Raw genomic sequence first — 84,695 nt, 5'->3', positions numbered from 1 at the left:
CGGCGCGGCCGCCCCGCGGCGCACACGCGCCGACGGCCCGGACGCTTCCGCGCGGGTGACCGAAGGCGCCGCCCCGGCGCCCTCCACCGCCGACGTCACCATGCCCCTGCGTCCGGTGGAGGACCCGGACGCCACCACCGTGCTGCCGGCCTTCCCGGGTACCGCGGCGCCCCCGGCCCCGCCGGCGCCCGCGACGACCGAACTCAGCGTCACCGATCTGCGGTTCTTCGACGGCGCGCCGCAGGACGGCCGTCCCGGAGCGGATGGGCCCGACGGCGGGCCACGTCGCCGGCGCCGTACCGTCTTACTCGCCGCGGCCGCCGGCGCCTGCGTCGCCGTCGTGACGGCCGCCGGATACGCGACCGGGCTGTTCTCCTACGAGGCGCCCTCGCGGGACACCGCGCTGCCGGAGGGCACCCGGGCGGGTGTGCCGGACGCGCCGTCGAGCAGCGCGGCGTCCACGCCGCCGGCGGGGAGCGCTCCTGCGACAACGCCGGCCCCCGCGGCGCCGCCGCCGTCACCGACGGCCACCCGCAGTCCGTCCGCTTCCCCGTCACCCTCCGCGCCGAGCGCCTCGCCGAGCCCGTCGCGGTCCGCGACCCCTTCGGCGCCGCAGCCGTCCGCCACGGCGACCGGCCCCGGGCAGGCTCCGCCGGACAACTCCCGCCAGAACGGCGGCCCCACCACGCTGCGGCTCGGCGACACCGGGCCGGAGGTCTCCGAACTCCAGCTTCGTCTGCGCCAGTTGCTCCTCTTCAACGAGGACGCCGACGGCACCTTCGACGACCGGGTCGAGGAGGCCGTCCGCACCTATCAGTGGTCACGCGGCATCCAGGGCGCCGACCAAGGGGTCTACGACCAGGAGACCAGAGCCAAGCTGGAGTCGGAGACCAAGGAGCCGTAGGCCGCCCGGAAGTCGTACCGTGACGCCGTGACGACTCAGGTGATCGTTCTCAACGGTGGTTCGAGTTCGGGCAAATCGGGGATCGCGCGGTGTCTGCAGGAGGTTCTGCCGGGTGCCTGGCTGGCCTTCGGCGTCGACTCGTTCGTCGAGGCCCTGCCCGCGAAGATGCGGGGCTCCGCGGGGGGCATCACATTCACCCCGGACGGCGGCGTGGACGTGGGGCCGGAGTTCCGCGCCCTGGACGCGGCCTGGACCAGGGGCGTCGCCGCCATGGTCCGCGCCGGTGCCAACGTCGTCCTGGACGACGTCTTCCTCGGCGGACCGGCGTCCCGGCGGCGCTGGGAGACGGTCCTGGACGGCCTCGACGTGCTGTGGGTCGGTGTCAGGTGCGACAGCGCGGTCGCCGCCGGGCGTGAGATCGCCCGGGGTGACCGCGTCCGGGGCATGGCCGCGTCACAGGCCCGCCTGGTGCACGAGGGTGTGCGCTACGACCTGGAGGTGGACACGACCCACACCGAGGCCCTGGAGTGCGCGCGGATCATCGCCGCCCGCGTCGGCCGGGGCTGACCGGCCGGCGGAGCGGGCCGCACCGGCGGCGTCCCGCAGGTACCAGTCATTCGGTACCAGTCATTCGGTGAAGGTCAGCCCACGTACAAGCGGACCGCCCCGTCATCCATGGCCTCCACCCGCACCTGAGTGAGGTCCCGCACCACCACGTCCGGCTCGTGCGCCGCGGCCCTGGGCCCCACCCCGACGACCGTCATCCCGGCGGCGCGCCCCGCCGCGATCCCGGCACCGGAGTCCTCGAACACCACACAGTCCGCAGGTGCCACGCCCAGCTCGGCGGCACCCTTCAGGAAGCCCTCGGGGTCGGGCTTGCTCGCCCCGACGGACTCCGCGGTCACCCGCACCCCGGGCAGCTCCAGCCCCGCCGCGGCCATCCGCGCCGTGGACAGCGGGACATCGGCGGAGGTCACGAGCGCGTGCGGCAGATCCCGCAGCGCGGCCAGGAACTCCGGCGCCCCGGGGATCGCCACGACGCCCTCGGTGTCTGCCGTCTCCTCGGCGAGCATCCGGGCGTTGTCGGCGTGGTTCTGCTCCATCGGCCGTTCGGGCAGCAGCAGCGCCATCGACGCGTATCCCTGCCGTCCGTGCACGACCTTCATGACCTCGTCCCCGTCGAGCCCCTGCCGCCGGGCCCAGCGCCGCCAGACGCGTTCGACCGAGGCGTCGGAATTGACGAGAGTGCCGTCCATGTCCAGCAGGAGGGCGCGGGCGTCGAGCACGACGGTGGCCGTCATCGGCAGCTCCAAGGCTCAGGGAGAGGAGGCGCGGCCGGCGCCCCAGGAGGGACAAGGCGGCCCCGCCCGCCGGTCAGGGAAAACGGGCGAGGGCCACTTTGTTTCTCCACGGTACAAAACAAGGCCGCCATGCGCCAGAGGCCCCCGCCGGACGTTCACCCACCGTTCAGCTCCCGGGCCCGCCCCGGCTCACCCGGTCACCGCTTCCCACAGGCTCCACACCCCGAGCCCCAGCATCACGAGCGCCGCGATCTGCGTGATCAGCCGCAGCGGCACCTTCTTCATCAGGGCCCTTCCGCCGACGATGCCGATCCCGGCCACGGTCCACAGCGCGAGCACCGCGCCCAGACCGACGGAGAGCGGGTCGTCGTAGCGGGCGGCCAGGTTCGCCGTCATGATCTGCGTGAGATCGCCGAACTCGGCGACCAGGATGAGCATGAAGCCCGCACCGGAGACCTTCCAGAAGGACTGGTCCTCCGGCTGACGGACCTCCTCCTCCCCCTCATCCCTCTTCAGCACCAGCATCGCGGCCCCGCCCAGGAAGAGCACGCCCGTCAGCGCCCGCACGAGCTGCTGCGGCAGCAGCGTCAGCACGCTGCCTGCCGCGACGGCGAGCACGACGTGCAGCGCGAAGGCCGCGGCGACACCGGCGAAGACGTAGGAGGCGCGGTAGCGGGTGCCGAGGACGAGTCCGGCGAGGGCGGTCTTGTCCGGCAGTTCGGCGAGAAAGACGACGCCGAAGACGACGGCCGTCACGGTCAGGCTGATCAAGGTTCCTCAATCGGTCGGGGCCGCCCCACCGAGAGTGCTGAACATCACGCAGGACACCTCGGCACGACAGCACACTGGCGTCCGCGCCGGGAGGCACGGACGTGCACTGCTTGCCGAAGGTCTCGCTGGCAGGTCCGTTGACAGGACCGGCCTCCGGGCGCCGGCTCAGGCTGGCTGAGCAGTATGTCGACGATCCGGCGAAGAGCTACTCCCCTTCTGCGCCGTCCATGGTACGCGACACCCCTGGAGTGAAAAGTTCCGCCTCGGATCTTGTCATGTCATGGTCGCGTCATTAACTTCTCACCGGACGCACACCTGTGCGCAACACGGCACCGCGAGCATCTCTTCGCTCGCCCGCCAACACCCCCCTCTCCCCAGGGAGTTCGCATGCCCAGGTTCTACGCGCGTCGACGGCTGAGTGTGGCCGCTGCCGCCACCGCCCTCATATCCTCGGTGGCCCTCTTCAGCGCCCCCACCGCCTCCGCCGCCCTCCCCACACCCGTCAGCGGCGCCACCGCCCGCTCCTACCTCGCCACACTCACCGTGGCCGCCGAGAACCGCACCGGCTACAACCGCGACCTCTTCCCGCACTGGATCACCCAGTCCGGCACCTGCAACACCCGCGAGGTCGTCCTCAAGCGCGACGGCACGAACGTGGTCCAGGACTCCTCCTGCGCCGCCACCAGCGGCAGCTGGTACTCCCCCTACGACGGCGCCACCTGGTCCGCCGCCTCCGACGTCGACATCGACCACCTGGTCCCGCTGGCCGAGGCGTGGGACTCCGGCGCCGGCTCCTGGACGACCTCCCGCCGCCAGTCCTTCGCCAACGACCTGACCCGCCCGCAGCTCATCGCGGTCACCGACGACGTCAACCAGGCCAAGGGCGACCAGGACCCGGCCACTTGGATGCCCTCCCGGACGACGTACCGCTGCACCTACGTCCGCGCCTGGGTCCAGGTGAAGTACTACTACGACCTCTCGGTCGACCAGGCCGAGAAGTCGGCGCTGCAGACCCACCTCGCGAACTGCTGACACAGACCTGTTCGGCACGGCCGTGTCGGACACGGCCTTGTCCGACACGGACTTGTTCGTGCCGGCATCTCCCCGCTGACCTCCGTCGTTCCGTACCGTACGGGGCGACGGAGAGGGGATCACGATGGCCGGACTGCGCCTCGGACCACTGCTGAGGTACACCGACGGCTCGTCCGCGACCGTATGGGTCGAGACGAGCCGTCCGTGCGTCGCCGAGGTGCGCTGCGCCGACGGCTCCGGCGGCACGGCCCGCACCTTCCAGATCTCGGGCCACCACTACGCGCTGGTCCCCGTGACCGGCCTCACGGCGGGCACGAGCACGACGTACGAGGTCCTCCTCGACGGCACCGGGGTGTGGCCGCCGCCGGGCTCGCCCTTCCCGCCCTCGGCGATCCACGCGCCGGGACCGGAGGACGCCCTGCGCGTCGCCTTCGGCTCCTGCCGCTGGGCCGCCCCGCCGGCGGGCGAGCACGACCCCGTCGGCCCGGACGCCCTGGACGCGCTGGCCACCCGCCTCGCGGCCGACCCCGAGGGCGAGCGGCCCGACGTCCTGCTGCTGCTCGGCGACCAGGTGTACGCCGACGAGACCTCCGACGGCACCCAGCGCTGGCTCGCGGCCCGCCGCGACCTGGACGAACCGCCGGGCAACGGGGTCGCCGACTACGAGGAATACACGCACCTCTACTACGAGTCCTGGCTCGACCCGCGCATCCGCTGGCTGCTGTCGACCGTGCCCAGTTTCATGATCTTCGACGACCACGACGTCATCGACGACTGGAACACCTCCGCCTCCTGGCTCGCCGACATGCGGGCCACCGGCTGGTGGCGGGAGCGGCTGCTGAGCGGCCTGATGTCGTACTGGGTTCACCAGCACCTGGGCAACCTCTCCCTGGAGGAACTGGCGGCCGACCCGTTGTACGGGCAGGTCCGGGAGCTGCCCGACGGCACCGACGTGCTGCGCGCCTTCGCCGCCCGGGCCGACGCCGACCCCACCACGGCCCGCTGGAGCTACCGGCGCGACTTCGGGCGGGTACGCCTGGTGATGGTGGACAGCCGGGCGGCCCGGGTCCTCGCCGAGGACAGCCGCGCGATGCTCGACCCGGGCGAGGACGCCTGGCTGCGCGAGCAGGTGACGGACACGCCCGGCGCCTACGACCACCTCCTCCTCGGCACCTCGCTGCCCTGGCTGCTGCCGCACCTGGTGCACGACGCCGAGGGCTGGAACGCGGCACTGTGCCGGGGCGAACGGGGCGAACGCTGGGCGCGGTTCGCGGAGAAGCTACGGCGGGCCGCCGACCTGGAGCACTGGTCGGCGTTCCCGGAGTCCTTCGCGGGGCTGGCGGAGCTGATCGCCGAGGCCGGCTCGGGGCGGGAGGCGCCGGCGACCGTGTGCGTACTGTCCGGGGACGTGCACCACGCCTACATCGCCGAGCCCTCGTGGCCCGGGGACGGCCCCGACGCCCGGGTGGTGCAGCTCGTCTGCTCCCCCGTCCACAACTCCGTGCCGCTGTCCATCCGGCTGGCCTTCCGCATCGGCTGGAACGCCGTCTCACGCGGCATCGGACGCTGCCTCGCGTCGCACGGGCGCCTTGCCCGGCCGCCGGTCAGCTGGCGCAAGACGGGCGGACCCTGGTTCGGCAACCAGCTCATGACGCTGACGCTGCACGGCCGTTCGGCCCGGCTGCGACTGGAGCAGGCGCGGACTCGGGAGGGAACGGGCCCACGCCTGATGACACTTCTTGATTCCGAACTCGCGCCCTGACCCTTCACGACCTGACGGTGTGTCACCTGACGGGTCATCACCTGGTGTAAATTCGGTCACTCTTTCAGGGCGCCGATGTGGCGACGGGGGCCGCTCCACGTGCAGCCGAAGGGGGGAGGGGGGCCCGATCGAAGGTAATCCAATGGCCAAATGTTGAACTTGCAAGTATCAAAGAGTCGCACCTAACGTGGGTTACTCATCGGTTCTGTCCCCCGACCGGCCTCCCCGGGCCGGCCGCCCGAAGGAGACCCTCATATGACCGCTCGCCTCAACGGTGCGCAGCCGTACGCACTCGGACTGTTCCGGATCGTCGTCGGCCTGCTGTTCGCCTGCCATGGCGCCGTCGCGCTCTTCGGCGTCCTCGGTGGCGTGGACGGCAAGGGCGGCACCGCCCCGACCGGCGCCTGGCCGAACTGGTACGCGGCCGTCATAGAACTCGTCGGCGGCAGCCTGGTACTGCTGGGCCTGGGCACCCGCATCGCGGCCTTCATCGCCTCCGGCGCGATGGCCTACGCGTACTTCAAGGTCCACCAGCCGCAGGGGCTGTGGCCCATCGAGAACAGCGGCGAGGGCGCGGCCATGTACTGCTGGGCCATGTTCCTGCTGATCTTCACGGGCTCGGGCGCGTTCGGCGTCGACCGGCTGCTGGAGAAGCGCACGTCGGAGCAGGAGCGGCGGTCCACGGACCAGACCCCCGTGGCGGCCTGAGCCGCCCGGCCGTACCGCACGGAGCGGCGCCTTCCCGCGAGTGCGGGCAGGCGCCGTTTTCGTGGGCGGTGTGAAAACGCCGTACCGAACGCACGAGCCCCCCGTGAACCACCCGTCACACCCCAGGCGTACGCTGTATGGCTGTCATCGGTCATCCCTGCCGCTCCCCCGGCGACACTGCGGCGCGGTCTGGCCCACGGGGGAATCACGGGGAGTCGCGGTGCTGGAGCAGGTGGGGTCGCTGGTCGGCAGCCCATGGATCTACGCGGTGGTGGCACTGTCGGTCCTGCTCGACGTGTTCCTCCCGGTGCTGCCCAGCGGTGTCCTCGTGATCACGGCGGCCACGGCGGCGGCCGCGGGCTCCGCTGCCGACGTCCCCGACATCCTGGTGCTGATCGTCTGCGCCGCCACCGCCTCCGTCATGGGCGACCTGGTCGCCTATCGCCTCGCCTGGCGCGGCGGCGACCGCCTGGACCGGGCGATCTCCCGCTCCCGGCGCCTGACCACCGCGCAGGAACGTCTCGGCACGGCGCTCGCCCGGGGTGGCGGCGCGCTCGTCGTCCTGGCGCGCTTCGCCCCCGCCGGCCGCTCGGTCGTCTCCCTCGGCGCGGGCGCCGCCCACCGCCGCGCCCGCGACTTCCTCCCCTGGTCGGCCCTGGCTGGTCTCGTCTGGGCCGCGTACAGCGTCGCCCTCGGTTACTTCGGTGCTCACTGGCTGGGCGCGAGCTGGCTGGCGACGGCGGTGTCGGTGGGGGCGCTGTTCGGGGCGGGGGCCGGGGCGGCCTACCTGGTGCGCCGCCAGCCGCGGGCGTCGGGCGTGTCGTAGGCCTGGCGGACGGCCGGCTCCCCTGGCGTTATCGACCTGCGGTCAGGGGCCGGTTCCGGTTCCCGGGGCGCGGGCCTCGGGCCGGGGTGCCGCTGCGCCCACCCTCGCCCAGGCAGTCGACTTCGCTCGAGCCGGGGACCCCCATCGCCCCAGCGGCAGGACCGCCCGCAGCCGAGCGGGAGCGGAGGCCGGCCCCGGGGCGCAGCCCTCGGGCCGGGCAGGAGCCCGGACGCCGACACGTCGCGGGTTTCGCCGGCCGGGGTGCTCGCAGGCCTCGGCCGGTGCTAGCTCGCCTGCCGGGCCGCGGCTCCCCGGATCTCCAGTCCGTCCAGCAACTCGGCCGTGGCCTGCGCGACGGCCTCCACGGCGCGTTCGAACACCTCCTGGTTGTGAGCCGCGGGCGCGCGGAAGCCCGAGACCTTCCGCACGTACTGCAACGCGGCAGCCCGGATGTCCGCCTCCGTGGCCTGCTCGGGCAGCGCGGGTGGACGCAGGGTCTTGATACTCCGGCACATGACCCCAGTGTCGCCCTTGCGGCCCACCTGCGACAGCGGTTCCTGCCATGATCGCCCAAGGCGGCCACCGTCCCGGGGACGACCGGCGAAAGGAACCCGACAGACATGGAATGGACGCCATCGGCGGGGCGTTGCTGCGCGCGGCCGAGCGGCACGGCGTGGCGGCGCCGGTGGCGGCCCGGGTGGTGGGCGAGCCGGCGAGGGAACACACGCGCACCTGAACCACGGGAACGAACTCGCCACCCAAATTCGAACAGGCGTATCATTGGGCTGTGGCTACGACCTATGACTTTCCGAGTGACCTCCTCGCCGGTCAGGAGGAACTCCATCAGGTCCGGGCCGAGCTGTCGGCCCTGCTGAAGCGGCTCCCCTGGTCGGTGGAACCGCTGGACGGTTTCAGCGACGACAACGGCTGGCGAAAGGTGGAACGCCCCGCCTCGCCCGGCTGGACCGCCGACGAACAGGCCGAGGTGGAGAAGCTCCGGCGGCGCGAGCACGAGCTTGCGGTGTTCATCAGCACCCACCGCTACTGGGCCGAACTCAGCGGCCCCGAGCGGGTGGCGGCCCGCTCGGAGCTGAAGCACGCGCACGAGGCTCCGCCGGACGGCGACGGAGCCTCGTAGCGGCGAAGGTAAGCCGCTCTCGCCCGCGCCGAGCAGGTCGTGGAATCCGGTGAACAGGGCGCGCGGACCGAGGTCGAAGGCGCAGGCGGCGCGGCTGTGGCCGGTGGCGGCCCGGTCGAGCACTGCGCTCCGGTGCGGGGCCGTCTCACGGGCCACGTCCGAGAGCATCACGGGGGGCGCCACCAGGCCCAGGGCCGAGCCGAGGCGCTTGGAGACCAGCACGGTGGCGGCGCCGGTCCGGCCGTCAACTGGACGCTGGTCGCGCTCACTCCGGCCGTCTTCCTGGCCGGCGTGGCTCTCGCCCTACGCCTGCGCCGTGCCCGGCCGGACGTGTACGCCAGGCTCGGCACCACGGACGTCGACTGACGGCAGGTCCGGCCGGCCGGCGACCGCGAGGAGGCCCCCGGAAAACTCTCCGGGGGCCTCTGACCTGCTGCACGGTTGTGGGCGCGGACGGTTTCGAACCGCCGACATCCTGCTTGTAAGGCAGGCGCTCTACCCCTGAGCTACGCACCCGGCTCCCGGGCCACACGCCCAGGACGAATCGACAGCCTACATTGCCCGGGGCCCGGTCCCGCAAACCGGACCGGGGATATCCCCACCCCTGATCCGGGAGTGGCCCGGAGCGGACGCCTCCTCCCGGCTCCTCCCGTCCCTGACAGGAGGGGATGACCGGCTCAGGCCGCCTCCTGGAGCAGCGCTCCAGGAGGTCTTGCGCCATCAGCACCAGCCGGGTTGAGACCAGCCCGGGGAAGCATCACGCGCGCGGAGTTCTTGTCCCGTGGGGACACGGCTCCGCATGCGCGTCCGCACCGGCGACGGCGGAATTTCGGTCCGGACGGTGAACTGACCGGCCCGTGTGTTCGTCCTTAACCGGTGGGAGAATGACACCGGGCAGGGTGGACCACAGCACGGGAGAGGGATGTGACGGCGACACCAGCGCAGACGTACTCGCCGTCGGTGCCGCGCGCACACCGCCGCGTCCCCCGCACCCCGGGCCCTCTGCGTGACACGCTCACCCTGGTGGGACTGCCCCTGCTGGCCGCGCTGGCGCTGCCCGCAGCCTTCGCGGGCGGGGGCACCCGGCGCTGGTTCGGCGGCCGTGCCGAGAGCCAGCGCGCCGAGGCACAGGCCGCTAAGGACGCCGCGGCGGCCGCCTTCTACGAGCTCGACACGGCACAGCGCGACCTGCGCATCTCGATCGAGACGATCACGGCCGTCGACGACTCCCCCGCCGCCCGCCGCGCCGTCGACGGCTTCGACGCGCTCGGCCGCCGCATCGACGAGGCCAGCCACCGGTACATCGACGCCGTCGACGCCCACGACCTCGACCGCGACGACCTGGAGGCCTCGGCCGCCTCCCGGGCCCGCGGCGAGCTGACCGCCGCGAAGGAGGAACTCGGCCGGGTCAAGCAGGAGCTGGACCGGTTCGCCGACGGGCTCGGCCCGCTGCTCGGCAAGGCCGAGACCCAGCTGGCCCGCCTCGCCCCCGCGGTCGAACGCGCCCGCCAGGCCCTGCTCGCCGCCTCCCAGGCCCTCGACGCCGTACGAGCGTCAGGGCTGCGGGCGGACGACCTCGCGGCCCGTCTCGCCGCCCTCTCCCCCGAACTGACCAAGCTCAACCAGGGCGCCGGCCGGCACGGCGTGCCCCAGACCCTGGAGCGGGCCGAGCGTGTCACCCGCGAGGCCGAGGCGGTCCGTGTGGAGGCCGAGCGGCTCCCGGAGCGCGCCGCCGAGATCGACCACCGGCTGGTCTCCCTGCGCACCCGTGCCCAGGCCCTCACCACCCGCTCCGAACAGGTCGAACCCGTCCTGAGCGAACTCCGGCGCCGCTTCACCGCCGCCTGCTGGCAGGATTTGCAGCACGTCCCCGGCATCGCCACCGAGAACGTCCGCCGGGCCGAGGCCAAACTGGCCGAGGCCCGCTCCGCCCGCGACGAACAGCGCTGGCCCGACGCCATGTCCCTGCTGTCGACGGTGCGAGCCCTGCTCAACACCACCGACGAGGCCGTGTCGGCCGCCGGCGACCGGCTGCACCGCCTGAACGCCGTGCAGAAGGACCCCCAGCGGGAGATCGAGCGCACCCGGTTCGCCATCCGCGACGCCCAGCGTCTCGCCATGGCCGGCCGCAACACCCCCGACCCGCGCCACGCCCGCCCTCTGGACGACGCGGTGGCCCGCCTCGACCGGGCGATCACCACCCTGGAGGGCCGGCATCCCGACTACTGGCACTTCCTGACGGAGACCGAGGCGATCCGGCAGGCGGTGGCCCGTGTGGTGGGCCTGATACGCGAGGAGCGAGGGGCCGGACACTGAGCCCGGCCCCCGCCCGGCCTCAGGTGCGGTAGGCGTAGTAGTACGCGGTCGGGTACGTCGCGACGATGCTCGACACCGACCTGCGCAGCGTGTTGTTGGAGTGGTACGTCAGGTACGGCTCGCCGCCGCTCTTGAACGAGACGATCATCGTGTGGTCCTTGGACCCGTCCCGGTCGAAGTCCACCTGGAGGACGTCACCGACCTCGAGCTGGTAGACGTTGGCGAGCGGCTTGGTCCGCTTGGAGTTCTGGGCGAACCAGGACCACTCGTTGACGCCGATGAACGAGTGCGACTGGATGTCGGCGTTGCCGAACCACTTGGTGTAGTCGTACACATAGCCGGGCGCGTGCTTCCAGCCGCCCGCCTTCAGGGCCTGGCTGACGAAGTTGGTGCAGTCGCCGCCGGCGCCGTGGCCGTTGAAGTCCGGGTAGTCCTTGTTGTAGGCGTTCCAGTGCTTCTCGGCGTAGGCCGCCATGGCCTTGTAGTCGTACGTCGTGGCGGTCTTCGGGGCGGGCGCCGGGTTGCGCGTGGTCGCCGCCCGCGGGGCGCTCGGCGTGGTGTCGTCGGCGGTGGTCGCCCTGACGGTGGCCGGCTTGGAGAGCGTGTTCACCGCGAGACCGCCCTGGTCGGTGTCGCGGATGCCGGTCAGCTGCCAGTCGCCCTGCCGGTCGGCCCTGAAGGTCAGCTCGTGGTGGGCCTGGAAGCCGGTGGTCCTCGGCGCGCCGCCCCGGGCCCCGGCGTAGGTCAGGGTGGTGGTCTCGGTGACCGCCGCCTTGGCCGTACGGCCCGTCACCCGCGTGGCGTTCAGGGTGACGGTGGTGCCGGCCTTGCTGTACTTCTCGCCGGCCTTCGCCAGCTTCTCCTTGCGCTGCTCCAGCGCGGACAGGGCGGCGTCCTCGGCGCGGGCCGTGCCGGAGGACAGTGTGACGTCGCCGGAGAAGCCGTTGGTCAGCTGCTTCCCGTGATCGCCCGTCCCCGCGTCGAGCAGGGCGTTGGTGCGGTCGGTGAAGACCGCGTCCGCCAGCCGCTGGAAGGTGGCCTTGGTCTTCGCGTCCACCGTCGGGTCGTCGACGACCGCCGCGCCGGCGCTCCAGTTGGGCAGCAGGGCGACTCCGGCGACGACCGAGGTCGCCGCTGCCCCGATTATGGTGACGCGGCGTCGGGTCCCGGTCAGTCTTCTTGATTTCACTGGTGTTTCCCCTCTTGCCCCCGGCCAACGGCGGCCGGGGAAGCAGATCTTCGCACGGGGTGTGGGGCTGTTGTGAAGGGCGTTGTCCGTTACTTGTCAACCTGTTACTTCACGACCACCGACCAGTCGGGAGACTGCGCCGGGTCGAGGGTGCGCAGCCGCTGCAGCGTCTCGGGCTTCTGCGCGTCGAGCCAGTCGGCCAGCTCCCTGAAGGACACGCACCTGACGTCCTTCTTCGTGCACACGGTCTTGATGGTCTGGTCGACGGCCCGCATGTAGATGCCGCCGTTCCAGTTCTCGAAGTGGTTGCCGATGAACAGCGGGGCCCGGCTGCCGTAGTACACGCGGTTGAAGCCGGACATGTAGGTCTCGACGGTCTGCCGTTCCCACTCGGGGTAGTTGGCCGGGTCGCCCTCGGTCTCGCCCTTGGACTGGTTGTAGAGGAAGTTGAAGTCCATCGACAGGCCCTGGTACTTGCCTCCCTCGTAGGGGAGCATCTGCAGCGGGAAGTCCCAGATGCCGTCCTTCTTGCGGGGCCATATCTGGAAGTCGCCCGAGGAGCTGGCGTCGTAGCGCCAGTTGTAGGCCTTCGCGGCCTTCAGCAGGTTCTCCTGGCCCTCCAGACAGGGCGCACGGCCTCCGGCGACCTCCTTCCTGATGTCGAACGGCAGCGGGTCCATGTCCTTGAAGCCGGTGTTGGTCTTCCACTTCTCGACGAAGCCGTAGAACTGGTCGATCTCGCTCTTCCACTCCGCGACGCTCCAGTCGCCGCCGCCCTTCTTGCCGCAGAAGTGGCCGTTGAAGTGGGTGCCGATCTCGTTCCCGCCCTGCCACGCCTTGCCGAGCTGCTCCAGCGTGGTGCGGATGTGCTCGTCGGTGGCATAGCTGATCGCCGCCGAGCCCTTGGCGTGCTGGGGCGGGGAATAGAGGTCCTTCTTGTACTTGGGCACCAGGTAGATGCCCGTGAGGAAGAAGGTCATGTGGGCGTCGTACTCCTCGGCCAGCTCCCGGTAGTGCGAGAAGAGTCCGTCGTCGCCCTGCAGCGCGCCGTCCCACGAGAAGACCACGAACTGGGGCGGCTTCTCGCCCGGTTTGAGGGGCACCGGCTTCAACTGCCCCTTCTGGGGGCCGGTGTAGGAGGTGGAGCCGTCCCCGAGGACTTTCGTCCTGCCGTCCCACTGGGGCTCCGGGTTCCCCTTCACGGGGGCCTTCTCGCGGGGCCCGGAGGAGGCGGTCGGAGTGGTGGTGTCCGAGCCGGACAGGGCCAGGTAGCCCGCGACCAGGGACGCGACGACGAGGAGAGCCGCCAGGGTCAGTATCCGCGGGGGCGTGGCGCGTCGGGGGGCGCGGGCTCGGCGGCGGCGGCCGGACGGTGACTTCATGCGCGGCTCATTCTGCGAGGAGGTGCGGAGGTCGGGGTGGTGCCGGGGGCGGGGGTCAGCCGAGGCCCCGGGCACCGGACCAGACGGTGTACGGGGCGCTGTCGCCGGAGGTGCCCGCGACCCCCTTCAACGGCAGGGGTTCGAGGCTCTTGGTGAGGTCGATGCGGTAGGTCACGACGGCCGTCGACACGGAGTGCGCGGTACCGACGAACCAGGACGCGGTGTCGTTCTGCACAGTGCCGGCCTTCCCGGCCACCCCGGCGGACGGGTCCGCCCCGGGGTGGGCGGTGCGGAAGGCGTCCGTCAGAGCTGACTGGACCGCCTCGGCCACACTCGCCTTCACCGCGCGGCGGGAGGCGGGTCTCGTCAGGGTGACCTGGGATCCGTTGTGGGTGATCCGGGCCACCGAGTACGGCTCGACGTGCTTGCCCCCGGCGGCGAAGGTGGCGTATCCGCTCGCCATGCGGATCGCGCTGGGCGTGGCGCTGCCCAGGGACATCGCGGGGATCTGCGGGCCGAAGCTGGAGGGGAGCAGGCCCGCCGCCTGGGCGGTGTCCCGCACCTTGTCCAGGCCGGTGTCCATGCCGAGCTGCATGAACGGCGTGTTCACCGACAGGGCGAGCGCCCGGCTCAGGCTGATGCGCCCGTAGGACTTCTCGCCGTCGTTGCGGGCTGTGACCTTCTTGCCGCTGCGGTCCCAGTAGGGGCCCTCGGGTGTCATGACGGGGATGTCGTCGTCCCCGTCGTACAGCGTCTGCGGGGTGACCTGGGTCCGGGCGCCGTCCCGGGTCCTCTGCACGCCGTTCTCCAGGGCGGCGGCGTAGACGAAGGGCAGGAAGGCCGAACCGGCGGGCACGGTGGTCGCGTTCGACTCGTTGTAGCCCTGCTTGCGGTGGTCGGGGCCGCCGTGCAGAGCGAGGATCCGGCCGTCGGTGGCCACCGAGGCGGCGCCGTAGTGCACGGTCTTCGCCTTGGCCGGGTCGTCCTTCCGGGCCTGCTTGCGGGCCTTGGCCACGGCGTCCGTGAGCGCGGCCTCCTGCTTGCGGTCGAAGGTCGTGTAGATCTGGTAGCCGCCGAGGTCGAACTCCTTGTCCGAGATGCGCGCGCTCTTCTTGGCGTACTGGGCGGCCAGCTCCACGAGGTAGTCGCTCTGCTTGCCGGTGTCGAACCCGGGCGCCCGCTTCAGCGGCTCGGGGAACTCCTTGTACTTGGCCCGCTCCGACTCCGGCAGCGTGCCGATGTCGACCATGCGGTCGAGGGTCCAGGACCAGCGCTCCACGGCCCGGGCGTGGTTGCCCTTGCCCAGGGCGGGGTCGTACAGGCCCGCGCCTTTGAGGAGGGAGGCGAGGAAGGCGGCCTCACTGGCGTCGAGTTCGCGGACGTCCTTGCCGTAGTAGGCCTGGGCGGCGCGCTGGATGCCGTAGGTGCCGCGGCCGAACCAGCTGGTGTTGAGGTAGCCCTCGAGGATGTCGTCCTTGCTCATCTCGTTGTCGAGCTTGAGGGCGAGCATGGCCTCGGTGAACTTGCGGCTGACCGAGCGGTCCTGGTTGAGGTAGACGTTCTTGACGTACTGCTGGGTGATGGTGGAGCCGCCCTGGGTGTCTCCCTGGCCCACAGTGCGCCACAGGGCGCGGGTGAGGCCGCTGAGGGATATGCCGGGGTCGCTGTAGAAGCTGGCGTTCTCCGCCGCGAGCACGGCCTCGCGGACGTCCTCGGGGATGTCCTTCAGGGGCATCTCCTGCCGCTGCACCCAGCCGGTGCGGGCCATGGGTGTTCCGTCGGACCAGTAGTAGACGTTGTCCTGCTGGGTGGCGTACGAGTTGATGTCGTCCGGTATGTCGGTGGCGGCGTAGGCCACGCCCAGGAAGGCGAAGGTCACCCCGGTGAACGTCAGGGCGATACCGAGCCACTGCCGCCAGGAGGGCGCCCAGCGGCGCCAGCCGGTGCGGTCGTGGTGCGGGTACCGGGGCCGCAGGCGGCTCGCGTACGGCGCGACGCGGGCTATGAGGGGGGCCAGGCGGGAGGCCCTGGGGGCCCTGCGCCGACTGCGCGATCCGGACCGGCGCCCGCCCGAAGCCGTGCCCGGTGCCTCGTCCGGGGTGAGAGACGCGACCACATCACCGGTACGCAATTGCATGGTCTCGTCCGCATATTCCGCATACTTCGCATTCTTCGTAGGCGAGGAAGCGAGAGCCTTCAACTGCATGGTCTCGTCCGGTTTCCGCCCAGCCTCGGTCACGGCTGCGTCTCCCCTCCCCGCTTACGGTGGTGCTCGCGCGAAAGGGCATGGTTGCGGCGGTCAACCGCGACGCACCCCACATCCCCCCAGCCTTACGGCTCTTCGCACAGTTGAAAGTTACCAGTGGCCTTTACAGCTTCTCCACACTGGTTGGGACAGGAATGATCGAAAAGCGATCCTGGACGGCGGAATTTCCGTCGCCCCGGATTATTCTGTCCCCATGCCTCGCTACGAGTACCGCTGCCGGACCTGCGGCGACACCTTCGAACTGACCCGCCCCATGGCGGAGTCCTCCGCGCCCGCGCCGTGTCCCGTGGGCCATGACGACACGGTGAAACTCCTCTCCACGGTAGCGGTCGGCGGCTCCGCCTCCGCCCCCGCCCCGGCACCTCGCGCGAGTGGCTCGGGCGGCTGCTGCGGTGGCGGCTGCTGCGGCTGACCGCCGCTGCCTCCGGGCCCGGCCCGGGGGTTTCCTCAGGGAACCTTCAGGTCCGTTTTTCTAGCCTGACCGGCATGACTGAGTGGGTCAACGACCTCATGCACGCGCTGGGGGCGCCGGGTGCCGGTCTCGCCATCGCCCTGGAGAACCTGTTTCCGCCCCTGCCCAGCGAGGTGATCCTGCCGCTCGCCGGGTTCGCCGCGAGCAGCGGGCGGGTGAGCCTGCTCGCCGCCCTGCTGTGGACGACGGCCGGCTCGGTGATCGGCGCGCTCGCGCTGTACGGGGTCGGCGCGCTGCTCGGCCGGGACCGCACGGTGGCGATCGCGGGCCGGCTGCCGCTGGTGAAGGTCTCGGACATCGAGAAGACCGAGGCGTGGTTCCTCAAGCACGGCACCAAGGCCGTGTTCTTCGGCCGGATGATCCCGATCTTCCGCAGCCTGATCTCCGTGCCGGCTGGTGTCGAGCGGATGCCCCTGCCGGTGTTCCTGGGGCTGACCACTCTGGGCAGCGCGATCTGGAACACGGCGTTCGTGCTGGCGGGCTACTTCCTCGGCGCCAACTGGCACCAGGTGACGGACATCGTCTCCGCCTACTCGAAGGTGGTCCTGGCCGTCGCGGCCCTGGCGGTGGCGGCGTTCATCGCGATACGGCTGCTGCGACGGCGCCCTGAAGGGGCGCGGGGCCGTGCCGATCAGCGGCTCCGCCGCGGGGCGCGATCAGCCACGACGGCGCCGCACCCGCACGACGACCAGGACACCCGAGTTCTCAGGCGCCCCGTACCGCCCCCAGAAACTCCCGCAGGATCCGCTCCCCGGCGAGGACACCCCGGTCGGGAAGCACCCTGATCGAGGGAGCCGTGAAGCCGGTGTCGGCCAGCTCCCCGTGGCCGGGCCGCCAGCCCTGGTCCGCCGCGAGCAGCAGGTCGGTGTCGAGCAGGGAGTCACCTGCGGCGAGCATGAGATCGGCCCCGGTCCGCCGGGCGACCTCGCGCATCGCCGCGCTCTTGGTGAGCGGCTTGGGCACGGCGTAGATCTTGCGGCCCTGGAGGGACACGGTCCAGCCGCGGTTCTCCGCCCACACGGCGAGTTCCTTCACCCAGTCCTCGTCGAGCAGCTCGCGCTCGACGACGAGGTAGGCGAAGAGGTCGTCGGCGACGCGGTGCTTGCGCACCCAGACCGGGTCGGCGGCCCTCAGCAGATGCTCCTGCACCTCGGCCAGGGGCGCGCACTGGTCGGCCAGCCTCGCGGTCACCTGCGCGTGCCAGTCGGGGTCGGAGACCCCGTCCACCAGGAGGTGGCCGCCGTTCGCGCAGATCGCGTAAGCGGGCGCCGGGCCCGGCAGGTTGATGCGCTGGTACTGCTTGCGCGTCCGGGTCGTCGTGGGCACGAACACGGCCGCGTCGCCCAGTTCGGTGAGGAGCTGGGCCGCCGTCTCCGTCATGTACGACAGCGGCCTGCTCTCGTGCACCTCCACGCACAGCAGCCGGGGCGCCCGCGCGTCCGGCATGGTCAGGGCCAGCGCCGCGGCGGAGTAGATCAGGGTGCGGTCGAGGTCGCTCGCGACGAGTGCGGGCATCAGAGGGTCACCGCCTTGCCGTCGGCGCCGGTCGCGCCCCGGGTGTACTTGGGGTGGATCAGGCCGACGCAGGTGTAGGGCAGTCCGTCGACCTCCTCGACGGGCACGCCGCGCTGCCCGGCCAGCAGGCGTACGTGGTCGAGGTCGCTGCCCGCCCCGGCACGCGCCAGGACCTTCCAGGGCACACGGCGCAGCAGCACCCGGGTGGTCTCGCCGACGCCGGGCTTGACGAGGTTCACATCGTGGATGCCGTACTCCTCGCTGATGCGTTCGACGGCGGCCCAGCCCTCCCACGTGGGTGAGCGGTCGGCGGCGAGCAGTTCCTTGGCCTGGGCGCAGGCCGCGTCCGCGACCTCGGGGAAGCGTGCGGACACGGCGTCCAGGAAGGCCACCGAGACGTCGGTGCCGGTGAGTTCGCGGTAGAACTTCGCGCCGTGGAAGTCGTGCGGGCCGACGAGGTCCGCACGCAGCACGGTCCGCGAGATCAGCCCCGACACGGTCGAGTTGAGGCAGGCGGAGGGGATGAGGAAGTCCTCGCGGGTGCCGTAGGTCCGCACGCAGGAGCCCGGGTCGGCCAGGACGGCGATCTCGGGGCTGAAGCCGGTGATGCCGTCGGACTTCTCGAATTCCTCCAGGGCCTGGGCGAGTTCGCGGGTGATGGCGCCCTTGCCGGTCCAGCCGTCGACGAAGACGACGTCCCCGGGGTCGTGGTGCCGGGCGAGCCAGCGCAGCGCGTTGGCGTCGATGCCGCGGCCGCGGACGATGGACACGGCGTAGTGCGGCAGGTCGAGGCCGTGCCGGTGCCGGGCCCAGCGGCGCATGAGGATGCCGACGGGTGTGCCCGCGCGGGCCAGGGAGACCAGGACGGGGTGGGGGGACCGCTCGGCGAGGATCGTCTCGGTGACCACGCCGGCCGCCTGGGCGATACGGGCCGCCGACTCCTCCAGCGCGGTGTGGAACAGCTCCTGGTACTGCTCGCTCGGCTGGTACTCCACGGGCAGCGACTCCGCGTAGTGGGCGCCGCCGCTCTGGATGGCCTCCTCGCGCTCCTCGGTCGGCGCCTCCAGCGTCACGTCCGAGAGGTCCTGGAGCAGCCAGCCGACCTCCTCGGGCGGGTACGACGAGAAGGCGGGGCCACGGAGGGGCTCGGGCAGCATGGAGGGCCTTTCGGGGGCGTGCGGGGTCTCGGGCGCGTACGACGGCACGACGGCGAGGAGGACCTGCGGCGTGTGCGCCGAGAGCTGGGCGAGCAGGCCGTCGGGCGCGTGCAGCCGGGGCGTGTCGGCGACCGAGTCGACGACGGCGACCACGGCGTCGAAGCCGGCGCCCGCGACGTTGTAGGCGTACCGCTCGCCGGGGCCGTCGGCCGGGTCGTCGTGGGCGGGGAAGACCAGGCGGGTGCGGATCGCGTACCCGGGGTCGTCGACGGCGAGGACCGGCGAGCGGGTCGTGGTCGAGTAGCGGACCTCGGCGTCGGTGATCCGCTCCAGCTCGTGGGCGAGCCTGAGCGGGGCGTACATCAGCTCCTCGAAGCCGAGGATGTGCACGCGGCGTGCGTTCTTGGGCAGGGCCTGCGCGAGTCGGGCGGCCATGCCCGGGAGGGCGGCCTCCAGGCGCTCCCGGTGCGCGGGGGTGAACCCGTGCCGGCCGCCGTCCGGCAGGCCGCGTGGCCATCCCAGGTGAATGCGGGTGACGTGGGGGTGAGTGCCCTTGTCCGCCGGCTGCGGGCCGGTGGGGGCTGGTCGCGCAGTTCCCCGCGCCCCTTGGAGGTGGGTGTCGGCGACATCCTCCAGGGGCGCGGGGAACTGCGCGACCGGCCACGACGGCGCCGCGGCCGACGGACTGCCTCCCGCGGCACTCCCGGCCTCGTACCGCGCCACCAGCTCCGGCCCCTTCTCCAGCACCCCCTCCGGCAGCCGCACCGTCCCCGAAGCCGCCGCCACGAGATCCACCCGCGCGCCGATCTCCCCGGCGAAATCCGCGAGGCGATTCGCGTCGGCGGCGGACCGCATGTCCACCAGCGCCACCACGACGTACCGCCGCCGCGGATACCGCTGATGAAGATCCCGGACGGTGTTCAGCACCGTGTTCCCCGTGGAGAACTCGTCGTCGACCAGTACCAGCGGCCCGTCGCCGGCCAGCAGCGCGGGATCCTCCGGCAGGAGCAGGTGCGAGGTGGCGTGCGAGTGGGACTCCTCGAAGCCGCCGGCCGGTGCGACACCCGCGACGGGGCGGCGGGTGGAGTGCAGGTAGGGGGCGAGGCCCAGCCCGTCGGCCACGGAGTGGCCGAGGCCGGTCGCGGTCTCCGCGTAGCCGAGCACGACCGCCCGGCCGGCCTCGTCGGGTCCCAGCAGCTCACGGACCCGGCGGCCGAGCTCGACGCCGTGGCCGTAGACGACGGACGGCGACTGCGGTACGTGCTTGCCCAGCACGTTCGACACCAGCAGGTGGGCCCGCTTGGGGTTGCGGCGCAGCGCCAGCCCCAGCAGCCCGGTCAGCCGGTCGTCGCCGACGAGCTCCACACCGAGCCGCTCGGCGACCCAGCTGCCGGACCAGACGTCATCGCGCACCTGGTGGCGCACCCCCTCGTTCACTGCCTTCTCCATGGATTGTCGGCGTCGGATGCCGTGCGTTCAGTGGGGCAGGCCGGCCGCGAGCAGCTCCACGAAGCCGATGTCCTCGCCCGCCACGCCGAAGACCTCGGCACGCAGCAGGGTCCGCTCGGCCCAGGCCCGGTGCGGCTTCACCTCGTTCATCTTGTTCGTGTACGCCGACCTCAGGACACCTCCGCCGCCGCGTTCGGGACGCAGTATGTCCTGGGCGTCCGAGAACTCCTCGTGGCTGACGACCGACAGGGCGTGCACCGGCAGCACGTGCGAGGGGTGGATGCAGGTCTTGCCCAGCAGGCCGTTGGCGTGGTCCAGGGAGATCTCCCTGAGCAGGCCGTCCATGGCGTGCTCAATCAGCTTCTCCCGCAGTTCCGCGGCCTGCACCTCAAGGAAGGGGCTCTGTCTCAGCAGCGGCTTGAACATGCGCTCCTGGACCCGGAAGTACTCCCACACCGGCCCGGTCACGGTGAAGCCGGTGCCGTCGGCGCGGCCCAGCATGTTCACCACGTCGGCGATCACGGAGGCGACGATCTGCACGTCGTACGCCGTCATGTCGGGGCCCCTGCGCAGCCCGTACGAGGAGCAGAAGTCCGTCACGCCGAGGCGCAGCGCGAGCACCCGGTCGCGGTACTTGTCGACGGCCCGGGATATGCCCTCCAGGGTGTCCACGCGCGACTCCCGGTAGAGCAGCTCCGGCGACTCCAGCACCGGCATGGCGAAAAGACGGCGGCCGCTTTCGGCCTCGGCGGCCGCCAGCGCCTCGAGGAAGGGGATGCCGCGTTCCTCGGTGAACTTGGGCAGCACGAATCCGGACAGCAGGCGTGCGGCGGGCCCGAGGCGGCGTACGAGGTCGGGGATCTGCTCGGGGGCACGGACCCGGATGAACAGCAGCGGCACGTCGGTGTCCGGAAGCCCGGCGAGGGACGCGAGCTGGCGGACCAGGTTCTCCTCGCCCTGGCCGACGTCCGCGTCGTCGATCGAGTCCTCCAGGCACAGCACCATCGAGACCACGCCTCGCCCGGCCTGCTTGAGGATGTCGTCGGCGAGGCGCGGGCGGGTGGCCGGGCTGTAGAGGGTGGCGCCCAGGGCCACCGAGAGCAGCCGGACCGGGGAGTCCGGGGTGAACACGCACGGCTCGCGATGGAAGAGACGCTTCCGCACCTCAGGGGCGATGTGCCCGAAATGACGCATGGAACTCCCCCGTGGCGGTTGTGCGGCCTGCGAATCGTCGAAAGGTGGCCGGTAATAGTACGTACAAGGCCATGTCAAATGTTCCCGTCAGGCATGAATTTCAGGTAACGCGGGCAAGCACAGCCAGACCCGGCCATGACGACGGTAGTCCGCGACGGCCGCGGGCGCCGCTCGTGACGCCGCGCCCCCGCGTTGTCGTGAGCAGGACCGAGAAGGCAGGATGACCGCATGACGCACGCGATGCTGAAGGGGTCGAACGTCCCGCTGGAAGCCACCACGGTGCGCGCCGTGCTGCGCTGGACACCCGGGCAGGGGGTTCCGGACGTCGACGCCTCCGCGCTGCTCCTCGGTGCCGACGGGCGGGTGCGCTCCGACGAGGACTTCGTCTTCTACAACCAGCCCCGGCACCCTTCCGGCAAGGTGTGGCGGCTCGGCAAGAAGCGGGTCGCCGAGGGCCTGACCGACACGATCCAGACAGAGCTCACCGGTGTCGAGCCGGGAGTCAGCCGGATCCTGCTGGTCGCGTCGGCGGACGGGGTCACGTTCGACCGCGTGCAGGCGCTGCGCGTTCTGCTGTACGACGCCGCGGGCACCGGCGCGGAGGCGCTGGCGTACTTCGACGTCAAGCCGGAGACGGGCGAGGAGACCGCGCTGATCTGCGGCGAGCTGTACCGGCGTGGTGAGGGCTGGAAGTTCCGGGCGCTGGGCGAGGGCTATGTGAACGGCCTGCAGGGCCTGGCGACCGACTACGGCATCTCGGTGGACGAGTCGGAGGCGGCCGAGGAGCCGGTGACCACGACGGTGCCCACGCCCCCGACCACGGCCGGGTCCACCCCGCAGGCCCCGGCCCCGTCCGCCCCCGAGGTGTCCAGGCCGCTGCCGCCGGAGCAGCCGACCGCGGTGCCCACGCAGCCCGCCTACGGTTATCCGCCGCAGCAGCCCGCGACGACCCAGCCGGCGTACGGCTATCCGCAACCGGCCGGCCGGCCCGCCTACGGCTACCCCCAGGCGCCGGCCGCGGCCGGCGTCACGGGGGCGCAGTCGGGATACGGCTATCCGGAGCCCGTCGCCGCCGCGGCCCCCGGCCCGGACTTCCGCCTGCCGCCGCAGGGGCCGCAGTTCGTCGGACGGTGAGGGGCGGGGGGCGGGCAGGCCTCAGCCTCCGCCCTGCCCGAGATCCTTCTCGAGCAGGGTGAACGACTTGGGCACCCCGCCCGGCTGCGGCTTTCCCTCCTTGTGGCCCACCACGCGGTAGCCGGCGCCCCGGTAGTAGGCGTTGAGCTGCGCGTTGCCGGCCAGGCAGTCCAGCCGCACGCGCGTCCGCCCCGCGGCGGCCACCCGGCGTTCCGCGGCCTCGAGCAGCCGCCGTCCCGTTCCGGGCGCGGTGGTGCTCCGGTCGACCATGAGCCGGTGCAGGTATCCGGCCACGGGCGGCTGCGGGCCCCAGGCGGCCTCGTCCTCCCACCACAGTTCCCAGGCGCCCGCGACGCGCCCGCCGGACGCCGCCATCCAGACCTCGCCGTGCGCCATGACGCGGCGGAAGTGGTCCTGGTCCAGCTCTCCCGGCCGCCACTGCCCGGTGATGCCGCGGGCCAGCATCCAGCGCGCGGCGTCGTCACGGAGGCGGACGAGGGTGGCCAGGTCGGCCTCGGTGGCCCGGCGTACGCGCAGCTCCGTCATCCTCAGCGGTCGACCTTCGTCTTGTAGCCCCGGCCCCACTGCAGCCCCCACCCGTACAGCCGGTCCAGCTCCGCCTGGAACCCGTAGACGAACTTCGCCTCGCGGCGCACGACGATCTCGTTCTTGACCTTCTCGATCATGACGACGGCGCAGGAGCGGGCCTGCGGCTGGCGTTCGTCGAGGTGGATCTCGATGCGCGGGCCGCTGCTCGGGTAGAGCGTCACGCTGGCGTGCGTGCGGTCAAAAGCGGGTGTCTGGTCGTAGATGTAGACGAAGACCAGGAGCCGCTTGATGTCGTCGCGGTGGTCGAGGTTGATGTACATCGTCTCGCCGGACCCCGAGCCGAAGCGGTCGTCGCCGCTGAGTTTGACGTACGGCGGCGCATTGACGTCGCCGTAGTAGCCGCCGAGGGGCTGGACGACGCCCTTGGCGCCGTCCTGGAGTTCGTAGAGACAGCCAAGGTCGAGGTCGACGTTGACCATGGACTGGCTGTGGCCGACGACCTCCGGCGGTTTCAGCGCCCGGAAGGGGTGCCTCAGCAGGCTCTCGCGCTGCGAACCGCCGATGTCGGAGGTGCGCATCCGCCAGCTCAGGTTGACGCGCAGATGACCGTTGGCCGCGCCCTGCTTGGTGAGTGATATCTGCGAGCGCCGCTTGGTCAGTTCGATCGCGTTGGTTGCCGCGTCGCCCGAGTCGAACTGCACATCGCCGCGCCGGAGTCCGTCGAACAGGCCCATCCCGCCCCCACATCCACTTGGAGACCGCGGGTCACCGCCGTACCCGCGGCCCTTGACGACCGACGGGGCGGCCCCGAGGAGTCACCTCGGTGGCCGCCCCGCACAGAGCGTTCCTCACCCGGAGGGGTGTCACACCCCGGACGAGACCTCAGTCTTCTCGTCCGAGCCGGCCTTTCCCTCGGCCGCCGCGGTGGCGCGGTTGCGGCGTACGGAGGACCAGAAGGAAGCGCCGATCAGGACGACGCCGATCATGCCGGTGATGATCTCGTTGATCTCGTACTGGATGGTGACGAGCAGGATGGCGGCGAGCGCACCGATGGCGTAGTGCGCGCCGTGCTCCAGGTAGACGTACTCGTCGAGGGTGCCCTGGCGGACCAGGTAGACCGTCAGCGACCGGACGTACATGGCGCCGATGCCGAGGCCGAGGGCCATCAGGACGATGTCGTTGGTGATGGCGAAGGCGCCGATCACGCCGTCGAAGGAGAAGGAGGCGTCCAGGACCTCGAGGTAGAGGAACATGAAGAACGCGGCCTTGCCGGCCAGCTTGACCGCCGACTTGGGCTTGCCCTCGCGCGCGGCCTTCTCCTCGGCGTCGTGCTCGCGTTCCTCCTCCTCTTCGAGCTTGTCCTCGAAGTAGCCGGAGAGGCCGCCGACGATCATGTAGGTGATCAGACCGGCGATACCGGCCAGCAGGACGGTCTCCGCCTTGTCGGCGTGGGTGCCGCCGTGCTGGTGGGCGTGGGCTCCGAAGGTGATCGAGGAGATCAGCAGGACGATCAGGGCGATGCAGACCGACAGCATGTCGATCTTGCCGAGCTTGGCCAGCGGGCGCTCCAGCCAGGCCAGCCACTTGATGTCCCGGTCCTCGAAGATGAAGTCCAGGAAGATCATCAGCAGGAACATGCCACCGAAGGCGGCGATCGACGGGTGGGCGTCGGTCACCAGCTCCTGGTAGCGGTCCTTGTCCGTGAGGGCGAGGTCGACGGCCTCGATCGGGCCCAGCTGGGCGCTGATCGCCACGATCACGACGGGGAAGACCAGCCGCATGCCGAAGACGGCGATCAGGATGCCGACGGTGAGGAAGATCTTCTGCCAGAAGGCATTCATCTTCTTCAGGATCCCGGCGTTGACCACCGCGTTGTCGAAGGACAGCGAGACCTCGAGGACGGACAGGATCGCGACGACGCCGAACGCGGTCCATCCTCCGTAGAGAACCGCTGCGACCAAGCCGAGCGCGGTGACCGCGAGTGACCACCCGAAGGTTTTCAGAACCACTGGCTACCCAATCGTGTGTGTACGGGGCTCCCCCGCGCCGTACGCGGCTTTACGAACTTTTGAAGCCGAAGTCTAGTCGGGCCCGCTCCGCACCCCAGAGGGCCCCGTATTTTGCTCATATCGCGCTATGAGACGTCGACCCCGAAGTCCAGTGCGATGCCACGCAGGCCCGACGCGTACCCCTGACCGACGGCCCTGAACTTCCACTCGCCCTGGTGGCGATAGACCTCGCCGAAGATCATCGCGGTCTCCGTGGAGGCGTCCTCGCTGAGGTCGTAGCGGGCCAGTTCCTGGCCGTCGGCCTGGTTCACGACGCGGATGAAGGCGTTGCTGACCTGGCCGAAGGTCTGGCCGCGCTCGTCGGCCAGGTGAATGGAGACGGGGAAGACGATCTTGTCGCACCGGGGCGGCACCTTGGAGAGGTCGATCAGCAGCGACTCGTCGTCGCCGTCGCCCTCGCCGGTGAGGTTGTCGCCAGTGTGCTCGACCGAACCGTCCGGGCTCTTGAGCTGGTTGTAGAACACGAACCACTCGTCCCCGAGCACGCGCCCGCCCCCGCACATCAGGGCGCTCGCGTCGAGGTCGAAGGGGGCTCCGGTGGTGGAGCGCGCGTCCCAGCCGAGCCCGACCATCACCTGAGTGAGGTTCGGTGCGGCCTTGGACAGGGAGACATTGCCCCCTTTGGCGAGCGTGACGCCCATGATGCTGTCCCTCCCCGATGGGTGCCTTTCAGGTGGTCCTGCACGTCCGGCGCCGCACGTAAACCGTGCGACGCCGGGCGGGAAGACCTGGGGGCCCCGTCGCCGGGGCCCTTCGGATGGCTCAGACGTTCACGCCGAAGTCCTGCGCGATGCCGCGCAGGCCCGAGGCGTAGCCCTGTCCGATGGCGCGGAACTTCCACTCCGCGCCGTGCCGGTAGAGCTCACCGAAGACCATGGCGGTCTCGGTGGAGGCGTCCTCGCTCAGGTCGTAACGGGCGATCTCGGCGCCACCGGCCTGGTTCACGACGCGGATGAACGCGTTGCGCACCTGGCCGAAGGACTGCTGGCGGGTCTCGGCGTCGTAGATCGAGACGGGGAAAACGATCTTCTCCACGTCGGCCGGGACACCGGCGAGGTCGACCTTGATCTGCTCGTCGTCGCCCTCGCCCTCACCGGTGAGGTTGTCGCCGGTGTGCTCGACGGAGCCGTCCGGGCTCTTGAGGTTGTTGAAGAAGATGAAGTGCTGGTCGTTTCCGACCTTGCCGGAGTTGTTCAGCAGCAGCGCGCTGGCGTCCAGGTCGAAGTCGGTGCCGGTCGTGGTGCGGACGTCCCACCCCAGACCGATGATGACCGCGGTCAGGCCCGGCGCCTCCTTGGTCAGCGATACGTTGCCGCCCTTGCTGAGGCTGACTCCCACGAGTCCTCCATTGGTGTCCAGGGGCGGGATGCCCCGTTGTGCTCGGATGTCGGGTCAACGAGTCGATCCTAGTGACGGGTTCCCGCCCCTCGCAGGCCCGGAAGCCGACATTGCGGCGGGTGTCGGGCGCATGACGCCCGACCGGCGTCACAGGGAGTCGAGCGCCTTCACGTAGTCGTTCAGGTCGCGGGCGTCCGGCAGGCCGTTGACGACGGTCCAGCGCACGACGCCCTCCTTGTCGATCACGAAGGTGCCGCGCACCGCGCAGCCCTTGTCCTCGTCGAAGACGCCGTAGGCCCGGGAGACGTCGCCGTGCGGCCAGAAGTCGGACAGCAGCGGGTACTCCAGGCCCTCCTGCTCGGCGAAGACGCGCAGGGTGTGGATGGAGTCGTTGGAGACGGCGAGCAGCTGGGTGTCGCGGTCGGCGAACTGCGGCAGGTTGTCGCGCAGCTCGCACAGCTCACCGGTGCACACGCCGGTGAAGGCGAAGGGGTAGAAGAGCAGCACCACGTTCTTCCGACCGCGGAAGTCGGACAGCTTCACGCTCGCGCCGTGGTTGTCCTTGAGCTCGAAGTCGGGGGCCTTCTCGCCGGCCTGGATCGCCATCGCTGTGGGTGTCCCTTCGTGGGCTTGACGGGTGGGACCACCCTACGCAGCGACCGGCGCAGACCGGCGGGCGGGCCGACCGCGCCGACCCGCCCCTGCCCGCACGGCGTCGTGCGGGTCCGCCGTACGGCAGCCGCACCGGCCCGCCGTACGGCTGCGCTCACCTGCGTCGTGCGGCTAACGCTTGGACTTGGCCGCCTTGGGCGTGGCCAGCCGGCTGCCGCTCCAGTCCTTGCCGACGCTGACGCTCTTGGACGCCGTCAGACCCGCCGTGGTGGCGGCTTCCGAGATGTCGCTCGGCTCGACGTAGCCCGAACGGCCGGTCTTCGGCGTGAGGAGCAGAATCGCGCCGCCCTCTTCGATGTACGTGGTGGCATCGACCAGCGCATCCGTCAGGTCGCCGTCGTCGTCACGGAACCACAGCACAACGGCGTCGGCCACGTCGTCGTAGTCCTCGTCCATCAGGTCGCCCTCGACGATGCTTTCGATCGCCTCGCGGAGCTCCTGATCCACGTCGTCGTCGTAGCCGATCTCCTGGACCACCTGCCCGGGCTGGAACCCCAGCCTGGCGGCAGGGTTCGTCCGCTCCTCCGCGTGGTCCGCGGTCGCGCTCACGGGTTGCCTCCTGATCATGTCTTGGGAATATCTCAGCCACGCGCGTGCGCGAAGCATTGGCCGTAGTCCACACGGGCGGGACGGATCGCGCAAGTACCCGGCCGTTCAGACCGCCGAAACGGTGACGATCCTGGCCGTGTCGCCGCAACTTCAGGCACACCATCATGGTCCGAGGTGACGTACACCACACCTTTCTGCCCTGTTTGGGCGTTTGGGAATCGTCCGTGGGTACGAGACTCGAAGGTATTCGCCCCATACGTCACCGAGCCGCCGGGAAGTCGATCTCACGTCTCGGTTACCGCGCGGTAGAGATGACGTTTCACGGCCCCGAGGTGGACCATGGGGAGCGGCGCGGCTCCAGCGACGACGCCCCCGCGACGACAGCGAAACAGCGGCCATCGCAGGCCCTCTGACAGGTAAGGAACAGCGTGGCTTCCGCATCCGATCGAAACCCGATCATCATTGGCGGCCTTCCGAGTCAGGTTCCTGACTTCGATCCCGAAGAGACGCAGGAGTGGCTCGACTCCCTCGACGCCGCCGTGGACGAGCGCGGCCGGGAGCGCGCCCGCTACCTGATGCTGCGGCTGATCGAGCGGGCCCGCGAGAAGCGCGTGGCCGTGCCGGAGATGCGCAGCACGGACTACGTCAACACGATCCCCACCAAGAACGAGCCGTTCTTCCCGGGCAACGAGGAGATCGAGCGGAAGATCCTCAACGCGACCCGCTGGAACGCGGCGGTCATGGTGTCCCGGGCCCAGCGCCCCGGCATCGGCGTCGGCGGCCACATCGCCACGTTCGCGTCCTCCGCCTCGCTCTACGACGTCGGCTTCAACCACTTCTTCCGCGGCAAGGACGAGGGCGACGGCGGCGACCAGGTCTTCTTCCAGGGCCACGCCTCCCCCGGCATCTACGCCCGCGCCTTCCTGCTGGACCGGCTCAGCGAGGAGCACCTGGACGGCTTCCGGCAGGAGAAGTCGAAGGCTCCCCACGGCCTGTCGTCGTACCCGCACCCGCGCCTGATGCCGGACTTCTGGGAGTTCCCGACGGTGTCCATGGGCCTCGGCCCGATCGGCGCGATCTACCAGGCGCGGATGAACCGCTACATGCACGCGCGCGGGATCGCCGACACCTCCAAGTCGCACGTCTGGGCGTTCCTCGGCGACGGCGAGATGGACGAGCCGGAGTCGCTGGGCCAGCTCACGCTCGCGGCCCGGGAGGGCCTGGACAACCTGACCTTCGTGGTCAACTGCAACCTCCAGCGCCTCGACGGCCCGGTGCGCGGCAACGGCAAGGTCATCCAGGAGCTGGAGTCGGTCTTCCGCGGCGCCGGCTGGAACGTGATCAAGCTGGTCTGGGACCGCAGCTGGGACCCGCTGCTCGCCCAGGACCGCGACGGCGTGCTGGTCAACAAGATGAACACCACGCCGGACGGGCAGTTCCAGACGTACGCCACGGAGACCGGCGCGTACATCCGCGACCACTTCTTCGGCGACGACCACCGGCTGCGCGCGATGGTCGAGGGCATGACCGACGACCAGATCCTGCACCTGGGCCGCGGCGGTCACGACCACCGGAAGATCTTCGCGGCGTACAAGGCGGCAGTGGAGCACAAGGGCCAGCCCACGGTGATCCTCGCCAAGACGATCAAGGGCTGGACGCTGGGCCCGAACTTCGAGGGCCGCAACGCCACGCACCAGATGAAGAAGCTGACGGTCGACGATCTCAAGCGCTTCCGCGACCGCCTCCACCTGCCGATCTCCGACAAGGAGCTGGAGTCCGGCGCCCCGCCCTACTACCACCCGGGCCGGGACACGGAGGAGATCCAGTACATGCACGACCGCCGCAAGAGCCTCGGCGGTTACGTCCCCACGCGCGTGGTCCGCTCCAAGCCGCTGCCGCTGCCCGAGGACAAGACGTACGCGACCGTGAAGAAGGGCTCGGGCCAGCAGTCCATCGCGACCACGATGGCGTTCGTCCGGCTCCTCAAGGACCTCATGCGGGACAAGGAGATCGGCAAGCGGTTCGTACTGATCGCGCCGGACGAGTACCGCACGTTCGGCATGGACTCGTTCTTCCCGAGCGCGAAGATCTACAACCCGCTCGGTCAGCAGTACGAGTCGGTCGACCGCGACCTGCTGCTCGCCTACAAGGAGTCGCCGAACGGCCAGATGCTGCACGACGGCATCTCGGAGGCGGGCTGCACGGCCTCGCTGATCGCCGCCGGCTCCGCCTACGCGACCCACGGCGAACCGCTGATCCCGGTCTACGTCTTCTACTCGATGTTCGGCTTCCAGCGCACCGGCGACCAGTTCTGGCAGATGTCCGACCAGCTGGCGCGCGGCTTCGTCCTGGGCGCGACCGCCGGCCGTACGACCCTGACCGGTGAGGGTCTGCAGCATGCCGACGGCCACTCGCAGCTGCTGGCCTCGACGAACCCGGGCTGTGTGGCGTACGACCCGGCGTTCGGCTTCGAGATCGCGCACATCGTGCAGGACGGACTGAGGAGGATGTACGGCAGCTCGCCCGAGCATCCGCACGGCGAGGACGTCTTCTACTACCTGACCGTCTACAACGAGCCGATCCAGCACCCGGCCGAGCCCGAGAACGTGGACGTCGACGGCATCCTCAAGGGCCTCTACCGGTTCAGCGAGGGGACGGCCGGCTCCACCCCGGCGCAGATCCTGGCGTCCGGTGTGGCGCTCCCCTGGGCGATCGAGGCGCAGAAGATCCTGGCCGACGACTGGAACGTCAAGGCGGACGTCTGGTCGGCGACCTCCTGGAACGAGCTGCGGCGTGAGGCCGTGGACTGCGAGGAGCACAACCTGCTGCACCCCGAGGAGGAGCAGCGGGTGCCGTACGTGACGCGGAAGCTGGCCGACGCGCAGGGACCGGTCGTGGCCGTGTCGGACTGGATGCGGTCGGTCCCGGACCAGATCGCGCGCTGGGTGCCGCAGACGTACCAGTCGCTCGGCGCGGACGGCTTCGGCTTCGCCGACACGCGGGGTGCGGCCCGGCGCTTCTTCCACATCGACGCGCAGTCGATCGTGGTGGCGGTGCTGACCGAGCTGGCCCGTGAGGGCAAGGTCGACCGGTCGGTGCTCAAGCAGGCCGTCGACCGGTACGAGCTGCTCGACGTGGCGGCGGCCGACCCGGGGGTCGCGGGCGGCGACGCGTAACGCGCCGAAGGGCACCGAGGGGTGGCGCGTGTCACGGACGCACCGTGGGCGCACCACCCCTTCACGTTTCCTACGATTCGGCCATGCAGCAGCAGTCGGCCCAACTTCGTTGGGAACAGCACACGCAGCGGCCGCTCTTCGCGCTGGCCCTCGCCTTCGCCGTCGCCTATGCCGTGCCGATCGTCCGGCCGGACGCGAGCCGGTCCCTGGAGGACCTGTGCACGGCGGTCGAGTGGGTGGTGTGGGGGGCGTTCGCCCTCGACTACCTGGTCCGGCTCGCCCTCTGCGAGGATCGGCTGCTGTTCGTCCGGACGCACTGGCTCGATCTCGGGGCGGTGCTGCTGCCCATGCTGCAGCCGATGCGGCTGCTGCGGCTGGTGTCCACGCTGCTGCTCGTCGGCCAGCGGGCACGGATGGCTTCGCAGATCCGGCTCACGACGTACATCGGCGGCTCGGTGGTCGGGCTGCTGATGTTCGGCTCCCTGGCGGTGCTCTCAGTGGAACGGGACGCGCCGGGCGGGAACATCCACACGCTGGGCGACGCCGTGTGGTGGTCCTTCACGACGATGACGACCGTGGGCTACGGGGATCACGCGCCCACCACCGGGCTGGGGCGGATGCTCGCGGTCGGGCTGATGCTGTCGGGGATCGCGCTGCTCGGTGTGGTGACGGCGAACATCGCCGCCTGGTTCATCTCGCGGTTCGAGAAGGACGACCTGGAGGAGCAGCGTCAGACGGAGGCGATCCGGGAGCTGACGGAGGAGGTGCGGGCGTTGCGCGACGAACTGGCGGCGCTGAAGGGGACGTCGGTGAAATGACCTGAAGGTGGGCCTCCGGCTCGGTCGCCGAAGGCCCTTCCCTCGCTTCCCCGGGGAGGAACGGCAGGTCAGAACAGCAAGCCGTTGCCCGGGGCCGCCGCTCCGGACAGCCAGAGGATGGCCAGGAGCGTGTCGATGGCGCCCAGTACCAGGGCGACCACGGCCGTGACGGGGCGGGATCCCGCCCAGGTGCGGCCCATGGCGAGCCAGCCGCAGACGATCGCCGCGGGGCCGAGGATGATCCCCAGCACGAAGAAACCGGCGACCGCGCAGATGACTCCGATGATTGCGAGCGTCGCGCGATCCGGCCCGGTCCGTGACCACGTCCGGCCACGTGAGCGGGGGTACCTGCGCGTACCTTGTCCGAAGCTCGCCATCATCGACTCCCGTAACTTCCTTGAACCCTCGATCTGTCGGGGTTCGGTTCGGGTACGACATGGCGAGTACCCCCGATACGGGCCGTAATCCCGCTGCTTGCGCGCCGCCCCCTCCGGCAGCGCGCCGCGGCGTTCGCCCTCCAGGTCCTGCGGAGGACTTGACCCACTGTGACCTGCGATGCCCGCCGAAAGGGAGGGGCAGACGGTGGTGTTCACCCTGATGGGCGAACACCCGTCGGACGAACGTCAGATGTGCGCCGCACCCGCGCCGGCCCCCGCGTTCTCGCCACGCTTCGTCAGGAACGCCACCAGCACCGCCAGCACCGCGACCCCGGCGGCGACGAGCGACGCCGCGCTCATGCCCGAGATGAACGTGTCGTGCGCGACCCCCGTGATTTTCGCGGCGATCGCGTCCGGCGTGCCCGGCGCCACCGGCGGGACACCGACCTGGACCGCCTCGGACGCCTGGTGCTCCTGCTCCGGCGTGAGCGGCGGAAGCCCCGCCTTGGTCCAGTTGCCCGCGAGGTCGCTGTTGACCTTGGAGGCCATCACCGCGCCCAGCACAGCCGTACCGAGACTGCCGCCGATCTGCATGGCGGCCTGCTGAAGACCACCCGCGACACCCGACAGCTCCATCGGCGCGTTGCCCACGATGACTTCGGTGGCGCCGACCATGACCGGCGCGAGGCCGAGGCCCAGCATGGCGAACCAGAGCGACATGATGCCGCTGCCGGTGTCCGTCTCCAGTGTCGACATGCCGTACATGGCGATCGCGGTGAGCGCCATACCGCCCGCGAGCGGGACCCGGGGACCGAACTTGGTGATCATCGCACCGGCGAGCGGCGAGCCGACGATCATCATGCCGGTGAGCGGCAGCAGGTGCAGACCCGCGTCGATCGGGCTCATCCCGTGCACGTTCTGCAGGTAGAACGTCACGAAGAACAGGCCGCCCATGAACGCGATGGCCATCAGGACCATCAGCACGACACCCGCGGACAGCGCCACGGAGCGGAACAGGGCGAGCGGGATCAGCGGCTCCTTGACCTTCGTCTCCCAGAAGGCGAAGAGCGCGAAGCCCAGCACGGCCGCGCCGAGGAAGCCGAGCGTCTTCGGGTCGCCCCAGCCCCACTCCGACGGCGGGGCCTTGATGAGCGCCCACACCAGGCAGAACACGGCGGTCGACAGCAGGGCGATACCCAGCAGGTCGAAGGAGCGCGGGGCGTTCTCGGCGCGGTGGTCGAGGAGGATCAGCACGCCGAGGACCACGGCGAGCACACCGACCGGCACGTTGATGAAGAACACCGACTGCCAGTTGACGTGCTCGACGAGCACGCCGCCGAGGATCGGGCCGCCCGCGGTGGACGCTCCGATGACCATGCCCCAGATGCCGATGGCCATGTTCAGCTTCTCGGCCGGGAAGGTGGCCCGCAGCAGGCCGAGCGCGGCCGGCATCAGCAGCGCGCCGAACAGGCCCTGCAGGACGCGGAAGACGACGACGAACGCGATGCTGTCGGACAGCCCGATGGCGCCCGATGCGGCGGCGAAGCCGACCACGCCGATGAGGAACGTCTGCCGGTGACCGAAGCGGTCGCCGAGCTTGCCGGCCGTGATCAGGGAGACCGCGAGGGCGAGGAAGTATCCGTTGGTGATCCACTGCACCTCGGCGAAGGTGGCGCCGAGGTCCTTCTGGATCGCCGGGTTGGCTATGGCCACGATGGTGCCGTCGAGGGCCACCATCATGACCCCCACAGCGACGGTGATGAGGGTGAGCCAGGGGTGCCCGCGCAGCCCCTTGCCCGGCGTCGCGTCCGACGGCGCGCCCGGCGTCTTGTCCCCCGACCCCGTCGTGTCGATGGTGGTCTGACTAGTCATGCGTCGAGGCTAGTGACAGCCACTGACAATTGACAAACCAATTCACTAGTCGGTAACTGTCACGTTACTCCCGTATAGCCTGAGCTGGGAAGACACCGCAGACGAGAGGCACCTGTTGAACCTGCGCGAACGAAAGAAGCTGCGCACCCGGGACGCGCTGCTGCGGGCGGCCCTGGAGCTGTTCGCCACGCGCGGGTACGAGGAGACGACCGTCGACGACATCGCCGCAGCCGTCGACGTCTCGCAGCGCACCTTCTTCCGCTACTTCGCCGGCAAGGAGGAGACGGCGTTCTTCGTGCCACGGCTGGCCGAGACACACGTCGTGGAGGCCGTACGGGCGCGGCCGCCGGGCGAGCCGCCGCTGGAGGCGCTGCGCCGGGCCGTGCTGGAGAGCTGGGACAGGATCAACGAGGCCGTCGAGGAGCTCGTGCCGATCGAGCTCCACATGCGCGTCTACCGGGTGATCGAATCGACGCCCGCACTGCTCGCCGCACATCTGCGCCGGGCGGCGGAACTGGAGGAGCAGCTCGCCGGGATCATCGCCGAGCGCGAGGGACTCGATGTGGACGCGGATCCGCGCCCCAGGATCGTCGTGGCACTGTTCAGCGGGGTGATTCGTGTCACCGAGCGACTGTGGTCGGCGGGGGACGACCTCAGCCTGGACGCGATGCGCCAACTCACCACGACATACCTGGATCAGGTGGGCCCGGCCCTGGCGGAGAACTGGCGTACAGAGCCCTCCCCTTAGCACACACACCGAAACGTGATCCCGGTCACTTGGTTAACGCGAGACCCTCTCGTTCTCCTAGTGTGTCCTTTCAGTGACTTCCTTCGACACCTCCCCGCAACTGAACGTCTGGCGCGCACTGCTCGCTCTGGCCGTCGTGTTCGTGATGCTGGCGACCACTGGCTGGACGGCCCTGCGCAACCAGCGGGGCGACACGCCGCTGCAGGCCTCGCTCTCCGCCTGGGAGCACGGCCGGGTCGGCGGGCACCGGCTGCCGGACCCGCAGGCCCAGCCGAAGAAGCTGGCCCGCTTCTTCGCCTCGCTCACCGAGCGTGAGCGGGCGAGCCTGGTCCGGAAGTATCCGCTCGCGGTCGGCAACATGAACGGTGCCCCGGTCGAGCTGCGTTACCGCGCCAACCGCCTCGCGCTCGCCAAGGCGCGCGAGGTCGAGCGGGAACGCATGCACGACAAGCGCCTCACCCAGGCCGGGAAGCACGAGGCCGGCCGCAGGATGCACCGCTTCGACGACCTCATGGACAAGGGCCGCCGCATCCTCGCCTTCGACCCCGACGGCTCCGGCCGGGTGGCGGAGGTCTTCGGCGACCTGCGCAAGGCGGACCGGGTATCGGTCGTGGTGCCCGGCGTGGACACCGACCTGCTCACCTTCCAGCGCACGAACCGCGAGTACTCGGCGCCCGTGGGCATGGCCAAGTCCCTGTACGCGGCCGAGCGGACGACGAGTCCCTCGACCCGTACGGCCGTGATCGCCTGGGCCGACTACACGGCGCCGAGCGGACTCGGTATCGACTCGGCCACGGCCATGCGCGCCAAGGAGGGGGCGGGACGGCTGAACGCGCTGGTGCGGGCGCTGCCCGGCAGCTCGCCCGTCTCGCTGTTCTGCCACAGCTACGGCTCGGTGGTGTGCGGGGTCGCGGCGCACGAGCTGCCGGGCCGGGTGGCCGACATCGCCGTGGCCGGCAGCCCCGGCATGCGCGTCCAGAAGGCCGACCAGCTGCACACCACCGCCCGCGTGTGGGCGATGCGGGACGCCGACGACTGGATCCAGGACGTGCCGTACCTGGAGGTCGGCGGCCTCGGCCACGGGGCCGACCCGATGTCCGCCGGGTTCGGCGCGCGGGTGCTGTCGGCGCAGGGCGCGAAGGGTCACGCCGGCTACTTCGAGCCGGGTACGGCAAGTCTGATGAATTTCGCAGAGATCGGCGTCGGCGCATACCGCTCGGTGCACTGCGCGCATCAGGACGGCGTCTGCCGGACCGGTTTGTCCGGTACGGCGGCGGCCTGACACGCGTAGAGGCGAAGAAAACGCGGTCTGCTCGGGAGGGGGACGGAGGAACTCGTGCCGCATACGATGAGCCGCATGGGTGACGTACTGGCCGGATTTCATGCCGCCTGGGAGTTCGAGTCCGACTCCGTGCTCATCCGTTACGAACGGGGGATTCGAACGCCCAAGCTCTTCCAGGCGCTGGGGGAACGCCGCGTTCCGCTGGACGCGATCGCCGGGGTGACCCTGACCCGCGGCAGGCGCGGCACGGTCGTGCTGCGCGTCGAGCCGCGGCCCGGGGCGGACCCGTTGACGGAGGCGGCCGCCGGGCAGCTGAAGGAGAGCTGTGACCCCTACCGGCTGGTGCTCCCCGCCGAGCGGGAGATGCTCGCCGAGTACTACGCCGACGAGCTGAAGTCCCTGCTGACGGAGTCCGGTCCGGCGGAGCGGTTCCTGGTGGAGCCGCCGAAGGGGCCGTTGTCCTTCAAGGCGTACGACGGGAAGGCGACCTTCGACGGACGGACCGTGAACTTCCGGTGGTTCTGGACGGGAGCCTCGTCGGCGAAGTGGAAGGCCGGCGACCAGACGTTTCCCGTCGGGGAGCTGAGCGGGGTGGAGTGGCGGTCACCGGAGGTGTTCGAGGGGCATCTGCGGTTGCTGCGACGCGATGCGGGAGTGCCGGCCGTGCAGGCCGACCAGGATCCCGCCGCGGTGGTGTTCGGGCTCGGGTACGGGCCCGTGCACGAGTCACTGCCGTTCGCCGCGGCGGTGCTGGCGGCGGTGCGTACGTCCAGCCCGGTGGCCGCGGTTTCCGCGGCCGGCCCGCGCCGTGACCCTGCGGACATCGCCGAGCGGATTCGGCATCTCGGGGAGTTGCATCAGGCCGGGTTGGTGACGGATGAGGAGTTTTCGGTCAAAAAGGCGGAGTTGCTGGCGGAGCTTTAGCGAGTGCGGGGTGCTGCGCGCCGGCGGGTGCGGGTTTTCCGTGGCCGGTCGCGCAGTTCCCCGCGCCCCTAAGACCTCTACTCGCGGCCTGCCGAAGTGAAGGCCATGTCCGCGTAGCGGTTGCCCGCCACCTGGGCGGCTATGCCGTCGAGCAGGTCCAGTTGCTCGTCCGTCAGGACGATCCTGGTCGCCGCCGTGTTCTCCTCCACCCTGGACGGCTTGCGGGTGCCAGGGATCGGGATGACCGGCAGGCGGTGAACGGCTGCCTGCTGCTGGACCCAGGCCAGGGCGATCTGGCCCACGGAGGCGTCGTGAGCCTTGGCCACCGAGCGGATCAGCTCCAGCAGGGTCGCGTTCGTGGTCGCGTTCTCGCCCGTGAAGCGGGGTTGGTGGCGGCGGAAGTCGTCCGGGGTCAGGTCCTGGTCGGCATGGGTGAAGGAGCCCGTGAGGAACCCGCGGCCCAGGGGCGAGTACGGCACGAGGGCCACGCCCAGGTCGCGGGCCGCGGGGACCACCTTCGGCTCGATGTCGCGGCTGAACAGCGACCACTCCGACTGCACGGCGGCGATGGGATGGACGGCGTGTGCGGCGCGCAGTTCACCGGCCGTGACCTCGCTCAGGCCGAGGTGCTTGACCTTGCCCTCGCGGACCAGGTCGGCCATCGTGCCGACGGTCTCCTCGATCGGCACGTTCACGTCGCGCCGGTGCATGTAGTAGAGGTCGATGACGTCGACGTCGAGGCGCTTCAGACTGGCCTCGACGGCCTGGCGGATGTAGGGCGGGTCGTTGCGGATTATCCGGCGCGTCGGGTCGTCCGGGGGGATCGACAGGGAGAACTTGGTCGCGATGACGACCTCGTCGCGGTGGGCCTTGAAGAACGGGGACAGGAACCGCTCGTTCTCGCCCGCCCCGTACGCGTCGGCCGTGTCGTAGAGGGTGACGCCCAGTTCGAGGGCCCGTTCCAGGGTGGCCCGGGACGCGTCCGCGTCCGAGGGGCCGTAGCCGAAGCTCATGCCCATGCAGCCGAGGCCCTGGACGCCCACCTCGGGGCCGTTGTCGCCGAGCTTCGCCGTCGTGATCCTGCCGTCCGTCATCGGGACCTCTCCGACACCGGGGCGCGCCCGGCGTCCGCGTAGATACTGATCTTCTTGTCGAGCACGGCGAGCGTGCCCCGGAGTTCGTCGATCCTGGCCAGGACGTCCTCTCGGGTCGTCTTCAGCAGCTCGAAGCGCTCGCCGTAGGTGTGGTCGCCCTCACGCACCAGTTCCGCGTACCGGACCATGTCCGCGACCGGCATGCCCGTCAGGCGGAGCTTGCCGACGAGGTCGAGCCAGTCGAGGTCGCGGTTGGTGTAACGGCGCTGGCCGGTGTGGGACCGGTCGATGTGCGGCATCAGACCGATGCGCTCGTACCAGCGCAGGGTGTGCGCCGTCAGGCCGGTGAAGTCGACGACCTCGCTGATGGTGTACCTGTCCTCGCCGTCCGGGCGCCTGTTCTGCGGCGGCGCGGCGCATGTGTCGGTCCTGGTCCCCGTGGTCTCCATCACCGTCATGGCGTCAACGCTAAAACCCTGGAGCGCACTCCAAGCAAGCGCCGACGGTAAGAAATCGGCAGGACGCCTCCTGAACCGGCTGGATAGCGTACGGAGTCATGAGTGCTGTACGCCGTGCCCTGCCCGAGGACGCCGAGGAAGTCCTGCGCCTGCGCCAAGTCATGATCGACTCGATGTTCGCCACGGACCCCTCCATCGCCTGGCACGGGGATTCCCTCCCGACCCTGCGACGCAGACTGGCCGAGCCGGACGGGGACTTCGCGGCGTTCGTCGTGGACCACCCGGAGCGGCCGGGGGCACTGGCGTCGCTGGTGGCCGGGACCATCGACTACCGCATCGGGAAGTCGGGCAATCCGCGGGGCATGGTGGGCTTCGTCTTCAGTGTCGCCACCGACCCGGCCGCCCGGCGCCGAGGGTACGCGCGCGCCTGCATGACCACCCTGCTGGAGTGGTTCCGCGAGCGCGGCGCCCGGCGTGTCCAGCTGACCGCCTCTCGGGAGGCCGAGCCGCTGTACGTCTCCCTCGGCTTCCGGCCCAAGCCCGAACCCCTGCTGGAGCTCACGCTCTGAGTACAAGGACCCTTTAAGCTCGAACGCATGTCGCTGAAGAGCCTCGCGCTGATCGAGAACTGGCCGGTTCCCACCGCCGCGGCGGGTGTCGTACGGGCGGACGGCACCGTCCTCGGTACCCACGGGCCGGCCGGGCAGCGGTTCCCGCTCGCGTCGGTGACCAAGCCGCTGGCCGCCTACGCGGTGCTCGTCGCCTACGAGGAGGGCGCGATCGAGCTCGACGAACCAGCGGGCCCGACCGGCTCGACGGTCCGGCACCTGCTCGCGCACACCTCGGGCCTCGCCTTCGACGAGTACAAGGTCATGGCCCCGCCCGGGGAGCGGCGGTTGTACTCGAACGCCGGCTTCGAGCAGCTGGGCGACCACGTCGCGAAGGCCACCGACATCCCCTTCGGGGAGTACCTGCGGCAGGCCGTGCTGGAGCCGCTGGGGATGGCCTCGACGACCCTCGACGGCTCTCCGGCCAAGGACGGCGTGTCCACGGTCGAGGATCTGCTGCGGTTCGCGGCCGAGGTCCAGGCGCCGCGTCTGCTGGACCCGCGTACGGTCGCCGAGGCGATGACCGTGCACTACCCGGGCACCAAGGGCGTCCTGCCTGGATACGGCCACCAGAACCCCAACGACTGGGGGCTCGGCTTCGAGATCCGCGACTCCAAGTCGCCACACTGGACGGGCTCTTCGTCCTCGCCCCGCACGTTCGGGCACTTCGGGCAGTCCGGCACCTTCCTGTGGACCGATCCCGACGCGCGGGCCGCGTGCGTCGCGCTGACCGACCGGGCGTTCGGGCCGTGGGCGATCGAGGCGTGGCCGGCGTTCACGGACGCGGTGCTGGCGGAGCTCTAGCGCATCTCCCAGATCAGCAGCTCGGCCTCGGTCAGGCCATCGGACCGCAGGCCCTCGGCCTCCAGGCCCTCGGCGCCGGTGATGCGGGCAGCGTCACCGGCGCCCAGTTCCGCGCCGTCCATGCGCACCGCACCCCGTACGACATGGACGTACGCGTGCGCCGCGTCCGGTACCGCCGTCCGCTCCCCCGCCCGCAGCCGCCGCACGTGCAGCATCGCGCCGGCCTCCGGGACGGCGTAGGGCGTGGAGTCGGCGATGCCGTGGACGACCTCGTAGAACGGGTCGCCGCCGGGCCGGAGCGGGGCCAGCCACATCTGGATGAAGGTCAGAGGCCCCGGGCCGTCGTTGCGCTCCACGTGGCGCACGCCGCCCGCCGAGCTCAGCCGCTGCACGTCCCCGTGGCGGACCACCGACTCGTGTCCGGTGGAGTCCCGGTGCGTCAGCTCGCCCTCCACCACCCAGGTCACGATCTCGGTGTGGCTGTGCGGATGCTCGTCGAAGCCGCTGCCGGGCGCCAGACGCTCCTCGTTGCAGGCGAGCACGGCGCCGAAGCGGAGGTTGTCCGGGTCGTAGTGGGGGCCGAAGGAGAAGGCGTGCCAGGTCTCGATTCCGGCCGCCGGATCGCCGCCCTGGTAGCGCTCGTCCGCGCGCCTCACGTCCATCACGAGGTCCACCGTAGACCCGGCCACGCACCCACCCGTCCGGATAAGGCAGTCTTGTCCCCGTGCCCGAACCCGAAACCAGCAAGAACGAAGCCGCAGTCCATGACGTCCATCCGCATGCCGCGACGCTGAAGCGGCTGGAGAAGTCGTCCGGATCGCTCGCCGCGCAGGCCATCGCGCGGATGGACGAGACGCTGCCCTGGTACCGGGCCATGCCCCCGGAGAACCGTTCCTGGATCGGTCTGGTCGCGCAGGCGGGCATCGCCGCCTTCACGGAGTGGTTCCGGCACCCGGACGCCCCGCAGGCCATCTCCACCGACGTGTTCGGAACCGCGCCGCGCGAGCTGACCCGGGCGATCACACTGCGGCAGACCGTGGAGATGGTGCGCACCACCATCGAGGTCATGGAGTCCGCGATAGACGAGGTCGCGGCCCCGGGCGACGAGAGCGTGCTGCGTGAGGCGCTGCTCGTCTACGCCCGGGAGATCGCCTTCGCCACCGCCCAGGTGTACGCGCAGGCAGCCGAGGCGCGCGGCGCCTGGGACGCCCGGCTGGAGTCCCTGGTCGTGAACGCGGTGCTGAGCGGCGAGGCCGACGAGGGAGCCGTGTCGCGGGCCGCCGCCCTGGGCTGGAACTCGCCCGAACACGTGTGCGTGGTGCTCGGCACGGCGCCCGACGGGGACAGCGAGCTGACCGTCGAGGCCATCCGGCGCGCCGCCCGGCACGCCAAGCTCCAGGTGCTGACCGGTGTGCTCGGCGACCGGCTGGTCGTGATCGCCGGCGGCAGCGACAACCCGCTGGCCGTGGCCAAGTCGCTCATCGGCCCGTACGCGGCCGGGCCGGTCGTGGCGGGCCCGGTGGTGCCGGACCTGCAGGCCGCGACACGGTCGGCGCAGGCCGCTGCGGCCGGGTTGAGGGCGTGTGCCGCCTGGCAGGACGCCCCGCGCCCGGTTCTGGCCGACGACCTGCTCCCGGAGCGGGCGATGGCCGGTGACCCCTCGGCGCGCGAGCAGTTGGTGGAGGAGATCTACAGGCCACTGGAGGAGGCCGGGGCCGCCCTTCTCGAAACGCTCAGTGTCTATCTCGAACAGGCGAGCAGTCTCGAGGGCGCCGCCCGGATGCTCTTCGTTCATCCCAACACCGTCCGCTACCGGCTTCGACGTGTGACTGACGTCACCGGTTGGTCACCCTCCGATGTACGCTCTGCCTTCACGCTGCGGATCGCGCTGATCCTGGGGCGTCTGGTCGATGGAGATCTCCAGACCTAAGGTTTTGTCGAAGCCCGACAAAACCCCCTCGTGTTCTTCGTCCTTGTCCCCACGGGCGGCCGTGGCCGTCCCCAAGAGAGAGTGTGAGAGTGCTCGTACTCGTCGCTCCCGGCCAGGGCGCCCAGACGCCCGGCTTCCTGACTGCATGGCTCGACTTCCCCGGTGTCCGCGGTGCCCTCGAGGCATGGTCCGACGCCGTGGGTCTCGACCTGATCCGCTACGGCACCGAGGCCGACGCGGAGGAGATCCGCGACACCGCGGTGGCGCAGCCGCTGCTGGTCGCGGCCGGCATGGCGTCCGCGGCGATGCTGTTCGACGACCCTGCCGACCTCCCGCGCAAGGTCGGCGCCGTCGCCGGGCACAGCGTCGGCGAGTTCACCGCCGCGTCGATCGCCGGGGTACTCCCCCACGAGGAGGCCCTCCGTCTGGTCCGCACCCGCGGGCTCGCCATGGCCGAGGCCGCCGCCGTCACGGAGACCGGCATGGCCGCGCTCCTCGGCGGCGACTCCGAAGTGACGGTTCCGCACCTGGAGAAGCTGGGCCTGACTCCGGCGAACATCAACGGCGCGGGCCAGATCGTCGCCGCCGGCACCAAGGAGCAGCTCGCCGCGCTGGAGGCGGACAAGCCCGAGGGGGTGCGCAAGGTCGTCGCCCTGAAGGTCGCCGGCGCCTTCCACACCCACCACATGGCCCCCGCGGTCGACACGCTGGCGAAGGCCGCCGCCGATGCCCGCGGCACCGGCGACCCGAAGATCACCTACGTGTCCAACAAGGACGGGCGGGCCGTCGCCTCCGGTTCCGAGGTGCTGGAGCGCCTGGTCGGCCAGGTCGCCAACCCGGTCCGCTGGGACCTGTGCATGGAGACCTTCAAGGAGCTCGGCGTGACGGCCCTGATCGAGGTGTGCCCCGGCGGTACCCTCACGGGTCTGGCCAAGCGTGCTCTGCCCGGCGTGAAGACGCTGGCCCTGAAGTCCCCCGCCGACCTCGACGCGGCTCGCGAGCTCATCGCCGAGGCACCGACACCTGCCGCTGACGCGGCGGGTGCCTGAGAAGGAGCCCGAGAGCATGGCGAAGATCAAGCCCAGCAAGGGCGCCCCGTACGCGCGGATCCTGGGTGTCGGCGGCTACCGCCCGATCCGGGTCGTGCCGAACGAGGTCATCCTCGAGACGATCGAGTCGTCCGACGAGTGGATCCGCTCACGCTCCGGCATCGAGACGCGGCACTGGGCCTCCGACGAGGAGACCGTCGCGCAGATGTCGATCGAGGCGTCCGGCAAGGCCATCGCGGACGCGGGCATCTCCGTCGAGCAGATCGGCGGTGTGATCGTCTCGACGGTCTCGCACTTCAAGCAGACCCCGGCCGTCGCCACCGAGATCGCCGACAAGCTCGGCACCGACAAGGCCGCCGCCTTCGACATCTCGGCGGGCTGCGCGGGCTTCGGCTACGGTCTCACGCTCGCCAAGGGCATGATCGCCGATGGCTCGGCGGAGTACGTCCTGGTGATCGGCGTCGAGCGGCTGAGCGATCTGACCGACCTGGAGGACCGCGCCACGGCCTTCCTGTTCGGCGACGGCGCCGGCGCGGTCGTGGTCGGCCCGGCCCAGGAGCCCGCGATCGGCCCCACCGTGTGGGGCTCCGAGGGCGACAAGTCCGAGACCATCAAGCAGACCGTGCCGTGGACGGACTACCGCGACGGAACGGTCGAGAAGTTCCCCGCGATCACCCAGGAAGGCCAGGCGGTGTTCCGCTGGGCCGTGTTCGAGATGGCGAAGGTCGCCCAGCAGGCGCTGGACGCGGCCGGGATCACCGTTGACGACCTGGACGTCTTCATCCCGCACCAGGCCAACGTGCGGATCATCGACTCGATGGTGAAGACGCTGAAACTGCCGGAGCACGTCACGGTCGCCCGTGACATCCGCACCACCGGCAACACCTCGGCCGCCTCGATCCCGCTCGCGATGGAGCGGCTCCTGGCGACCGGCGAGGCGAAGAGCGGCGACACCGCGCTCGTCATCGGCTTCGGGGCGGGTCTCGTCTACGCCGCGACTGTCGTTACCCTCCCCTAGGCACTCCGTGCCGGATCATGCGGTCCGGGACGGTGAGAACCACCTGCCACACCCTCTGGATATCTACGAAGGAGCGCCAACATGGCCGCCACTCAGGAAGAGATCGTCGCCGGTCTCGCCGAGATCGTGAACGAGATCGCCGGCATCCCGGTTGAGGACGTCCAGCTGGACAAGTCCTTCACCGACGACCTGGACGTCGACTCGCTGTCCATGGTCGAGGTCGTCGTCGCCGCCGAAGAGCGCTTCGACGTCAAGATCCCGGACGAGGACGTCAAGAACCTCAAGACCGTCGGCGACGCGACCGACTACATCCTCAAGCACCAGGGCTGATCGACCGATCAGGTCCTAGGGCTGACTGCCCCGCCACCCGGCGGTGGCGCCGCTTAATCCTCTGATCCGTTGGAGAAAGAATTCCCGTGAGCTCGACCAATCGCACCGTGGTCGTCACCGGTATCGGCGCAACCACACCGCTGGGTGGCGACGCAGCCTCTACCTGGGAGGGACTGGTCGCCGGCAAGTCCGGCGTCAAGCCCCTGGAGGAGGACTGGGCAGCCGACCAGGCCGTCAGGATCGCGGCCCGGGTGGCCGTGGAGCCGACCGAGGTCCTCCCCCGGCCGCAGGCCCGCCGCCTGGACCGCTCGGCGCAGTTCGCGCTGATCGCGGCCAAGGAGGCGTGGGCCGACGCCGGTTTCGAAGCGAAGGCCGGCGAGGACCCGACCGTGGACCCCGACCGGCTCGGCGCGGTCATCGCCTCCGGCATCGGCGGCGTGACGACCCTGCTCGACCAGTACGACGTGCTGAAGGAGAAGGGCGTCCGCCGCGTCTCCCCGCACACCGTGCCCATGCTGATGCCCAACGGCCCGTCGGCCAACGTGGGCCTGGCCGTGGGCGCCCGGGCGGGCGTACACACGCCGGTCTCCGCCTGCGCCTCCGGCGCCGAGGCCATCGGCTACGCCATCGAGATGATCCGCACCGGCCGCGCCGACGTCGTCGTCGCGGGTGGCACGGAGGCGGCGATCCACCCGCTTCCCATCGCCGCGTTCGGCAACATGATGGCGATGTCCAAGAACAACGACGACCCGCAGGGCGCCTCGCGTCCCTACGACGTCGCCCGTGACGGCTTCGTCCTCGGTGAGGGCGCCGGTGTCGTCGTCCTGGAGTCCGCCGAGCACGCCGCCAAGCGGGGCGCCCGGGTGTACGCCGAGGCGGTCGGGCAGGGCATCTCCGCCGACGCGCACGACATCGTGCAGCCGGAGCCGGAGGGGCGGGGCATCTCGCACGCCCTGCAGAACCTGCTGGACCGGACCGACCTGAACCCGGCGGAGATCGTGCACGTCAACGCGCACGCGACATCGACGCCGGCCGGTGACATCGCCGAGCTGAAGGCGCTGCGGAAGGTGTTCGGCGACGACACCGACCACTTCGCGGTGTCCGCGACGAAGTCGATGACCGGGCATCTGCTCGGTGGCGCGGGTGGCGTGGAGAGCGTGGCGACGGTGCTCGCGCTGTACCACCGGGTGGCGCCGCCGACGATCAACGTGGAGAACCTCGACCCGGAGGCGGAGGCGAACGCCGATGTCGTCCGCGGTGAGGCCCGGAAGCTGCCTGTCGAAGGCCGTATCGCCGCGCTGAACGACTCGTTCGGGTTCGGTGGGCACAACGTGGTGCTGGCGTTCCGGACGGTCTGATCTCGTCTTACGGCGAGTGGCCCGGACTCTTCTCGAGTCCGGGCCACTCGCCGTTTAGTGTCGCGTTGCGTTGCGGGTGCGGGTCTGTGGGGGCTGGTCGCGCAGTTCCGCGCGCCCCTGGGGACGTGTCCCCGAGGGCGTTTACACCACCTGGTGGAGCCAGCGGACCGGGGCGCCCTCGCCCGCGTAGCGGAACGGCTCCAGTTCGTCGTCCCAGGGCTTGCCGAGCAGCTTGTTGAGTTCGGCTTCCAGGTCGGTCTCCCCCTGCCGGCTGCGCTGCAGCGCCGCCCGCAACCGGTCCTCGGGGATGAGGATGTCGCCGTGGATGCCGGTGACGGCGTGGAAGATGCCCAGGTCGGGGGTGCAGCTGTAGCGTTCGCCCTCCGCGGTCGGGCAGGGTTCCGCGGTGACCTCGAAGCGGAGGAGGTGCCAGCCGCGCAACGCGGACGCGAGTTTGGACGCCGTGCCCGGCTGGCCCTGCCAGGAGAACTCCGAGCGCCAGGTGCCCGGGGCGGCGGGCTGGCGGATCCAGTCCAGGCTGACGCGCGTGCCGAGCACCCCGGCGATGGCCCACTCGACGTGCGGGCACAGCGCGCGCGGCGCGGAGTGCACGTACAGAACTCCACGAGTCGTCACCGGAACCTCCGGGCAGAGCGGGACATCTTATGAACGGGCGGACGTCTGTGACCGGGCGGGTCACATGATGGCGAGGCTACCGTGCGGGGGCGCAAGGAGTGTGACGTACGGTCGGTCCCGGTGCCGGGAAACGCCCGCCATTCACCCAGGGGGACGCTTGTACGGGTGTGAGCCGTTGCACCTGATCGGTCGGGAACCCTCGTGCGTTGTTAATGGTTGGGGAGACAGGCACCGCACGGCGAGGGGATGACCAGGGATGCGGAAGCGAAGCCACCGCCCACGGGCCGTTCTCACCGTGGCCGTGGCGGCCGCCCTGGGTGTCGCCGGGTGTGACGCCGTGGGCGGCGATTCCCCCGCCCCGTCGCATACCGCCAGGCCGTCCCCGAAGCCCACTCCCCTGTGGGACCGCAGCCCGGGTTCCGTCGCGGCCGTCGGTGACTCCATCACACGGGGTTTCGACGCCTGCGACGTGCTGTCGGACTGTCCGGAGGCCTCCTGGGCGACCGGCGCGAGCCCCGAGGTCGACTCGCTCGCCGTCCGGCTGCTGGGCCGGGCCCGGGCCGCCGAGCGGAGCTGGAACTACGCCGTGACCGGGGCCCGGATGGCGGACCTGCCGGGGCAGATCGCCCGGGCGGTGCGGCAAAAGCCGCAGCTGGTGACGGTGATGATGGGGGCGAACGACGCCTGCCGGGCCACGCCCTCGGCGATGACCCCGGTCTCCGCGTTCCGCGCCGACTTCGAGGACTCCCTGCGCACCCTGCGCAAGGCCCTGCCCAAGGCCCAGGTGTTCGTGGCGAGCGTGCCGAACCTGAAGCGGCTGTGGTCCGAGGGCCGTGCCAGCCCGATGGGCAAGCAGGTGTGGAAGCTGGGCATCTGCCCGTCGATGCTGGGCGACGCGGACGCCCTGGACTCGTTGGCGAGCGAGCGGCGGGACACGGTGCAGCAGCGGGTCGAGGACTACAACAAGGTCCTCGAGGAGGTCTGCGCCGAGGACAAGCGGTGCCGCCACGACGGGGGCGCGGTGTACGACCACCGCTTCGGCACCGCTCAGTTGAGCCGTTGGGACTACTTCCACCCCAGCGTGAACGGGCAGGCCCGGTTGGCGGAGATCGCGTACCGCACCGTGACGGCGGAACGCCCCTGACCCCGCCCCTGACTTAGAGTTCCGCACATGAACGAACTCTTCGGCACACTTTCCGACGGCACGCCGGTGCACCGTTGGACCTTGGAGCGTGCGGGTGTCCGGGTTCGGATCCTTTCCTACGGCGGGATCGTGCAGTCCGTGGAGGTGCCGGACCGGGACGGGCGAGCGGGGAACGTGGTGCTGGGGTTCCCGGACCTCGACGGCTACCTCGCCCACCCGGACCCGTACCTCGGGGCCCTGATCGGGCGTTACGCCAACCGGATCGCCGGTGCCCGTTTTCCGCTGGACGGACGAACCTACGCGCTCGAACCGAACAACGGACCGAACTCGCTCCACGGTGGGGCGCGCGGCTTCGACAAGCGCGTGTGGGAGGGGACGCCCGTCGAACACGGTGTGCGGCTCGCACGGGTCAGCCCGCACGGGGAGGAGGGTTTCCCGGGGCGGCTGGCGGTCTCGGCGACCTGCACGCTCGAAGAGAGCGGCGCGCTGCGGATCGTGTACGAGGCGGTGACGGACGCGCCGACCGTGGTGAACCTGACGAACCACAGCTACTTCAACCTGGGCGGCTCCGGCGACGCGGGCGGTCACGAGCTGCGGCTTGCGGCGTCCCGATACACCCCCGTCGACGCGGACCTGATCCCGACCGGCGTCCTCGAGGACGTGACCGGTACCCGTTTCGACTTCCGTGAGGCCCGCAAGGTGGGCGCCGGCTACGACCACAACTTCGTGCTCGACAAGGGCGTGGCGGATGTTCCGGTGCAGGTCGCCGAGCTGCACGATCCGGCGTCCGGGCGGGTACTGACGGTGGCGACCACCGAGCCCGGACTCCAGCTGTACACGGCCGACCACCTGGGCGAGCCCTTCGCGCCCGGCGACGGCATCGCGCTGGAGACCCAGCACTTCCCCGACTCCCCGAACCGGCCGGAGTTCCCGACGACGGTACTGCGGCCGGGCGAGGTGTACCGGTCGGAGACGGTGTACGGGTTCGGCGCCCGTTAGGGGTCCCCGCAACACGAGCCCCGGCCCGGGGGTCAGGTCCCGGACCGGGGCTGCTCGGTGGGGAACCCGTCCCGGATCAGACGTTAATCGTCGCGGCGCTCCCGCGGCCCGTGATCGAGCGCCCCTCCTGGACCTCGTACCAACCCTTCACACACGACCACGACATCGTCGTCTCGACGGAACACCACGCGGACCCCCGCCCATGGCGTCGCCCCCATCCGCCACGCGATACTTCGGCCGTCCGGCACCACGCCCCCCAACCGTCCACGGAAGGCCTGAACACCCTTGACCTCCATACGCGTTCGCCTCGGCGTCCTGGGCCTCGCCCTGCTGACCGGCCTCGCCACCCCGACGACCGCCGGCGCCGCCGGGGCGGCGGTCCCCTCCCCCACCGTCGAGGAACAGCGGCTCGACAAGGACGTTCCGCGGGAGATTTTGCGCCGCTCCGGATTCGACACCGCGGCCCCGCGCTTGGCCGCGGCGCTCGACTCGGCGGGCTCCTACGCGCAGGCCCACCGGACCGTCGCGCGGGAAGGGTCGCGGTTGTGGCGGCTGGCCGTGGACCGGGCGCAGGGACGTGGGCCCGCGGGTGGGGACCTGAGCCGGGACGACGACCGGCCGCTGTACTGGGCACGGCTCGCCATGACGCGTGAAGTGCGCACCTGGGACCCGGGGTTCGGGCTGACGGACGACCAGCGGGCCGCGCTGCTGGACGAGCTGGAGCGCACCTCGCGCGGTCAGACGGCCATCCGCTACCCCCGTGCCCAGGGCCTGAAGCGGATCCTGCTCACCGGGTTCGACCCGTTCACCCTCGACCGGGACATCCGCATCTCCAATCCCTCGGGCGCCACCGCGCTCGCCCTCGACGGCACGGTCATCGAGACGGCGGACGGCCCGGCCCGGATCGAGACGGCCGTGTTCCCGGTGCGCTGGGGGGACTTCACGGCCGGGACGGTGGAGCGCACACTGCGGCCGTACCTGCCGCAGGCCGATCTGGTCACGACCGTGAGCCAGGGCCGGGTGGGGAGGTTCGACATCGAGCGCACCAACGGGGCCTGGCGGGGCGGGTTCGGGGACAACGACAACATCGGCCGCACCGAGACGGTGCCCGTCACCGATCCGGCCTCGCAGCCGCAGTGGACGACGACCACACTGCCGTACCGGGAGATCGCCGCCGCGGACACCGGCCGCTTCCCCGTGTACGACAACACGAGCGTCACCGAGATCCCGGCGGGCGGCACCCAGCCCGTCGTCCGCCCGGACGGACCGACCCCGGGCTCGACCGCTCGCGCGGGCGGCGGCGGGGACTACCTCTCCAACGAGATCGCCTACCGGGCGACGCTGCTGCGGGACCGGCTGGGGCTGCACGACCGCCTGCCGGGCGGGCATGTGCACACGCCCGTCCTGCAGTTCGGCGCGGGGAACACCACCCAGGTCACCGACCCGGAGTTCGTGCGGAACCGGCTGGACATCATCGCCCAGGTGAGGGCCATCCTGAAGGTGGCCGCGGAGCAGCGGTGACGGCCCCGTCGTCCTCCTCGCCGTCCTCCCGGATCTCCTCACCGAGCAGGTCCCGCGCCATGAGGGTGGCGCCCGCGACCGCGCCCGGCATCAGGAACACCGCGACGAACGGCACCAGGAAGGCCGCGGCCAGGGGCGTGCCGAAGCCCCAGACCAGGGTCTTGCGGGAGCGCAGCAGGCCGAGGCGGGTGCGCAGTTCGACGCGGCGGCGCTGGAGGGCGACGGCGGTCAGTTCCTCGGTGAGGAAGAACCCGGTGACGAAGACCCCGATCACCGGCACCACGGTCTGGCCGGCCACGGGAACGAAACCGCACGCGAACAGCAGCACGCCCCACAGGGCGGCGCGGACGACGATCCGGAGACTGTCCCGGGCGGAGATCCACAGTTCACGCCCGAGCGACAGGCCCGACTCGGGGGCATGGCCGTCCGGGGAGACGTCCCGGTCGACCTTCTCGGAGAGGTTCTCGTAGAAGGGCTGTCCGATCAGCAGCGTCACCGCGGTGAACGTCACGACCGCGAGGAGCAGCGCGAGCGCGAACAGCACGACGGTCAGGAAGCCCCGGAAGAGCCCGAGCCACGGGCTCGACCAGTCGTCGGCGAACGGTGTCGCCCAGGCCACGGCGTCCTCGCCCCACCACGCCAGCGCGACGAGCGCCGCCGCGTACAGCACGAGGGTGATCAGGCCCGGCAGCATGCCGAAGCCGTAACTCCTGCCGTGCCGGGCCACCCATCGCTGGCCCTTCAGCAGGTACCGGAAACCCACCCCGAAATCGCGCATGGGAAAACCCTATCGGGGCAGGCGGGCCACCTCCCCGCAGGGCCGTTGAGTCGAACAGGTACGCCACGCCGTACCGATCTCAGCAAGGCCCGAAAAGCTCACGAAGCCCTGGAGGAGGCACTCTCCCGGGACCACCCGAAGGGGGAAATTCCCGCAGGTGGCGGGGGCATGGTTGACAGTGGCACGGCGCTTCAGTTGAGGAGAGCGGATGACGCAGGAGATCCACGGCACCACAGCCGACGGCTTCGAGGGGGTGCGCGAGGAGTTCGCGGCGTTCGTGGCCGGGGAGCGGCCCGACTACGAGGGCCAGCTGTGCGCCTACGTCCACGGCCGCAAGGTCGTGGACCTGTGGGCCGGGACCGAAGCGGACGCCCTCTACGGTGTGTTCTCCTCCACCAAGGGCGCCGCCTACCTGGTGGTGGCCCTCCTGGTTCAGGACGGCACGCTCGAACTGGAGCGCAAGGTGACCTACTACTGGCCGGAGTTCGCGGCCGAGGGCAAGGGCGTCCTGACCCTGCGCGACCTGCTCGCGCACCGGGCGGGCGTGGTCGGCACGGACACCGGTTTCACCCTGGCGGAGCTGGCCGACGACCGCCAGCTCGCCGAACGCCTCGCCGACCAGCGGCCGTTCTGGCGTCCCGGCACGGCGTTCGGCTATCACGCGCTGGTCAGCGGGGCCCTGGTGGGTGAGATCGTCCGCCGCGCCACGGGGCGCACGCTCCAGGACGTCTACCAGGAACGGGTCAGAACGCCCTACGGCCTGGACTTCCACCTCGGCCTGCCTGCGTGCCACGAGCCCCGCTTCCGCCCCACCCAGCCGATGGAACCGGCACCGGAACAGCAGGCGGCCCTCGACGCGGTCCCGGACGGCCCGCACACCCTCGCCTCCATCGCCTTCAACCGCAACGCGCCCGAGCCGACCGATCTGGCCTCGCTGCCGAACACACCGCTGGTGCGCGCCAAGGGCCCGGCGTCGGTGGGCGGGGTCGCGTCCGCGCGCGGCCTGGCCGGGATGTACGCGGCGGCGATCAGCGAGGTGGGCCAGCAGGCCCCGCTGCTCAAGCCGGACACCGTCGCGGAGTTCGGCCAGCTCCACTCGGTCGGCTACGACCTGGTGGCACGTGCCCACAAGTCGTTCGGCCTGGGTTTCCAGACCACTTCCGACACGTGGCACCCGTTCCTCGGCGCCGGCACGATCGGGCACAGCGGCGCGAGCGGCTCGCAGGCCTTCGCGGACCCGTGGACCGGCCTCGCCTACGGCTACACACGCCGCCGGTTCGCCTTCCCCGGCGGGGCGGCCCCGGAGAACGACCGACTGGCGCGCGCGGTCCACCGGGCGACGCTCGCCCTCTGACACCGCCACGGAGAAGGCCGCACCCACATCCAGGGGTGCGGCCTCCGTGTGTGCCGTCCGGGCGTCAGAGCTTGACGATCATCTTCCCGGTGTTGTCGCCGCGCAGCACACCCAGGAACGCCTCGAGGTTGTTCTCGATGCCCTCCACGACGGTCTCCCGGTACTTCAGCTCACCGGAGGCGACCCACGGGGCGACCTCCTGCACGAACTGCGGCTGCAGGTCGTAGTGGTCCCCGACCAGGAAGCCCTCGATACGGCCGCGCGTCTGGATGAGGCGGGCGAGGTTCTTCGGGCCCGGGGCGGGCTCGGTGTTGTTGTAGACGGAGATCATCCCGCAGACGGCGATCCGTCCGCCCTGGTTGAGGGAGCCGATGGCGGCCTCCAGGTGGTCACCGCCGACGTTGTCGAAGTAGACGTCGATCCCGTCCGGGGCGGCCGCGCGCAGCTGCTCGGCGACGGGCCCGTCCTTGTAGTTGAACGCGGCGTCGAAGCCGTACTCCTCCTTGAGGAGCTTCACCTTCTCGTCCGAACCGGCGGAGCCGATGACCCGCGAGGCGCCCTTCAGCTTGGCGATCTGGCCGACCTGCCCGCCCACGGCGCCGGCGGCGCCGGACACGAACACGACGTCGCCCTCCTTGAAGGCGGCGGTGCGCAGCAGCCCCGCGTAGGCGGTGAGACCGGTCATGCCGAGCACGCCGAGGTACGCCGACAGCGGTGCGGCGTCGGCGTCCACCTTCACGGCGTTCTTCGCGGCCACGACGGCGTACTCGCGCCACCCGAAGAAGTGCAGTACGTGATCCCCGACGGCCAGCCCCTCCGCGTTCGAGGCGACGACCTCGCCGACCGCGCCGCCCTGCATGGCCTTGCCGAGCTCGAACGGGGCGACGTAGGACTTCGCGGAGCTCATACGTCCGCGCATGTACGGGTCCACGGAGAGGTACTTGTTCCGCACGAGGACCTGCCCCTCACCCGGCTGCGGAACCTCCGCCTCGACGAAGGCGAAGTCCTCGGGCTTCGGCCAGCCGACGGGGCGGCTCACCAGATGCCACTCGCGGCTCACGGCGGGGAGGGTCGGGGTGTCGGTCATGATGCGCCTGTCCTCACTGACTCGATGCGAATATTTCAGTACCTGAAACAACCATGCTCCTGAAAATTTCAGGTTGTCAAATAACCGGGTACCCTCGATTCCATGGCCTCGCCCACACCGACCCCCCTGAACACCCGACCCGACCCCCTGACCCTCGAGGTCGTCGAACTCATAGGGGAGGTCGTGGCCCGGTTCCACGAGGACTACGAGGAGGCGGCGGCGGAACACGCGCTCACGGGCGCGCAGGCGCGGTTGCTGAGCCTGCTGTGCCTTGAGCCGCTGCCGATGCGCAGGCTCGCGCAGCGGCTGAAGTGCGAGCCGTCGAACGTGACCGGGATCGTGGACCGGCTGGAGGCGCGGGGGCTGGTGGAGCGGCGGCCGGACCCGGCGGACCGGAGGGTGAAGGTGGCGGCGGCGACGGCGGAGGGGCGGCGGGTGGCTCGGGGGTTGCGGGAGTCGCTGCGGTTCGCGCGGGAGCCGCTCGCCGGGCTTTCGGAAGCGGAGCGGGTTGCACTGCGGGATGCGTTGCGGGGGATGCTGGGGTGAGGTCGGGGCGCTGCGGTGCTCGGCGTTGCCGGGTGCTCGGCGTTGGTGCTGGGGGCGGGGCGTTGCGCGGCCCGGCGTCGCGGGGTGCCGCTGAGCCCACCCGTGCCGCCCCAGCGGCACGACTGCCCGCAGCTAGGGCGGCCACGACGCGCCGCAGCGGCGGGGCGACTGCCCGCAGCTAGGACGGCGTGCAGCCGCGTACGCACGGAAGGGGACGTGTCGGGGGGTGTCCGCCCGCAGCGGTTGGCGCGTCAACGGACCAGTCACTCGTTATCCGACTGAGTCGCGCCGTTCCGAGGACGGACACCCCCCGGCGCGGCCCCGACCCCCCACCCCGCGAGTAGGCGCTAAGTGCACCACCACAGGAACCTGTTGCACGTCTGCGACGGAGACGGTTCCGGCGTCGGGACCGGAGTCGTCGGGTCGGGACTGCGCGTCGGAGCCGGAGGCGGCGGGGCGGCAGTGGGAGCCGAGGCCGGGCGGCTCGGGGACGGGCCGGACGGAGTCGCTTCGGGCTTCTTCGAGGGCTTGTCGTCCTCCGCCGCGTCCTTCGACTTCTCCGGCTTCGGGGAGACGGAAGCCGACGGGGTGTCAGACGCCGCCGCCGAAACGGACTTCGACGCCCCAGCACGCTCCGGGCGGCGGCCCGCCTCCGGCGACGCGTCACCGTCCGCCGACTCATCCTCGGCCGCCGCCGGCTTCGGCGTGGCCTTGGGCGCGTCCATCCCGAGCTCCGCGAGGCTCAGCCCGCCCGCCGCCAGCACGAACCCCGCCGCGACGAACAGGGTCCGACGCCGCCGCCGTCGGTGCGCCGCGGCTTTCCGGTCCCGCCGGCTCGCCCCGCCCGGCCTCTCAGCGGCCGGCCCGCGTCCACGCCGCCGGGCAGCACGCCCCGGCGGGTCGCCGTCCGCGTCATCGCCGTACTCGTCATCGCCGTACTCGTCATCGCCGTCCGCGTCACCGCCGTACTCGTCGCGCTCGCCGTCCGGCGCTTCCGCCTCCTCCGACCCCTGCGGCACGGCAGCATCGTCGTCGTACCCGCCGTACTCCGGCTCACGCCAGCGCAGCGATTCCGCTGAGGTGCCACACCCGGGGCAGGCCAGCGCGCCGTTGAGGTGCCGTCGGCACGGGTCGCAGTAGTCCATGACGCGGGAAGGTTAAGTTCCCCCTCGGTAACGTTCCTAGATCCAGCTGTGAAGGTTCTGTACGGACACCTCGCCCCCGCGGTTTCGAAACTGTCGAAACCGTTATGCGCGCGACCCATTGACACCCCCACCGCCCCGTCCTTACTGTCACGCCAACATTTCGAACGCATGACGAAATATCGAACAAGACGAGCTGCGAGGGACAACCGCCGTGCGCATCACCGGAATCAGCACACACGTGGTCGGGACGCCGTGGCGCAACCTGACGTACGTCCAGGTGCACACCGACGAGGGGATCACCGGAGTCGGCGAGACGCGGATGCTGGGACACACCGACGCCCTTCTCGGTTACCTGCGGGAGGCCCAGGTCAACCACATTCTCGGCTCGGACCCCTTCGCTGTCGAGGACCTCGTCAAGCGGATGAAGTACGGCGACTACGGCCGTGCGGGTGAGATCGTGATGTCCGGAATCGCCGTGATCGAGATGGCCTGCTGGGACATCAAGGGCAAGGCCCTCGGCGTCCCCGTCTGGCAGCTGCTGGGCGGCAAGGTCACCGACAAGGTCAAGGCGTACGCCAACGGCTGGTACACGACCGAGCGGACTCCCGAGGCGTACCACAAGGCCGCCCAGGGCGTGATGGAGCGCGGCTACCGGGCGCTCAAGATCGACCCCTTCGGCACCGGCCACTTCGAGCTCGACCACGAGCAGACCCTGTACGCCGTCTCCCTCATCGAGGCGGTCCGGGACGCCATCGGCCCCGAGGCCGAGCTGATGCTGGAGATGCACGGCCGCTTCTCCCCCGCCACGGCCGTACGCCTGGCCAAGGAGCTCGCGCCGTTCAAGCCGGCGTGGCTGGAGGAGCCGGTCCCGCCGGAGAACCTCAAGGCCCTGGAGAAGGTCGCCGCCAAGGTCGACATGCCGGTCGCCACCGGCGAGCGCATCCACGACCGGATCGAGTTCCGCGAGCTGTTCGAGAGTCAGGCCGTGGACATCATCCAGCCGGACGTCGGCCATATCGGTGGAATCTGGGAGACCAGGAAGCTCGCGGCGACGGCGGAGACCCACTACATGCTGGTGGCTCCCCACAACGTGGGCGGCTCCGTCCTGACCGCCGCCTCCCTCCAGGTCGGCTTCACCTCCCCGAACTTCAAGATCCTCGAGCACTTCAACGACTTCGCGGACGCGGAGATCAAGAAGGTGATCAAGGGCGCCCCGCAGGTGAACCCGGAGGACGGCTGCTTCCACCTCTCCGACGCGCCCGGTCTCGGCGTCGAACTGGACGTCGACGCCGCCGCCGAGTTCCCCCAGCAGCAGGCCCGCTTCGACCTCTGGGCGGAGGGCTGGGAGCAGCGGAAGCCGAAGGGCACGCAGTGACCTCCCGGACCCCGGAAACCCGGAACCGGCAACCGAAACCTTCGAAAACCCAGGGAGCGACGTGAGCACCGCCGACGCGAACACCGCGCCCGACGCGCACACCGCGGTCGTCATCGACGCCCCGGGCGAGCACCGCCTCGTCCCGCACGAGCCCCGGCGGCCCGAGGCCGGCGAGGCGCTGGTCCGCGTCCACGCCTCCGGCATCTGCGGCAGCGACCGCGAGGTCTATCAGGGCAACCGCCCCGAGGGGTACGTGCGTTACCCGCTCACCCCGGGCCATGAGTGGTCCGGGACGGTGGAGGCCGTGGGCGCCGGTGTGCCCGGGTCCCTCGTCGGCCGCAAGGTCGTCGGTGAGGGCTTCCGCAACTGCCAGGTCTGCGACCGCTGCCACGCGGGCGACACGACGCTGTGCACGGCGGGTTACGAGGAGACCGGGTTCACCCAGCCGGGCGCGATGGCGGCCACGCTGACGCTCCCGGCCCGTCTCCTGCACGTCCTCCCGGACGACTGCGACCTCACGGCCGCGGCCCTCCTGGAGCCCGCCGCCTGCATCGCGGCCGCCGCGCTGAAGGCGAACGCGCGGCCCGGCGAGCGCGTCGCCGTGGTCGGCACCGGCACGCTCGGCATGTTCGCCGTGCAGTTCCTGAAGGCGAACTCGCCGGCCGAGCTGCTGGTCGTCGGGACCCGGAACGACCGCGAGGCGCTGTCGAGGCGGTACGGCGCCACGGACTTCCGGACCAAGGACCAGGATCTCCCGGACGACTTCGACGTGGTGATCGAGACGGCCGGGTCCGCGGATGCCGCCCAGGTCTCCGCAGGCCTGCTCCGGCGCGGCGGCCGACTGGTCCTGACCGGCATTCCGGCGCCCGGCGCCGACGGTCTGGACCCGACCGACCTCGTCGTGAAGCAGCTGGAGGTGCACACCGTCTTCGGTGCTCCGCCGGACGCCTGGGCGCACACGGTGCGGGTGTTCGCCGCCGGTCTGCTCGACCCGCTGCCACTGGTCACGCACGAGCTGCCGCTCTCCGAGTTCTCACAGGCCATCGAGCTGGTGGGAGCCGGTGACCCGAAGGTGGGCAAGGTGTTGCTCCGCCCCTAGACGTACGCCGGTACGGGAGCAACCTGACGGCTCTCGTACCGGCGTACACCCCCCTTGCCGTCACCCGGGCCTCGCCCTACCCAGAGCCGCGAACCTCGTCCGAAATATCGAACCAAAGGACATTCCTGTGACCGACGCTTCCGCCACGGCAGCCCGCAGGCCCGGTGAGCAGGCGCTCACCGCGCTGGGCCTGAACGCGCCCGCCCTCGACCCCGCCGACGCCTCGCCGCACTCCTTCCCGGGCGGCGGCCGCTGGCGCACCGAGATCCCCTCGTGCGAGGGCCCCGAGGCACTGGCGGTGGTCCTGAAGGAGGCCTCGCGGCTGGACGTGCCGATCCACCGGATCAGCCAGGGCAGCGGCGTGTGGATGCTGACCGACGCCGAGATCACCGAGATGGTCGAGTCGACGGCTGAACGCGACATCGAGCTCTGCCTGTTCACCGGCCCGCGCGGCACGTGGGACATCGGCGGCTCGACGCGCTCCGACTCACGGGGGGCCGGACTGCGCGCCCGGGGGCACGACGCCGTCGCGGGATGCGTCGAAGACGCCGTGCGGGCGACGGAGTTGGGCGTCAAGTGCCTGCTCGTCGCCGACGAGGGCGTGCTGTGGACCCTGCACCGGGCGCGGGTGGCCGGCATCATCCCGGCCGACACCACGCTGAAGGTGTCGGCGCTCATCGGGCCGGTCAACCCGGCGAGTTACGCGGTGTACGAGCGTCTGGGCGCCGACTCGGTCAATGTGCCGAGCGACCTGACGCTCGACCACCTCACCGAGATCCGCCGGCTTTCCGGCGCTCCCATGGACATGTACATCGAGGCCCCCGACGACCTCGGCGGGTACGTGCGGATGTACGAGGTCGCCGAGTTGATCAGACGCGGCGCACCGCTCTACCTGAAGTTCGGCCTCTCCAAGGCACCCGGGATCTACCCGTACGGGCACCACATGCGGGAGTTGACCCTGGCCACCGCCAAGGAGCGGGTGCGGCGCGGGCGGCTCGCCCTGGACCTGCTGGCCCGCCACGGCACGGACGGCGACATGGCGCCGCTGGGGTCGCGACTTCCGGGTGATCTGCAACGGTTCGAAGCCTCGGCATAACGTTCCGGAAACTCGGCTTCACAAAAGAAGACACAGCCAACCACAATCCGACACATCTCTTCTCGGTCTTTCCGGCACGACCACCCGGAGCGACTTCGCGCCTACCGGACCGAGCCCTGCACACAGATCAAGGATGATCATCATGCGCAACCGCAGAGCCGCTCTCGCCGCCATAGCCGGAGCCGCGTCCCTCGCCCTGACCCTGTCCGCCTGCGGCCAGAACAGCGAGGGCGGCAGCAAGGAGGGCGCGGGAGACGCCAAGGGAGGCACCATCGGCGTCGCGATGCCGACCAAGTCCTCCGAGCGCTGGATCCTCGACGGCGACTACGTCAAGAAGAACCTGGAGGCCAAGGGCTACAAGGCCAAGCTGGTCTACGGCGAGGACGACCCGGACCAGCAGGTCTCCCAGGTCGAGAACCTGATCACGCAGGGCGTCAAGGCGCTGATCATCGCCGCCATCGACAACAAGTCGATGAACAACGTGCTCCAGCAGGCCAAGGACGCGGGCATCCCGGTCATCTCCTACGACCGCCTGATCCTCGGCACGAAGAACGTCGACTACTACGCCTCCTTCGACAACGAGAAGGTCGGCGAGCTCCAGGGCACCTACATCGTCGAGAAGCTCGGCCTGAAGGACGGCTCCAAGAAGGGCCCCTTCAACATCGAGCTGTTCGCCGGCTCCAACGACGACAACAACACCCGCTACTTCTTCGGCGGCGCGATGAAGGTCCTGCAGCCGTACATCGACAAGAAGCAGCTCGTCGTCCGCTCCAAGCAGACCAAGCTCAACCAGGTCACCACCCTGCGCTGGGACGGCGGCACCGCCCAGAAGCGCATGGACGACATCCTGACCTCGGCCTACAAGACCGAACGCGTCGACGCCGTCCTCTCTCCCTACGACGGCATCTCCATCGGCATCCTGTCCGCGCTGAAGTCCGACGACTACGGCTCGAAGAGCAAGCCGCTGCCGGTCGTCACCGGCCAGGACGCCGAGGTCGCCTCCCTGAAGTCGATCGAAGCGGGCCAGCAGACCCAGACCGTCTTCAAGGACACCCGCGAACTCGCCAAGGTGGCCACGAACATGGTCGACGCGGCGCTGAACGACAAGAAGCCGGAACTCAACGACACCAAGACCTACGACAACGGCGTGAAGGTCGTGCCCGCGTACCTGCTGAAGCCCGTGAGCGTCGACAAGTCCAACTACCAGAAGGTCGTCATCGACTCCGGCTACCACAAGGCCGGCGACCTCAAGTAGTCCCCGCCACTGACCGACGATTCACCACTGACTGGAAGGCACGACCATGGCGGGACCCGTCCTGGAAATGCGCTCGATCGTCAAGACCTTTCCCGGCGTCAAGGCGCTGTCGGACGTCACGCTGACCGTCCGGCAGGGCGAGGTCCACGCCATCTGCGGGGAGAACGGCGCCGGCAAGTCGACCCTCATGAAGGTCCTCTCCGGCGTCCACCCGCACGGCACCTATGAGGGCGACATCCTCTTCGAGGGGGAGGTCTGCCAGTTCAAGGACATCCGGGCCAGCGAGGAACGCGGCATCGTGATCATCCACCAGGAGCTGGCCCTGGTGCCCTACCTCTCCCTCGCGGAGAACATCTTCCTCGGCAACGAGCACGCCACCCGGGGGATCATCAGCTGGACCGAGACCCTGAAGCACGCCACCGAACTGCTGCGCCGGGTCGGCCTGTCCGACCACCCGGACACCCGCGTCGCCGACATCGGCGTGGGCAAGCAGCAGCTCGTGGAGATCGCCAAGGCCCTGTCGAAGAAGGTGAAGCTGCTCATCCTGGATGAGCCGACCGCCGCGCTGAACGACGAGGACAGCGGCAAACTCCTGGATCTGATCCTGGAGTTGAAGAAACAGGGCATCACCTCGATCATCATCTCCCACAAGCTCAACGAGATCCGCAAGGTCGCCGACTCGGTGACGATCCTGCGCGACGGCCAGACCATCGAGACCCTCGACGTGAAGGCCCCGGAGACCACCGAGGACCGGATCATCAGCGGCATGGTCGGCCGCGACCTGGAGCACCGCTTCCCGGAGCGCTCCCCGCACGAGCCCGAGGAGGGTGTGGCGCCCGCCCTGGAGATCCGGGGCTGGACCGTGCACCACCCGATCGACCAGCAGCGCAAGGTCGTCGACGACGTGTCGCTCCAGGTGCGGCGCGGCGAGATCGTCGGCATCGCGGGCCTGATGGGCGCGGGCCGCACCGAGCTCGCGATGAGCGTCTTCGGGCGGACCTACGGCCGGTACGCGGCCGGCACGGTCCTCAAGGACGGCACGGAGATCCGTACCAAGACCGTCCCCCAGGCGGTCAAGCACGGGATCGCGTACGTCACCGAGGACCGCAAGCACTACGGCCTCAACCTCATCGACACCATCAACCGGAACATCTCGCTGAGCGCCCTCGGCAAGGTCGCCAAGAACGGTGTGGTCGACGAGCACGAGGAGCGGCAGGTCGCCGAGGGCTTCCGCAAGTCCATGAACATCAAGGCGCCGACCGTCTTCGAGCCGGTGGGCAAGCTGTCCGGCGGCAACCAGCAGAAGGTCGTCCTCAGCAAGTGGATCTTCTCGGGTCCGGACGTGCTGATCCTGGACGAGCCGACGCGCGGCATCGACGTCGGCGCCAAGTACGAGATCTACACGGTCATCGACCAGCTGGCCGCCCAGGGCAAGGCGGTCGTCTTCATCTCCTCCGAGCTGCCCGAGCTGCTCGGCATGTGCGACCGCATCTACACGATGGCCGCGGGGCGGCTGACGGGTGAGTTCTCGCGGGCCGAGGCCTCCCAGGAATCGCTGATGCGTCAGATGACTAAGGACAAAGAGGTAACCCGATGAGCACGGACGTGACCGCCAAGAGCCCGGCCCCCGCGCCGCCGGGCAAGAGTGGAGGGGAGGCGGGCGACGGCCTGCTGGCCCTGGTGATGGACGGCATGCGCCGCAACATGCGGCAGTACGGCATGCTGATCGCCCTGGGCCTGATCGTGGTGCTGTTCGCCGTGTGGACCGACGGCGACCTGCTGCTGCCGCGCAACGTCTCCAACCTGGTGCTGCAGAACAGCTACATCCTGATCCTCGCGATCGGCATGATGCTGGTGATCATCGCGGGCCACATCGACCTGTCGGTCGGCTCGCTGACGGCGTTCGTCGGCTCCATGGCCGCCGTGTTCATGGTCAAACACGACATACCGTGGGTGCTCGCGGTGGTGCTGTGCCTGGCCGTGGGCGCGATCGCCGGCGCCATCCAGGGGTTCTTCATCGCGTACGGCGGCATACCGTCGTTCATCGTGACCCTGGCGGGCATGCTGATCTTCCGCGGTCTCACCGAGATCTTCCTGGAGGGCCAGACCCTCGGCCCGTTCCCGGACGGCCTGCAGAAGGTCGCCAACGGCTTCCTCCCGGAGGTCGGCCCGAAGACCAACTACCACAACCTCACGCTGCTGCTGGGCTTCGCGATGATCGCCTTCGTGATCTTCCAGGAGGTCCGTGACCGCAGGCGGCAGCAGGAGTTCTCGCTCGACGTCCCGCCCACCAAGCTGTTCCTGCTCAAGCTCGTCGCGATCGGCGCCGCCATCCTGACGCTGACGATGCTGCTGGCCAGCTACAAGGGCGCCCCGATCGTGCTGCTCATCCTGGGCGTGCTGCTCGTCGGCTTCGGCTACGTGATGCGCAACGCGATCATCGGCCGCCACATCTACGCCATCGGCGGCAACCTCCCGGCGGCCAAGCTGTCGGGTGTGAAGGACAAGAAGGTCACCTTCCTGGTCTTCCTGAACATGGGCATGCTCGCGGCCCTGGCGGGACTGGTCTTCGCCGCCCGCTTCAACGCGGCCTCTCCCAAGGCCGGCCTCAACTTCGAGCTGGAGGCGATCGCGGCCTCGTTCATCGGCGGCGCGTCGATGAGCGGCGGTGTCGGCACCGTCCTCGGCGCGATCATCGGTGGCCTGGTCCTGGGCGTGCTGAACAACGGTATGAACCTCGTCGGCATCGGCACCGACTGGCAGCAGGTCATCAAGGGCCTGGTGCTGCTGGCGGCGGTCGGGTTCGACGTGTGGAACAAGCGCAAGGTCGGTTCGTAAGTCAGATCGGGGCCCCGCCGGGAAGGCGGGGCCCTCTCCTTATGCGGGAGCCGCACACATGGAACTGAACAGACGCACGGTCATCGCGGGAGCCGCGGCGGCGGGAATGGCCGCCACCACGCTCGGCGGCACGGCGCACGCCACGGGAGGCAGGAAGCCGGTGAAGAAGCTCTTCGGCAAGCTCGCCGACGGCACCAAGGTCTACAGCTGGTCGCTGGAGAACGGCGGCACCCGGCTGAAGGTCCTCTCCTACGGCGGCATCGTCCAGTCCCTGGAGATCCCCGACCGCCACGGCCGCTACGCCAACGTCTCCGCGGGCTTCGACAACCTCGAGGACTACGTCGCCGACAGCCCCTACTTCGGCGCCCTGATCGGCCGCTACGGCAACCGCATCGGCAAGGGCAAGTTCACCCTCGACGGCAAGGACTACCAGCTGTCCGTCAACGACGGCGAGCAGAGCCTGCACGGCGGCGCCAAGGGCTTCGACAAGCGGGTGTGGGACGTCGAGCCGTTCACCAAGGGCTCCGACGTCGGCCTGCACCTGTACTACACGTCCGTCGACGGTGAGATGGGCTACCCCGGCACGCTCAAGACGAAGGTGACGTACACCCTCACCCGGCACGGCGACTGGCGCATCGACTACGAGGCCACCACCGACAAGGCCACCGTCGTCAACCTCACCAGCCACGTCTACTGGAACCTGGCCGGCGAGGGCAGCGGCACGATCGAGGACCACGAGCTGCAGATCGCGGGGTCCCGCTACACGCCCACCGACGCGGGCCTGATCCCCACCGGCGAGCTGGCCAAGGTCGCGGGCACGCCCTTCGACTTCCGCAAGGCCAAGCCGATCGGCCGGGACATCCGCGTCTCCCACCCGCAGCTGGTCACCGCCAAGGGCTTCGACCACAACTGGGTCCTCGACAAGGGCCTCACCACCCGCCCCGAGCACGTGGCCACCCTGCACGACCCGGCCTCCGGCCGCACCCTGAAGATCGCCACGAACGAGCCCGGCCTGCAGTTCTACTCCGGCAACTTCCTCGACGGCACCCTGACCGGCCCGTCCGGCCGCACCTACCGTCAGGGCGACGCGCTGTGCCTGGAGACGCAGCACTTCCCGGACTCGCCGAACAAGCCGAAGTTCCCCTCGACCGTGCTCCGGCCCGGACAGACGTACCGGACGACGACGATCCACACGTTCGGCTGCTGAGGCCACTGAGGCGAACTGAGGCCACGGACAAGCCTGTAAAGGCAAGACACAAGTTCTTACGTGTTTCCCGACGTTTGAACAGTGTCACCGTGACCTCCGTATGAAAGGGCGGCCCGCGCTCCCCCGCGCGGGCCGCCCTTAAACGTCGGGTCCCGCCGTCCCCCACGGGCCCGCCTCATACGGAGGTTCCATGGCCGACAACGTCACGTCGCTGTTCCGCAGCACCGCGGCGCACAGCCCGTCGATGGCGGCGTTGACACGTGAGGGCGGCGACGGCGCCGGGCCCGTGGACTTCTGTATCCCCTGCAACCCGTACTTCCCCACCCCGGCCATGTTCGAGGACATGGCGGGCAGGCTGCGCGACATCATCACGTACTACCCGAGCAGCGCCGACACCATCACGGCCGAGCTGTGCAGCCTGCTCCAGCTGCCGCCGCAGTGCGTGGCGATGGGCAACGGCTCCACCGAGCTCATCACCTGGATCGACCACCTCCTGGTCCGCGAGTCCCTCGCCGTCCCCGTCCCCACCTTCGGCCGCTGGACCGACCAGCCCATGGAGACCGGCAAGCGGGTCGACATGTTCCCGCTCCAGGAGTCCAGCGGCTTCGCCCTCGACCTCGCCCAGTACGCCGAGTTCATCCGGGCCCGCGGCACCCGCGTCGCCGTCATCTGCAACCCCAACAACCCCGACGGCGGCTTCCTCCACAAGCACGCCATCGTCCAGTTCATGGACGCCATGGCCGACCTCGACCTGGTCGTCATCGACGAGTCGTTCCTGGAGTTCGCGGACGCCGAGGCGGAGCCGTCCGTCGTCCAGGAGGCGATGCTGCGACCCAACGTCGTCGTGCTGCGCAGCCTCGGCAAGAACTTCGGCCTGCACGGCATCCGCTTCGGCTACCTGGTCGCCAACCCGGCGCTCGCGGGCCGCATCCGCGCGATGCTGCCGAAGTGGAACCTCAACTCCTTCGCCGAGCACGTCGTCTTCATGCTCAAGGAGCACGGCAGCGAGTACGCGCAGAGCCTCCAGCAGGTGCGCCGCGACCGCCTCGACATGGCCAGCCAGCTGTCGGCCCTGCCCGGTCTGACGGTCTACCCGTCCCAGGGCAACTTCCTCTTCGTGCGCCTCCCCGTGGGCGCCGAGGGCACCGTGGTCCGGGACCGGATGCTCACCGAGCACCGGATCCTGGTCCGCGAGTGCGGCAACAAGATCGGCTCCTCCAGCCGCTTCCTGCGTCTCGTTGTGCGCCCCCAGGTGGACGTGCGTCGCCTGGTGTCCGGCCTGGAACAGGTGCTCTACGGGACGTCCAGGAGGGGAGCCGCCGTACCCGAGCTGAGCAATGGGACCAGCTACAGCTCGGGTACGGCGGCAGTGGACCGTCTGGTGAGCGAGACCAACGGGGCCGGTGTGCGGGGCCTTGCCGCTCAGGCCGCCGGTATCGGTGGCCCGGGCCCCGTCGCCGCCCCGGCCGTCGGCACGGGCATGCCGCTTCCCGCGGCGGCGTCCACGGGTGCCGTGCCGGCGGCTGCCGCGGGTCCCGTACCGGCGGCACCGGCCGCCGGGGGCATACCCGGCGTGCCGGGCGGCGGCATGCCGATGCCTGCAGCCGCGAGGATGGGGCAGCAGCAGATACCGCAGGCCGTGCCCCAGCAGGTACCGCAGCAGGTACCCCAGCCAGTACCGCAGCCGGTACCCCAGCCCATGCCCTCGCCGGCTCAGCCGTTGGCCCCCGTGGCACAGGCCCCCACCCCGGCCCCGGTCCCTGCTCCGGCTCCCGTACCCACGCCGACCCCCGTACCGGCGCCCGCGCCGGTTCCGGCCGCCACCGGGCCCACGCCGCCGGGAGTTCCCGCGCGGGGCGGGCTGACCGCCGCTCAGGTCAGGGGAACGAACGGCTTGTCCCCGGCGCCGGCCACAGGCTGGCCGGGGACGCAGAGCTGGCCCAACGCGGCGGGCATGGGGGCATAGGGCGGCCCCCGAGCTGTACTCACGTACGTCACGAAGTGACTGTCGGGGCCACTCGCTTCTTTGCCAGTGTCGTGCTTCCACGGCCTGCCTCAAGGGCGCTGCACTCCGCTGCGCTGCGTTCCGCGTCGCCTTCGGCGATGGCCCTGCGGGCCACCCTTGACCCAGTCCGCTCCAGCACGTGAGAGAAGCGAGCGAGCGGCCCGGAAAAGCGGGTGGCCAAGGCACGCCGCCCCCTTCGGTCGGATGCCTGGCCGCTCGGCGAGGAGGGGCGCGGTCGCGCCTCGCCAGCACGCCGGGTGGGCTTGGCGGCGAACCGTGGGTGGGGGTTCGGACTACCGTGATCGGTGGGTGCGTCGGATCGGCACGGGCCGACTCGGAAACGGGCACGGGCACGGGGTGATTCGGGGGTCCGGAGCAGCAAGTGGAGCGTTTGTGCCAAGGACCGGTGCGAAAGCGCAGGTCAGCGAGAGAGCCCGTGGCACAAATGCTCCAATTCCCCACTCCCACGCCACTTCCCGACCCCATCAGTACCCCTCACCACCAACGACCCCCGCAAAGCGGCCCCACCAACCCACCGAAGGCCGCCGATCCCACCGACCCACCGAAGGCCGCCGCTCCCACCCGGCGTGCCCCCACCCACCCAACGCGGCAGGGGGGCGCCGCCACACCACCCACCCACAGATGGCCGCTGAGCCCACCCGGCGTGCTGGCGAGGCGCGACCGCGCCCCCAATCGCCGAGCGGCCACTCAGCCGACTGGAGGGGCCAAGTGGCCTGGGACCCCGCTTTCCCCGGGCCGCCCGCTCGCTTCTCTCACGTGCTGGAGCGGACTGGGTCAAGGGTGGCCCGCAGGGCCATCGCCGCAGGCGACGCGGAACGCAGCGCAGCGGAGTGCAGCGCCCTTGACGCAGGCCGTGGAAGCACGACACTGGCAAAGAAGCGGGCGGCCCCGACAGTCACTTCGTGACGTACGTGAGGAACGACGCCCGGGTCGCAGGACATCGACCGGCTACGCCGGTGGCTGCGGGGCCGCTTGTCACCGACGTCCGCCGAACTCCCACGCGTGCACCTCGATGTCCACGTACTGCCCGTGCGTCAGAACCCCACGTGCCGCCTCGGCATCCGGAGCCCGCACCAGCGCCGCAGTGCCCAGCCAGGCGGCACCGTCGTCGGAAAGCAGTGGCCCGTACGCGATCAGTTCGTCCGCGTGGCCGCAGGGAAGCTCGATATCGGCTGCGGGGCCCGTGCCGAAACCGAGTACCAGGTAGCGACTGCCGGCCGTCGGGCCGCCGGGGAAGTCCCACATGGTGCGCCCCAGCAGGTTGCGCCAGCGGCGCAGCAGTACGTCCCGGTACACGCCGGCCTGGTAGTTGGGCTCGTCGAAGGCGAAGGCCCGGGCGGCGGTGGGGTCCGGCAGGTCGACGATGTGGATACTGCCGGTGGGGGTTTCGCCGTCGTCGGCGAAGGTGGGGCCGCGAGCGATCAACGAGTCGGCGTACTGGTCCATGTAGGACCAGTGGTCCTCCACCAGTTTCACGCGCAGGGGCAGGGAGTCGGGCCGGTCGCGGTGGTAGCAGAGGAACTCCATGCCCGAGGAGCCTGCACGACCGTACGCCGGACCTCAACTGCCTTTAGGCTTCCGGTCGAACGGCCGAACGGCCAAATGACCGAACGGCCGCGCAGCCGAACACCCGAAACGCCCGAACGCCCGAACGCCCGAACGCCCGAACGCCCCAACGCCCAAATCCGCCCTACCGCAGGCGAGCAGACCGTGCGCTGTGCCTCCGTGACCCCCGAGGGCGATCTCATCCGTTGGGTCGAGCTGCCGGGGCAGGAGCCGCCGCGGGTGTACGTGCATGGGCTGGGCGCCACATCACCCGCCTACGTCACGGAAGTCGCGGTCGATCCGAGACTGGCTGGTAGGCGGTCGCTGTTGGTCGATCTCCTGGGGCACGGCATCAGCGACCGGCCGACCACGTTCGACTACACGCTGGAGTCGCATGCCGACGCGCTCGCCGCCGCCCTGGGAGAGGCCGGTGTAGCGGGTGCCGAGGTCATCGCCCATCGCCCACAGCATGGGCGGTTCCGTGGCGATCGTGCTGGCCGCCCGCCATCCTCACCTGGTGTCACGACTGGTGCTGGTAGACGCCGATCTCGACCCCGTTCCGCGTGCGCCCGGTTCGTCCGGCAGCAGCGGTATCGCCTTCTACTCGGAGCAGGAGTTCGTCGCCGGCGGCGGGTGGGAGGAGGTCCGTGACCGGGTCGGTGTCCACTGGTGGTCGACCATGCGTCTGGCCGGGCGCGAGGCCCTGCACCGCAGCGCGTTCCATCTCACGCGCGGCACGGCCCCCACCATGCGCGAGCTCCTGCTGGCTGGACCTGAGGATCCCGCGCACCTTTCTCCTCCCCGAGACCGATGGGCCCCTCCCGGGTGCCGACGCTCTCACCGAGGCCGGGGTGTCCGTCGTCGCGATCCCCGACTGCGGCCACAACACTGCGGCCACAACATCATGCTGGACAACCCGGAGGGGTTCGTGCGGGCGACAGCTTCGGCGCTCGGGGAACAGTAGCGGAGCGCCAGCGGAGCGCCAGCGGAGCGCCAGCGGAGCGCCAGCGGAACGGCAGCGGAGCGGCAGTCGAGTACGGCCCACCGGTCCGGCGGGCCGCCCCCGTTCACACGGTCAGGACTTCTTCGGGCACTCCTTCCACGCCAGGTGGTACACCGTGCTGATGTCCCCGTCGGTGGAGTCCATCGTCATGAAGCTGACCTTGTTGGCCGACTGGGTGCCGGCGGTGACCCGGAGTTCGGTGTTGATGTTGAAGTTGCGCTGGACCCCGCAGGGGGCGTAGACGAGTTGGGCCCAGTCGGTCTCGTCGGTGGCCTGCCAGTTGTCGTTGTAGGGGCCGCTGAAGGGGTGGTTCCTGGACACCGTGCTCGGTGAGCCCTGGAAGTAGTACGAGGCTCGCTGTGAGCCGCTCGCGCCGGGCTGGAGGGAGGCGAAGCCCCGGTAGTCGGCGCTCGCGATGGCGTAGGTGAAGCCGCCGGGGACGTGGACGATCAGGCTGAGCTGGCAGTTCCGGCGGAACGCGGTCGGATCGGAGCCACCGCCGGCCTGGGCGAGGTAGTCGCTGTAGGTCACGGTGAACGCCGTGTTGTCCTCGGAGACGGCGACCGCCGCCGTGCCCTGCGGGCAGCCGGAGCCGTTCACGGTGGCGACCTTGATGACGATCTTGTCCGGGGGCGGGTCGACGAACCCGGAGGACGGGGATTGTGCGGGGAGTGCGCTGGTGAGGAGCGCTGCGATCGCGCCGCTCAGGAGCAGGCCACCGGCCATGGTTCTCCCATCCGTTCGTGGGGGGTGGAACACGAGGTGAGCATGATCATGTCAAGACGACAGCACATGCGCCCCCGACCTGTGACCATTCCATGAAGGTGCTGTGAAGGCCGGGAGCGGTCGCATCGTACGCAGGGTGGGAGGGGGTGGCCAGGGCGGTCTCCGGCCATTCACAGTGGCGGGTTCACGGGTGTCGCCGGCCGGCGCATAAGGTGCGGTAGCAGTGCGTCAGCTCCAGGACACCCCGAGGACCCGATGAGGATCATCCGCCGGCTCCCCAGCGGACGCGGCCCGTCACGGGTTCTCCCAGGCCGCCGGTTCCGCGGCCAGCCGCTCCACCGCATCCGGCAGCTCCCCTGCCGCGAGGTCCGCGACCGTCACGCCCTCCAGGATCCTGCGCACATTGGCCCGCAGGGCGATCCACAGCGGCAGCAGCGGCTCGGCGGTGCCGGTGTAGGCGAGGCCGGTCGGGCGCTCGCCGCGTACCGAGACGATGGGGCCGTCCACGGCCCGGATCACGTCCGCGACCGTGATCTCTGCGGCCTCGCGGGCCAGCCGGTAGCCACCGCCCCCGCCGCGCCGGCTGTCGACGACTCCCCCGCGCCGCAGATCGCCGAGGATTCCCTCGAGGAACTTGTGGGGGATGTCCTGCGCGGTGGCGACGGTCTCCGCCTTGACCGGCCCTTCCCCCTGCCTGACGGCCAGTTCCACGACCGCTCGTACCGCGTAGTCCGCTCGTGCAGAGATCCTCATAGGACCATTGTCGTGGTCGGTCCCTGGACAATGACGCACCACACCACGTACGGCACGGCAGCACAACAGGAGGCGCTCCCTTGGAGCTCAGCAGGCGTACCTTCCACGCTCTCGCAGGCACGGCGGCGCTCGGCTTCGCGCTGACCGGCAGCGGGTCGCCGACCTCCGCCAACGCGTCACGTCCGGTGCCCACCGGCCCGCCACCGCCCGTGCCGAGCGCGGACGGCGGGCGGCACGAGATCGGCTTCGACCGGCACTCGCTGCTGGTCGACGGCCGGCGTCTGGTGCTCTGGTCGGGCGAGATGCACCCCTTCCGGCTGCCGAGCCCGTCCCTGTGGCGGGACGTGCTGGAGAAGATGCGTGCCCACGGCTACAACGCCGTCAGTGTGTGCGTCGCGTGGAACTACCATTCCTCCGCTCCCGGACGGTACGACTTCACCGGGGTGCGCGACCTCGACCTGTTCCTGCGGATGGCGGCGGAGACCGGTCTGTACGTGATCGTGCGGCCCGGTCCGTACATCAACGCGGAGGTCGACGCGGGTGGCTTCCCGGGCTGGCTGACCGCGACCGAGGGCACCGCCCGGACCTCCGACCCGACGTATCTGCGGTACGTCGACGAGTGGCTGACCGCCGTCAACGCCGTCGTGGCGAAGCGGCTGTTCACCCGGGGCACGGGCACGGTCCTGCTGTACCAGATCGAGAACGAGTACGACGCGCACGTGGACGAGCCGGCCGGGCGCGCCTACATGTCGTACCTGTACGAGAAGGTCCGCGCCGACGGCATCGACGTACCGCTGTTCCACAACGACAAGGGGCGGAACGGGTTCTGGGTCCCGGGGTCGTTCGGTACGGGCGGTGAGAAGGGGCGGTGGCTGTACGGGTTCGACGGGTATCCGGAGCCGGACGAGGTGCCGCCCGACTGGGGGCACTTCGGCCCCGGCGGGGCGAAGGGCGGGGCCACGGCCAGTCCGCGGACGCCGGGGTTCGTGCCCGAGTTCGGCGGGGGCTGGTTCGACCCCTGGGGCGGCTCCCGGTTCGGCGGGAAGGGGTACGCCGAGGCGCGCCGGACCCGGGACGGGGCGTACGAGCGGCGCTTCTACCTCACCAACCTCGCCAACGGCATCACGCTGCACAACGTCTACATGACGTTCGGCGGCACCTCCTGGGGCTGGCTGCCCGCCCCGGCCGTCTACACCTCGTACGACTACGGGGCCGCTTTCGACGAGGCCCGCAACGCCACCCCCAAGCTCGCCGCGATGCACCGGATCGGGCAGTTGCTGCGGCACGTGCCGGACCTCGCCAGGCTGAACCGGGCCAGGGCCGTGCGCGCCACGGACAAGCGGATCAAGGTCTACCACCTCACCAACCCCGACACCGGGGCCCACGTCTACGTCCTGCGCAACGACTCCGGCGAGGCGGTCACCACGACGCTGCCGGACGCCGGGATCGACGTGCCGGTCACGGTCCCGGCGCGGGACGCCAAGTTGATCGCCGCCAACCTGAGGCTCGGCAGGCGGACGATGGTGCACTCCACGGTGCAGCCCATGTTGAGTCTGACCGCCGGACGGCAGGACCTCGCGGTGTTCGCGGGAGCCCACGGCGATCTGGCGCAGGTCGTGCTGGACTGCCCGGACGAACCGACGCCGATGCGGCTGGATCCGGAGCCGGCGTGGGCGTACAACCTCGGCAAGCTGAACATCAGCGTTCCGCTCGGCGCCGGCGGTCTGAGCCGGGTGATGGTCGAGGGCGACGGCGTGGACACGCCGATGCTGATGCTGTTCGCCGACGACGCGACGGCCCTGCGGCTCTGGCCGTACGAGACCCCGTCCGGCCGGCTCCTGGTCTACGGTCCGGCGCTGCTGCGGTCGGCCGAGCTGCGCGGCTCGACGGTCCACCTCACCGGCGACACCATCGGGGCGACCGGCCTGGAGGTGTGGGGGCCGCGCGGGATCACCCATGTCACGTGGAACGGGCGCGCGGTGCCCACGCGGCTCAGCGCCTCCGGCAGTCTGCTGGCGCTCCGGCCGCTGCCCGGCGTGACCCGGCCGGTCCTGCCCGCGCTCGACGGCTGGCGGCGGCGGACCGAGAACCCGGAGTCCGAGCCGGACTTCGACGACTCGGGATGGACGACGGCCGACAGGAGGACGACCTTCAGCACCACCCCTGTGCCCGAGGGCCAGCCGGTGCTGTTCGCCGACGACTACGGCTTCCACTACGGCGACGTCTGGTACCGGGGCGAGTGGACGGACGGCGGCGGCGTCGAGTCCGTGTCCCTCGCCTACAGCACGGGCACGCAGGGCCTGTTGATGGCCTGGCTGGACGGTGAGCCGCTCGGCACGCACCGGATGCCGGTGCCGGACGAGGACCGGGCCCGGCAGGGGACGTGGACGGCCAGGGCCGCGTTCGGCATCCCGGAGGAACTGCGGAAGAGGTTCCGTGAGCAGCGTGGGAGGAGTGAGCGGCATGTGCTGTCCGTGCTCGTCCGGCGGATGCAGCACGACATGGACGGCGAGGCGCTCGACACGCACAAGGCGGCGCGGGGACTGACCGCCGTCACCTTCGAGGGCGCCGACCCGGAGGTGACCTGGCGGATCCAGGGCGAGTCCATGCCCGATCCGGTGCGCGGGCCCCTCAACAACGGTGGCCTGTACGGGGAGCGCGAGGGCTGGCACCTGCCCGAGTACGACGACGGGGACTGGAAGGACGCCGGGCTCCCCCGGGCCGACCGGAGACAGGGGGTCACCTGGTACCGGACGGACTTCCGGCTGGACGTCGACCCGGGCGTCGACGCCTCGCTGGGTCTCGTCCTCGACGACGACCCGGACCGCGCCTACCGCGTGCAGATCTTCCTCAACGGCTGGAACATGGGCCAGTACATCAACGATGTGGGGCCGCAGCACACGTTCGTCCTGCCGAACGGGATTCTGCGCACACGTGGCTCCAACACACTGGCGTTGGCGGTGTTGTCCGACGGGACCACACCGTCGGGGCCGGGGGATGTGCGGTTGACCGTGCTGGGCGCGGCGGCGGGAGGGGTGCCGGTCAGGCCTGTGTGACCGGATCGAGCCGTCCCCGTGCCTTGTCTTCTCCGGCACGCTGGTTCAGCCTGTTGGCCTTCCAGGGGTGCCGACAGGGAGGGGAACCTCGTGCGAAGACGGCGTTTCATCGGTGGATTAGCCGGCGCGGGGGCGGGTCTGGGACTCGCCTCGGCGGGCGTCGGGCCGGCGGTCGCCGCGTCCGGCCGGAACGGGGGCGTGCCACGCGGGTGGGAGGCGGTCACCGCCCCGGAGGCCGCCCCCGCCGCGCAGTTGCTGGACGTGGCGGCAGCGGGGCCCGGCCTCGCCTGGGCCGTGGGCGAGGAGGGCCGCTACGGCAGCGTACGAGGGAAGGCGCTGGCCCTCGTGTGGGACGGCACGGCCTGGCAGCGGACCGGCACCGGCTTCGGCGGCCATCTGGGCTCGGTCGCCGCCGCGTCCGAGGGCCGCGCCTGGGCCGTCGGCACCGATACCTCCGGCACCGCCCGGCTGCTCGCCTGGGACGGCCTGACGTGGCGGGAGGCCGACTTCCCCGGGCGAGGGGCGCCCGGCACGTCCCTCGCCGCGGTCACGACCGGCCCCCGGGGCCACGTCTGGGTGTCCGGCCGGAACAGCGCCGGCGCGGTGCTGCTGCACGGCCACGGGGGCAAGTGGACCTGGCTGGAGGCGCCTCCGGCCACGACCACCGTCCCTCCCTACGGCGTCCACCGTGCGCCGTGTGGCGACATCTGGGTCTACGGCAGCGAGCTCGTCGCCCGCTGGGACGGAGCGGCCTGGACCGTGCTGCCGGCGCCCGGCGGTGTCCGCGCCGGTTTCACCGGGCTGCTCCCGGTCGCCCGCGACGACATCTGGATGACGGGCTACGACTACGGCGTCGGCGGCCCGCCCGGCAAGCCTCCGGGCGTGCGGCTGCTGCACGGGGACGGCACCGGTTGGGAGTACGTCGCGGCACCGTTCGGCGTGGGGGTGCTCACCGGGATCGTGGCCGACGCGCAGGGCCGCCCCGACCGTATCGCCGGGTGGGACTTCTGGGACCAGACCCGGGCCCACTACCTGCGCTGGGACGGCACGGCGTGGGTGAGCGAGCGGGGGCCGGTGGCGACGACCCCCGTCGTCATGAACTCCCTTGCCGCGGTGCCGGGGTCGGACGGCTACTGGGCGGTCGGCTCGACCGAGACGATGCCGTCGGCGTCCGCCCTGCCGCGGATCGAACGCTGACCCGCCCGGCCGGGGTCTACGCCAGCCGGATCACGTTCCAGGACAGCGGTTCCAGGACGGCGTTCAGCGTGCCGTCGCGGAGGGCGGTGCCGTCGACCGGGTGCGGGGTGACCCGCTCGGGGTCGTCCAGGGTGTTGCGGGCGTCGGGGTCGGCGTCCGCGAGGGCGCTGTGCTCGACGACCCGGGTGAGGCCGAGGCCGGCCAGGGCGACCTCGAGCGGGAGGGCGTCGGTGCGGCCGCGGTTGACGGCGAAGACCGTGACCGTGCCGTCGTCGGCGCGCACGGCGGTGGCGTGCAGCAGGTCGGTCTCGCCGTACTTCTTCGTCCGGTACGTCGGCGAGTCCACGCGGACGTCCAGGACCTGGCCGCGGCCGTGCCGGGCGGCCTGGGCGAAGGGGAAGAACGTCGTCTGCCGCCAGGCCGGGCCGCCCGGCTCGGTCATGATCGGCGCGATGACGTTGACGAGCTGGGCCAGGCAGGCGACCGTGACGCGGTCGGCGTGCCGGAGCAGGGCGATGAGGAGCGAGCCGAAGACGACGGCGTCGGTGACGCTGTAGTTGTCCTCCAGGAGGCGGGGGGCCTCGGGCCAGTCGTGCTGCTCGAAGGTCTTCGCGTGCGACTCCCACTCGGGCAGGTACCAGACGTTCCACTCGTCGAAGGACAGGTTGATCTTCTTCTTCGACTTCAGGCGCGCGCCCACGTGGTCGGCGGTCGCGACGACGTTGTCGATGAACGACTCCATGTCGACGGCGGAGGCGAGGAAGGAGTCGATGTCGCCGTCCTCGGGCCAGTAGTAGGCGTGCAGCGAGATGTAGTCGACGAGGTCGTAGGTCTCCTTGAGGACCGTCGCCTCCCACTCGGCGAAGGTCGGCATGGACTGGCTGGAGGAGCCGCAGGCGACGAGTTCGACGCCGGGGTCCATCTGGCGCATGGCCCGGGCCGTCTCGGCGGCGAGGCGGCCGTACTCCTCGGCCGTCTTGTGGCCGGTCTGCCAGGGGCCGTCCATCTCGTTGCCGAGGCACCAGAGCCTGATGCCGAAGGGGTCCTTGTCGCCGTGGGAGACGCGGAGGTCGGAGAGGGCGGTGCCTTCGGTGTGGTTGGCGTACTCCTGGAGTTCGAGGGCTTCGGCGACGCCTCGGGTGCCGAGGTTGACGGCCATCATGGGTTCGGCCTGGGGGCCGATCTTGCGGAGGAAGTCGATGTACTCGGAGAGGCCGAAGCGATTGGTCTCGGTGGAGTGCCAGGCGAGGTCGAGGCGGCGGGGGCGGTCTTCCGCGGGGCCCACCGAGTCCTCCCACTTGTAGCCGGAGACGAAGTTGCCGCCGGGGTAGCGGACGGCGGTGACGCCGAGTTCCCGGACGAGGTCCAGGACGTCCCGGCGCAGGCCCTTGTCGTCGGCTGCGGGGTGGCCGGGTTCGAAGACGCCGGTGTAGACGCAGCGGCCGAGGTGTTCCACGAAGCTGCCGAAGAGGCGAGGGTTGACCTCGCCGACGGTGAAGGCCGGGTCGAGGGTGAAGCGGGCGGTGTGCATGTGCGCCTTTCGGGGTGGGCGGTTCTGTTCGGGGGCGGCTGCGGGTGGTTCGTTGCCGGTCGCGCCCGCGCGGCGGTAGCCGCACTTCGATGACACCTCCGCGCCCCTCGGGGCACCGCGTTCGGTATACCGAAAGGCGCTCGTTACCTCGAACCGGACCGTAAGTTCGCAGCGCTTGCACGTCAATGGGCCGATCCGGAACTTTGCCCACGTCCATCGGGCGGAATCAGTCGTTCCTCGTTGTACTACGGGCACTTGAATCGCATGACGCGAACACTTTCGGGCGCGTAGTCTCGGACCCGCTGCCAAGCCGTCGGCCGGTGGTGAGAAGGGGGAGCGATGGACATCGCGGGCGCGCGGGCCAGGGCCGCCCGAATCGCCGCCGCGCTCAGGCGTTCGCGCCATGGCTCCGCCGCGCGCGGCCTGGCCGCCGAGCTCGCCGCCGCGGTCCGGGCGCGAGAGCGGCTCCCGGCCGATGTGCCGTCGTTGTGCCGGGTGCTGTGCGAGGAGATGAGCGCACGGCGGGGCGGACGCCCCGTCGAGCTGCGCTTCGAGCGTTTCCCCGACGAGATCGAGGTGACGGGGCTGTGGGTCGAGTTCCAGGAGTTCGACCTGGTGATCGTCGAGGAGCGGGCCGAGGCGGTGCAGCAGCTGGTCATCCTCGGGCATGAGCTGTGGCATCTGCACGCGGGGCACGGCCACCACCACGCGGTGGGGACGGCGGCGGCCCACGCGTTCGCCGACCGGCCGGGGTGGGAGGACGTCGCGCTGACGGTGGCCGCCCGCAACGGCTCCCGGGAACGGGACGAGGCGGAGGCCGACGACTTCGGGCACCGGCTGGCCGCGGTGTGCCGGCCGCTGCTGCCGGACGGGCGCGGTCCGGACCTGCCCCTCGAACCCGTGCAGCGGTCGCTGGGCTACCGGGGGCCGGACCATCGAGGGCCGTCCCATCGGGGGCCGGACCGTCGCAGGCCGCGGGGAGGTGCGGCACCGTGACGACGGTGGCGCTCACCCCGGTCGAGTTCGTCAATCAGTTCTATCCGAACTTCTGGTGGATCCCCGCCGGGATCCTGGCCGCCGCCCTGGCCATCAAGCTGCCCAGCATCATCCGGCTCTGGAAGGATCCGATGCTGCGCGCGGTCGGCGGGCTGCTGCTGCTCGCCTGCGCGGTGTTCGTGTTCGTGGCGCCGTCGACCATCGCCCGGGTCAACCGGCTCACGGGGGTGGCGAACTTCTCCGGCCCCTGGGTCTACTCGCTGCTCACCGCTTTCTGCGCGTCCTGTCTGCTGCTGATCATCACCTGGCGCAACGGCCTGTCCGACCGCTCGGACCGCACCCGGCGCGCCATGCGCGGGGTCGTGGCCGTGTACTCGTGTGTGATCGTCGCGATGTGGGTGCTGTTCGCGCTCGCGGACGTGCCGGTGGAGCGGCTGCGGGATCTGGACACGTACTACGCGAACACCCCGTTCATGCGCGAGATGATCGTGCTCTATCTGCTCGCGCACACCGTGGCCGCGCTGGTCACCAACGGGCTGATCTGGAACTGGATCCGCACCGACGGGCTCGACGCCCTGCTGCGCTGGGGCCTGAAGTTCCTCGGCGCCGGCTACGCGGCGCAGTTGTTCTTCGACGCCGCCAAACTCACCGCGGTGGCGGCCCGTTGGTCCGGACGGAACCTGGACTGGCTGAGCACGGCCGTGGCGCCGCCGCTCGCCTGCCTGTCCGCGGTGCTGATCGCGGTGGGCTTCATCCTTCCGCACGCCGGGCAGTACCTGCACGGCCGCTTGCACGTCCGGTTCGCCCATCACGAACTGCGGCCGCTGTACCTGCTCATGAAGACGGTCAACGGCGGCGGTGTCCCCTTCCTGCTGCGCGCCACGCCGGAGCTGCGGCTGGTACGCCGGGAGACGTTCATCCGCGACGTCCTGCTGCCGCTCGCCCGGTTCATCGACGAGGACCGGCGCGAACGGTCCTACGCCGCCGCGGTCGCCCTCGGGCACCCGCCGGACCGGGCGAAGGCACTGGCCGCGACGGTGGCGATCCTGGACGCGGTCGACACCAGGAACCGGGCACGGGAGGACGACGGCACCGGCACCCGCGACACCACGGACCTGCTCCGCGACATCGGAGCGGTGTCCCGCGCCCTGCGCCACCCGGAGGACATCCGGGCAGTGCGGACCCGGGCCGACTCCCACACCGACGGCCGGTCCCTCACAGGCTGACCCGGCCGCCCCGAGCCGTGCGGACGGCTCGCGCCGCGTACGGAACGCCGCCGTGCGGGGGCGGGACGGGACGGGGGGCGCCGGGCGGGTCAAGGGGACGGCGGGCCGGCGATACGGGGGCGCGGGGAACTGCGCGAACAACCCCCACACGCACCCCCAGGGGCCGGACAGCGGAACGGACCCCGCCGCGCCCGTCCCGCGACCCTGTGGGGTGGCCCGCGCGCTGCTCCCCCGTCGGCAGCGCCCGGGACACCCCTGGGCCGTGGTGAGCCGCAGGCGCCTAGGCGGAACGCAGCTCTCAGTGACGCGATCATTGCCCGCAGCCATCACGACTGTCAACTATTGCTGCCTAAAACAGCAGTTGATACTGCCCTGCCTGCTGGCCGCCGCGCGGCGGACCCGATAGCCTCCCGTCAGCCCCAGCCGGGAGTCGGCGGACGCACCCAGGGAGAACAGGGAGAACTCGGTGAGAGACGCCCACGCTTCCCTCGCCGAACTGCGTGAGCGCCTCGAGGACCTGACCGGGCAGCCGGGCCGGCTGGCCGAGGTACTGGACGTCGGCGGACTGTCGTACCGCACCGGCATTCCCGCCGAGACCGTCGCCGCCCTGCTCGCGGGCCGGCGCGTGCCCGAGACGAGCCTGGGCGACCGGGTCCGGCAGCGCCTGGACTTCGTGCGCGAGACCCGGCGCCGCCCCGACGGCAAGCGGTACTCCCTCGACGAGCTGGCCAGGATCGCCGGGACCAGCAGGCAGTGGCTGAGCGAGTGGCGCAGGAGCGGACTGCCCAGCCTGGAGCACGCCGACCGGCTCCGCCGCCACTTCGACCTGCCCGCCGGTTTCTTCACCGCGGACGAGGCGGAGGCCCTGCACGCCGCGCTCCAGCCGGTGCTCAAGGAACTGGAGGCGAAGGCGGATCCGCTGGCCCCGCTGCGCACGCCCGGCTTCTACCGGCTGGCCAGACGCGCCCCGCATCTGTCGCCGCGCAAGCTCCAGGCGCTGGCCGAGTGGGCCGAGATGATCACCGAGCGGAACCCGGCGGACGAGGACGGTCCCTGAGCGGCCCGGCGCCCCGGGTTCCGGCGTCCTCTTTCGGCCATCCCTGGTCGGCGGGCCCTGCCGGAGGTGGCTGGACCGGCGCGGTAGTTGGCATATTGCAAGGCGTCGAACGTCCAGCGGCCACGGGGAGAACCGTGCGAACGAAAAGGGAGATGCGTCGCCTCGCGGACACCCTCATCCGGCCCGTCCGGGTACCGGTCCCCGCGGACCCCGAGACCCTGTTCCGGGCGGTCGTCGACTCGGCCGTCCAGTGGCGCGGGCGCCCGATCGTCGTGCACCGGGAGATCTTCCCGCCGCACACCGCGAGCGGACTGTGGCTGGAGCGCGAGACCCACGACGACGTCATCGTCGACAAACGGGCCGCCGTGTGGCACCAGATCGTGATCTTCTGCCATGAGGTGTGGCACATGCACCAGTCACGGGAGAGCACGGCCGGCCACCGGGCCGCCGCCCGCTCCGACTTCACCCTGGCCGACGAACAGGAGGCCGACCGCTTCGGCATGCTGATGGGCCGTCGGCTGCGCACCTGGCTCGAGGCCTCCTCGGACTCCGTGTGCGCGGCCCGTGAGGACACCGCCCAGACGATTGCCGGACGCATCGGGGCCGCACTCAACTACCGCGGGACGCGGGGATGAGCGGACTCATCGCCTACGCCAGCTGTGCGGTGCTGTGGCTCGGCCTGGTGGTGAAGGCCCCGGACCTGTTCCGGCACCCGCACGACCCCTATCTGCGGGCCATCTGCGGGGTGCTGGGCCTGGCCGGTCTGTGCTTCTTCCTCGGCTCGCCGCCCACCATCGGCGCCGTCAACCGCCTCAGCGGCATCCCCAACCTGGCGGCGCCGCTCACGTACGCCGCGATCATCGCGTACAGCGCGGCCTCCCAGATCCTGGTCGCCCTCTGGCGGGGCGGACCCGGCGCGCGCCGCACCGCCCGCCGCTGGGTGCTCGCCTACTCGGGTGTGGTCCTGGGCATCGTGGGGCTGTTCGCGCTGGGCGAGGCGCCGGTGGAGCGCCGTACGGACCTGGACACTTACTACGCGAGCACGCCGTATCTGCGCGAGATGATCGTGCTGTATCTGACCGGGCACCTCACGGCCATCGCCGTTACGGCGGTGTCGGCGCTGCGCTGGGCCCGCGAGGTGCGCGGCTGGCTGCGCGCCGGGCTGGTCACGCTGGGCGTCGGCGCCGTGTGCGCCGCCGGGTTCAGCGTGGTCAAGCTCGTCGCGGTGACGGCCCGCTGGTCCGGGCGGGACTGGTCGCTCCTGGGCTCCGAGGTCGCCATGTCGGTGGCCGGTGCGGGTGCCCTGCTGACAGCGACGGGCGTGCTGATCCCGCTGGCCGGGCCCGGGCTGGTCGAGTGGCGGCGGGCCTGGCGGACGTATGTGCGCCTGGCGCCCCTGGAGCGCGAGCTGGACGACGTCCTGGTCCGTCGCGCCCTGCGCCTGCCGCGCCCGCGCTGGTCCTCCCCCGTCACCCGCCTGGTCTGGCGGCGGACGAGCATCCACAACGCGCTCAGCCACCTCGACGCCTACGCCGACCGGGAGTTGTACGACGAGACGCTCGCGGCCGCGCTGCGGGCGACGGGCGACGCCGAGCGGGCCGCGGCGACGGCCTGGGCGGCGGTGATCGCCGCGGCGGCCCGGGGCGCGGCCTCGCTCCCCGCCGCCGGCCGACAGCCCACCCGGGCGCTCGAGTCGGAGTGGTTCCAGGAGCGGGCGCCCGGCCCGGACGCGCTCGTGCGCATCGCGGACGCGCTGGCGACCTCGCCGCTCGTGCGGCGGGCCGCCGCCGGGGTGCCGACGATGGCGGCCGAACGGAGCTCTCCGGTATGAGTCTCGTCGTCTACCTGGCGGCCGGTGCCCTCGCGCTGTCCGCCGCCGTACTGTTGCGGCGGCCGCGAGCGACGCCCGGGAGGCCGTCGGCCCGGCACAGCCCGCTGACCGTGTCCACCTGTGTGGCGATCGCGCTCGGCGCGGTCGTGTTCCTCTGCTCGGCGCCGATGACGCTGGCCGCCGTCAACGACCTCACCGGCATCCCGAACTTCGGCGCCCCGCTGACCTACGGTCTGCTCTCCGCGTACAGCTGCTCACTGCTGATTCTGCTGATCAACTGGCGGGGCGGGCCACCGGACCGGGTGCGCGGGCTGGTGCTGCGCAGCGTCGCCGCGTACGGGCCGCTGGTCGTGGCGATCGTCGTGCTGTTCGCGCTGGCGGACGCGCGGGTGGAGCGGCTGACCGACCTCGACACGTACTACGCGAACACGCCTTTCATGCGCGAGATGATCGTGCTCTACCTGCTCGGTCACAGTGCGGTGACGGTGGCGATGTCCGTGGTGTGCGTGCGGTGGGGCCGGGAGGTCACCGGGCTGCTGAGGACCGGGCTGCGGCTGATCTTCGTGGGGGCGGTGCTGGACCTGGTGGGGTTCCAGTTGGCCAAGTACGCGGCGGTGGTGGCGCGTTGGACAGGTCACGACCTGGACTTCCTCTCCACCCGCCTCGCCCCGCCCATGGCCGCGCTCGCGGCGCTGATCTGTTCGGCGGGGTTCGTGCTGCCGAGGCTGCTGCCGGCGGCCGTCGGGCACTGGCGGGGGTTGCGCGACTACCGCAGGCTGGACCCGCTGTGGCACCGGGTCGGGTTCGTGTCGACGGCGCCCAAACCGCCCGCCTTCTGGTGGCAGTCGCCCGGGGAACGCCTGCACTGGCGTGAAGTGGCCATTCACGACGCCCTGCTGGCACTGGCGCCGTACTTCGACGACGGGGTGCGGGAGCGGGCGCTGTCGGCCGCCCTGGGCGACGGCCACTGCGCGCACCGGGCCCGGATCACGGCGGAGGCGGCGATGCTGGCCGCCGCGGCACACCGGGCGGCGGCGCGTGGGGAGCCGCTGCGGACACCGAGCACCCATCGTCTGCATGCCATGGAGGGCTCCGGCGCGGGCGGGCTCGTGGAGTTGGCGCAGGCGTTGTGCGCGTCCGACGGAGCCCGCACCGGAGGGTGGCGGACACGGTCTGTGAAGGTACGGTGAGAGCCGTCGGGAGCTCGGTGGCCGTACACCGGGGAATGCCTTCATGGCGGGGGAACCTTCATGGTCGAGTGCGGGGAGTCGCATGTCGCGTAGAGCTGTCGTCATCGGTGCGGGTCTGGCCGGCATGCTGGCCGCGGCGGCCCTGTCCACCGTCGCGGACGAGGTGGTCGTGCTCGACCGTGACGATCTGCCCGACGGGCCGGAGCACCGCAGGGGCCTGCCGCAGGGGCGCCACGCGCATCTCCTCATGGCGGGCGGCCTGGCCTCGATGGAGGACCTGGTGCCGGGCGTGAGCATGGGCAAGCACCTGCTCGCCGCCGGTGCCCACGAGATCCCGCTCGGCTCGGGCATGGTCGCCCTGACGCCCGAGGGCTGGTTGCGGCGCTGGCGTCGCCCCGGCCCGCGGATGCTGACGTGCACCCGGGCACTGCTCGACTGGGCGGTGCGAGGCGCGGTGCTGGACAACACGGGGGTGGTGATCCGCAAGGCGCGGGTGCTGGAACTGACCGGGTCCCGGGAGCGGGTCACGGGGGTTCGCCTCTCGGCGGCCGCCGGGGACGAGGAACTTCCCGCCGACTTCGTGGTGGACGCGAGCGGGCGCGGCTCACGGATCGTCACCTGGCTGGCGGGGCTGGGCATCGACGACGTGCGCGAGAAGACGGTGGACGCCGGCCTGGTGAACGCCACCCGCCTGTACCGCACACCCGAGGGCGCCGGCCGCTTCCCCCTGGCCATGGTGCAGGCGGACCCGTATCAGGGCCGGCCCGGCCGCAGCGGCATGGTGCTGCCCATCGAGGGTGACCGCTGGATGGTGAGCCTCGCCGGTACGCGAGGCGGCGGTGAGCCGCCGTCCGACCCGGACGCCTTCCTCCGGTACACCCTGGACCTGCCCGACCCCATCGTGGGCCGGCTGATCTCCGGGGCGCAGCCGCTCACCGACGTGCACGTCAGCCGCAGCACCAGCAACCACCGGCGGTACCTGGAGCGGGTCCGCCCCTGGCCCGAGCGCCTCGTCGTCCTCGGTGACGCGCTGGCCACGTTCAATCCGGCCTACGGGCAGGGCATGTCGGTGGCCGCGCTGGGCGCCCGGGAGCTGGGCGGGGAACTGCGGCGGGCGGGCCTCGCCGGACCCGGGCTCGCCCGGCGCGTGCAGCGGCGGGCGGCCCGGTCGGTGCAGGCGGCGTGGACGATGGCGGTGAGCCAGGACGTCTGGTTCCCCGGGACCCGAGGGGGGTCGCCGGGGGCCGCCGACCGTCTGGTCACCGCCTACACGCGCCGCATGATCCGCACGGCGACCGGCTCGTACCCGGCGGCGTCGGCGCTCTGGGACGTGATGAGCATGACGACGGGGCCGGCCCGGCTGCTCCGGCCCTCGACGGTACTGGCGACGCTGAGCGGGCCGCCGTTGCCGCCGGCCGCCGGAGCGCCGTTGACGCAGGAGGAGCGGGAGATCCTCAAGGGGCTGGACCGGACGGGACGCTGATCAGCCGTTGAACGCCGGCTGCGCCAGTCCCTTGCCCGCGCCCGGGACGACCAGCACCGATCCGGAGAGCGGGGGCGGTGCCGCCAGGCCGACGCGGGCCGTCGTGATGTAGAGGTCGGTCAGGTCGGGGCCGGCGAAGGCGCAGGCCGTCACGCGGGGCACCGGAAGCGGGATCACCCGGTCCAGCTCGCCGTCCGGCGTGTAGCGGCGTACCGCCGCGCCGTCCCACAGCGCCACCCACACGCAGCCCTCGGCGTCGACGGTGAGCCCGTCGGGGGACCCCGCGCCGTCTTCGATCTCGGCGAGGGTCCGTCGCCCGGACACCTTTCCGTCGGCGTGGTCGAAGACGTCGACGCGGCGGGTGGGCGAGTCGACGTAGTACATCAGCCGGCCGTCCGGGCTCCAGCCCGTGCCGTTGCTCACCGCGACGTCGTCGAGGACCACCTCGATCGAGCCGTCCGCGTCGATCCGGGACAGTGTGCCGCCGCCGGGTGCCTCGTCGTAGCGCATGGTGCCGGCCCACAGGGTGCCGTCGGGGGCGACGGCCGCGTCGTTGGCGCGGCGGCCTGGGACCGGCTCGTGGTGGAGCCAGCGGAAGCCGCCGCCGGGGTCGCCCTCGGAGTCGCCCTCGGGGTCGAGGAGACCGATCCCGTCGCGCAGGTTCAGCACCAGACCCCCGCCCGCGCGCGGCTTCACCGCGCCGACGTGCTGCTCGGTGCGGCGGACCGTGCGGTGCCCGGTGGCCGGGTCGTAGGTGTGCACGCGGGAGCCGAGGATGTCGATCCACAGGAGCCGGCCGGTGGCCGCGTCCCAGGTGGGTCCCTCCCCGAGCTCGGCCTCGGCCCGTACCGCCACCTCGTACGGCGCCGTCACGCCACGCCCCGGTGGCCCAGGTGCTCGGACAGCTCGGCGGCGCCCTTGGCGGCGAGCTGCTCCAGCTCCGCGCGGCGCTCCTCGCTCCAGCGGATCATCGGCACGGAGATCGACAGGGCGGCGACGACCTGCCCGGTGCGGTCGCGGACCGGCGCGGCCACACAGCTCACGTCCGGGTTGGACTCACGGTTCTCCACGGCGAGGCCCCGCTCACGGATCTCGGCCAGGGTCTCGCGCAGGGCGGCCGGGTCGGTGATGCTGTTGGGGGTCATCGCGACCAGCTCGGCGCCGTCGGGGATCCGCGCGGCGAGTTCCTGCTCGGGAAGGGAGGCCAGCAGCATCTTGCCGACGGACGTGCAGTGGGCGGGCAGCCTGCGCCCGGCCGCCGACACCATCCGCACGGCGTGCGTGGAGTCGACCTTGGCGATGTAGATGACGTCCGTGTCCTCGAGGATCGCCACGTGCACCGTCTCGTCGCAGGTCTCGGCGACCGACCGGGCGACCAGCTGCCCCTCGGCGGCGAGGTCGAGCTGCTCGGCGTAGCGGGCGCCGAGCTGGTACGGGCGTACGCCGAGCCGGTAGC

77 protein-coding genes, 1 tRNA gene and 3 pseudogenes (1 of these 81 running past the window's edge) are annotated in these 84,695 nt (G+C 71.0%); 48 read left to right on the top strand and 33 right to left on the bottom strand.

What is annotated here, in order from left to right:
* Together IE212_RS09870 and cpt are read left to right on the top strand one after the other, a co-directional pair.
* Positions 1–904 (top strand): peptidoglycan-binding domain-containing protein (locus IE212_RS09870; protein WP_229864177.1); only part of this gene is annotated, 904 nt, incomplete at its 5' end.
* 27 nt (positions 905–931) lie between these two features.
* Entirely contained in the window at positions 932–1,471 is a 540-nt protein-coding gene (gene cpt, locus IE212_RS09865; protein ID WP_190197348.1) for a chloramphenicol phosphotransferase CPT, read from the top strand.
* Positions 1,472–1,545: 74 nt separating this feature from the next.
* On the opposite strand, the gene IE212_RS09860 is transcribed toward cpt, so the two are convergent.
* Both IE212_RS09860 and IE212_RS09855 read right to left on the bottom strand, forming a co-directional pair.
* Complete coding sequence (locus IE212_RS09860) at positions 1,546–2,205, bottom strand: HAD-IA family hydrolase (protein ID WP_190197347.1); 660 nt, start codon at positions 2,203–2,205, stop codon at positions 1,546–1,548.
* 189 nt (positions 2,206–2,394) lie between these two features.
* Positions 2,395–2,976 (bottom strand): TMEM165/GDT1 family protein, encoded by a 582-nt coding sequence (locus IE212_RS09855; protein ID WP_190197346.1) that lies wholly within the window; start codon positions 2,974–2,976, stop codon positions 2,395–2,397.
* A 387-nt stretch (positions 2,977–3,363) separates the two neighbouring features.
* Here IE212_RS09855 and IE212_RS09850 point away from each other — a divergent pair, with 387 nt between their 5' ends.
* From IE212_RS09850 to IE212_RS09835, 4 genes are all read left to right on the top strand, one after another.
* Positions 3,364–4,008 (top strand): HNH endonuclease family protein, encoded by a 645-nt coding sequence (locus IE212_RS09850; RefSeq protein WP_190197345.1) that lies wholly within the window; start codon positions 3,364–3,366, stop codon positions 4,006–4,008.
* A 124-nt stretch (positions 4,009–4,132) separates the two neighbouring features.
* Positions 4,133–5,770 (top strand): alkaline phosphatase D family protein, encoded by a 1,638-nt coding sequence (locus IE212_RS09845; RefSeq protein WP_190197344.1) that lies wholly within the window; start codon positions 4,133–4,135, stop codon positions 5,768–5,770.
* A 255-nt stretch (positions 5,771–6,025) separates the two neighbouring features.
* Positions 6,026–6,478 carry a DoxX family protein gene (locus IE212_RS09840; protein WP_190197343.1) on the top strand — a complete coding sequence of 151 codons (453 nt, stop codon included), beginning with the start codon at positions 6,026–6,028 and terminating at the stop codon, positions 6,476–6,478.
* 220 nt (positions 6,479–6,698) lie between these two features.
* On the top strand, positions 6,699–7,304 hold the full coding sequence (locus tag IE212_RS09835; protein ID WP_190197342.1) for a DedA family protein: 606 nt from the start codon (positions 6,699–6,701) through the stop codon (positions 7,302–7,304).
* 284 nt (positions 7,305–7,588) lie between these two features.
* Here the strand turns inward: IE212_RS09835 and IE212_RS09830 are convergent, their stop codons facing one another.
* On the bottom strand, positions 7,589–7,819 hold the full coding sequence (locus IE212_RS09830) for a DUF2277 domain-containing protein (protein WP_190197341.1): 231 nt from the start codon (positions 7,817–7,819) through the stop codon (positions 7,589–7,591).
* A gap of 110 nt (positions 7,820–7,929) precedes the next feature.
* On the opposite strand from IE212_RS09830, the pseudogene IE212_RS09825 reads away from it, so the two are divergent.
* From IE212_RS09825 to IE212_RS09815, 3 genes and pseudogenes are all read left to right on the top strand, one after another.
* Positions 7,930–8,040 (top strand): annotated as a pseudogene (locus IE212_RS09825) (ketopantoate reductase family protein); the annotation flags it as partial.
* Between the two features lie 51 nt (positions 8,041–8,091).
* Positions 8,092–8,442, top strand: coding sequence for a DUF8825 domain-containing protein (locus IE212_RS09820; RefSeq protein WP_190197340.1), 351 nt, complete (start codon positions 8,092–8,094; stop codon positions 8,440–8,442).
* A 39-nt stretch (positions 8,443–8,481) separates the two neighbouring features.
* Entirely contained in the window at positions 8,482–8,808 is a 327-nt protein-coding gene (locus IE212_RS09815; RefSeq protein ID WP_190197378.1) for a hypothetical protein, read from the top strand.
* 78 nt (positions 8,809–8,886) lie between these two features.
* Here IE212_RS09815 and IE212_RS09810 read toward each other — a convergent pair.
* Both IE212_RS09810 and IE212_RS34850 read right to left on the bottom strand, forming a co-directional pair.
* Positions 8,887–8,958: transfer RNA gene (locus tag IE212_RS09810), tRNA-Val, on the bottom strand.
* Positions 8,959–9,119: 161 nt separating this feature from the next.
* Positions 9,120–9,245, bottom strand: a pseudogene (locus IE212_RS34850) (RNA-guided endonuclease TnpB family protein); the annotation flags it as partial.
* Positions 9,246–9,366: 121 nt separating this feature from the next.
* Between IE212_RS34850 and IE212_RS09805 the strand changes: the two are divergent.
* Positions 9,367–10,758 (top strand): hypothetical protein, encoded by a 1,392-nt coding sequence (locus IE212_RS09805; protein ID WP_190197339.1) that lies wholly within the window; start codon positions 9,367–9,369, stop codon positions 10,756–10,758.
* 19 nt (positions 10,759–10,777) lie between these two features.
* Here the strand turns inward: IE212_RS09805 and IE212_RS09800 are convergent, their stop codons facing one another.
* From IE212_RS09800 to IE212_RS09790, 3 genes are all read right to left on the bottom strand, one after another.
* Positions 10,778–11,947, bottom strand: coding sequence for an amidase domain-containing protein (locus tag IE212_RS09800; RefSeq protein ID WP_190197338.1), 1,170 nt, complete (start codon positions 11,945–11,947; stop codon positions 10,778–10,780).
* A gap of 104 nt (positions 11,948–12,051) precedes the next feature.
* Positions 12,052–13,329 carry a polysaccharide deacetylase family protein gene (locus IE212_RS09795; protein WP_190197337.1) on the bottom strand — a complete coding sequence of 426 codons (1,278 nt, stop codon included), beginning with the start codon at positions 13,327–13,329 and terminating at the stop codon, positions 12,052–12,054.
* A gap of 55 nt (positions 13,330–13,384) precedes the next feature.
* Positions 13,385–15,466, bottom strand: a complete 2,082-nt coding sequence (locus IE212_RS09790) for a transglycosylase domain-containing protein (RefSeq protein ID WP_229864175.1) — start codon at positions 15,464–15,466, stop codon at positions 13,385–13,387.
* A 322-nt stretch (positions 15,467–15,788) separates the two neighbouring features.
* On the opposite strand from IE212_RS09790, the gene IE212_RS09785 reads away from it, so the two are divergent.
* Together IE212_RS09785 and IE212_RS09780 are read left to right on the top strand one after the other, a co-directional pair.
* A complete protein-coding gene (locus tag IE212_RS09785) occupies positions 15,789–16,007 on the top strand; it encodes an FmdB family zinc ribbon protein (protein WP_190197336.1) in 219 nt (72 codons plus the stop codon).
* Between the two features lie 74 nt (positions 16,008–16,081).
* Positions 16,082–16,852: a DedA family protein gene (locus tag IE212_RS09780; RefSeq protein WP_190197335.1), complete on the top strand. Its 771-nt coding sequence runs from the start codon at positions 16,082–16,084 to the stop codon at positions 16,850–16,852.
* Here IE212_RS09780 and IE212_RS09775 read toward each other — a convergent pair.
* Genes IE212_RS09775 through IE212_RS09765 form a run of 3 tightly spaced genes read right to left on the bottom strand, consistent with a single transcriptional unit; the run spans position 16,773 to position 21,382 of the window.
* Positions 16,773–17,582 (bottom strand): HAD family hydrolase, encoded by an 810-nt coding sequence (locus IE212_RS09775; protein WP_190197334.1) that lies wholly within the window; start codon positions 17,580–17,582, stop codon positions 16,773–16,775. The two genes, IE212_RS09780 and IE212_RS09775, sit on opposite strands and share 80 nt — an antisense overlap.
* Positions 17,582–20,188 (bottom strand): phosphoribosyltransferase, encoded by a 2,607-nt coding sequence (locus IE212_RS09770; protein ID WP_190197333.1) that lies wholly within the window; start codon positions 20,186–20,188, stop codon positions 17,582–17,584. Before IE212_RS09770 ends, IE212_RS09775 begins: the two co-directional genes overlap by 1 nt.
* Before the next feature lie 27 nt (positions 20,189–20,215).
* Positions 20,216–21,382 carry an HpcH/HpaI aldolase/citrate lyase family protein gene (locus IE212_RS09765; protein ID WP_190197332.1) on the bottom strand — a complete coding sequence of 389 codons (1,167 nt, stop codon included), beginning with the start codon at positions 21,380–21,382 and terminating at the stop codon, positions 20,216–20,218.
* Positions 21,383–21,610: 228 nt separating this feature from the next.
* On the opposite strand from IE212_RS09765, the gene IE212_RS09760 reads away from it, so the two are divergent.
* Positions 21,611–22,516, top strand: coding sequence for a TerD family protein (locus IE212_RS09760; RefSeq protein ID WP_190197331.1), 906 nt, complete (start codon positions 21,611–21,613; stop codon positions 22,514–22,516).
* A 21-nt stretch (positions 22,517–22,537) separates the two neighbouring features.
* Here IE212_RS09760 and IE212_RS09755 read toward each other — a convergent pair whose 3' ends face one another.
* From IE212_RS09755 to IE212_RS09725, 7 genes are all read right to left on the bottom strand, one after another.
* Positions 22,538–23,062: a GNAT family N-acetyltransferase gene (locus tag IE212_RS09755; RefSeq protein WP_190197330.1), complete on the bottom strand. Its 525-nt coding sequence runs from the start codon at positions 23,060–23,062 to the stop codon at positions 22,538–22,540.
* Between the two features lie 2 nt (positions 23,063–23,064).
* A complete protein-coding gene (locus IE212_RS09750) occupies positions 23,065–23,799 on the bottom strand; it encodes a TerD family protein (protein WP_190197329.1) in 735 nt (244 codons plus the stop codon).
* 129 nt (positions 23,800–23,928) lie between these two features.
* Positions 23,929–25,074, bottom strand: a complete 1,146-nt coding sequence (locus IE212_RS09745) for a DUF475 domain-containing protein (RefSeq protein WP_190197328.1) — start codon at positions 25,072–25,074, stop codon at positions 23,929–23,931.
* Positions 25,075–25,199: 125 nt separating this feature from the next.
* Complete coding sequence (locus IE212_RS09740; RefSeq protein ID WP_190197327.1) at positions 25,200–25,775, bottom strand: TerD family protein; 576 nt, start codon at positions 25,773–25,775, stop codon at positions 25,200–25,202.
* A gap of 121 nt (positions 25,776–25,896) precedes the next feature.
* Positions 25,897–26,472: a TerD family protein gene (locus tag IE212_RS09735; RefSeq protein WP_190197326.1), complete on the bottom strand. Its 576-nt coding sequence runs from the start codon at positions 26,470–26,472 to the stop codon at positions 25,897–25,899.
* A gap of 147 nt (positions 26,473–26,619) precedes the next feature.
* Positions 26,620–27,078 carry a peroxiredoxin gene (locus IE212_RS09730; protein ID WP_190197325.1) on the bottom strand — a complete coding sequence of 153 codons (459 nt, stop codon included), beginning with the start codon at positions 27,076–27,078 and terminating at the stop codon, positions 26,620–26,622.
* 177 nt (positions 27,079–27,255) lie between these two features.
* Positions 27,256–27,693: a DUF3052 domain-containing protein gene (locus IE212_RS09725; protein ID WP_030238960.1), complete on the bottom strand. Its 438-nt coding sequence runs from the start codon at positions 27,691–27,693 to the stop codon at positions 27,256–27,258.
* Positions 27,694–28,121: 428 nt separating this feature from the next.
* Between IE212_RS09725 and aceE the strand changes: the two genes are divergently transcribed.
* Both aceE and IE212_RS09715 read left to right on the top strand, forming a co-directional pair.
* Positions 28,122–30,869, top strand: coding sequence for a pyruvate dehydrogenase (acetyl-transferring), homodimeric type (gene aceE, locus IE212_RS09720; protein ID WP_190197324.1), 2,748 nt, complete (start codon positions 28,122–28,124; stop codon positions 30,867–30,869).
* A gap of 83 nt (positions 30,870–30,952) precedes the next feature.
* Positions 30,953–31,687 (top strand): potassium channel family protein, encoded by a 735-nt coding sequence (locus tag IE212_RS09715; RefSeq protein WP_190197323.1) that lies wholly within the window; start codon positions 30,953–30,955, stop codon positions 31,685–31,687.
* Positions 31,688–31,755: 68 nt separating this feature from the next.
* Here IE212_RS09715 and IE212_RS09710 read toward each other — a convergent pair whose 3' ends face one another.
* Both IE212_RS09710 and IE212_RS09705 read right to left on the bottom strand, forming a co-directional pair.
* Positions 31,756–32,067, bottom strand: coding sequence for a small hydrophobic protein (locus tag IE212_RS09710; RefSeq protein ID WP_190197322.1), 312 nt, complete (start codon positions 32,065–32,067; stop codon positions 31,756–31,758).
* A 243-nt stretch (positions 32,068–32,310) separates the two neighbouring features.
* Positions 32,311–33,936: an MFS transporter gene (locus IE212_RS09705; protein ID WP_190197321.1), complete on the bottom strand. Its 1,626-nt coding sequence runs from the start codon at positions 33,934–33,936 to the stop codon at positions 32,311–32,313.
* Between the two features lie 115 nt (positions 33,937–34,051).
* Here IE212_RS09705 and IE212_RS09700 point away from each other — a divergent pair, with 115 nt between their 5' ends.
* From IE212_RS09700 to IE212_RS09690, 3 genes are all read left to right on the top strand, one after another.
* Positions 34,052–34,684, top strand: a complete 633-nt coding sequence (locus IE212_RS09700) for a TetR family transcriptional regulator (protein ID WP_373301369.1) — start codon at positions 34,052–34,054, stop codon at positions 34,682–34,684.
* 73 nt (positions 34,685–34,757) lie between these two features.
* Positions 34,758–35,966, top strand: a complete 1,209-nt coding sequence (locus IE212_RS09695; protein WP_190197320.1) for an alpha/beta hydrolase — start codon at positions 34,758–34,760, stop codon at positions 35,964–35,966.
* A gap of 66 nt (positions 35,967–36,032) precedes the next feature.
* On the top strand, positions 36,033–36,890 hold the full coding sequence (locus IE212_RS09690) for a DUF4429 domain-containing protein (RefSeq protein ID WP_190197374.1): 858 nt from the start codon (positions 36,033–36,035) through the stop codon (positions 36,888–36,890).
* Positions 36,891–36,967: 77 nt separating this feature from the next.
* On the opposite strand, the gene IE212_RS09685 is transcribed toward IE212_RS09690, so the two are convergent.
* Together IE212_RS09685 and IE212_RS09680 are read right to left on the bottom strand one after the other, a co-directional pair.
* Positions 36,968–37,984, bottom strand: a complete 1,017-nt coding sequence (locus tag IE212_RS09685; RefSeq protein WP_190197319.1) for an aldo/keto reductase — start codon at positions 37,982–37,984, stop codon at positions 36,968–36,970.
* Positions 37,981–38,442 (bottom strand): MerR family transcriptional regulator, encoded by a 462-nt coding sequence (locus tag IE212_RS09680; protein WP_190197318.1) that lies wholly within the window; start codon positions 38,440–38,442, stop codon positions 37,981–37,983. Before IE212_RS09680 ends, IE212_RS09685 begins: the two co-directional genes overlap by 4 nt.
* Before the next feature lie 98 nt (positions 38,443–38,540).
* On the opposite strand from IE212_RS09680, the gene IE212_RS09675 reads away from it, so the two are divergent.
* Together IE212_RS09675 and IE212_RS09670 are read left to right on the top strand one after the other, a co-directional pair.
* Complete coding sequence (locus tag IE212_RS09675) at positions 38,541–39,011, top strand: GNAT family N-acetyltransferase (RefSeq protein WP_190197317.1); 471 nt, start codon at positions 38,541–38,543, stop codon at positions 39,009–39,011.
* A 27-nt stretch (positions 39,012–39,038) separates the two neighbouring features.
* Positions 39,039–39,854 carry a serine hydrolase domain-containing protein gene (locus IE212_RS09670; RefSeq protein WP_190197316.1) on the top strand — a complete coding sequence of 272 codons (816 nt, stop codon included), beginning with the start codon at positions 39,039–39,041 and terminating at the stop codon, positions 39,852–39,854.
* Here IE212_RS09670 and IE212_RS09665 read toward each other — a convergent pair.
* On the bottom strand, positions 39,851–40,516 hold the full coding sequence (locus tag IE212_RS09665) for a pirin family protein (RefSeq protein ID WP_190197373.1): 666 nt from the start codon (positions 40,514–40,516) through the stop codon (positions 39,851–39,853). The genes IE212_RS09670 and IE212_RS09665 overlap by 4 nt on opposite strands.
* A gap of 62 nt (positions 40,517–40,578) precedes the next feature.
* Between IE212_RS09665 and fasR the strand changes: the two genes are divergently transcribed.
* The 5 genes from fasR (at position 40,579) to fabF (ending at position 45,539) form a co-directional block, all read left to right on the top strand.
* Positions 40,579–41,784: a fatty acid biosynthesis transcriptional regulator FasR gene (fasR, locus tag IE212_RS09660; RefSeq protein ID WP_190197315.1), complete on the top strand. Its 1,206-nt coding sequence runs from the start codon at positions 40,579–40,581 to the stop codon at positions 41,782–41,784.
* 89 nt (positions 41,785–41,873) lie between these two features.
* Positions 41,874–42,833 carry an ACP S-malonyltransferase gene (locus tag IE212_RS09655; protein WP_190197314.1) on the top strand — a complete coding sequence of 320 codons (960 nt, stop codon included), beginning with the start codon at positions 41,874–41,876 and terminating at the stop codon, positions 42,831–42,833.
* Between the two features lie 16 nt (positions 42,834–42,849).
* A complete protein-coding gene (locus IE212_RS09650) occupies positions 42,850–43,851 on the top strand; it encodes a ketoacyl-ACP synthase III (protein ID WP_190197313.1) in 1,002 nt (333 codons plus the stop codon).
* Between the two features lie 81 nt (positions 43,852–43,932).
* Positions 43,933–44,181, top strand: coding sequence for an acyl carrier protein (locus tag IE212_RS09645; RefSeq protein ID WP_003989952.1), 249 nt, complete (start codon positions 43,933–43,935; stop codon positions 44,179–44,181).
* A gap of 86 nt (positions 44,182–44,267) precedes the next feature.
* A complete protein-coding gene (gene fabF, locus IE212_RS09640; protein WP_190197312.1) occupies positions 44,268–45,539 on the top strand; it encodes a beta-ketoacyl-ACP synthase II in 1,272 nt (423 codons plus the stop codon).
* Positions 45,540–45,680: 141 nt separating this feature from the next.
* Here fabF and IE212_RS09635 read toward each other — a convergent pair whose 3' ends face one another.
* Entirely contained in the window at positions 45,681–46,175 is a 495-nt protein-coding gene (locus tag IE212_RS09635) for a DUF3145 domain-containing protein (RefSeq protein ID WP_190197311.1), read from the bottom strand.
* A gap of 256 nt (positions 46,176–46,431) precedes the next feature.
* Between IE212_RS09635 and IE212_RS09630 the strand changes: the two genes are divergently transcribed.
* The 3 genes from IE212_RS09630 to IE212_RS09620 all read left to right on the top strand — a co-directional run bounded on the left by IE212_RS09630 (position 46,432) and on the right by IE212_RS09620 (position 49,839).
* The gene (locus IE212_RS09630) at positions 46,432–47,319 is read left to right on the top strand and encodes an SGNH/GDSL hydrolase family protein (RefSeq protein ID WP_190197310.1); all 888 of its coding nucleotides are present in this window, start codon (positions 46,432–46,434) and stop codon (positions 47,317–47,319) included.
* 27 nt (positions 47,320–47,346) lie between these two features.
* Positions 47,347–48,318 carry an aldose epimerase family protein gene (locus tag IE212_RS09625; protein WP_190197309.1) on the top strand — a complete coding sequence of 324 codons (972 nt, stop codon included), beginning with the start codon at positions 47,347–47,349 and terminating at the stop codon, positions 48,316–48,318.
* A 285-nt stretch (positions 48,319–48,603) separates the two neighbouring features.
* Positions 48,604–49,839, top strand: coding sequence for a pyroglutamyl-peptidase I (locus tag IE212_RS09620; protein ID WP_190197308.1), 1,236 nt, complete (start codon positions 48,604–48,606; stop codon positions 49,837–49,839).
* On the opposite strand, the gene IE212_RS09615 is transcribed toward IE212_RS09620, so the two are convergent.
* Positions 49,790–50,617: an EI24 domain-containing protein gene (locus tag IE212_RS09615; RefSeq protein WP_190197307.1), complete on the bottom strand. Its 828-nt coding sequence runs from the start codon at positions 50,615–50,617 to the stop codon at positions 49,790–49,792. The two genes, IE212_RS09620 and IE212_RS09615, sit on opposite strands and share 50 nt — an antisense overlap.
* A gap of 208 nt (positions 50,618–50,825) precedes the next feature.
* Between IE212_RS09615 and IE212_RS09610 the strand changes: the two genes are divergently transcribed.
* Positions 50,826–51,971, top strand: coding sequence for a serine hydrolase domain-containing protein (locus tag IE212_RS09610; RefSeq protein ID WP_190197306.1), 1,146 nt, complete (start codon positions 50,826–50,828; stop codon positions 51,969–51,971).
* 64 nt (positions 51,972–52,035) lie between these two features.
* Here IE212_RS09610 and IE212_RS09605 read toward each other — a convergent pair whose 3' ends face one another.
* Complete coding sequence (locus tag IE212_RS09605) at positions 52,036–53,058, bottom strand: NADP-dependent oxidoreductase (protein ID WP_190197305.1); 1,023 nt, start codon at positions 53,056–53,058, stop codon at positions 52,036–52,038.
* A gap of 102 nt (positions 53,059–53,160) precedes the next feature.
* Here IE212_RS09605 and IE212_RS09600 point away from each other — a divergent pair, with 102 nt between their 5' ends.
* Positions 53,161–53,604, top strand: coding sequence for a MarR family winged helix-turn-helix transcriptional regulator (locus tag IE212_RS09600; protein WP_190197304.1), 444 nt, complete (start codon positions 53,161–53,163; stop codon positions 53,602–53,604).
* Positions 53,605–53,951: 347 nt separating this feature from the next.
* On the opposite strand, the gene IE212_RS09595 is transcribed toward IE212_RS09600, so the two are convergent.
* Complete coding sequence (locus IE212_RS09595; RefSeq protein WP_190197303.1) at positions 53,952–54,749, bottom strand: SCO2400 family protein; 798 nt, start codon at positions 54,747–54,749, stop codon at positions 53,952–53,954.
* Between the two features lie 211 nt (positions 54,750–54,960).
* Between IE212_RS09595 and IE212_RS09590 the strand changes: the two genes are divergently transcribed.
* From IE212_RS09590 to IE212_RS09555, 8 genes are all read left to right on the top strand, one after another.
* Complete coding sequence (locus IE212_RS09590) at positions 54,961–56,124, top strand: mandelate racemase/muconate lactonizing enzyme family protein (protein WP_190197302.1); 1,164 nt, start codon at positions 54,961–54,963, stop codon at positions 56,122–56,124.
* 61 nt (positions 56,125–56,185) lie between these two features.
* A complete protein-coding gene (locus IE212_RS09585; protein ID WP_190197301.1) occupies positions 56,186–57,223 on the top strand; it encodes a zinc-dependent alcohol dehydrogenase in 1,038 nt (345 codons plus the stop codon).
* 127 nt (positions 57,224–57,350) lie between these two features.
* Complete coding sequence (locus IE212_RS09580; RefSeq protein WP_190197300.1) at positions 57,351–58,319, top strand: glycosyltransferase family protein; 969 nt, start codon at positions 57,351–57,353, stop codon at positions 58,317–58,319.
* 142 nt (positions 58,320–58,461) lie between these two features.
* Positions 58,462–59,574, top strand: a complete 1,113-nt coding sequence (chvE, locus tag IE212_RS09575) for a multiple monosaccharide ABC transporter substrate-binding protein (protein WP_373301368.1) — start codon at positions 58,462–58,464, stop codon at positions 59,572–59,574.
* Positions 59,575–59,620: 46 nt separating this feature from the next.
* Positions 59,621–61,171 carry a multiple monosaccharide ABC transporter ATP-binding protein gene (gene mmsA, locus IE212_RS09570; protein ID WP_190197298.1) on the top strand — a complete coding sequence of 517 codons (1,551 nt, stop codon included), beginning with the start codon at positions 59,621–59,623 and terminating at the stop codon, positions 61,169–61,171.
* On the top strand, positions 61,168–62,412 hold the full coding sequence (gene mmsB, locus IE212_RS09565; RefSeq protein WP_190197297.1) for a multiple monosaccharide ABC transporter permease: 1,245 nt from the start codon (positions 61,168–61,170) through the stop codon (positions 62,410–62,412). The genes mmsA and mmsB overlap by 4 nt, the downstream gene beginning before the upstream one ends.
* A 58-nt stretch (positions 62,413–62,470) precedes the next feature.
* Positions 62,471–63,619: an aldose epimerase family protein gene (locus IE212_RS09560; protein WP_190197296.1), complete on the top strand. Its 1,149-nt coding sequence runs from the start codon at positions 62,471–62,473 to the stop codon at positions 63,617–63,619.
* Positions 63,620–63,809: 190 nt separating this feature from the next.
* Complete coding sequence (locus tag IE212_RS09555) at positions 63,810–65,585, top strand: pyridoxal phosphate-dependent aminotransferase (RefSeq protein WP_190197295.1); 1,776 nt, start codon at positions 63,810–63,812, stop codon at positions 65,583–65,585.
* Between the two features lie 1,035 nt (positions 65,586–66,620).
* On the opposite strand, the gene IE212_RS09550 is transcribed toward IE212_RS09555, so the two are convergent.
* Positions 66,621–67,172 carry a YciI family protein gene (locus IE212_RS09550; protein ID WP_190197294.1) on the bottom strand — a complete coding sequence of 184 codons (552 nt, stop codon included), beginning with the start codon at positions 67,170–67,172 and terminating at the stop codon, positions 66,621–66,623.
* A gap of 183 nt (positions 67,173–67,355) precedes the next feature.
* On the opposite strand from IE212_RS09550, the pseudogene IE212_RS09545 reads away from it, so the two are divergent.
* Positions 67,356–68,154: pseudogene (locus IE212_RS09545) on the top strand (alpha/beta fold hydrolase).
* A 111-nt stretch (positions 68,155–68,265) separates the two neighbouring features.
* Here the strand turns inward: IE212_RS09545 and IE212_RS09540 are convergent.
* Complete coding sequence (locus tag IE212_RS09540) at positions 68,266–68,919, bottom strand: DUF4360 domain-containing protein (RefSeq protein WP_190197293.1); 654 nt, start codon at positions 68,917–68,919, stop codon at positions 68,266–68,268.
* 294 nt (positions 68,920–69,213) lie between these two features.
* Complete coding sequence (locus tag IE212_RS09535) at positions 69,214–69,672, bottom strand: RrF2 family transcriptional regulator (protein WP_190197292.1); 459 nt, start codon at positions 69,670–69,672, stop codon at positions 69,214–69,216.
* Between the two features lie 80 nt (positions 69,673–69,752).
* Between IE212_RS09535 and IE212_RS09530 the strand changes: the two genes are divergently transcribed.
* Positions 69,753–72,728 carry a glycoside hydrolase family 35 protein gene (locus tag IE212_RS09530; protein ID WP_190197291.1) on the top strand — a complete coding sequence of 992 codons (2,976 nt, stop codon included), beginning with the start codon at positions 69,753–69,755 and terminating at the stop codon, positions 72,726–72,728.
* A gap of 198 nt (positions 72,729–72,926) precedes the next feature.
* The gene (locus IE212_RS09525) at positions 72,927–73,925 is read left to right on the top strand and encodes a hypothetical protein (RefSeq protein ID WP_229864172.1); all 999 of its coding nucleotides are present in this window, start codon (positions 72,927–72,929) and stop codon (positions 73,923–73,925) included.
* Between the two features lie 16 nt (positions 73,926–73,941).
* Here the strand turns inward: IE212_RS09525 and arfA are convergent, their stop codons facing one another.
* The gene (gene arfA, locus IE212_RS09520; protein ID WP_190197372.1) at positions 73,942–75,456 is read right to left on the bottom strand and encodes an arabinosylfuranosidase ArfA; all 1,515 of its coding nucleotides are present in this window, start codon (positions 75,454–75,456) and stop codon (positions 73,942–73,944) included.
* 339 nt (positions 75,457–75,795) lie between these two features.
* Between arfA and IE212_RS09515 the strand changes: the two genes are divergently transcribed.
* From IE212_RS09515 to IE212_RS09485, 7 genes are all read left to right on the top strand, one after another.
* On the top strand, positions 75,796–76,452 hold the full coding sequence (locus tag IE212_RS09515) for a toxin-antitoxin system, toxin component family protein (RefSeq protein ID WP_190197289.1): 657 nt from the start codon (positions 75,796–75,798) through the stop codon (positions 76,450–76,452).
* Positions 76,449–77,678 (top strand): DUF6545 domain-containing protein, encoded by a 1,230-nt coding sequence (locus tag IE212_RS09510; protein ID WP_190197288.1) that lies wholly within the window; start codon positions 76,449–76,451, stop codon positions 77,676–77,678. The genes IE212_RS09515 and IE212_RS09510 overlap by 4 nt, the downstream gene beginning before the upstream one ends.
* A 466-nt stretch (positions 77,679–78,144) precedes the next feature.
* The gene (locus tag IE212_RS09505; RefSeq protein ID WP_190197287.1) at positions 78,145–78,735 is read left to right on the top strand and encodes an XRE family transcriptional regulator; all 591 of its coding nucleotides are present in this window, start codon (positions 78,145–78,147) and stop codon (positions 78,733–78,735) included.
* 134 nt (positions 78,736–78,869) lie between these two features.
* Positions 78,870–79,370, top strand: a complete 501-nt coding sequence (locus IE212_RS09500; RefSeq protein ID WP_190197286.1) for a toxin — start codon at positions 78,870–78,872, stop codon at positions 79,368–79,370.
* On the top strand, positions 79,367–80,566 hold the full coding sequence (locus IE212_RS09495; protein ID WP_190197285.1) for an MAB_1171c family putative transporter: 1,200 nt from the start codon (positions 79,367–79,369) through the stop codon (positions 80,564–80,566). The genes IE212_RS09500 and IE212_RS09495 overlap by 4 nt, the downstream gene beginning before the upstream one ends.
* On the top strand, positions 80,563–81,756 hold the full coding sequence (locus tag IE212_RS09490) for an MAB_1171c family putative transporter (protein ID WP_190197284.1): 1,194 nt from the start codon (positions 80,563–80,565) through the stop codon (positions 81,754–81,756). Before IE212_RS09495 ends, IE212_RS09490 begins: the two co-directional genes overlap by 4 nt.
* Before the next feature lie 82 nt (positions 81,757–81,838).
* Positions 81,839–83,239 (top strand): NAD(P)/FAD-dependent oxidoreductase, encoded by a 1,401-nt coding sequence (locus IE212_RS09485; RefSeq protein WP_190197283.1) that lies wholly within the window; start codon positions 81,839–81,841, stop codon positions 83,237–83,239.
* Here IE212_RS09485 and IE212_RS09480 read toward each other — a convergent pair whose 3' ends face one another.
* Both IE212_RS09480 and IE212_RS09475 read right to left on the bottom strand, forming a co-directional pair.
* A complete protein-coding gene (locus IE212_RS09480) occupies positions 83,240–84,112 on the bottom strand; it encodes an SMP-30/gluconolactonase/LRE family protein (RefSeq protein WP_190197282.1) in 873 nt (290 codons plus the stop codon). It abuts the gene before it with no gap.
* On the bottom strand, positions 84,109–84,695 hold the 3' portion of the coding sequence (locus IE212_RS09475; RefSeq protein WP_190197281.1) for an IclR family transcriptional regulator. 187 nt of this gene lie beyond the right edge of the window; the window shows 587 of its 774 coding nt (coding positions 188–774); its start codon lies off the right edge, out of view; its stop codon occupies positions 84,109–84,111. The genes IE212_RS09480 and IE212_RS09475 overlap by 4 nt, the downstream gene beginning before the upstream one ends.

This window comes from Streptomyces djakartensis, assembly GCF_014651075.1.
In the GTDB taxonomy this organism is placed as follows: Bacteria; Actinomycetota; Actinomycetes; order Streptomycetales; family Streptomycetaceae; genus Streptomyces; species Streptomyces djakartensis.
This window is presented reverse-complemented; position numbering and strand designations above follow the sequence as displayed.

Coding starts and splice junctions, on each gene's coding strand:
- IE212_RS09535 (WP_190197292.1), bottom strand. CDS start 69,672: ATGAGGATCTCTGCACGAGCGGACTACGCGGTACGAGCGGTCGTGGAA.
- IE212_RS09625 (WP_190197309.1), top strand. CDS start 47,347: ATGAACGAACTCTTCGGCACACTTTCCGACGGCACGCCGGTGCACCGT.
- chvE (WP_373301368.1), top strand. CDS start 58,462: ATGCGCAACCGCAGAGCCGCTCTCGCCGCCATAGCCGGAGCCGCGTCC.
- IE212_RS09665 (WP_190197373.1), bottom strand. CDS start 40,516: ATGGACGTGAGGCGCGCGGACGAGCGCTACCAGGGCGGCGATCCGGCG.
- IE212_RS09850 (WP_190197345.1), top strand. CDS start 3,364: ATGCCCAGGTTCTACGCGCGTCGACGGCTGAGTGTGGCCGCTGCCGCC.
- IE212_RS09615 (WP_190197307.1), bottom strand. CDS start 50,617: ATGCGCGATTTCGGGGTGGGTTTCCGGTACCTGCTGAAGGGCCAGCGA.
- IE212_RS09740 (WP_190197327.1), bottom strand. CDS start 25,775: ATGGGCGTCACGCTCGCCAAAGGGGGCAATGTCTCCCTGTCCAAGGCC.
- IE212_RS09845 (WP_190197344.1), top strand. CDS start 4,133: ATGGCCGGACTGCGCCTCGGACCACTGCTGAGGTACACCGACGGCTCG.
- IE212_RS09830 (WP_190197341.1), bottom strand. CDS start 7,819: ATGTGCCGGAGTATCAAGACCCTGCGTCCACCCGCGCTGCCCGAGCAG.
- IE212_RS09675 (WP_190197317.1), top strand. CDS start 38,541: ATGAGTGCTGTACGCCGTGCCCTGCCCGAGGACGCCGAGGAAGTCCTG.
- IE212_RS09750 (WP_190197329.1), bottom strand. CDS start 23,799: ATGGGCCTGTTCGACGGACTCCGGCGCGGCGATGTGCAGTTCGACTCG.
- IE212_RS09775 (WP_190197334.1), bottom strand. CDS start 17,582: ATGCCCGCACTCGTCGCGAGCGACCTCGACCGCACCCTGATCTACTCC.
- IE212_RS09670 (WP_190197316.1), top strand. CDS start 39,039: ATGTCGCTGAAGAGCCTCGCGCTGATCGAGAACTGGCCGGTTCCCACC.
- IE212_RS09730 (WP_190197325.1), bottom strand. CDS start 27,078: ATGGCGATCCAGGCCGGCGAGAAGGCCCCCGACTTCGAGCTCAAGGAC.
- IE212_RS09600 (WP_190197304.1), top strand. CDS start 53,161: ATGGCCTCGCCCACACCGACCCCCCTGAACACCCGACCCGACCCCCTG.
- IE212_RS09690 (WP_190197374.1), top strand. CDS start 36,033: ATGAGCCGCATGGGTGACGTACTGGCCGGATTTCATGCCGCCTGGGAG.
- IE212_RS09760 (WP_190197331.1), top strand. CDS start 21,611: ATGACGCACGCGATGCTGAAGGGGTCGAACGTCCCGCTGGAAGCCACC.
- IE212_RS09770 (WP_190197333.1), bottom strand. CDS start 20,188: ATGGAGAAGGCAGTGAACGAGGGGGTGCGCCACCAGGTGCGCGATGAC.
- IE212_RS09555 (WP_190197295.1), top strand. CDS start 63,810: ATGGCCGACAACGTCACGTCGCTGTTCCGCAGCACCGCGGCGCACAGC.
- IE212_RS09610 (WP_190197306.1), top strand. CDS start 50,826: ATGACGCAGGAGATCCACGGCACCACAGCCGACGGCTTCGAGGGGGTG.
- IE212_RS09560 (WP_190197296.1), top strand. CDS start 62,471: ATGGAACTGAACAGACGCACGGTCATCGCGGGAGCCGCGGCGGCGGGA.
- mmsB (WP_190197297.1), top strand. CDS start 61,168: ATGAGCACGGACGTGACCGCCAAGAGCCCGGCCCCCGCGCCGCCGGGC.
- IE212_RS09680 (WP_190197318.1), bottom strand. CDS start 38,442: ATGACGGTGATGGAGACCACGGGGACCAGGACCGACACATGCGCCGCG.
- IE212_RS09710 (WP_190197322.1), bottom strand. CDS start 32,067: ATGATGGCGAGCTTCGGACAAGGTACGCGCAGGTACCCCCGCTCACGT.
- IE212_RS09715 (WP_190197323.1), top strand. CDS start 30,953: ATGCAGCAGCAGTCGGCCCAACTTCGTTGGGAACAGCACACGCAGCGG.
- IE212_RS09645 (WP_003989952.1), top strand. CDS start 43,933: ATGGCCGCCACTCAGGAAGAGATCGTCGCCGGTCTCGCCGAGATCGTG.
- IE212_RS09495 (WP_190197285.1), top strand. CDS start 79,367: ATGAGCGGACTCATCGCCTACGCCAGCTGTGCGGTGCTGTGGCTCGGC.
- IE212_RS09685 (WP_190197319.1), bottom strand. CDS start 37,984: ATGACGGACGGCAGGATCACGACGGCGAAGCTCGGCGACAACGGCCCC.
- IE212_RS09790 (WP_229864175.1), bottom strand. CDS start 15,466: ATGCAATTGCGTACCGGTGATGTGGTCGCGTCTCTCACCCCGGACGAG.
- mmsA (WP_190197298.1), top strand. CDS start 59,621: ATGGCGGGACCCGTCCTGGAAATGCGCTCGATCGTCAAGACCTTTCCC.
- IE212_RS09860 (WP_190197347.1), bottom strand. CDS start 2,205: ATGACGGCCACCGTCGTGCTCGACGCCCGCGCCCTCCTGCTGGACATG.
- IE212_RS09540 (WP_190197293.1), bottom strand. CDS start 68,919: ATGGCCGGTGGCCTGCTCCTGAGCGGCGCGATCGCAGCGCTCCTCACC.
- IE212_RS09485 (WP_190197283.1), top strand. CDS start 81,839: ATGTCGCGTAGAGCTGTCGTCATCGGTGCGGGTCTGGCCGGCATGCTG.
- IE212_RS09755 (WP_190197330.1), bottom strand. CDS start 23,062: ATGACGGAGCTGCGCGTACGCCGGGCCACCGAGGCCGACCTGGCCACC.
- IE212_RS09795 (WP_190197337.1), bottom strand. CDS start 13,329: ATGAAGTCACCGTCCGGCCGCCGCCGCCGAGCCCGCGCCCCCCGACGC.
- IE212_RS09705 (WP_190197321.1), bottom strand. CDS start 33,936: ATGACTAGTCAGACCACCATCGACACGACGGGGTCGGGGGACAAGACG.
- IE212_RS09605 (WP_190197305.1), bottom strand. CDS start 53,058: ATGACCGACACCCCGACCCTCCCCGCCGTGAGCCGCGAGTGGCATCTG.
- arfA (WP_190197372.1), bottom strand. CDS start 75,456: ATGCACACCGCCCGCTTCACCCTCGACCCGGCCTTCACCGTCGGCGAG.
- IE212_RS09840 (WP_190197343.1), top strand. CDS start 6,026: ATGACCGCTCGCCTCAACGGTGCGCAGCCGTACGCACTCGGACTGTTC.
- IE212_RS09490 (WP_190197284.1), top strand. CDS start 80,563: ATGAGTCTCGTCGTCTACCTGGCGGCCGGTGCCCTCGCGCTGTCCGCC.
- IE212_RS09595 (WP_190197303.1), bottom strand. CDS start 54,749: ATGGACTACTGCGACCCGTGCCGACGGCACCTCAACGGCGCGCTGGCC.
- IE212_RS09780 (WP_190197335.1), top strand. CDS start 16,082: ATGACTGAGTGGGTCAACGACCTCATGCACGCGCTGGGGGCGCCGGGT.
- IE212_RS09785 (WP_190197336.1), top strand. CDS start 15,789: ATGCCTCGCTACGAGTACCGCTGCCGGACCTGCGGCGACACCTTCGAA.
- IE212_RS09650 (WP_190197313.1), top strand. CDS start 42,850: ATGGCGAAGATCAAGCCCAGCAAGGGCGCCCCGTACGCGCGGATCCTG.
- IE212_RS09550 (WP_190197294.1), bottom strand. CDS start 67,172: ATGGAGTTCCTCTGCTACCACCGCGACCGGCCCGACTCCCTGCCCCTG.
- IE212_RS09765 (WP_190197332.1), bottom strand. CDS start 21,382: ATGCGTCATTTCGGGCACATCGCCCCTGAGGTGCGGAAGCGTCTCTTC.
- IE212_RS09630 (WP_190197310.1), top strand. CDS start 46,432: ATGCGGAAGCGAAGCCACCGCCCACGGGCCGTTCTCACCGTGGCCGTG.
- IE212_RS09515 (WP_190197289.1), top strand. CDS start 75,796: ATGGACATCGCGGGCGCGCGGGCCAGGGCCGCCCGAATCGCCGCCGCG.